The sequence below is a fragment of the Acinetobacter sp. AR_0276 genome, from assembly GCF_003000705.1.
Lineage (GTDB): Bacteria > Pseudomonadota > Gammaproteobacteria > Pseudomonadales > Moraxellaceae > Acinetobacter > Acinetobacter nosocomialis.
The window spans coordinates 3,225,557-3,340,899 of record NZ_PSQO01000004.1; the positions used below are offsets into that span (position 1 = coordinate 3,225,557).

Consider the following 115,343-nt stretch of genomic DNA (forward strand, 5'->3'; position numbering starts at 1 on the left):
ACTCACTTGATAAAACTTTATCCTCAAAACTTTTTAGCTCAGGCGTAATGTAGCGCTCGGCATTTTTTAAGGTCTGACGACGAATATAGTCGGCAGGGGCTTGTTCGGCTTGAGAGCGAGTCAGTTCAATATAGTAACCACTTACACGGTTATAACCGATTTTTAAGGTGCTAATGCCAGTACGTTCACGCTCTTTTATTTCTAAATCAATGAGGAATTGGCCTGCATGATCACGAATTTGGCGTAATTCGTCGAGTTCAGCATCATAGCCTTCTGCAATTACATTGCCATCACGAAGTAATACCGGTGGGTTTTCAACAATCGCAGCCATTAAATGTTGATGAAGCGATTTAAAGTCACCCAATTCTTGATCGAGCTGTCCTAATAACTTGGATTTCTTTGCTTGTACAACAGGTGCTAATGCATTTCGTAAAAATGGAATTTGCGCGCAAGCATGACGAAGCTGAACTAAATCGCGTGGTCGCGCACTACCCAGCGCCACACGACTAAGTACACGTTCAATATCCCCAATTTCTTTAAGCACTAAACGAACCGGACTTTCATGGTAGCCCTGAATTAACTGTTCAATTGCATCTAAACGTGCATCAAGTAATGCGGTATCACGGACAGGTTGCATGAGTGTTCGGCTAAGTAAACGTCCACCCATTGCAGTTTGGCAGTCGTTCACCAGTTGGAATAATGATGTGCCGTGTTCAAACAAAGGTTCAATAATTTCTAAGTTACGGCGCGTGATTGGGTCGAGCGCAATAAAGTCAGTGCTTTGTTCTAAAAGAATTGAACGAATATGTGGTAACGCCGTTTTCTGGGTTTCTTTGGCATAGTGAATTAGAGCAGCAGCAGCAGCTTTAGCCAAAGGTAGCGGATCTAAACCAAAACCAGAAAGCGTTGATACAGAGAACTGGTCACATAAGGTTTTTTGTGCATTGTTTAAATTGAAGTCTACATTTGGGCGCTTGGTTACAGGGCAATCTAAATGCTTTTTGATTTGTTCGATAATATTTTGATCGACAAGATCTTCATCAATTAAAATTTCACTTGGCATGAGGCGTGCCAGTTCAATTGGAAGTTGTTCCGGTTTGTAGTCTTGTTGTTGAACTTTAAAAATACCTGCACTTAAGTCGAGTAAAGCAAAACCGATCTGGTTTTGATGGATACATAACGCAACAAGATTAGAGGACTGATAACTTGTGAGTAATGCATCGTCGGTTAATGTACCAGGGGTAAGAATACGAACAACTTTACGCTCAACAGGACCTTTGCCGGTGACTTCACCCACTTGTTCACAAATGGCTACAGTGCGGCCTGCTTTTACTAAACGCGCCAAATAACCTTCGGCTGAATGGTAGGGAACGCCTGCCATTGGAATCGGGTTGCCATTTGCTTTACCACGATGGGTTAAAGTAATGCCTAAAAGTTTGGCTGCTAAATGCGCGTCTTCAAAGAACAGTTCGTAAAAGTCGCCCATACGATAAAACAGCAACGCATGTTGATAGTCTTTTTTGACTTTGAGATATTGCTGCATCATTGGAGTGTGGTTGGAGAGATCAGCCATGATTTCAGCGCTATTCATGCGTAAAAAACCCTTAAAAAAACGAAAAATTTACTTTTGGTTAATGAACCAATTTCAAGTTTTTAAAAAATGAATGTAATTCAAGAAAAGTACAATAACTGGATGAACCTTAGAACCAGCATCCCTAGTATAAAGTGTTTTCAGACCATTCCAGCGGTGCAATGGTAACAAATTTGAGTTATTGAAAAAAAGAGTAGTGAATTATTGAAGTACTTGAACAGTGTAAAGATGTATTGAAAAAGAACTTAAGCTTAAAAACGATTTTCTTGAGTAGAAGCTTAACTGTATAAGAGAAAAGAAACATACATATTAATTTTATGCATAGTTGAATATTCAAATAATTCATTTTATTCATTGTTATAGGTTGGGTATGTTTATAAGCATCGTACCAGCGATGTTATATGTTCGATAGCAAATAAAAACTCGTTTCCAAAACTGATAGGCAAACACAAGAATTTAAAAGCCCAACAGTAAAATAGACCAAGCTCAGGAGTAAAAATATGCCAACCAATTTGTTTGATTTAACAGGGAAAGTCGCATTAATAACTGGTGCAAGTCGTGGGATTGGTGAAGAAATTGCAAAACTTTTAGCTGAGTTTGGCGCACATGTCATTGTTTCGAGTAGAAAAATTGATGATTGCCAAGCGGTTGCCGATCAAATTATTCAGGCAGGTGGCAAGGCAGAAGCGTTTGCATGTCATGTGGGTTCAATGGAGGATATTACGGCTATTTTTGATCATATCCGTTCTAAGCATGGGCGTTTGGATATTCTAGTCAATAATGCTGCAGCAAACCCTTATTATGGCCATATTCTCGATACAGACCTTGCGGCATATAACAAAACGGTTGAGGTCAATATTCGTGGTTATTTCTTTATGTCGATTGAAGCTGGAAAACTGATGCGAGCTCAAGGCAGCGGTGCGATTGTCAACACCGCTTCTGTGAATGCATTACAACCAGGCGACCGCCAAGCTATTTATTCAATTACCAAAGCAGCCGTGGTGAATATGACGAAAGCGTTTGCCAAAGAATGCGGCCCTTTAGGGATTCGTGTTAATGCCATACTCCCAGGTCTAACAAAAACCAAATTTGCTGGCGCCCTATTTAGCAATGAAGAGGTATATAACCGTTGGTTGCAAGAAATCCCATTACGCCGTCATGCGGAGCCACGTGAAATGGCTGGAACGGTTTTATATCTTGTCTCTGATGCAGCAAGTTATACCAATGGTGAATGTATTGTGGTTGATGGTGGTTTAACCATTTAAGGACGGGTAGCAATGTACGATCAGTATTCAGATCAAGTGGTCTCAATCACAGGTGCGGCGAGTGGATTTGGTGCACTGCTGGCCCAGCAATTGGCAGAACATGGAGCAAAATTAGTCTTGGGAGACCGCAATATCGCAGGGCTGAATGCAGTGGTTGAACCATTACAACAAGCGGGTATACAAGTAGTTGCGCAGGCTTGTGATGTTAGTCTTGAAGCAGAAGTACAGGCATTGGTACAAAGTGCGGTGGATCATTTCGGTAGAATTGATGTCAGTATAAATAATGCGGGTATGAGTCCGCCAATGAAAAGCTTTATTGATACCAATGAGGCAGATCTGGACTTGAGTTTTGCTGTAAATGCCAAAGGCGTATTTTTTGGAATGAAGCATCAAATTCGACAAATGCTACAACAAGGTGGTGGCGTTATTCTAAATGTTGCTTCTATTGCAGGTTTAGGAGCAGCTCCAAAACTGGCAGCTTATTCGGCAGCAAAACATGCAGTGGTGGGTTTAACCAAAACAGCAGCAGTGGAATATGCAAATAAAGGGATTCGGGTTAATGCAATTTGTCCATTTTATACCACTACACCGATGGTGCTCGACAGTGAACTGAACGCGAAACAAGACTTTCTGGCACAGGCTTCTCCGATGAAGCGTCTTGCCCATCCGAGTGAAGTTGTTGCAATGATGCTGATGATGTGTGCTAGAGAAAATTCATATCTCACAGGTCAGGCCATTGCAATTGATGGTGGTGTTACGGCTTATTAAATACTTATTAAGAACAAAATATTAATAAATCTATTTAGGAAAAAACTATGACAATCAATTTAACCAACCGTGTTGCAATTGTTACAGGTGCCGGTGCAGGCTTAGGACGTGAGCATGCGCTATTACTGGCTCGTTTAGGCGCAAAAGTTGTAGTCAATGATTTAGGCAGTGATGTACATGGCAATGGCGGATCAACTTCAGCTGCACAGAAAGTGGTTGATGAAATCATTGCAGCCGGTGGTGAGGCGATCGCCAATGGTGCTTCCGTCACCGATGCGGAGCAAGTCCAGCGTATGGTCGATGACACTATGGCTCGTTGGGGACGCATTGATATTTTAGTCAATAATGCGGGCATTTTGCGTGATAAAACCTTTAGCAAAATGACATTAGAAGATTTTCGGCTAGTGATCGATGTGCATTTGATGGGTGCCGTGAACTGCACTAAAGCAGTTTGGGAAATCATGCGCGAGCAGAAATATGGTCGTATTGTCATGACCACGTCATCCTCGGGTTTATACGGAAACTTTGGTCAGTCTAACTATAGTGCTGCAAAAATGGCTTTAGTAGGTTTAATGCAAACATTAGGCTTAGAAGGCGAAAAATATAACATTCGAGTCAATTGTATTGCCCCAACAGCAGCAACCCGAATGTTGGAAGGCTTGTTACCAGAAACCTCACTCAAAGCACTTGCACCAAGTGCAGTTAGTCCAGCGATTGCTGTATTAGTCAGCGAAGAAGCCCCTAATAAAATGATTATTTGTGCAGGGGCCGGAAGTTTTGAAGCTGCACATATTACCTTGACCCAAGGCATTCATTTAGGAACTGGCGATGAGGTAGTGCATAACTTGGTACAGCATTTAAGTGAGCTTACTGATCGTACCAATGAAATCGTTCCTACGATGGGCGCAGCGCAAGGCAATTTAGAGTTGCAAAAAGCGGGTTTAAGCGGGGACTAACATGAGTATAGTGACGATTGAGCAACTGTTTGACTTGCAAGATAAAGAACTAGGTGTCTCTGATTGGTTGACCATTGACCAAGCCATGATTAATGCTTTTGCGGATGTTACGCGAGATTGGCAATTCATCCATATTGATACCGAAAAAGCTAAACAAACTCCATTTGGTGGCACGATTGCTCATGGTTTTTTGACTTTATCTTTACTATCGGCTATGGCGGCCGAAGTATTGCCCTCTGTAGAGGGACAAACCTCATCGGTAAACTATGGCATGAATAATTTACGCTTTCTAAGTCCTGTGCCGAGCGGACATCGTGTACGGGGAAGATTTACCTTAAAACAAATCATAGAAAAAAGAGCGGGAAGCTATCAGCTGACCTTAGGTGTGACAGTTGAAATTGAAAACCACCCCAAACCAGCGCTCGTTGCCGAATGGTTAACGCTGATGAATTTTTAATTGGGAGAACCGTGTGAATAATGAAATGATTCTTTCTCGACAGGATGTCGATTTCTTACTGTTTGATTGGCTTAACATTGAAGTACTCAATCAGCGTCCTCGTTTTGCAGGGCAAGAGCGTAGTGATTATGCGGCAGTATTGAATGTATATGAAGACTTGGCAACTGATCTTTTTGCGCCCCACAATAAAAAAAATGATAGCCATGAACCTAGCTTTGATGGTGAGCGTGTAACTGTTAATCCAGAGGTAAGTGTCGCCTTAAAAGCCTTTGCAGATGCAGGTTTGATGAGCACAGCTTTTTCTACTGAATGGAACGGAATGAGTTTACCCAATACCATTGAACGAGCAGGTATGGCTTACCTGATGGGTGCAAATCCGGGTACGACAGGCTACGCTTTTTTAACGATTGGTAATGCAAATTTATTGATGGCCCATGGAGACCCTAAAAAAGTAAAGCCATATATTGATGCCATGATTGCAGGTGACTGCTTTGGTACGATGTGCTTATCTGAACCACAGGCCGGATCTAGTTTGGGAGATATTCGGACACGTGCAGTGCCAACAGCCGACGGACGTTATCGTTTATTTGGCAATAAAATGTGGATTTCAGGTGGTGAGCACGATATTTCAGGCAATATTGTGCATTTGGTTCTAGCCAAAATTCCAGATGAACAAGGGAAGTTACCTGCTGGCGTTCAAGGCATTTCGCTATTTACCGTACCTCGAAAATTAGTTGATGAGCAGGGAAATATAGGTGAGCGCAATGATGTCGCTTTGGCCGGAATCAACCATAAAATGGGCTACCGTGGCACCGTCAACTGTGTATTAAATTTTGGTGAAGGTCGTTATACACCAGAAGGAGAACCAGGCGCTATTGGTGAGCTGGTGGGCGAAGCTGGCAAAGGGCTTTCTTATATGTTCCATATGATGAATGAGGCCCGAATTTCAGTTGGTCTGGGCGCAGCCGCCTTGGGATATACAGGTTATTTGCATGCACTGGACTATGCAAAAAACCGTTTACAAGGCCGCTCTCGTAGTGAACGTGATCCGAGTTCTCCACAAATTCCAATTATCCAACATGCAGATGTGCGCCGTATGCTTTTGGCACAAAAATCATATGCCTCTGGAGCACTTGCACTTTGTTTGTATGCTGCAAAATTAACAGATGATATTCACTCTCTTGAAGATAGCGAGCAACAGAAAAAGGCACAACTACTCCTCGATTTACTTACCCCTGTGGTAAAAAGCTGGTCATCAGAATGGGGACTCGTGGCCAATGATTTAGCCATTCAAGTACATGGGGGATATGGCTATACCCGTGAATACAATGTAGAGCAGTTCTATCGGGACAACCGACTCAATCCAATTCATGAAGGTACATTTGGCATTCAGGCGATGGATTTACTCGGACGCAAAACACGGATCAATGATGGTCTGGCGATGCACGTTTTGAATGAAAAAATCACAGGAACAATTGCTCAAGCTCAGTCAATAGCAGCATTACAGCGCCATGCCAATACTCTTGCTCAGACATGGCAACGGGTTCAGGAGGTAACGGCAGCATTACATGCTATTAAGGATATGGATATGCAATTGGCAAACGCTGCCAATTATTTAGAAGCATTTGGACATTTAGTGGTTGGTTGGTTATGGCTAGATCAGGCAATAACCCTTCATGAAAATCTAGCCACTTCATCAGCAACAGATTTTTTAAATGGCAAGTTAGCTGCCTGTGATTATTTTTTTGGTTGGGAAATGCCTAAAATTTACAGTTGGCTCGCTGTTCTTGATCCAATTGAAACTACGCCATTAAATATGCAGGAAGCTTGGTTTTAATCACCAAAATTAATCTCATTTATACTTCATTACGCTGACCATAAGCGTAATGAAGTTATGATTTTTAATAACTTTGGTATAACAGTATTAGATAAACAAACTCAAAGCCATATAGTGAAATATATTGGTTTGGACTTGTTTGTGGAAAGCCCAATTTTATAAAGAAATATGACTCAATTTTTGATGTATGAAGTCAATGAGCGCTCTTGTTTTAGCGGGTAAGTAACGACGATTTGAATACAGTGCGAATAACTGCAAAGGGGCTGCCTTTTGTTCAAATTCAATCTCGACTAGCCGTCCGTCGCTAATGTAGGGTTGGCAAGTTTGTTTTGATAGAATTGCAAAACCGATACCTGCTACAGCAGCTTGTCCTGCCATCTCTCCGCTGTTTACTCGATAATGTCCTTTAACCTTAATGGCCTCGAATTCCCCCTTTTTATTGACAAATTGCCAAGGAGCACCTTTGAGTGCACTGACTGTTGTAATACAGGGTAACTCTTCAAATTGCTCGATACGAGTAGGGGTGCCATAACGCTGAATGAGAGAAGGGGCTGCAACAATCGTGCATGGGATAGTCACCAGATGACGAGCGATGTAGTCACTGTTATCCATCTGACCGCGGCTAATGATAATCGCTAAATCCAGATCATCTCGTAGAGATTCAAAACCCGACAAATTTGTGACACAGCTGATTTCTAAGTCTGGATACTGACAGGCGAATTCTGCAATCACAGAACCTAGCAGTGCAGGGCCTATTTCATTTGGAATACAAATTCGTAATGGACCTTTAAGCTGCATTTGACGCAACGTTAATTCTGTCTCCGTTTGCTCAAGCGCTTCGAGTAATGGCTTTGCTCTGGTATAGAGTAGTTGCCCTGCCTGAGTGAGTTTCATATGTCGAGTACTACGCTCAATGAGCTGAAGATCGAGTTTTTCTTCTAACTGAGAAATGCAGCGACTCACGTTTGATGTTGGCATTTCAAGCAGTTTCGATGCACCCACAAAACTTTCTTTTTCAACCACAGCAATGAATACTTTCAGGGTATTAAAATCCAGAGCCGGACGCATCAATTGTCCCATATTTGATAATAATAAAAGCCATTTCTACCATATAATCAATACTATTGATAGCAGTTAAACTCGGACATCTTTTATCTATAGGTTACTGCGATGTCCCTAGCCACACAGACGTTTAATTATAAAGTCCTCATGCGGATAGCCACTGTAATTGCTTTCGTTCAGTTCACGAATGCACTGAAATATATGGTGTTCAATCCTATTTTTGTTTTTATGGCGACAGATTTCGCAGTGCCAGTATCATTCTCAGGTTATGTTTCAGGGATGTATACGCTTGGCGCCGTTCTTTCGGGAATTATTGCTTTTTACTGGATTGATCATTTCAATAAAAAGCGGTTTTTAACTATCAATATGGCGCTACTAGGTCTACTCACACTTTGGACTACCTGCACATCCAGTTTTAGTCTGCTACTTGCACTTCGATTTTGTGCAGGGTTGGTCGGCGGCACTACAATGGGTGTGGGTATAAGTATATTAATAAACAACGCTCCGCCTAATTTACGAGGAAAAATGTTAGCGACGGTGATTGCATCATTTTCAATAGTAAATATTGTCGGAATGCCTACCATATTATTTCTATGCACTCACTATGGTTGGCATGTGGCTTTGTGGCTCATAAGTGCATTGTGTGTGTTGGCATTGCCATTAATTGTATCCATTATACCCAAAGACCAAGTCTATTTAGATATGCTTCGTGCGCTGCCTCTGGATATGAACACATTATTGTTCGCCTCTGCTAATGCACTCGTACAGTTTAGTCCTATGCTCGTCATTCCTATTTTGGCACCCTTAATGATTCAGCAGTTGGGTGCTTCACAAAATCTATTGCCTTGGCTCTTCTTCAGTGGAGGTGTTATAGGTTACCTATCTACAAAAATTACAGGGGCGTTAACCTCTCGTTTTTCTGTTTTAGTGCTGGGTACAGGTTCAACCATTGTTTTTATACTGAGTTTGCTAATACCAATACTAGGCTATCAGCATGCAGCGTTATTTATTGGTTTATTTCTCGGTGCATCTTACAGCCGTTTGGTGTCATGTTCAGTGCTTACGATTCAGTTTCCTAACAACCAACAACGAGCTGGATTTTCTTCATTACAGACATCCATCATGTATTTAATGACAACCGTTGCATTTTTCTTATCTGCTTTTTTATTGCCTGATCAGGGTATGACGCCACAAAGTGTAAATACGTTACTAGCGATATGTGCAATTTCAGCAGCAGGGTTCCCAGTTCTTGTGATTGTTCTGCAAAAGAAACTGGCTAAACGTTTTCATGTCTTTTTATAAGCTCTTCTGGTTTTGTCTGACTATCTCTGTAGAGTTACGTTTAAATCACTGGTAAACTTCACCCATTGTCATTGGGGAGTAGCCATTCCTAGTACCCAGCTAGGAAGACCACGTCAACAAACTTGAGATGAGTATCTCATGGCGTGTTCAGCCACTGTATATACAGTATGAGCTAGGCGAGACCTTTGGCCGCAACGTGCTTTGCTAGTCGGGCGAGGCGTGTTGACGCGCCAATGGTTTCTTATTCGCCCGGCTGGAACTATTCCTATGCTCCTCACTTTTATCTTATTCTTTGTGTCCGCCGCAGCGATTTATCTCGCCTGTGAATATTTCGTCAATGGTATCGAATGGTTCGGTAAGCACCTTAATCTAGGTGCAACTGCAGTAGGTTCCGTACTCGCAGCTTTCGGTACAGACATAAATCCATCTCGGCTCATTTTAGAAATTACTGAAAATATTGCCTTAAATAATTGTGCAAGCATGATCGAAAAAATGAATTTCTTGTCTAGACATGGCATTCAGCTTTCACTTGATGATTTTGGTACAGGGTACTCATCTTTAAGCTATTTACAAAAAATGCCTATGAGTCAAATCAAGATTGATCGAAGTTTTGTACAAGCTGCTTTGGATGATAAGCGTAGCAATAAACTGGTCACAGGTATTATTAAAATCGGTTTAGACTTAAACCTTCGTGTGCTTGTAGAAGGAATAGAAACGATTGAACAATTTAACGCTTTTAAAAGTAATGGCTGTACTGAATTTCAAGGCTATTTATGGGGTTGTCCGATGCCTTTAAATGACTTTATTAAACAGTTGCCATATTTTCATAAGTAGTTGAAAAATTAATTAATAGAAAGTATAGAAGATAAAGGTATATTATTTTATTAATGATAAAAATCACGCAATCCAATGTTATATGAGCTTTTTTTATATTACAAAATTAAAAAAAGCTTAAAGCAAAACAAAAAATGGTTATTTATTGGCTTAATTTTAACAAATAATTAACAATAGTTACTTATTGTTACATAAGATTACAAGTTGAAATATAACTTGAAGCATACTTACTTTGAAAGACACCTAATACCGCTTCAAAGATAAGGAAAAAACCTTAATGCCACAATACTTAGCTATTGCAGAAAGTGTGTATAGGAAAGTTAAAGAAGTTGAGCTTTTTTCAGATGACACTATTGAAAATCTTAATAATTTAATGATTTTTATACGTAAAGAGATCACGGGGAGTGTATTCAAATTAAAGTATAACTACATTGATTTCGAAGAAGCTTTAACAAAACCCTTAAGTGAATGTAAAGTAAAAATAGATGTTAGTCTTATTCCACACCATAGTATGGAAGACGAATATATTTTATGGCTAGCTGGAATTGTTGAAAAAATTACGGAGGGTGGGCCCAAACCGCCACCACCAATTAAGAAATATATTCCTGAATTTATTAGCCTCGAATCAGAACTAGATTTTTTAACTGTTCCAAAGGAAAAGGTTTTAAATAAAGGTGAAGAAATTACCGACTATTTTAATTCAGAAGCATTTACCAAAACTGTGAAAAAGTAATGGTTGAGTGTATTTATAAAAACCGTTTAATCGCGGTTTTTTTATTGAGTTAAAAACGAGTAAGTAAGCCTATTTTTGCTTAGTAAACTTTACACTCCAGTACAGATCATCTATTGATACGAGTTATACATTTATGTATTACTTTAAATTCCAGTACTACAATAAAAAGGAATTTATTATGAAGTACATTAAGTATATTTTCGCCGCATTAGTTATCGCGCTTTCTGCTCCAACCTTTGCAAAAGGTCACGCTTACCACGGCTCACATCATGGTTATCACGGCAGTCATTATGGTAAAGCTTATGCTTATCGTGGTAATCATCATGGTAAGGGCTACTATCATAATAAAGCCCATGGCGATCATGGGTCTGATATGCATAGCCACGGACGTGGTCATATGTAATTCAACTCACTACAAAAAATCCCGCAATAGGCTGCGGGATTTTTTATGGCTTGATCTCACCACTTTATAAACTCCAATTTAACAATATCTTATTCATTATTTATCCTTACTTTTTAATGCGTTATTTAAAAGCAAATGTCATTTTGTGTGCTTGACTGTAAGAAGCTAGGACACTATCCTTTGCCTGCTGGCCACATTGCCAGTCGGTCGTCGCGGACCGCCCCTTAAGAGCATTAAAGGTTTTATACTTTTAGTGTGTACACCCTCGTGCCCCCTCTGCGGCGGAATGATCTGACCCCATAAAGTTGGACAGTTAGTTAAGCAGTTTTTATAAACTGGTTTCTATATTGTACCGGGGATAAACCTTGTAGCTTCACCTTGATTCTCTCATGATTATAATAATGAATGTATTCTCGTATCGTTTTCTCTAATTCATCAATTGATTGAAATTTTTCTCCATGAAAGCATTCCGATTTTAATATTCCAAAGAAGCTTTCTATTACAGCATTATCTAAGCAATTTCCTTTACGAGACATACTTTGAATTAAACCATGTTGCTTTAATTGCTGTTGGTAATGAGCCATTTGATATTGCCATCCTTGATCTGAATGGAGAATTGGTTTCTCATGTCGCTTAAGTTTAGCTAAGGCATGAATGAGCATATCTTTCACTAACTCATAATTGAGTTTACGTTGGATCCGGAAAGTAATAATTTCCCCATTAAACAAATCTATAATTGGTGATAGATAAAGTTTTTCACCGTTAACATTAAATTCCGTCACATCAGTTGCCCATTTCTGGTTGGGATGGTTCGCTTTAAATTGCCGTTGCATAATGTTATCAGCCACCGTCCCGACACAACCACTTTTATATGAGCGATATTTCAATGCTCTGATACGTGATTTAAGTCCCATGGTTTTCATAAGGCGATATACACATTTATGGTTGATTATTATTCCTGTACTTTTCAGGGCAAGAGTAATTCTACGATAGCCATAGCATCCCTTATGCTTGTGATATATGGACTTAATCTGCTGTTTTAACTCAGTATATTTGTCATTAGAGCGTACAGCTTTCATGTGATAGAAATAAGTACTACGAGCAATCTTTGCAATACTGAGTAAGAGTTTTAATGGATAAATTTGCCTTAATTCTGAAATAACCTGAACAGTGTCTGCAGTACAAAGTGTATTTAAGTACGTTGCTTCAGTTTTAAGGCTTTTAGCTTTTTTAAAAAGGCAACCTCTGCTCGTAAAGCAGTCACTTCATCAATGAGCTCCTGTTGAGATTTATCTTTGTCTTCTTTTATAGGTTTAGTTATTTTGGTTTTATGTTGTTTAACCATATTGGTATAAATCCTCGTAGTATTAAACCCGGCAATCCCTTCTTTATGATACTGAGCGAGCCACCTTCTTAAAATTGACGTCCCGCTCAGATTTAACCGTCTTCTAACTTCTCTTACCGGTATCTTATCAAGAAGCATTTGTACAGCCTTGATTTTAAATTCGGAAGAGTAGTAGGTTTTTTTAGTTTTAACATTCAGGCCATCTTCACCTTGTGCCTTATAGTTTTCAATCCATAAGCGGATGGTTTGGAGATCAACATTAAATTCTTGTGAAAGGATTTTATATCCTTTACTTCCATCTAAATAAGCTTGAATGACTTTTAATTTTAACTCTTTTGAATGCTTCGGAATTGGCATAGGGCACACCTCATAAGTTTAAAAAGTCTAACTTATGGGGTGCAGTTCAGAACGGGAGGGGGACACCTTTGGGTGTGCTGGAATCTTAAGGCCAGTCCGCGAACCCCCTTTCGTTCTGCCACCATAATTTTAATGTCTGGCAGAACTCCCAATAAAAAGGAGTTGGCTTTGCACATCCATTATTTCTTGGCAGCGGCTGCCAAAAGCTATAACGACACAGCTTAAAAATTAAAGCAGCTTGAACGCCCTCAGGTTTTCAGGCCGTAAGTCATTTTTACTTAGAACTTAGCAACAACAAAACTTGAGATGTGCCAAGCACAGTCTTTACGGCTTTGCTATGCCTTTTTTCTCCCAAAAAAGTATCTCGTTTAGAAACAACAAGAATTTATAATGGTAAAACTATGCCAAATTATTTAGAAATCTCTTCCAAAAAATTACACATTATTCGAACGGCTATTGGTCTATTTACCACTTATGGATTTCACACCGCAGGTGTAGACCTGATTGCCAAACAGTGCGAAGTACCCAAGGCGACGCTATATAACTATTTTCGCTCAAAAGAAGGGCTGATTGAAATGTGTATTGCCTTTCAGAAAAGTTTACTCAAAGAAGAAGTACTAGCCATTATTTACTCAAGCCATTACCGCACACCCATTGATAAGCTCAAAGAAATCGTGGTTTTACATGTTAATTCTAATAGCCTGTACCACTTATTACTTAAGGCTTTTTTTGAAATTAAAGTGGTTTACCCGCAGGCTTACCGTATGGCAGTTGAGTATAGAAAATGGCTGACCCGTGAAATTTTTGAACTGATTTTTAGCTTAGAAATGAGTGTGTTAAAACCCGATGCCGACATGGTTTTAAACTTAATAGATGGCTTAATGTTTGAGTTTTTAAGTACAGATAGTGTGGAAAACAGGGATGCAGCGATGGACTGCTTTTTTAAACCTATTTGTTTGAAGTAAACGAGTTATTTAAATAAAGGGGAATATGGTTTGCTTGATTGTTATCAGATGAGCAGACCATAGACGCCGTGAGATGAGGTGTGTTATTTTATTTACGCTAATCGTAAATCGATTACGTATATCGTAAAAATGGAATTAATTTAAAGCGCGTCATGGAGAAAGGAATACCATGAAAGAAGTTGCATTAAGTGATTTGATCAATCAGCAGAAAGTTGGGCGTTATCAAAAATTTATTCTGGTCACTTGTTTATTGCTAATGATTATGGATGGTTATGACATCCAGTCCATGGCTTACGCAGCTCCAATGATTATAGAAGACTGGGGCGTTCAAAAAACCATGCTCGGCGTTGTGTTTAGCGCAAGCTTATTTGGTTTATTTGTCGGATCATTTTTATTAAGTTCACTTTCTGATCGGTTTGGCCGCCGTCCTATACTGCTCATCTCGACCTTTATGTTCTCGATATTAATGCTGTTAACACCACATGTAGGCAATATCGAGCAATTGACCGTAATTCGCTTTGTTACAGGAGTTTTTTTAGGCGGTATCATGCCAAATGTGATGGCTTATAGCTCCGAAATTGTTCCATATAAATCTCGTATTTTTACCATGATGGTTATATCTTGTGGTTATACGGTTGGGGCAATGCTAGGGGGCGGTATATCAGCCTTATTGGTTCCTTGGGGCGGTTGGCAGTCGATTTTCTATTTTGGCGGAATTATCCCTTTAATTATTTTCTTTATTACATTCTTTAAAATGCCAGAGTCTTTATATTTTTTGAGTGAAGACAACAAAAACAACCCTAAAATTTTGTTTTGGTTAAAGAAGTTTTATCCCGCACTAACGTTTAATTCAGAAATAAAAATCATTAATAACACTGAAGTTGAGGTTAAAAAGTCGCCGCTAGAGTTGTTTAAAAATAAGCGTGCGTTTTTTACCTATTCCATCTGGATCATCAGTATTTTAAATATGATCAGCCTTTATTTCCTGTCGAACTGGCTACCGACTTTGGCTAAAGAGTCAGGACTTTCATTGAATCAGGCATTAATGATCGGATCCACCCTACAATTAGGCGGTACGATTGGTAGTGTTGTGATGGGCCTTAAAATTGATAAGACTGGATTTTATAAAGTATTAATTCCTGTTTTTTTTGTCGCAGTGATGAGTGTTGCTTTAATTGGGTATGCTGTTAGTCATATCGTTTTATTGTTTATTATTATTTTTATTGCTGGCTTTGCCATTGTTGGCGGACAACCTGCCATTAATGCTTTGTCTGCCAGTTATTACCCAGTTTCACTTCGTACTACAGGGGTGGGTTGGAGTATTGGAATTGCCCGTTTGGGTTCGGTTATTGGGCCGTTATTTGGCGGGTATCTCTCTCAATTTTTGGTCATTACCCATTTATTTGTGATTGCTGCAATCCCTTCGTTATTCGTGATTATCACACTGATCATTCAGGCTAAATACCGATCATAACACTGTCTACTACATAATTTTTACATCACATATAGACCGTATTTATGATCGGTGAGTAGCTACAGGGCGTTGGTCAAAAGCTACTTTATGAATTATTTAACTCGGTACCATGTTTGGTTTCGACCAATTGCAGAAATACCAATATAGCCACGCGCAGTAAGTTTTTCGCCATCTGGTGATACAGTTACACTAAAGCGATAGGTTGTGTCTGACTGTGGGTCAAGAATAGACCCTTTGTCATATTTATTTTGACCAACATTTTTTAAATTTTTGACAATGGTTAAACCAATTAAAGATTTGTTTTTATAAGTACCTTCACACATCGTACATTTATTGGCTTCACTTGTAACAAGGATTTTTTCAATATTTACAGTGAGAAGACCGTTTTTATCTTCGCTAAACTTTACCAAAGCTCTAGGTTGATTGGTTTCATCATCAATTGTTTTCTAAAATATTTAGAAAAGTAAAACCCGAAGAAAATTAATTTATAATGTTTAAAGAAATACAAAAATATAATAGACCTCTTGCGAAAGTCGTTATTGCAAGTTCATCCGATTTACCAGTGCAGCGATTAAGTTAATGCGTAAACCGAATCTTTTCCGTCTATTTCGATAGCGTTCACTTAATATTCTAAATGTTTTCAATTGACTATTAATATGTTCGATCACAACTCGTATTTTTCCAATCATTTTATTGTACTTTTTCTCAACATCAAATAAGGGTAAATTCTTCTTTTTCTTTATTGGCATCAATAATTTAAAGCCATCTTGCTCTAATCCGTAGTACCCTAAATCGGTCATAACATATTTACAATGTTTGAATTTTTTAACCGTTCTTCTTGCCAATTTAATGTCATGCTGACTGCCATTCGATATATCTAGCCCTATGATTTGTTTGCTGTTCGGATGATAGATCACTTGTGCTTTTAGCGTATGTTTCTTCTTTTTACCACTGTAGAACTTACTCTGATTTTTTTTTCGGACGTTCTATTGAACATTCTGTCGCATCAATAATGACCCAGTTAAACTGTTCGTCTGCTGTGGTAATGCTTCGTTTTGGCAGAGTAAACCGTCTTGATTTCATCAATGCATCTTCAACCTTTTTAATGGTTCGATTCACATTACTTTCAGCGATATGGTAATTTGCAGCCAACTCCAATTGAGTGCTGTAATTCCGTAAGTAATTGAGTGTTAATAATAATTGATCCTCTATAGCTAAAGTATGAGGACGCCCAGATTTCTTTTTAAGTGATTCTACTTCTTTTAAAACTTCGATCATTTCACTAAAAACTGGTCGAGGTACACCAACCAAGCGCTGGAATTCAGAATCTGAAAAACGATTTAATTTCTGATATCTCATGAAATTTAGATTGAGGTGGTTTTTACTTTCGCAAGAGGTCTAATATAAAAATTTAAAAAAACTAAAAAAATAATATAAGTTGATAAATGTGGATATAAATATATTTTTAAAAAATTAAAAAAGAATTATTTTTAAATAGTTCTCTTTGTTAAATGGAGTAATTAACTGGTTGTATTTTATGAATAATTTAAAGTTAGCATTTTTCGGGTTTTTGTCTGGTTATATATATTGCTTTTTAACAGTTACACTTCAAGCAGCTTTCACACATTTGGGCTATCCAGTTTCTTTTATCTCTACGATGGTATTTGCCTTACTGCCTTATTCTTTTAAATTTTTATGGAGTGGCTTTGCCGATTCAGTTGATAAATCATCTATCAAATTTTTAATATCCATATTTATAATTTTAATCAGCTTTAGCTTCTTTTTATTAATCCTCTTTTCGGATTTATATAGTATTGTTTTTATTATAATGTTAATCAATTTGGCATTCTTAGGAGCATGTTTTGATATCTTGACAGATGCAAACTTAATTAAAAATTTTACAGATGAAGAGCGTAGCTCTTTATTGTCTTATTACATTTTTGGGTGGAGAATTGCTTCTATTTTTGCAGGTGGGGCAGTTCTATTTATTTTTAATAAAATCTTCCAAGGAAGTTTAAGCCACTTATTTGTATTTTCCTCTTTGATTTTTCTGATTTTTTTTATAGTTTTTACTGTTAATAAGTTAAGCGATTTTTGGAAATTTAGTCGGGAAAACTTATTCTATTTTTTAATGTTTTTACCACCGATCTCTTTATTTTTTATTGTGAAAACTAGTCTATACAATTTAAAAGATTCGTTTTCTGTTCTTTCTGATATAAGTAAATTGTTTTTTTATTCAACATTTTATAAGCTTTTTGATTTAACCTTATCTTCTTTTGTGATCATATTTTTTATTAAAAAGTTTGAGCTAACTCTTGAGTTTTTTGGTGTGGTTAATACTATTTTACCGCTACTTGCTGTTGTATTTTGTGGTTATGCTTGGGGACGGATGAGTAGTAAATTTCCAGCAAATTATATAATGTTGTTTTCTTTGTTACTGAAATCATTAACCTTGTTGTTCTTTATCTATGTAAGTTTTTATAATGAAATTAATAAAGTTTATTTACTTGTCTTGTTCTCACTCAATATTGTTTCATCTAGCTTTGTTACTTATTCTTTTTCCAATTATTTAATGCAAGCTGTTAATAGTGCTAGGTCATCATTTAAATTTTCTATTTTAACATCTTTGTCTATGCTTTTAATTTTGGTATCTGTACCAGTTGCATCTTATTTAGTTGATAATTATAACTGGATTTCATTTTTTACCTTTATATTTGCTCTTCAAGTATTAAGTTATATATCTGTTTTTAAAATAAAATAATATTTTTCTCTTAATTGTTTTGTCGTGAATGAAATGTTTCTTGTGCGCCTCAACACGATACATTGAATGAAAACAGGTAGAGCTGTACAAAAGGTCTTATTTGTTAATTAGCTATTGAACTGAGACATCTAAAATTTTCAATTCATCATTAGATAGATTGGTGTAGACAATTAATAGAAATAAAAAATATTAACTACTTTTTAAACTAAATAAATTACGTTTAATTCATCACAAATTATAAGTTTAATATGAAAATCATGTGATTATTATCGATTGACAGTAGGCAATATTAAGCTTTATAACTAAAAGACCCTGAAACTGTTTCTTTAGTAAAACAGAAAAATGACAATATAAAGATGAGTAGAAAATAGAACAAAAAAAGATAAGGAGAAGAAATGAAAGTCATTAAGTACGCCTTATTTTCCCTTATGGGAATGCTGATAATAAATAGCGCACATGCTGGAAATGCATCTACTTCATTAAAGGTGAGTTTAACCATTGTAGACACTTGCGAAGTTTCAACCCAAGGAAATCTAGATTTTGGTACAGTTGTACGTGCGCAGCCAGTTTCAGCCACAAGAACCGATGTCTCTGTCCAATGCAGCAAAAATACACCGTATCAAGTCGCCGTCACCTCAGACAATAACTTTGAGCTTAAGTCTGCTGCAAGCACGGCTTCTGTGGCATATGTGTTGTATCAGGATGCTGGTCATACCCAAATTTGGGGTGGGGCAGGAAGTAAAATACACTCAGGTTTTGCAACGGGAATGAAAGAAAATATTCCTATACATGGGGTAATTACATCAAGTACCAATGTTCAGGCTACAAAGTATGAGGATTGGGTGCGCGTAAATGTTGTTTATTAATTGCAGCTCGCCAAAGTGTTATAAAAACCTTGAGAGCTGCATCATAAATGGTTTTATTTATGGGTAAGCCATTGAATTGAGGCATCAAACAGCTTTAAACCATCGTCAGATAGATTGGTAAAGGTGTCATTGTTAAGGAAGAACATAAGACGCTTTGCAGGCGCTAAAGATTCATAATCCATTGTTGCACCTTTCTCATATCCCCAAATGGCTACTTTTTCAGGTTGTCCATAAATCGTTTCAATAATGGTGGCACCTAAACCGGGCTTGCCCCAACTCATAGGCGCTTGAGCCTTATATACATTGCGAGTTCCAGCAGGAAGCTGTGCAGAGAGGGGATGCGGTGCATTGACTAGCCACAAATAACGTTCTTTCTCGACTTCGCCAAAATCGGTATTAATACGTTTACCGGTCATTGCCAAATCATCAAGGTAGTCGTTTTCCCATGTCATGATTGGAAGAGGAAGTTGACGCCAACCAGATTGAAGGTTTTTAGAAGCAACAGTAGAAGAGATAATGACTAAATCTGTGTTCTTTAAACTGTTTGGTGAAACAGATTGATCTAACACCTCAACTTGATAGCCCTTGCTTTGCAAGTATTTTTGAATGGCAATATCTGTACTCGCCGAGGCACCTTTAACTTGAGAGATCAAGGCAATTCGCGTTTGAGCATAAACAGCAGAACTAAACAATGTGCCAATCAACACTACGATAGAAAGAAGCTTTTTCATATTGATTTCAAAAGAGCAGCGATTTAGGCACTGCTCTAATCCCATGTTTTAAAATTTAAAGGTTGCACGTAATACCGCTTGGCGAGAATCACCTTGAGACACGGCCAAATTATTTACACTGGCTGTGTAGTAGGTTTTGTCAAAGATATTATTTAAATTAAATTGGAACGTAACTGCTTGCTTGGCAATGGTCGTGTCATAACTGACAAAAGCATTGGCAAGGGTATAGTCGGGCAGGTCAAAGGTATTTTCCGAATCCCCAGCACGTTTACCAACATAATTACCGCTTATACCAAAACGTAAATTACCGTTGTAAAGTTCGCCATAGTTATACGCTAGTGCCAAAGATGCAGTATTTTTCGCTACATTATTTAAGCGATTGCCCTCAAGGCCACTTTCATCTTCAGTTACTTTCGCATCTGTATAAGCATAGGTAAGGGTCGCATCAAGCTGATCGGTTACACGTCCTGTTAGGTCGAGTTCAACACCTTTAGAACGTACTGCACCTGTAGTATGCAGTTCAACTTCACCAGTTGATGAGTTAGTCACTTTAGCTAAAACGTTACGTTTTTTAATATCATAGAGTGCAAAGTTTGCTTTAACACGGTCATTTAACTCATATTTCGCACCAACTTCATAAGACTTGGCTTGTTCCGGTTGAACATCAGAGTTAATAACAGCATCGCCACCCAAAGGTGCAATAGAAGAAGACGGCTTAAGTGACTCGGTATAACTACCATAGAATGAAAGCTGGTCATTCCATTTATAAACTAAACCTGCATGTGGAAGCCAAGCATCATCATTGGTGTTGGTATTTTCTTTAAATGGTCTGCCACGGCCAGCAGTTTGCTGATAGTTCAGGTAACGTCCACCAAGCACTGCAATCCATTTTTCATTTAGGTGAATTGCATCTTGTACATAAAAACCATAGGTATGCAGTTTATCGGTTTGATCACTATCATCTTTGCTAATCTCACGAGATGGTTCGACAGTTCCAAAACTTGGATTTAAATAATCTATTGTGGAAGTAGTTTTACTACGAACCATATCTGGACGGAAATACTTACGATATTCGATGTCTGAACCGAATTGAATATCATGCTTTAAACCGAACAGGTTGGTTGAACCATTAATATAAGCTTGAGCATTACTATCTACGCTTTGTGCATTTAAAGTCGCATCGGTACGGCGTGTCACGGTGTGTTTAGTTGTATCTAACTTGGTCACACGTAACTGGTTGGCATCATAAGTTTCGTAGTTGTAGGTATAACCAAAGTGAGCTGACCAGTTATCATTAATTTGATGGTCAACTAACAATTGCGCCAAATGATCTTCACCTTTCATTTGGTTAAAAGCTTCATCTAGACGTTGGTATTTAGAGATCGGTAGGGCTTTATTGGTTTTCGGGTCAAAAACGGTAGAGCGGTCAAAAGGTACATCAAAGTGACGATATTGATAACTCAGGTTCACTTTAGTTTGACCATTATCCCATGCTACAGACGGAGCAATTAAAGTCTGTTTGAGATTACCAAAATTACGCCAGTAGTCCGCATCAGAATGATCGGCAATAAAGCGATAAGCAAAATTACTGTCACCAATTGCACCCGTAGTATCTATGCTTGCACCTAAACCATTTTTGCCCGCAGCAAAGCTTGAGCCGTAAACGGAAAGTTCAGTTTTCTGAGTCGTCTCAGGTTTCTTTGTAATGACATTGACCACACCACCCGGGTCCATAATGCCATAGAGTAATGAAGAAGGACCTTTTAAGACTTCAACTTGTTCAACGGCCGCATTCATGGTTCGGCCTTGCACAATTGGCATACCATTTACGGTAACTGAACCGTCACGGTTATCACCAAAACCGCGTTTCATTACGGTGTCTTGTGTACCCCCTAAAGTATTACCCTGTGTAATGCCGCTGACTTGGGTCAGTGCATTGTCCAAGTTCGCAGGTAAATAATCTTTCATGTATTGCTTAGATACGACGTTTACAGTTTGCGGGCTTTCTAGATTTTTTTGTTTGCCTCTTAGCGTCGACGCCGTTTGTGTTGCGATATAACTTGTGTCTGCTTCAGCCTGAACCTTAATCGTTTCTAGTTGTGCCGGTTGAATTGCGGTTGCTTCTGCCCAAGACATCATTGGAATGAGGGATAAGAGTAAGGGGCTACTATGTTTTAAAATTTCAACAGTAATTAAATTTTTACGCGGGGAGAAAGCAAACATAAGTATACCTAAGTGATATAAAAATCGTGAAAGGCTAAAAAAGAGCGACTATTCAAGCGAACAAACAAGAGTGCTGACTAGACTCAAAAAAAGTGAGTAAAGTATATATAAATGAGACTCATTTGCAATGGTTTGGAGTGAATAAAGGGGTGGGAAAAATTAATAATAATTTAACTTTTTAATTAGATTATCTTTTTACTGTCAGATCATGCAGGTTTTATTACTGGTCAAGTTCTCAATGTTGATGGTGGTGGAAGCTTTGATGCGCGACGAGATAAATTCAGCATTTTTTTGAGATAATTGCTTTTCTATTTCGTTGCACATCATGTAAAAGATTTTCAAATATTAACCACTAGAAACTCTAGCGAAACCATCTGTTCCTTTACTTCCTACAACATCCCAGTCAAAGCCTCCTTTTTGCCCCCCAACACCTCCACGACCAACAACCAGAGTAATTGTCTGATTAGTTGTACTTCTATTAGTGTATTGAGCTACTAAAACAGAGCCAGATGCTCCGCCGCCACCAAAAGACCAGCCTTCGTCACCAATTCCTTGTGCACCATCACCACCTTTGCCAAACAAAGCAATAGGACTTACAGAGGTTCCACCTGTATGATCTTCTCTGGTTGCGTTGCCTGCTTTACCTTGAGTAATAGTAGTTGAATCGAAGGCTCCAATAATATCAACATCTCCAATTGTACCAGCAAGACCATTGTCATAAGAGGAACCATTACTCCATACACCCTGAGTACCGCCGCCGCCGCCATGTACGATAGCTATGTTTTCACCGTTTAATTTAAGTAGAACATCTGCACCATTCTGACCATTACTTAAGGGATAATCAGAACTATTAGAACGTCGAGATGCTCCACCACCACCGCCAGCACCAATCAACGTGAATACTTTCGTTTCACCCGGTTGAAGAATAAAACTATATGAGCCAACCGGATAATCTCCATCTACTGTGGTGCTATTGGGATTTTTATGCTGAAGAACTTGGAAACTTACTTGACCTGAATATACAACTCGGTTTTGGCCTGAGCGGTTAAATATTTTTGGCTTAAATGAATTAACATCACGATCAAATGAAGAAGCCTCATTACCAGATTCAGGACTTAGAAAAATCCCAATATTACGATCTGTCAAATTGTAAATATCAGGTGCTTTAATCTTATCGTTATCAGCAACCCAACCATCTGAGCCACCAATCATTGTAACTGTGCCACCGTTTTCGCCGCCATTATAATAAAAAACACCTGACGCGAGGATTCGTGGATATGAAACATAATTAAGTAAAGCTGTAATCTGTGCTTGAAGTTCATCACGTGCTTGCTTATTAAAACTAGCCTCTTTGACAAAGCGGGCTTCAATTGCATCTGATAGTTTTTCTAAGTCTGGGTATGTTGCTAAAAGTTCATAAAGTTGTTGACGATTATTTGGGTTTAACACAACGCCATGTTTCTCTAGTACGTTTGCTATTTCCTCTTGAACCATATTGCACCAGTCAGGGGTAAGATAGGTTGCATCCTGTCCCGGCACATCTTCATTTGAATGAAACCCATTCTTTCCTTTACCAAACATATCTGGTCGTGCATTTACACTATCAACTCGTTTCATACTTTTTCCTCAATGATGTCGTACCGCAAATAAGCTGGTAAATAATTTTCAATGATGCATGCCATATCAGCTTGCACTGGGGCTTTTAAGATCAGTTTGACTTTGAACCGCAGGTTTTCAATGTTGATTGGTGAAACACATGTCGCTGTACATTGCATAGGTCTGTAGCGCACTAAATCAATCAACCCAATACCAAATAAACCTAGTAAACCCTCAAGATAAGCACGGTTTAAAACATTCTTTGTTTGTTGAATCCACTGAATAATCTGAAGACGTTCTTCAATTGTTTTATTTGTATTTACAGTACATTTCAGAGGCAAACCCAAAGCAGATTCATATTCACTTAATAATTCTTCTGGAATCTTCTCTAATGTGGTCAAAACACGTTTTGCATCGACATCAGCTTGTGCAAGTATTTTTGCATGAGCGTATACATCTTTTGCAATGATTCCTTTAGGTGAGGTGTCATAGCCACCAGCAGGCAGTAATTGACGAAGTACGGATGCATAAAGCTCAACAGTTTGCTCATAGGTCATAACATAGTCACCGTTAATATACCGATCCGGAGCCAACCAGTCACAAACACATTTAAAGTAGGTGCCTGATTTGTTGCTGGTGTAAGCTGAACATCTGTCACACCCGGTAATGCTCTAATTTGACTAACAAGAGTAGAAGCAACAAAAGTTTCTCCCGGCTTTAAAAGTCCAACATAATCACGAATGACTTTTTCAACATCAGTTTGACTCACACTACCTGTTACTAATACAGTGACATTCAAATACTCTTTAGTTGGTGAATAAGCTCTTACATCTCCCCAAAATCCAGCATATTCATCTAGCACCGTTTGAACCAAAGCTAACAATGCAGTACTTGGAGAATTTGGAGGATTACCCGCTGCCGTGATTGCAACGTCCAAAGAACCAAGTCCACGACGTTTTGGAAAAATAAAAACATCGGCCACACCCGGCACATCTTTCACAATACGTCTAAGGTCAGCTTCACGATCACGAATAAGACCTAGAGCCTCTTTATCCATCATCCGCTGACGCCAAGCTTCAACGTCTTCAACATCAACACCAGCAGATATTTCAATAACATCCACTTGTGCAGCGACACCCGGCAACGGACTAACCCAAAGCAGCTGCACACCATCGAAATTCCAGCTCACACCTTCAAACTCAGCAATAACTTGGATTTCTTTAGGCTTATTTGCTGTAAGTGTCTCTTTATATATAGTTAGCCAGTAATGACCTTTGCCATCTGTGACTTTCGTACCAGCTGGAATAGTGACCGCAATATTTGATGTCGCTTTGACACGCCCTGAAGCTTTAGAACCTCCATTACGCGGGCACTCTAAGCGTTTTGCATGGATATAAAGAAAAGGTTCATCAGCTGTAGCAACAAAAAGCTGTTTTTGAATATAACTTTGATGATGATAAAGACCCTCAACCACAGCAGCTTCACCATCTGCGCGAATGGCTGCATCATCTTCATCATCTAGTGTTAATCCAGTTAAATTTTGGATTTCCTGAATGATTTCAGCACGTAATTGGTCAAATGTCCTGATTGGATATGCCATTGATTAGCCTCCAACCTTAACAAAATAAAGGATTGTTTGTTTCTGACCAGATAGCTGTGTAACTTCAATATTTAGGTCCACCTGACTTTTAACTGTTTGAACAGCATTTACCAAAATTGCAGCAAAACGATTGGGCACTAAGCCTTCTAAAGCTTCTTCAGCAAATTGTTTAACTGTTTGAATGGTACGAGTTACATCCTTAGACCGTTTCAAAGTGTATAAGCGGCTGCCAATATTAGAATTAGCCCAGTACTTGCGTCGATGAATGTTTAAACGCTGGCAAATTGCTTGTACTTCATTTTTACTGAAGGCAGCATCAAGGCTCATCAGCACATAATCTTTTGTTTTTAAATCAATATTCGCCATGATGCACCTACATTGGTTCTGTTGGAGTCGGTGTATTACCGTGTTTATGTTTGTTATAAATATCGCGCATTTCCTGCATTGAGCCTTTCTGATCTAAGACATTGCCATTCGGCACATGCAAATTGCCCTCATCAATAAAAAGGTCACCAGCGGTGATATGCGTACCATCTTCTTTAAGTAAAAGGCTGTGCCCAAATTGGTCGTAAACGCAGGTTTCACCTTCATCAACATTGACCACGACGGTTCCCCCAGTCGTTGCAACAACAATTGAGCGCGAGGTTTTTCCGTGAAGAGGAATAACTACAACACGTGCTCCATCGGGTACATATGAGCTAAAACCGACTTGCTGAAAAAGTTCAATTTCTTGCAATGTCTCATCGGCAAAACCCTTTAATTGCAATACTTTTGAACCACCACGTGCGACCAGGGCGAACAATGGCTGTCTGATTTGCTTAAGAGCCTTATTTATCTGGGAAGCTACAGCTCTCATCATGATTTTTTCTCCTTTAATACCAATGGATTTGCCCAGTCACCCTGACGTTTCAGAAGAAGTTTTGTGGTTTTCCCGTTCTTACGGTCAAGTTGAAAAGTGCGACCATAAACAGCCCATTTGGCTGTCGCTCTTGATAAAACATTGGTTTCTAAATTGATGTACCAGCCCGTTGACCATAGTTTTCCATCGATCATCCAACCGGATACTGTTGCAGTCAGCATATGGGCTTCAAGGTCGTTGTCTTTTTTGATTTTTTCTAACGCAGCATTGGCTTCTGCTTCAGTTTCGACATCGCCCAAAGTGACGATTTTTAGACGGTTATAGTCATACTGTGTTTGAGCGGTAGTCTCAGACAGAATTGAGGTGGCATTACTATCCTGACTTAAGACCTTGATATCGCTAAACACCCTAGAAACATCATTTTCATACTGAAGACTGAGAACGTTGTTGCTGTTATTCAAAGGACGCATCAAGCGTAATGGTGTTTGCACGTGATATGGATTGGCAAATGGGTCACCGATCTGCAACGTCCCGTCAGGGTCAAGCCAAACATGTTGACCTGTGATTTGAGCTGCTTTTGTTAATGCATCCCAGAGAGATTCACCCGGCTCAACAGAGACTTTATTCTTCAGCCAAGCATTGTTTTGAATGCGGACATCATGAAACAGTGAACCTAAATCGCCGCTCAAGACGTAACGACCTACCAACTCCTCGAGCGTTATCTGACGTCCATTAAAAATCGGTACGGAGCAATCAATTAATTGACCTGCAAGGTCACGGCCGGAAATCTGTAAACCATAACCGTCACGGCTTGCAGCTTCAGAAATTTTGTCTGCAACAGAAGTCAAAATGAGTTGATTTGCATGGTACGCTTGAACCTTGGCACCGCCTTTAATATCAGCATTTAACGCTTGTCCACCTGTTTCAAATAGCGTAAAGCTCCAGTTTTCTGCTGGAGTATCGATCTGACTATCGATTTCAACTTGATCCCAGCCTGTAGCTTCTAAACCCGCAATCACAAGTCGGATTTCATTACCCTGATTATCTTGCATAGATGGTTAGCTCCATACCGACCTGCAATGCCGCAGGGTTCACTAAATCAGGGTTTAAGCGTCGAATTTCTTCGGCACGGCTCATATCCCCATATAAAAAGTGAGCTAACCAATGCAATGTGCAAGGTACAGGCACTTGTGTTTTAGTTATTGGTGGACGTGTCTCAATGAGTTCTTGGATTTGATCCTGTATTTGAGCAGCAACGTCTTTATAGACTTGTATTTGCGTAATACTTTCATAGGAATTAATGGCACGTTCTTCACGAATAGCTTGCTGAAGTACTTCACGTGTTTTTTTACGGACAAGCGCTAAATCGACTGGTGAAAAGCTAATATCTTGATTGTTTGCCATTTCAGTGCGTGTCGTTGCGATAACTTGTTGAGCTATCGCAACTTGGCTGGCTGCCTGTGTTGAACGCCAGACTCGGTCAAGCTCTGGAGTGCTGTTATCACTTTGAAAAAGGTTTTCAAATCGCTCGACCCGGTGTACTACATCACGCCATTTCGATAGAGCAGAAATATTAGTATCAAAGGTTACAAGTTTGGTGACGTCATCAACTAAACCAACGATCCAGTTTGCAGGTGATAAAACATCTTCAATTGTTTGCTTTGCTACACCTAAATAAGAGCGGGCTTGATCGATGCCGTTGCGAATCGTGTTGACTGTATTAAATAACTTATCAGTGTCGACAATTTTGAGTTTTTCTAATGCACTTTCTAATGCTGAAGCAGGTGCATCGATAATTGTTGTTGTGGCAATTTTCTCAGGTGTAGCAATAGGAACAAATAGCTCACGCTTTTTAGGTTTTCCATTTACAAACTCGATAGACATCGTACAGGAGTCTACTGTAGTTGCTTCATGATCAATTTCATGATTAGCAACATACACTTGCTGTATACCAAAGATTGGGTGGATTAATTCACCCGGCCCAGTCGCACTTAATGCTGCTTCTAACGCATTGACCTGAGTTAAATAGTCTGACCCAGTAAAAACTGCTTGTATTGAAATTCTAACTGGGTCTTTACCCATATCTTCAATTTCAGCTTCATTTGAATATGGAGCCTGTTTGATAGCAAGAGTTCTAGGCGCAGTGTCTTTAGTTGACGTGCATTCAAACGGCACACCACGGAAACTTGCATCTTGTAAATCTGTATCCCAGCCCATAAAAAAACCTCACTATTGTGAGGCTATTCTGTGAAATGTCTGACCTTGATATAAGGCGGAAATGCTTCCGCTTAATTTAGTGCCGTTGTAGATAAAAAGGCACATTAGAAGCACCATGACGTTTTTCTTCAGTTGCTGCATGTTCGGAAATTGCTCCCAGTAGGCCGCCACTAAAATTAAATGTGGGTTTATTCTGCCCCGTCACATTGATTAATGTATTGAGCTTATTAATCAATTCCTGACTCCAATTAGAACAATTCGTCATATCGTAAATGGTGAAGAAAAGCTTAAATTCCATTTAGACCAGAATCTGGATTTATTCGAATAAAAAAGCGGACTAAAAGCCCGCTTTTTCTATTTCACAGTATGAAAAATCTTTTCAAATCTTATCCCACTCAATCCCATCTTATCCCGCTAAATCCCACAATTATCTCATCACTCTTATATATTTATATTATTAGGTATCAAAGCTTATAGATAATCGTAACAATGCTTAGGTACTGAAAATTTAAACTTCATCTTGCCTAATTTAAAAAAAGATAGGAAGGTTCATAGAAAAAACACATCCTATGAAAGCTATAACTTTGTAATGTTGATTCATTCTAAATGACAGACGTAATCAATCACTTCATCTGTAATAATTTTAAATTTACTATTTTCTGGAACCTTAAAAGATTCACCACTTGAATAGATTTTAGTCTCCGGATCATCGCCAATTTGAATACTACATTTGCCTGAAATGATCTCAATGCGTTCTGAAACGTGGGTTTTAAAAGTTAAAGCTTTTTCTGTTGGAAGAATCACCCCTAAAGTCTTTTTTGTACCATCTTCAAGTTCAATAACATGACTAATGGAGTGTCCCTCGTAATGAACATTCGCTTTTTTTGTTATAGAAACAGCATCAAATTGATTTGGCATTTTTCTTGTCTCTTTTATTGTACCGAATATGTACAAGATAATAATAAAAGCTCATCTCAACTTTCAAGCTTTAAAAATAGATTGTTAGATGGACACTAGAAATAAATGCATTTCGAATATGAGGTGATTGTTTAAAATGTAGGGCAAATATCTTTTTATTAAAATTAGAATAATAATTTAATATGTTGTTTATTGATTTGATTTATTGCAAATACATTGTGCAGAGAAGCTTGAAGGTATGAAGTTAAATTTAGATAAATATGACCGTGTAATATTAGATCTTCTACAGAAGGACTGCACATTGGCAATCGGTGATATTGCTGAAAAAGTGGGATTAAGCAATACGGCTTGCTGGCGCAGAATACATAAGATGGAAGAAAAAGGTATTATTCGTGCAAAAGTCGCTTTGCTAGATCGTAAAAAACTCAACATTAATGTGATTGTGATGGTGTTTATTAAAACTGCACAACACAATATTGAGTGGATTGAGAAATTTCACTCTCATATCTATAACATAGATGAGGTGATTGAAGTATATAGAATGGCAGGTGAAACAGATTATTTACTTAAAGTCGCCGTATCGGATGTTGCTGAATACGATAAAGTTTATAAAAAATTAATTGAAATTAAAGGGTTGGCAGATGTGAGTTCGAGTTTTGCCATGGAGCAAATTAAATATACGACAGAACTTCCTTTAAATTTTTTCTAATAAAAACTGAAGATACTATTAAAAATTAAGGACCAGCCAAAATGCTACAAGCTAAACCTTATTTACGTTCGGTACAAATTAAAGCAAATATGCAGGCAGACTGGTCAATTTATCCATTTTCGATACCAGCCGTTAATGATATTGAACAATTAACCTTCCATCCAGACGTTACTTTTTTTGTTGGCGAAAATGGTTCTGGTAAGTCGACTATTATGGAAGCCATCGCTTTGGCACTTGGCTTTTCCGAAGAAGGCGGCACTCTAAACGTGCGGCTTAATTCAGCCAGTAGTTCATCAAATTTATTTCAGTATTTAAGAATGATTAAAAGCTTTAAAAAGCCGAAAGACTATTATTTTTTAAGAGCTGAGAGTTATTACAATATTGGCACATATATGAATGAATTGAACTATGTAAAAAGTTATGGTGGCAATATCCATGCTTGTTCTCATGGTGAAAGTTTTTTAAAGTTGCTCACTCATAAATTACAAGGTGAGGGGCTTTATTTATTAGATGAACCTGAAGCTGCTCTTTCACCTACCATGCAATTTGTAGCTTTGTCGGCTATTCATGAATTATGCAAAAGCCAGTCACAACTCATTATTGCAACGCATTCCCCAATTTTACTAGCTTACCCTAACGCTAAAATCTATCAATTTTCTGACACAGGGATTCGTGAAATCCAGTATGAACAAACGGAACATTTCCGTGTGACACATGATTTTTTAAATAATTACCAAAAGCGTATCCAGCAAATCATAGATGAAGGATAGTGTGAGAAGTACCTTTCATAAGAGCTAGTTCGAACAACAAGTAGATCAATGCATAGAGCGTTATAAAATAATATTTTACCCTAAGAAATAAGTATTGGATTTAAATTCTAATTTTAAGTAAAAATAGGAAATATAAATCTAATTTAAAGATAAAAAGTAGAAAAAATTAAAATTTATATCCATGGAAACCTCACTATCATGAATTGGTAATAAAGTTGATATGTTTCTCGGAATATAAAAGTGAATCAATTCAGTACAGATGTCATTAATTTAGGACGAACACCCGAGCGCTTTGATGGTCTAGTCAACACACCTGTTTTTCGTGGTTCTACTATTGTTGTAAATAGCTTTAGTGAGTGGGAAGAATTTAAGCGAAATGGTGGGGTATATCGACATTATGGCCGTTTCGGCGCCGCAACAGCTAAATCTTTTGAAAGTGCAATCAGTGCGCTTGAAGGCGGTGCGGGTAGTATGGTATTTCCATCTGGGTTGTCGGCTTGTACACATGCACTTATGGCTTGTGTAGAGGCAAATAGTCATGTCTTGATTGCCGATAATATCTATGGTCCAACACGAAATTTTGCTGACAATATATTGGTCTAAATGGGGGTAAGTGTTGAATATTTTGACTCTACCAATCTTGAAGCATTAACCGAAAAAATTAATGATCGTACCACTGCGGTGTTTATTGAGTCACCTGGTTCAATGACATTTGAATTGAGTGATGTTGCAGCGATTTCTGCAATTAGTCATCAATACGGCGCAAAAGTATTAGTCGATAACTCTTGGGCAACGCCATTACTTTTTCAACCATTAAAGCACGGTGCTGATATTTCTATTCAGTCCGTAACCAAATACATTGGTGGCCATTCTGACATACTCATGGGTGTGGCTACTGCAAATGCCGAAACATACCAACAACTCACTAAAACAGGTCATTTGTTTGGTGAGACCACAAGCCCAGACGATATTTATTTGGCATCACGTGGCTTGCGAAGTTTGGCGGTAAGGTTAAAGCAGCATCAAGATAGTGCTTTAACTATTGCCCGATTTCTAGCAACACATCCGGCTATTAAAGAAGTGCTTCATCCTGCTTTAGAAACAAGTCCTTATCATGATTTGTGGTTGAGAGATTTTGATGGTTCATCTGGAGTATTTGCTTTTTACTTAAAAGAATCTGAACCTTCATATGTGCAAAAATTCTTTGATTCGTTGCAATTATTTCATATTGGTTTGTCTTGGGGAGGGTTTGAAAGTTTGATTTTACCTGTTGGGCAAGCTTATCGAACACATACCAATTTACCTAAAGATGGCTATTTAGTGCGCTTAAATATTGGGCTGGAATCTGTGGTCGATTTACAAAAAGATTTGCAATACGCCCTACAGTGTGCAGAACAAATGCGTGTTGAAAATGTTATATAGCCGTCTTAAAACCTAAAAGCTAACTTTCTGCACGTCAGCTGTTTCATGTGTGACAGACGCTATTATTTTGTTAGACCTTGGCTACCAGTGCGACCATCTATTACTTGGGATTTTGTTGCTGCGAAATTATGTTCGTTTACTGTCAGTGCAAAAGGGAATTTAAACTTTATAGATCATCTAATTTTATGAAAGAAAGCCCTATTAAAAGGGCTTTGCCGTGATTTAGTTAAGTTTTAAATACTCATCTTTTAATTTATCTAGGAAAATAAACAAGTTTTGGTTCATTTCTTGATAGTCATGATTTCTCAATTCCTCACGGGTATTAACAAATTTATAAGCAGGGGCTTGGTCGAGTTCAGTTGCTGAGTGTTGAATGAGTAGTTCAACGACTTCAGGCGTTAGCTCCATATGACACTGCAAGCCATAGACTAATTTCGAATATTCCACGATTTGCCGCGGACAACCTGCACTAAAAGCAATAATTTTGGTATTGCTTGTTAACCCGGGCATGTCATTGTGCCAGTGGCCAACTTCTGTCATTTTTCCTAAGTGTGAAAATAGAGAATCTTTAACGCCATATTCAGTCAGCATGATAGGAAACTTACCAATCTCTCTTTCAGGACTATGTTCAAATTGACCACCTAAAGCTTCACCAATGAGTTGTGAACCCAAACATATACCTAACACAACTTTATTCGCCTCTATAGCTTTCTTTATGACAGCTTGTTCTGCGAGCGAATTAAAATGAGGGCACATTTCAACTGTCGTATCAGGACTTTGTGGACCACCCATCACAATAAGAAAATCAATATTTTCAACTGTAGAGGGTAATTGTTCGTTTAAATACACTCTTGAATATGTCATTTCAAAGTTATTAGTTTGCCCCCAAATTTCATATGCACCCGGTGCTTCAAAATTTTCATGAACAATAAAATGTAGGCGCATAATAGTCCTCAAAATTTAAAGAGTGTAGTGATAGATTCATTGCTAGATTTAAGCCATCTATAGGTTACGAAGCCTATGGTCTAATGAATACATCCAGTTTTTTAAAGTTATATGGTCCAGTGAGAGTAGGGAGTGTTTAAATTAAATAAATTTGGCAGGAGCCTATATGCTTTAAACATAGTTTTAACCGAATTGGTTAAAATATATTAAAAACTAGAATTTTTTATTTTAAATTTAATGTAATTTATATTTATTCTAATAGAGTTTTAAAAGATAATTATGTTGTCCTATATTTGTGAAATGAAAAGATATGGAATAGATCTAAATACTAATAATATTAATGCATATTATAGAGGAGGGCGGATAGATAGCCTAAGTTATTGTAATTAATAAATACCGAGAGTGTAAAACAAACTTTCAAATGATTATAAATATCATTTTTTAAAAGTCTACATAACAAATAAAATGTTATATGTTTAGATAATAATGTGTAATTATTTGTACAGATGTAAACAAATATTTAGAATAACCGTAATAAATAATTCATATAAAATGTTTGTATAAGTGATTTTTTAGTGTATAATTAGCTTAACTAGAAAAAAGACTTATTAGTTTAGTAAATCCTCTTTTAGTATCGAAGCTTTATTCATAATCCTCCGTTTTTAAGATCTTAAGCTCAATTCGTTATTTTTTCCAAGTTAAACCCGTCATGTCTCATGACTTTAAGTTCTTAAAATTCAATAGGATGTATATCATGTCTAACAACACAGCTACTGGTACAGTTAAGTGGTTCAACGAAACTAAAGGTTTCGGTTTCATTCAACAAGATTCAGGTCCAGACGTTTTTGCTCACTTCAAAGAAATCGCATCTTCTGGCTTCAAAACTTTACATGAAGGTCAACGTGTGACTTTTAATGTTGTGCAAGGTCAAAAAGGCCCTAGCGCTACTAACATTATTCCACAGTAATTATTTCTGTAGAATAAATAAAAAAGCCCTCTAAAGAGGGCTTTTTTTTTGTCAATAAGATTTAGCTTTTCCTTATAACTAGGCACTACGCATTAAGGCTGCTACGGCTTTTTCCAGAAATTGTAGAGTAACTGGTTTGAGCCAAGTACCGTCAGCAAGGCTTGGTTCATTTTGCATTGCAGTACGAATTTTTGTTTGAGTACTTGGGTTATTGCCAGCATAGCCTTGTAACATAGCAAGCCATTGTTTTGCTAAACGCTGCGCGCCTTCACTATCTGGTTTGACCTCGGCATCAATCAATTTTTCAATATCGACCAATAATTGAGGCCATTTTTTCATCTCACGAATGTAATTTTCTTTGAGAAAATTAAACTCATCATCAGATAAATAACGGGCAAAAATACTCAGCTTACTTTCAGAAAACGCTTGAAGTAAAAACTCAACAACTTCGGGTGTTACCCCTAATTTTTCCTGAAATTCAGGCTCGGCTGAATTTATGGTATTTAATTTAACAAGCCATTCTGGGTTAGCCCTCGTATTATGCTCAAGAGTTTTCATCCACTTTCGTGCTAAATCTTGAGCTGCTTCACTGTTAAATGGTTCACCTGCATTAAATAATGCATTTGCTGCCAGTGTTAATTCTTGCCACTCTTGATGACTTTTAGTACCTGCTTGTAAGAAAGTAAGTTTTTCAAGCTCTTCTTTTGTAAAGTATTTCTCAAACATTGCTATAAGCTCCAGTGTTTTTAGCCAATCCTCCAATCCAAGCTCTTCACCACTTATAATTTGAGATTTCAATTTGCTGAGTTGATTTCGCAAATTCTTTTGCTCGTTCAATCTCTGATCTATTGCTTGAATCTGCTGATCAATAATTGGTAGAAGTGCAAGATTGGGGTCTTCAAGAACCGTATGGATTTCGGCTAACGACATTCCCAGTCCCCGTAATGCTTGAATCTGATGCAAACGGGTAATGTCTTTACGGGTATATAGTCGATAACCAGCATCAGAACGGACCGAAGGCTGAAGTAAACCGATATCGTCATAGTGATGAAGAGCACGGACAGTAAGTCCTGTTTGCTTAGCCAATTCACCAACTTTTAACAGCATCTTTTTGCTCCTTCTTCCTTAGGCGTGTTTTATGCTAGGGGCTTACGTTACGTGAGGGTCAACTACTTTAGCTCAATATTTTTAATTTTTTTCGGTTTAGTAAATATTCAAATTTATTTTATTCATTATTGGACTGAACGACGGGAAATTAGAAATCCTTTTTAATATAAATTGACTTTAAGCCAATTTAATAATGAAAGAACAGATATTTAAGTCTTTAAAATTAGCAACATGTCGGAAATTAACAGATAAGTAGCAACCGATATTCACCGTCATTTTCAACAGGTGCTCTATGCACACACGGTAAAACCTTTTGAGTGGGATGGTCTACCGCCAAACGCCACAAGTGTCCCGTACCTAAATTTATAGGTTGTGCATTGGATTTAGGTTGATAATGTAAATCAAAGAAATACTCTGCTAAAAAGCTTTCAAATTCGGCTTCTGACCCGTCGTGTAAAGCTCTAAGCTTTTCTCTAATTTCTGGAATTAAAACTTTTTGTTCAACTTGATCATTAGGCACAATATCGCTAGCTGCACCGTGATAAGTACATAAGAACGTATCGGTTTCAATAGGGGAGCGATCAACGTGAAATGAATAGACATCTGTTGAAATAAAATCTAGCTCATCATCACGCTCATAATATTTAAGTAAGTTCAGTACAGGTGATGCACCCATATCAGTTAAGAGCTGTATGTCCTTTAAAATAATGTCTCGAGCCAAATCACCTTGTTCTGAAAGCGGCAGTGCTAATAAATCTTCAATAGAAATTTCAGTAATATTTTCTTTTAACTGAAGTTTTGCCACAATTTCTTTAAAGTCGCCTGCCAAATTTCTGACCCAACAAATAGCGTTCTTATCCCCCTGAAACTGTGTATTTACAAGCTCAGCAAAAGTAGTTACCACTTCAACTTGTTTGTGCTCAGAAAGTGTATTGGTCATATTGGAATTAACGTATAAATTAGTCATATAATATACACGTAATTCTATAAAAATATTGCCAAGATTTTGAATTGTACTTGGTATAAATTATTTACTATGAATAGTTATTTTAGAAAAGAAAATTGGATAGCAAGATCTAAGTAAAATATTGATAAATTATCTTCACTATCTATTGAAAAATATAAAATTTATAATTATTTGTAGTATATCAAGGGAATAACATCCTACAATATAATTAAATTAGTAAACTTAAAAGTGTTTAGTTCAAAAGATGTCAAAAAGTTTAAAAGCTCATGAGCGTTTAGCAGAGCGACTTGCAAATATTATAACCCGTTTAAATAGAGGAGAGCATTTAGACCCTTATGAATTGACTTTAGATTTTAGTGTATCTAAAAAAACTATACAACGAGATATAGAAAGGCTATCAATCGCAGGTTTACCTTTAGTTATAGATGAAAAAACAAAGAAGTTTTATTTAGGAGCAAACTATGTTGGTAAAATTAGCCCTCAAGATATCCAAAATTTTGCTCAGCTTTCTGGAATTACGGGTTTATATCCGAATTTGGATCTATCATTTCTAAGAGAATTACTCGATAGCCGTTCATCTGAAGTTTATGCGGCAAAAGGTTATTTTTTTGAAAACACAACTCATTTTTCAGAGCTATTTAAATTAATTCGCGAAGCAATACAAGGTCGAAAACATATAGCTTTTCAATACAACAGCAAGTTACGTACAGTACAGCCATATAAACTTATACATCACCACGGTAGTTGGTACTTAGCAGCGGTAAGAAATGATCAGTTAGGGCTACGAGCGTATCGCTTGAGTAGAATTGGCAAAGATTGCCAAATACAACATCATTTAGATCCATTTGAATCTGATATAGAAATAATAAAACAATTAGAAAATGAGGAGAGTATTTGGTTTGGCAAGGAAAAAAAAGAAATAGTATTGTCAGTTCAATATCAAGCTGCTGAACATTTCGAACAAAGACAGCTTTTTCCTGAGCAACAAATTATGAAAAAAAATGATGATGGAAGCCTGATTATTTCAAGTCGTATAGTACATCAAGATCAGATTAAATCACTAATTAGATTCTGGATACCTCATGTTAAGGTAATCTCACCTATTGAGCTCCAATATAGTGTGGAAAATGATCTAAAGCTATATCTAGAGATATAATCTATAAGTAAATTTGCATTAGAAACACTATATAGGACATAACCTGTCAACTGTCCTAATTACTATCATTTAGTATAGGCATTAAATATTTTTTATTAAAAGTCAGCTTTAATTTTAAGCACAACTTATAGAAGTGATGTAAGTGAAATGAGTGAGCAGCAAATCCAAACTCTTTGGAATGAATTTTTAAATCAATGGTCAGTAGAAAAAGTTCAGAAAATGACTCTGCCAGAGTATTCCCAGGTAGGTAATATTGATACATTTGGCTATTGGCTTGAACATAAGACTAAACTTATCGCTAATATTTTAGGTGGGTCTGCATTTAAATTTGGTATTTACCACAGAAATGCTTCTGATGAGAAAGAGAATGGTAAAGGTAAAATTTATGAGACTGACTATGCATGGTTAGAAAAATATGGTCAAACTAAAGAAAAAGCATTTGATGAAGTTAAGAAAAGAATATTGGAAACTATTAAAGCAAGTCAATTAGGCGAAATGGAAGCTATAGACCAGATTGACTTTTCTCCAGTATTAAAATGGAAAATTGCATATTTATACCAGGATCAAAAAAATCCAAATATTGTTCCTATCTTTTCAAAGACATGGTTGGATTTTTTGAGTGGAAATAATAATTTTACTTATTCCCAAGCATATAAGTATCTTTTAGGAAAAAAGGATAAAAATATTCCCATTCAGGAATATGGAAATAAATTAGCTGAACAATATTTAAATGCTAACCCTAAAAAGAGTGCTATGGAGGAATTTAGCCAGCATGACTCAATTACTTCAGATGATAACGAAACAAAATGTGATAAAGATTCGTTGATTAGACCATTAAATCGTATTTTATTTGGTGCAGCTGGTACTGGTAAAACTTACCATACAATTAATCATTCACTCAGTATTTTATTGAATAAAACTTTTGAAGAGTTAGATGAACTTTATCCAGATCGTACTGAGCTAAAAAAAATATTTGATCACTATAAAGAAATTGGACAAATTAAATTTATAACTTTTCACCAAAGTTTTAGTTATGAAGATTTTGTTGAGGGTATTCGAGCTGAGGCTAATGATAAAGGACTAAGTTATGATGTTAAACCTGGTTTGTTTAAAGAACTTTGTGATGATGCTCGAATGGAGTATGAAGCTAAGCGCTCAAATAGTATTCAAATAGAAGATGAAAGTATTAATCAAGCTATTGAACGATTAATAAGGAAAGCAAAAGAGAAAAAACTTGTTTTTCATACTAAAGCAGGCAAAGAAATACGAGTTTTTGCAAATCAGCAAGGCACTTTATTTGCCTTAACTCAAAAAGATATAGATATCAGTTTGTCGTTAAGACATATTCGTAATTACTTAAAATTACAGAATGAGGAAATTATTGATCAGAAAAGTTATGAATGGGCGATAGCAAAAGCTCTTCGAGCTGAACTAAAAGCTAGTGTATCTGCTTATGCAAAACCTAAACCTTATGTATTAATTATTGATGAAATTAATAGAGGGAATATTTCCCGTATTTTTGGTGAGTTGATTACCCAAATTGAAGATTCTAAACGTCAAGGTAATGATGAAGAGTTAAGTACAATTTTGCCTTACTCAAAAGAAGAATTTAGTATTCCTAATAATCTTTATATTATTGGGACAATGAATAGTTCAGACCGTTCTCTAACTGGGCTGGATGTTGCGTTACGTCGACGTTTTGATTTTATTGAAATGCCACCAAAACCTGAGTTGTTAAGAGATCAGGAAGAGAACGACATAGAGATTGATGGTATTAATATTGTGAAATTACTGACTGTAATAAATCAACGCATCGAAATACTATTAGATAGAGACCACTGTATTGGACATGCCAATTTCATGCCTTTAATAGTAGAACCAGAAATCCAAAAATTAGCTAAAATTTTTCAGCAAAAAATCATTCCACAATTACAGGAATATTTCTTTGACGATTGGGAAAAGATTGATGCGGTTTTAAATGGGAATGGAATGCTTCATAAAAAGTATGAGCTAAGTTCGCAAAATAGATTATTTAAAGATCAAAGCTTGATTAATCGTAATATTTGGGAAATTAAGGCTGAAGCATTCAGTGATGTGAAGAAGTATATTGCAATTTATGATGAAACATCCGAAGTCAGAAATGAGTTAAGTGGATTGTGATTATGTCGAATATCACTATCCGTGAATATGCATATTTAAGAGTTTCACAAAATCCTCCTCAGCAGAATCAGAAAATGGATTTTGCAGAAATTTCACAGAGTGGTTTTGATTACCTATTTCAACTGAATCAGGAACTGCTCAGAAATGGGCAGCGAATTTTAAAGTTAGGTAGAACAGCATCGGAAATTCAAGTACAGAATTTTGTTGGAGTTATTGAAACCCCATGCGGCACTGAAATTGAGATCTTACCAAAACATGCTGATTCAGTAGAGGATAATGGTAATGCTAGGGCTATCTTGATTAAAATCTTGAAACAGGTTTTACAGTTGCCACAGCGTGATACAGGTCTTGCCTCGATTGAAAAATTCAAAGTACCTCTAACAGACTGGTTCTATGCACAATTTTTAGATGCTTTGCAGAAACTTTATCGTACAGGGATACGATTTGATTATCAGCGAGTAGAGGCTGAAGAAAACTTCTTACGAGGACAGTTAGATACAGCACAACAAATGCGAAAACCTTTAACAAGGCAACATCAATTAAGTATAAAACATGATATTTTTACGTCAAATCGGGCAGAGAATCGGTTGATTCGGTCATGTATTGATGTGGTCTGTAAAAGAGCTAAGACTGCTGATTTGTGGCGAACATCACATGAGTTTCATTTACTGTTCTCAGAAGTGCCTCAATCTACAAATTATAGGGAAGATTTTAAAAAATGGAAAAATGATCGACTAATGTCGCATTATTCCGATATAAGGTATTGGTGTGAATTGATTTTAGGCAATGAAATCCCATTTGCTGTAAAAGGTATTAATCAGGCAAAAAGTATTCTATTTCCTATGGAAAAGTTATTTGAAAAATATGTAGAAATACAATTATCAAAGCAACTTGTAAAAGGAGCAAAGCTTGAGACTCAGAAATCTAGTAAATATTTAGCTCAATATAATTCAAAAGATATATTTAATTTAATACCAGATTTAGCTATCCAATATTATTGTGAACAATCAAAGTCTAAAAAATATTTGATACTTGATACTAAATGGAAACTTATTAATAGCAATAATATTGAGGAAAAATTTGGGATAAAACAAAGCGATATGTATCAGATGTTTGCCTATAATCATATGTATCAGGGCCACACATCAGATATCGTATTAATCTATCCAAAACATAAAAATTTCCAGATAGCACTAAAGCCTTTTGAGTTTAAACTTCATGACTTATTGAAGACTGGACTACAACCAAAAATTTGGGTAATTCCATTTGATTTAGAACGTAGTGAACTTATTTTAGATAATTTGATGATCGCTGGATTACATTCTTAAATTAAGTAAAAGCTACTTAGCGTAGCTTTTACTTCTGAATAATATTTATTAACACTGATTATTTTTGACAATCGCTATTACTTCTTTTTTATAGCTATCAGGAGTGTAAATATCATCAATTTGACAATTTTTCCCATCACACTGAACTTTAAAATCTACTTGAGAGTTTTCACCAAAGTTCTTTCCTTTAGCCCGAACTAACCCATTGTTAAGGACAGAGAATTTCATCTGGTTTACATGTACATCATAATCATTGCCAGGTATGACAGCAATTAAACTTGGATTAAGCTAATTTTTAACAGGTGCCAAACAATGCTTTACAGTGATGTTTGGCTTTTCTATTGTTGTGTATTTCGGTAGTATTCTTACTCTTCTTTCTGCTCGAAAACTAAAAAGCCTGTTCTATTTATAAGCTTTTTAGCCTCATCAATTTACTAGGACATATGAAACGTTACTACAAGCAAACTGAATCGGTAGTTTCTCAATGGACGACCGAACAAGACTGTTTTTTAATAGAAAATAATTCTCTTTCTATTGATGAGTTGAAACAACATCTGCCATTTTCTGAAGAAGAAATTAGGGTGCGTAGATCAGTTTTAGGACTGGTAAGACGCGATCAGCAAATGAGATCGTATTAATTTACCAAATGGTAAATTTTAATTGAAAATAAATGTTTCAAAAGAAGAGAATAATTTAAAAAATATTGCGGAGGATTTAACAAAACCATAATTTTTTTCGGTGTTTTTTTGGTGCAACTTACAGAAAGCTTTAACTACTTACATTCAACAATAATAACATTTCACTCCTTAACATTTGTTTCACCATAATCAGAACCATAAATCATTTTAAGATCAAAACTTTATAACAATTGAGATTGAGGAGGTTAAAAATGCCAAAATATTTAGCCGTGGCTGAAAAGGTTTATAAGAATATTAAAAAAGATGACTTATTCACCAATGACCTTACACAAAATCTGAATTGTTTAATCAGTCAGATTCGTAAGGCCATTAAAGGAACTGAATTCAAACTTAAGTTTAATTATATCGATTTTGATGAGCAATTAACTAAACCGCTTAGTGAGTGCAAGGTTAAAGTTGATGTAAGTGTAATGCCAAAGTTTGAAAATGAAGGAGAGTATTTACTCTGGTTAGCCAGTTTTATTGAACGGGTTACAGAAGGAGGAAAACCTAAATTCCCGCCAATTTCACAGTTAATCCCACACGGATTTAAAATGTCTAAAGAATCGCTTCCTGTGACAGTTGCTCCTCCAAAAGAAGAGCATGCAGATATGATCATTAATTATTTTAAATCTGAAGATTTTATGAAATCTAATAAAGCTCCTTCATAAAAGAATATAGAAGTATTCGTCCACCATACTTCTATATACCTGCTGGTTATACTCAGCGACCGCCTTCTGGGGCGGTTTTTTTTATGGGTATTGCCTCATTCACTTCTTTGTAAAAGTAAAACTGGTTTGTCGTAATTACTATTACACCACTCATGTTTTTTGAGTACAGCTTTGGGAACCTGAACCATATCTTTTACAGGGTTAAAACCCATTGATCCGTAAAAGCCTTCCAGTTCAGCAAAGGGTAAACAGTAAAGCTTGGAAAATTCCGAGTTTTTAATTAGAAAATCGACCACTTTACGAGCAATTCCTAACCCTTCATTGCCAGGAAAAACATAAATTCCACCGAGTTCACCGCTGTTCGAATCAATGGAGACAACTCTACCTTGACCAACAGTTTTCTCGCCAATAGAAGCTAGTACAATAAGTTCATCTTCATGTGATGGTACAAAATCAACCTCGGCATAACGTTCGTTTATAGCTTTGAGATCGGCAGCGTTAGCAAGTCTTAATGAAATTTCCATTACTCTTCCTATAAGTACTATCTGTAATTTTTAAGTTTGGCTTTTCGATGATAGCTATAAAACTCAAAATAGGCTAAATACTTTATCAAAGCATTTAAATTAAGCTTTTTATAATATTGATTGGCTTAATAAAGGGGATTAGTAACTAATCTCTTAATTGTTTCTTCAAGTTCATCGTAATGATGAATACTTGCATCAGAAAGAGGGTGTTCAAGAGTGAGAGTTGGGTGGAAAAATATTGTTTGCATACCCACTTTTTTGGCGCCTTCTATATCTGCTTTGGGATTGTCTCCAATAAAAATGTCATCGGATGGGTTACAGCCCAATTGAGTGCAAGTATATAGATAAATTGCTGGGTCAGGTTTTCTTAAACCTATGGCTTCAGAAATCACGATAGTTGAAAAATAATCTGTTATTCCTAAAGCATAAAAATTATGTTCTTGAAACGGTGTTTTTCCGTTTGATACTAAGCCCAATGTATATCCTTGAGCATGAAGGTTTTGAATGATTTTTTGAGCATTTTCAAAAGCTGTAGAGAATTTATTAAAATTATTAATATAAGACTGTAGCAATTCATTTGTATCATATCTTTTGATATTAAAGTTTTTAATTAATTGATCATAAACAATATCTTTCCAAACACTTCCATTGTTATCTAACTTGATGAAGCTTTTAATAAAAGACTCTTTTAATTCTTGTGGTACTAATTTGAAGAAGTTTACTTGCCAATTTAGAAATTTTATAAGCGATTCATTGCGATTAAGAATGGTTTGGTCTAGGTCAAACAAAAGTACTTTTTTCATTTTAAAATCTTTAAGAAATAGATTAATAGACCTCTTGCGAAAGTAAAAACCACCTCAATCTAAATTTCATGAGATATCAGAAATTAAATCGTTTTTCAGATTCTGAATTCCAGCGCTTGGTTGGTGTACCTCGACCAGTTTTTAGTGAAATGATCGAAGTTTTAAAAGAAGTAGAATCACTTAAAAAGAAATCTGGGCGTCCTCATACTTTAGCTATAGAGGATCAATTATTATTAACACTCAATTACTTACGGAATTACAGCACTCAATTGGAGTTGGCTGCAAATTACCATATCGCTGAAAGTAATGTGAATCGAACCATTAAAAAGGTTGAAGATGCATTGATGAAATCAAGACGGTTTACTCTGCCAAAACGAAGCATTACCACAGCAGACGAACAGTTTAACTGGGTCATTATTGATGCGACAGAATGTTCAATAGAACGTCCGAAAAAAAAATCAGAGTAAGTTCTACAGTGGTAAAAAGAAGAAACATACGCTAAAAGCACAAGTGATCTATCATCCGAACAGCAAACAAATCATAGGGCTAGATATATCGAATGGCAGTCAGCATGACATTAAATTGGCAAGAAGAACGGTTAAAAAATTCAAACATTGTAAATATGTTATGACCGATTTAGGGTACTACGGATTAGAGCAAGATGGCTTTAAATTATTGATGCCAATAAAGAAAAAGAAGAATTTACCCTTATTTGATGTTGAGAAAAAGTACAATAAAATGATTGGAAAAATACGAGTTGTGATCGAACATATTAATAGTCAATTGAAAACATTTAGAATATTAAGTGAACGCTATCGAAATAGACGGAAAAGATTCGGTTTACGCATTAACTTAATCGCTGCACTGGTAAATCGGATGAACTTGCAATAACGACTTTCGCAAGAGGTCTAATACTTATAGCGAATTTCTATCTATTGTTCAGTTTAATTAAAATACTTTTACGATTCTTTTCTGAATAACTCCAAATCAAAAACAACCCCTCATAAGGCGTTACTAAAAGTCTTCTAGTCATGATGGGTCTTTATAGTTAAGGATTTATAGAATCAACTGCTTGAAGTAAGCTTGTAAATAATATTGCTAGTTTTGACTCAGGTTGTGGCTCATTTCCATTTGCGGTAAATACTGCACAAACTTTATGGCCTTTTTGAGTGTTTCCAATTACTGAAAAGTTAATCACGCCGTATTCGGAACCACCTTTAAAACCAATTTTTTGCCAATTTAAATTTTTAAACAGTGGATTTAAAGAACTGTTCAGAGCAGGGGCATTTTGAACACTTTCAAGAAGAGGACAAATCTCATTGGCTGACATATACCATTCAGCATCTTGCCAAGTAGCCGATTTTCCAATGCTACTCACACTTGGTAATGGCAGTTTATCTAGCTCAGAGAGCACTTCTAAACGAGCCGATTTTGTACCTGTTTTAAACTTATTTCTGAGCTGTTCATTACTCGAATCAATCAGTTGAAATAGTTCTCGTGTGGTCAGCATAGGAGAGTTTCTAGGTGACAACGCTTCTATACGAGGCTTTTTTAATACCTCTATAAGGCTATCGGTCGCTGTGTTATCGCTAATTTGTATCATTAACTGCGCGAGAAGCTCGAGATTTACAGGTGTACCAGCAGGTAGGTTTTGTAAAACTCCTGTTGGTAATGAGCGATTTTTTTCTTTTAAAGAAACAATAGTTTCTCTTTTTAATTCGCCTTTTTTTATCGCATCTTCATATGCTTTTAAAACGAGTAACTTAAAAGTCGAGCCTACAGCCATAGGGGTTTTATCATTTTCAACAATCACAGGTTTGTTATCTACAACAACTAAAAGAGAGGTTTTACCGACTGCATTTTCATGTAAACCTTTGACTGTTTCATCTAAGCTTACTATCTTAAAATGAGGTGCGCTAAACCAAAGGGTACTAATTTGCCCTTGCTGATCTAAGCTAATTGAAACAGGTAATTCTCCTTTTTCAAAATCAATCGTTCCTGAACCATTAGAAACATTAATACTTTTAAGAGTGCCTAAAGATACTTTTAAGTCATCAACGATTTTTTGAATTTGTGTGATGGAAACTTGTCCTAAAAATTGAGAGCTAAATAAAGAAGCTTCTATGGGTTTATCTGCAAAAATTGATGAAAGCTTACTAGATAAAGTATCTATTTTTTGTTCTGCTGCTGCATGAGCAGTAGAAACAACAATAGGGGACACATTTAAAGCCATAACGCCTACAGCAAAAAATAAAGCTCTAGACGCGTACATTTTCTTAGTTAGAAAGTTCTTCATTCAATGTCCTCTTATACTCGGTCTCATCTATAATTTTTTATAAATGTCTTTAAAAATAAACGTTCATTTTGACCTATCAAAAATCATATATCTATATAAATTTCTTCGATTTTATAAACCAAATTTTAATAATAAAGCTAAATTATTTAGCCTTACTTTTTTAATGATCTAATTTAAAGCAAATGTCATTTTGTGTGCTTGACGGCAAGAGACTTGGACACTATTCTTTGCCTGCTGGCCACATTGCCAGTCGGTTTTAGCAGACCGTTCCGAAAAGCATTAAAAGAGCAATCTTTTAGTGACGAACCCTCGTGCCCCCTCTGCGGCGGAATGATCTGACCCCATAAAGTTGGACAGTTAGTTAAGCAGTTTTTATAAACTGGTTTCTATATTGTACCGGGGATAAACCTTGTAGCTTCACCTTGATTCTCTCATGATTATAATAATGAATGTATTCTCGTATCGTTTTCTCTAATTCATCAATTGATTGAAATTTTTCTCCATGAAAGCATTCCGATTTTAATATTCCAAAGAAGCTTTCTATTACAGCATTATCTAAGCAATTTCCTTTACGAGACATACTTTGAATTAAACCATGTTGCTTTAATTGCTGTTGGTAATGAGCCATTTGATATTGCCATCCTTGATCTGAATGGAGAATTGGTTTCTCATGTCGCTTAAGTTTAGCTAAGGCATGAATGAGCATATCTTTCACTAACTCATAATTGAGTTTACGTTGGATCCGGAAAGTAATAATTTCCCCATTAAACAAATCTATAATTGGTGATAGATAAAGTTTTTCACCGTTAACATTAAATTCCGTCACATCAGTTGCCCATTTCTGGTTGGGATGGTTCGCTTTAAATTGCCGTTGCATAATGTTATCAGCCACCGTCCCGACACAACCACTTTTATATGAGCGATATTTCAATGCTCTGATACGTGATTTAAGTCCCATGGTTTTCATAAGGCGATATACACATTTATGGTTGATTATTATTCCTGTACTTTTCAGGGCAAGAGTAATTCTACGATAGCCATAGCATCCCTTATGCTTGTGATATATGGACTTAATCTGCTGTTTTAACTCAGTATATTTGTCATTAGAGCGTACAGCTTTCATGTGATAGAAATAAGTACTACGAGCAATCTTTGCAATACTGAGTAAGAGTTTTAATGGATAAATTTGCCTTAATTCTGAAATAACCTGAACAGTGTCTGCAGTACAAAGTGTATTTAAGTACGTTGCTTCAGTTTTAAGGCTTTTAGCTTTTTTAAAAAGGCAACCTCTGCTCGTAAAGCAGTCACTTCATCAATGAGCTCCTGTTGAGATTTATCTTTGTCTTCTTTTATAGGTTTAGTTATTTTGGTTTTATGTTGTTTAACCATATTGGTATAAATCCTCGTAGTATTAAACCCGGCAATCCCTTCTTTATGATACTGAGCGAGCCACCTTCTTAAAATTGACGTCCCGCTCAGATTTAACCGTCTTCTAACTTCTCTTACCGGTATCTTATCAAGAAGCATTTGTACAGCCTTGATTTTAAATTCGGAAGAGTAGTAGGTTTTTTTAGTTTTAACATTCAGGCCATCTTCACCTTGTGCCTTATAGTTTTCAATCCATAAGCGGATGGTTTGGAGATCAACATTAAATTCTTGTGAAAGGATTTTATATCCTTTACTTCCATCTAAATAAGCTTGAATGACTTTTAATTTTAACTCTTTTGAATGCTTCGGAATTGGCATAGGGCACACCTCATAAGTTTAAAAAGTCTAACTTATGGGGTGCAGTTCAGAACGGGAGGGGGACACCTTCGGGTGTGCTGGGTTTTTTCGGCCAGTCTGCTAACCCCCTTTCGTTCTGCCACCATAATTTTAATGTCTGGCAGAACTCCCAATAAAAAGGAGTTGGCTTTGCACATCCATTATTTCTTGGCAGCCTATGCCAAAAGCTATAACGACACCACTTAAATCATCTTTAAACAGTTTGATAGCCTTTTGGGTTTTCAGACTTTAAGTCATTACGGCTCAAAAATTTGTATCAACAATAAAACTTGAGATGTGCCAAGCACAGTCTTTACGGCTTTGCTGTGCCTTTTTTCTCCCAAAAAAGTATCTCATTTAGAAACAACAAGAATTTATAACGGTAAAACTATGTCACCTTTAGTACTTTCTACACGTGCTTTAAAAGTTGTAAATAAGGGAATTGATTTATTTCATCATCACGGATTCCATCTCGTCGGTGTAGATAGAATTGTGAAAGAGTCTGAAATTACAAAAATGACTTTTTATCATTATTTTCAGTCTAAAGCGCGGTTTATTGAAATCTGTCTACTAGTACAAAAAGAACGGCTACAAGACAAAGTTGTTGCAATGGTTGAATATGACCACAACACAAGCGTGACAGATAAACTCAACAAACTATATAACTTACATATCGATTTAGAAGGGCCGTACTATCTATTATTTAAAGCCATTTTTGAAACTAAGAATACTTATTCAAACGCTTACCAAATCGCTATTAAATACAGAACTTGGCTGACCAATGAAATTTATAGCCAGCTTAGAATAGTTAACACTGATGCTTCATTTCATGATGCCAAATTGTTTTTATATATGATTGAAGGCGCCATTATTCAGCTTTTAAGTTCAGATAATTCAGATGTAAGAGAAGGAAGAATTGAGCGAGTTTTAATACATTTTAGTCAGACTTAAAGGAGTGTTAAGAAATGTTAAAAATTGTTTCTAATTATAATTTAAAATTTCTAAATTATTTTAGAATAAATCTATCAGTAAAAATATTTTTAGATGTATTTTTTTATAAAAGAATACTTATGTTGAAATTAAAAAATGCTATATATAACATAGGATTGTGATATTTTTGCAATCTGACCTAACAAACGAAATGTATAAGTTTATTTATTGCTTATACATTTTTAAGTAATTGATTTATTGTTCTATTTTTAATAATTAATACTTTATAAATAAGGTTTAATATAGAAAAATTAAAAAATTATTTGATCTTGCTCCGTTAGAAAAATATTCGAGTAGATAGAATAATTTTTTATAGTTAATTTAAATGTAAAATTAATTATTAATTAAATGGACAGATCTGTACGTGCTTTGTAAAATAATGCTAAATATAATTCAGTCCTATAAAGATGTTGAACAGTATTCATCAAGTTTTAGATAGTTTGGGCATTAGCCCACAGAAACGTGCTATTCACATTCAATTTACTTCTCCGATATTGAATGACCAAGTATTTCTGCAAAGAATTGATGGTGTACATGCACTCAATGATGGTTTAAAAGCAGAACTTTTATGCCTATCAACTAATGCAACGATTCAACTAAAATCTTTCATTGGCAGTCAGGCCGCTGTAGATATAGTGACGGAGCGAGGTGAATTAACTCGCGTTACAGGCATTATTACTCATGCTCAACAGGGCCAGTCAGATGGCAGTCTAACTTTATATAAGCTGACCTTAGAAGACCCAACCGCATTATGGAAATATCGTCGCAATTCGCGCGTATTTATGAATAAAAGCGTCGTTGAAATATGGGAAATACTCTTTAAAGAATGGCAAGTTAAAAATCCGCTATTTGCTGCAAGTTTAAGTTTAGATTTAAGTGGTTTAACAAAAACTTATGATGTTCGTCCTTTTGTTATGCAACATAACGAAAGTGATTGGGACTTTCTCACACGCTTACTTCGTAGTGAAGGGATTAACTGGCTGATTGATGAAGCTCAGCATATTGTTCCAAGTACCGATACATCTATTCAAGCTCAGAAACTCAGGTTGATTGATGCCAATAGTGAATATCAGCCCTTAGACCGTAAAACGATTCGTTACCATCGTAGTAGTGCAGTGGAGCAATACGACAGTATGACTCGCCTAACTGCCGAACGTTCTCTTCAACCGAACGTTATGCATATACAACGTTGGCAAGCAGAAATATTAGAACAAGAAGAAGGAGTTGGAAGCGTTCAAAGTAAGCATCAGCATAGTGAACAATATGACAATGCTACACTTGGCTTAGAGCAAGCTTGGAACTATGCGCCTGCATGGACTGGTGACTTAAAGGGTGAGGATGGTGTAACTAAATCTGGAAATCAACAAGTTGAACGCTTAAACCAGAACCTCAACAATTATTACGATGCACAGTCTAAACGCTTTATTGCGCAAACGACAGTCCGCGATGCCTATGTGGGTTACTATTTCGAACTCAATGAACACCCAGAAATAGACCAGCATGAAGGCTCAGATAAAAGCTTTTTGATTGTTTCTAAAAATTTCTTTAATCAGAATAACTTACCTAAAGACTTAAATGACCAAATTAATGGTCTATTGGCGAAAAGTAACTGGTCAATACAAAACCCCGAGAACAGTGATGAACGCCAAGCGAATCAGTTGATTTTACAACGTCGTCATATTCCAACAACGCCAGCTTATAACCCACAAACTCATAGTCCGGTTACTCATCCACAACGCGCAAAAGTGGTGGGTCCTGAAGGTGAAGAAATTTATGTAGATGAATGGGGACGTATTAAAGTCCGTTTCCTGTTTACCCGTAGTGATGATCATAGCCATGATGGGGGTGCAGGAGCCAATAATAATGACACCGATTCAGCTTGGATTGACGTTTTAACGCCGTGGGCTGGAGAAGGTTATGGTGCGCGTTTTTTACCGCGTGTTGGTGAAATTGTCGTTATTGACTTCTTTAATGGTGATATAGACCGACCATTTGTGATGGGCCGAATTCATGAGGCACAGCGTCATCCAACCAAGTTTGATAACAAAGGTAAACTTCCCGATACTAAAAAGCTGAGTGGTATCCGTTCCAAAGAAGTGTCGGGTGGTGGTTTTGGACAACTCAGATTTGATGATACCCCGGGCCAAATTAGTACCCAGCTACAAAGCAGTCATGGTGCAAGCCAGTTAAATCTGGGGAAACTCAGTCATCCTAAAGATAAAGCGGAAGGTGAAGACCGCGGAGAGGGTTTTGAACTGCGTACGGACCAATGGGGAGCTTTGCGCGCGGGACAAGGTTGACAGATCAAGAAATTAAAGCGAAATTATTTGAAAGAACTAGCGAAATAAAGAAATTTGGCAAACTACCTCAGCTCGATGATAATTATTTATCTTTTTTAGGTAAATATAGAGAAATAGAAATTACACCTGATATTATAATTTTGGGGTACGAAACAGCATTAAAAGAAAATCAATATCTTCATGAAAATTATCCTGAAATTAGTGAGAAAGTTTGGATAATTGGTCGTACCGGTCAAGGTGATGAATGGTTTATAGGTAAGGAAAAAAATAATATCTTGTTTTATGACCATAACCAAGGGGAGTATTTGAATATTAATCAGTTTATAGATATGAGAATTACTTTTGAAGACTTTCTTAAAATGGCATTTTCTTATCAACAACTTGAAGAAGAATTGGATATAAACGAAGAGCTTAATAAAGTTGAACAAGATCAATTTAAGAAATTAGTCAATTCTATTAATGAAGGTTTATATGAAAGATATCCCTTTAAATATTTTTAGTTTTTGTGTTGGGTTTTAATGATTTTTAGATAAAATATTTGATACTATTTAATTGTATTAAATAGGGAGTCTTAATAGTGCAAGTTTGTTTTAAAAAATTATTAGAGGAAGTTGGTGAATGTAATGAAATAATTTATGGTGAAGGATTCCTTATTAATCAGGTTAATTCTGTTAATGATGATCTGTTTAAAAGCTATTTAAGTTGTATTCCTGAAAATGATTTTAATATTGATCTAGGAGGGAATATAAATGATTTTTTAGGAAAAGATTCGTTAGACAATATTCAATATATGTTTGAAGATATATTCGATGGGGAAAGTGCTACAGTATTCTTAACACAGCATGATGTAAATATTGTATACATAAATCATAATAGTGGCGAGATAGGAGCATGTATTTCAGGCGATGAATTACATATCATTGCTAAAAATTTATTTGATTTTTTTTGCAAATTAATGTTATACAAAATTTAATTATTGATTTATATGACTCTAACCCTAGAGGTGAAAATGGAGGATATAAGACAGGTTTCTTAGAAGAACTAAAGAAAACCCTTATAAAAGAAAATGTAGTATTGGATGTAGACTATTTTTTAGAATTTTTTTATGGTTAAGGTATAAAGGGTATTCCAAAATTAAAAGTAGTACTTCTATATATTTGAAGTACTACTTTAAAATAAGATGTTTAATAGAATGATTTTTGAGCTCTTAAAAAATCTACTTGTCTAATTATATTGTTAGAGATACTGATAAAACTTATATCTACGTAGTAAACAAAAAATTGTAGATATTGTTAATAAATTTGAACTTGAAATAAATTTCTTGGGATACCAAAACATTAATAGTGTTTCGTATGGTAGCGGTCATGTACAAAGTTTAATAGTGAATGGTCAAGACCTTATTAGCTTTGAGCGTGATGATTTACACCGTGAAATTGTACGTCACTATGCCAACGGAATTAGCCAAGAACAACATTACGATACGATGGGACGTTTAACCCAGCAAAATATTGTTAATGGTCATGAGTTCGGTTATGAAAAGTTAGAAATCAACTTTAATTATCAATTAAATATCCATCCTCCTAAGATATAGGTATTACAATACTTTAAACCTAAAGGTGGTAGTTAATTTATGATTATTGATGAAATGACTAATAATGTTTTTTTAAAGAAATTGTATTCTGGTGATATAACTTCCTCTATCTTAATAGGGAGATTTAGTATTGACTTGTCAGGGTACTGTGATATCGAATTTCATGTGAATAAAGAACCAGATATTTCTGTTGAGAAATATGGAGTTTGGGGTGTTGATTATAATACTATTGTTATTAAAACTAAAGGGAAAATAACCGGAGATGTTTTGATAACTGAGTGGTTGCTTAATGGTTATAAAGAATTAAATGTTAAAAAGACTGATAATGGCATTATTATAAAGTCAAAAAATGGGAAATTTAATTTTTCTGTAGAATTGAGTGGATTGATATTTCAGGGTATTTCTGTTTATTATGATGGAGAGGGTTAGAGCATCATTAAAAGATATCTAAACTCCGTATAATATTCTATATGTAAAATTTAGTGATTACATTAAAGATAGTAGCACTAAATGATTGGGGAGTGGAGTGTTTTTATGATGAATAATCAAACATTAATTTTTGATGAAAAGAAATATCCCATAACATGGCGTTTTAATTCAGTTGATTGTTCTTTATCAGATGAGGATAAATATAAAATTATTTTCTTGATAAAAGATGAGTCAAAAAAACTTTGGGATTCTTTATTTTCGTTTAATAACCTGATGGAAATTAAAGAAAATTATTTTTTACTAGCTGAAAAAAAAGATTTGGATTTTGATGAAGATGATAAGTCGAGAGATTTTTTTGTTCAAAAATTGCAACCAACTGAATTATTAATTTTTTTTTGGGGAAGGAGTAATTGTGCAATTATTCCATCAAGTATACTTATAAAAGCATGGAGTGATTTTTTTTATCCCAGTGATGATGATTGTATTGTTTATCTAGTTAACAAAGGAAAAATTATTTTTTCATATGAGGAAACTTTTTTTTATGGGAATATTCTAACTAACAAAAAATGATGTGATTAATTTTTAAATTTAAGTCCAAACACGGATATTTCTTATGTATTGAATAGAAAGAGTAAACATCCATACTTACAGAGAGCATGGTAATGTCTTTACGACAACTCAACTATCAATAAATCTGACAGAATCTAACTTTTTATATCAAATAAAAGAAGTTATCTTAATTCTACTTGAGCACAAACTCTTAAAGTGCTCGTTTTTAGTTTGATTTTTAGGTATTTAAAATGAATAAAATGCATGTAACTTTGGCTGTAGTAGTCGGTTTAATTGTTGGTGGTGTGATCGGTGCGTTAGGTTATTCGAAAACTGCCGCACGTTATGATGCGATGACCACTGCATGTGTAATGGTCAATCAAGCAGTTAAACACGAGATTTTAAAGCCTGAACAAGTAAAAGAGTTAGGTGAGCTTACAGGTCAAACCCTTAAGAAAGATTATGCTTCTGTGGCATCAAAATTTAAGTTTTCTGAAAAGCAGTTAGGCAATGCTTCTGAAGGCTCGAATTGTAGCCAATTTATCGTTGGCGTAAACGCAGCGAAGTAATTAAGAGAAAACCCACAGCTTGTGGGATTTTTCTTATTGATCTGACCAAGCTGAATCTATGGCATGAATTAACCGTAGGTTCAGAGCTTTCTGTTCTAATTGCCAGTTTGAGAGTTCTTCGGCAGTCGGTTCTTGTTGCCCATCCGAAGCTGCTAAAAACCGTTTAAAGTAGTTTTTATAATGATAGGCTGAAACGTCACCTGTAATATCCGCAGCTACTAATCGACCCTTACACGCTTCAATCAAGCTCTGTAAGTGCTTCTCTAGAAACTTACCTTGATCCCAGTTTGTCATGACGACTTCGCTCGACAGCACATCCTTATCAATCGATAAATAAACAGGTAAGTTCGATGCTTTTATTTCTGTGAGAAATGCAGTTAGTAACTCATCTGGATGATCGAAGTTTTGCCATGCTTTCTTTTTGCCTGTAAAACGCACCCATGATGCATTTTGCTGAATACTCCAGTAATGCAGCTTTCCTTTATAGAGCGGTGACCAATGGTTTTCTACTGCATGTAGCCATCCAATATCACTTGAGCTAATTCCAAGTACATCTATTCTGGCAACTTGTGGAAGTTTACTTGCCCAATACACCCAGGAGCCACAGTGAATACCAAAAGGGTAACGCATATTGTCAGGGTGGTTATCACAGACAATCAGATGAATTGGCTCAGCAGATGGCAATCTTTCCAGTAAAAGCTGGGTAACATGGTGATAATCACCACTACCTAACAGGACACAACCCAACTTTGAATGTAAATGTTGGTTTAGATGTGTACGTAACTCGTCGAACTCTTTTAATTTACAACCAAAGCGAATGATTTCTTGCCATGAGGTGAGATCAACGCGTACAGCATCATCAGGATCACCAGCAGAATCATCAAAGTTTAAAACGACAGGTGTTCTGTTATTTACTGAACTCATGATCGTGTTTCCTGTTTAACATGCCACTGATGATCTGCTTCAAATAAAGGACGTAATTTCTTTAAAATAAAACGTAAGGCAGGTGAATGTATCCATACCAGATGTCGAGTAAATGTAAATTTAGCCCCTAGTTGAGCTTTGACTTCAGGGTCAGTCCAGCCTGCGATGTAAAATTTGAGGTTGTTGGCTAGGGCATAGTCTAAATTTACGAACCAGCTAATAAAATATAAATTGTAGTCTTTTGCGAGCGGGTAATTGAGACCAATATATTTATCAACCAGATTGTCTTTGTATTCATAACAAATGTTATAACCGACTAGGGTTGTATCTGCCCAATATAAAAAGACTTTACCGCCACTGTGTACATCTTGAAGAATTTCTGAAAAAAACTCAGGGCTGAGTAGGTCAAAATGTATTTCGCTTTGGTGATAAACGGCCAGATAGAGTTCATATAAATATGTTCTAAACTCATGATCATTAAAGCGTTCATCGCCCGTACATAACTGTTCAATGTTTAATTCATTTAAACTTTTGAGTTTACGTTTAAAGTTTTTACGGCGTGGTTTAGAGAGTCGAGAAAGATATTCTTCACGGCTTAAAAAATCGATAGGAACATAAGCTAAAGCTTGTCCTTCTACAGATAGAAAACCTTTTTTTTCTGCTTCTTGAATAAAAGTTTGACTGTAATTATTTTCAAGATCGCTGAGCAAAGGTGAGTCTAAAGGAAGATCTTTAATAATACCTAACTTAATTTTCTGGTCATTATTTTTTAAAAAATCTGCTATTGAGTCCAGAGGAAGTCCATTAGGTAATAAGCTGTATTCTGTGACCGTTGTCCCGATAAAACACGTTTTAAAATGAAGGAGTTTTCCCCAGATTTGATAGCCTGGTAATGATTTAATTTTTTTAAGAAGGTCTGTATCTAGAGTCGTTAATAAATCAAACTCTGTATAAAAATAAGGTAAAAAATCGCTAGGCGAATGAACCTGAAAACTTAAAGGTGGATGCTTTAAAAAAGCATCCACCACCGCCTGAGGTTCTAACTGATTCAGGTTTATAGTCATAAATTAATTTTATATTTCCCGTTTAGCTCGAACTAATAATTGGTCAAGTAATACCATCGCTTGATCGATTTCGGCTCTTGAGATCTCTAGTGAAGGTGCGAATGTAATTACGTTCTTGTAATAACCGCCTACATCTAACACCAAACCACATTGTTGACCTTGGTATTCAAGGGTACCTGAAAGACCGATATCGACCATTTTATCCAACAATTCTTTGTTTGGAGTAAAGCCATCAGCCTGACAAATTTCTGCACGTAATGCTAGTCCTAATCCATCAACATCACCAATTTCTGGATGACGTGATTGCAAGTCTTTTAGACCTTCTAGGAAATAAGCACCACTTTCCATGATTTGTTTTTCGTAGTCTTTTTCAGCCAACATGTTCATGACTTCAAGACCAACTGCCGTACCAAGCGGGTTAGAAGCAAACGTTGAGTGAGTTGAACCCACTGGGAACGTTTCAGGATTAATCATTTCTTCTTTTGCCCAAATACCGGCAAGTGGGTTTAATCCGTTGGTCAACGCTTTACCAAATGCAACAACGTCTGGCGTAATATCGAAATGTTCGAAAGACCAAAGTTTACCGGTACGGTAGAAGCCCATTTGGATTTCATCGACAACCAATAAAATACCGTGGTCATCTAGAACTTTTTTCAGGCCTTTATAGAAGTTTTTCGGTGGAATAACGTAACCGCCAGTACCCTGAATTGTTTCAATATAAAAAGCCGCAAATTCACTTTCACGAACTTTAGGGTCCCACACACCGTGGTATTCATTTTCAAAAAGACGTGCGAATTCGGCAACTAACTTATCTGCATATTCTTCTGGTGTCATACCTTTAGGACGACGGAACGGATATGGGAATGGAATGAACTGAGCACGCTCACCAAAATGACCATAGCGGCGGCGGTAGCGGTAGCTTGAAGTAATTGAAGATGCACCTAAAGTACGGCCATGGTAACCACCTTCGAAGGCAAACATACGGCTTTTGCCTTTGCAGAAGTTACGTACAAGCTTTAATGAATCTTCAATTGCTTGAGAACCACCTACGTTATAGTGAACACGACCTTGTACACCTGTTTTTTTAAGCATGTCTTCAGCAATGACTTTGCTGAGTTCAATTTTAGTTGGGTGCAAATATTGGCTGGCAATTTGAGGAAGTTTATGAATTTGGTCGATGAGCGCTTGATCTAAACGTGGGTTTTTATAACCAAAGTTAACCGCTGAATACCACATTTGTAAGTCTAGATAGGGGATATTCTGGTCATCAAAAATATAGCTGCCCTGACAATCCGTAAAAATTTTAGGTGGGTTTACATAGTGTACTGTATCGCCGTGTGAACAATACTTTGCCTCATCTGCTAGAAGTTGCGCTTCATTAAGTGGAACGCGATTATTAGAACTAGTTGCAGAAGCGCTTTCTTGCTTGAATGTATGATTGTTGTTCATACTTCTATTCCTTTTACGGTTGGTATTTTCAGTATGTATGTTTTAGATACAGAGGCTGAGTGAAAAAATTGGTTAGAGTTAAAAAGTAAAGGTAAGCCCCACAGCAGGTGTAATATCTGTGCGTTTTTTTACCATTGGACTTTTAAACTGTTCGTTTGATAGATAGTTAAATTCAACAGAACTAAAAGCGTTTACGTGTTTGGAAAGTTTGTAGTTGGCTGTCATGCTCACAAAAGGCGATATACTCTGGCCCGGTTCATATGCTGCGATACCTGCGTTTACTTTCAGCATCACTGACGCCGTAGTAATACTGGTTATATTTTGCGTTGTTCCATTGGAAACCAGCTTCCGGATAGACGGTCAAATTGCCTTTGTCTAGCTCAGCAAGATAAGAAGCCCTTAAGATAGTACCTTTACTACGGGACAGGACATCGGTATTAAGCCGTGCTTTAAATCCGCCATACGGTGTAATACGCATATAACTTGCACCCGCTAGAACAGACCATTTGCGCTTATCTAATAAGTAAAGTTCACCACTTGGATCATATGAGTTGCCATCATAGTGTCCATCGAGGCGTAATTGATTTTTGTCATCTTTGAAGAGGTAATAACCGGCATCGTCGCCTTCAATATAGAATTTGTCATTGTCATAGAAAAAAACAGGTAAAATTGTTTGATAGGTTTTATGACCTTTATAAGCTTGAAAATTTACAGAATAGTTAAAACCCATTGTTAAATCTGGTGAGGAGCTTTCTTGTGCATAAGCAGGGCAGTAAAAACAACTACTGGTTATTGCTACTGCTATGGAGATTTTTTTCAATGGTTTAATCATAATCAGTCTTTCTAGGGTGAAAAAATAATCGTTTTCTGGTTGTGTTCTGTTCAAAATTTTCTTGAATATAAAAGTTAATTCTTATACAAATCTTAATGAAAAATTAAAAAAATCTTAATTTTGTATTTTTCTATTAAAACCCTTTAATTTTGCATAAAAATAGATTTTTGAAGAAGGTATAATGATTGATTGTTTATACATTTTATTTTATTAAATTTTTGATTTTTATTAATTATTTTTTTATTTTAAGAAGTGGCTCAACATTTTTGAGTTAAATTATTAACGACCTATAATTTTGTAAATTACAGAATAATATAATCATTTTTTCATATTTTTTTGAAATATTTTTAATTAAAGAAATTTTTAAGATTTCCCACCTAAAGTCAGACGGTGTTTTTTATAAAAATTCTTAAATTATTCGTGTGAGGCATTTTATGTTCATGGTCAACCAGCATTACTATACAGATCACACTGTACCTTGGCATATTTTATGTGACTTTGATGGGACAATCAGCTTAAAAGATACGACGGACTATTTGCTTGAAACTTATGCAAAAGCTGGTTGGGAAGAAATTGAGGAAGAGTGGGAGCAAGGCAAAATTGGTTCCAAAGTCTGTATGCAAAAACAAATTGAGCTATTAGATGTCTCTATTGATGAGTTGCAGCAATGTCTTGACCAAATTGAAATTGACCTCGGCTTTATTGAATTAGTAAAGATTACTGCCCAGTATAAAATTCCGTTGACGATTGTAAGTGATGGGCTTGATTTTGTTATTCGTCATATTCTAAAAAAATATAATTTGGAACATTTGCCTGTAATTGCAAACCATCTCGTTCAGACAGGTGAGAGATCATGGCGACTCGAGTTTCCAAATCAAGAAGCGAGCTGCATAAGTCAAAGTGGAACTTGCAAATGTAAGATTGCAAACCAGAAACCTCAAAATCAAATTATTTTGATTGGAGATGGGCGTTCAGACTATTGTCTAGCCGGAAATGCAGATTATGTTTTTGCAAAAAAATCTTTGATAGACCATTGTAGAGAAAACCATATTTTCCATACAAAGTTTGAAAACTTTGTAGAAATTTATCAACCCTTGGCTAAGCTATTAAGCAGTGATTTTGGAATAGACACTCCAGTGACGGTGATTACATGATAAAAGACAACTCATTCTTTTTATCGGGGAACCGAACTGGTATTTTACTTATTCATGGTTTGACGGGTACGCCAAATGAAATGAGAGGAATTGCACGTGTACTTCATCAAGCTGGCTATAGTGTATATGGCGTGCAGTTGGCTGGACACTGTGGTGATGTCGAAGATTTGGTAAATAGCCGATGGGAAGACTGGTTTAATAGTGTAGTTGCAGCCGCAGAAAAGCTAAGAGAGCATACAGATCAGCTATTTGTGGCAGGCTTATCGATGGGATCTTTATTGGCATTAAAGTATGCCTCAGCTTATCCTGTCGATGGCGTAATTGCCTATAGTCCAACCTTTCAATACGATGGCTGGAGCATTCCTTTGTGGTCAAAAGTGCTTGCGCCTATTGTTTTGCCGAGTGTTCATTATTTAAATATCTGCCGTAATAATACCTTTGACGAAGCTGAACCATACGGAATCAAAAATGAGGTATTACGTTCGCGTATTGTTCAGGCTATGAATAGCGGTGAAAGTAGTGAAGCAGGTTTACCGGGAAACCCGTGGCATTCATTGTTCCAGTTACAGCGTCTTTCGCGTAATGTTCGTAAAAACTTATCAAATATTACGGCTCCATGTCTGTTATTACATGCCTATGACGATGATATTGCTCACCGAAGAAATAGTGAGTTAATTTATGCCAAAGTGAAGGGTCCTAAGACCTTAATCTGGCTTTATAACAGCTATCACATGATCACGATTGATAATGACCGTAAACAAGTCATTGAAGAATCCATTCGATTTATTGAACAATACCAACATCCAAAAAAGCAGTCAGAGCATCCATCAACTCATCACGAACGTAAAACTTCACCTGAAAAAATTGGTGAGCTTTTATGAATATTGTAGTGTTCAGTGTATGGATGCTAACCATTTTGATTGATACTGTTGGGCAGTTGGCTTTTAAGGCCGCTGCTCATGAAAGTAAAACCAATGAAGGGCTTGAGCATTGGTGGTTCATGGCGAAACGTCCATGGATATGGCTCGGTATTTTTTGCTATATCTTTGAGTTTGTCGTTTGGCTTGCTTTCCTCTCGTTAGTTCCACTCTCTATTGGGGTCATGTTAGGCTGTATCAACATTGTCGTGATTATGCTTGCTGGGCGCTTATTCTTTAATGAAAAACTAACTCGAAATCGCTTAATTGGTGTAGTTCTGATTGCGGTCGGTGTCACTATTGTTGGGATTGGGGCATGAAAAAATTTTATATTATTGGTTTTTTAATATTAATGCTCTTCGATACATTGGCTCAAATCAGTTTTAAGTTAGCTTCCATTCATGCGATGCCTTTAACTTTTGATGTAGATTGGCTGTTCCGAGTTTTTGGACATCCTTGGATTTATGGGGCTTTTATTGGATATATAGGTGCCTTTTTTATCTGGATGAACTTATTAAAGCATGCGCCTATAGGGCCGGCTTTTGCAGCTTCACATTTAGAACTCATCACGGTCATGTTTTTGTCGATTTGGCTGTTTAATGAACCGCTAACATTTACAAAAGTTACTGGCGCTATTCTTATTTTTGCAGGTGTTTGCTTCTTGGCTAAAGACGAAGAAGAGAGCCATAGTCGGGCAGATAAAAAAGTTGCTGATGGCAAGTGTGGCGCCAAGTAAACAATCTAATCATGGATGATGTCGGCCTTCTAGTAAGTGTCGGCATCATTTCCAAAAGGAGTAATCACCATGATGGAGTTGAATGGTGTGGGGCTTGGTTTGAGACGTGACTTTATAGATTCGTTTCTAGCTGCAAAAACATATCCGGACTTTATCGAAGTTGCCCCAGAAAACTGGTTAGGTTTTGGTGGTCGACATGCAAAACTACTTGCACAGTGTGCTGAAAAAGCGCCGTTAATTTGTCACGGCTTGTCATTATCTATTGGAGGGCCGCATCCGCTTAATCTCGAATTTATAGGTAAAGTAAAACACTTTTTAGAACAATATGATGTACCAATTTATTCTGAACATTTAAGTTATACAAATGACGGCGGCTATTTATACGATTTGTTGCCCATACCGATGACAGAAGCCGCTGTTAAATATGTGGCTGAACGTATTTTACGTGTGCAGGATATTTTAGGAAAAAGATTAGTTATAGAGAATGTTTCTACTTATTTAATGCCGAATGCCGAAATGAGTGAAGCTGAATTTATCCGTGAAGTAATGCAACATGCAGACTGTGATTTGCTCCTTGATGTAAATAATGTCTATGTCAACAGTATCAATCATGGTAGCGATGCATTTGGTTTTATCCAGAAAATGCCAAAAGAAAGAATCCGTTATTTACATATTGCTGGGCATGAAAAAGTTCAGAAGAACTTATTAATCGATACCCATGGGGCAGAAGTTTGTGACCGTGTTTGGGAGCTATTGAGATATACCTATCAAGTGTGTGGAGTAAAACCGACTTTATTAGAACGCGACTTTAATATTCCATCATGGCAAGAATTAGAAGAGGAACTCGCCAAAATTAAACTCATTCAACAACAGGAGAGTGGCTATGAAGGGAAATCAAATATCCTTCCAAACCATGCAACGACAGTTTTGTGAATGGATTCGTGATCCTGATTTGGAAATACCTCAAGCACTTCCTGCTCAACGAATGCAAATTTATCGGGACTTACTTTTTAATAATGTCAGCTCATTTATTGAGTTAGTTTATCCGGTAGCTCGTGCGATGTTGCCAGAATTAAAGTGGCAACAATTGCTGTTAGAGTTCTTTCAAAAAGGTAAGAGCCGCTCACCTTTATATAATGATATTTCTTTAGAATTTAGAGAGTATTTAACAGAGCAACAGCATCCGATATTGCAAGAATATCCTTGGTTGGCTGAGTTATTGCAGTTTGAATGGCTTGAACTGTATTTAGATACTGTCGAAATTGAAAATGATGTTTTACACGAAAATTGTGCTTGGCAGTTAACCACCAAAGTATGGGTATTGGTTTATCAATATCCCGTTTATACGTGGACGACCTTAATGACGCCAGAACAAGTTGAACTTGCACCAGGTGCAGTAATGGTCTGGCGCGATGAACAAGATAAAGTATGTATTGAACAGCTTTCGCCTTTGTTTGCTATGCTGATTGAACAGTTAACGCAAAATATAGCGTTAACTGACCATGATATTTTCACACTCATTCATTCTGTACTTACTGACTTGTCTGAGCCTGAAATTTATCTACAAATTCAAGAACTCAAAAACCTCTTAACTCGACTACAATTAATTCAAATTCCCCATGATTTTAAAGAGGTACAAGGATGACTTCAGCCGCGGCATCACATCATGACGATCTAGGGGATCAACTGCATAGCCCAGCCTTTTTACAAGATTTAAGGCAGCAAATGATTAAATTTGCTTTTTTACAGTTGTCCTCACTTGCGCAAGCTGAAGATGTGGTGCAAGAAGCATTAACGAGCGCTTTTCAACATTTAGATTCATTTAAAGGACGAGCTGCGTTCAAAACATGGGTATTTTCTATTTTAAAAAATAAAATTATTGATGTACTTCGGCAAAAGTCGCGCTTGGTTGCCATGTCTGAATTATTTAAAGACGAAGAAAGTGAACTCAGTGTTGATGAATTATTTGATGCTTCAGGACACTGGCATAAATATGAAGCACCTCAAGCATGGCAAAGCCCTGAAGAAATGATAGAGCAGTCAGATTTTTGGATAATTTTTGAAGCTTGCTTAGATCATTTACCAGCCAAATATGCTCAAGTTTTTATGATGAGAGAAGTGATAGAGCTGAGTTCTAATGAGATTTGTAGCAAGCTAGAGTTATCTATTTCCAACTTTAATGTGTTGATGTATCGAAGTCGTACCCGATTACGCGAATGCTTAGAAAATAAATGGTTATTGAAGGAGGATTGTTCATGTTGACATGTCGACAAGCCACTCAACTTTTGTCTGAGAAACAAGATAGACCTTTGTTTTTACGTGAGCAAAGTAGTTTGCAATTACATTTATTGGCATGCCGATCATGCCGTCGTTATGCAAAACAGATCAAAATAATTAGTCAGCTTTCTAAAGCATTTAAAAATTTGGATGGCTAACTTTAGTTAAAAATTTATTTATTGCTAGCCTTAACACGCTAAAAATTCCCATACTATAAAAGTAAAGGAATTTTTAAGACAGGATGAAACGTGAATTTAAAGAATCTTGAAGCATTTTATTGGGTTGTGACTTTAAATAGCTTCAATAAGGCCGCGACTAAATTACAAACGACACAGCCTGCGGTATCTCAAAAAGTCACATCTCTTGAAAATGAATTAGGTTTTAAAGTTTTAGACCGAAGCTTGCGACAGTTTAAATTGACCCATAAAGGCAGAACATTATTTAAATATGCCGAAAAGTTTATGCGTTTAGAAACCGACCTAGTTGCAGAGCTTACTGAAAATCAGCATCTCACAGGAACTATACGTTTAGGCGTTTCCGAAACGATTGTGTATACATGGCTAGTCGAATATATCGAAAAAGTTCAACAAGAGTTCCCAAAAGTTTCAGTCGAAATTGTGGTGGATCTGACACCTAACTTACAAGAAGGGGTACGTACTGGGGACTTGGACATGGCCTTTTTACTCGGGCCAACGTTGGCTTTTGAGTGTATTGAACAAGCACTTTGTGATTTCGAGTTAAGTTTTTTGGCAGCGCCATCATTTAAAGGTGGAATTGGACAAATGTCTTTTAAAACCTTGATGTCACATACCATTTTAACCTATCCAAAAATTACCTACCCCTATAAAGAATTAAAGGCAAGAATGAAAGAAAAAGGGATTGATGAACCACTGTCAATTACTAGCTATTCTTTAGCGACTTTATTGTGTCTCGCCGAGCAAGGCTTAGGTATTGCGGTAGTGCCAACTTTAACGGCATTAAAGGAAATTACCGACGGACGATTGGAAATATTAAATACACCTATTCGCTTAAAAACCTTTCATTTCACGTCTATTTATATTCACGGTAACGATGTTGCCTTGAAAGAAAAATTAACCGAGGTTGCTGTTAAAGTCTCGGCGAGTGCTATGAAAAGGCTTAATGAGCAAATCAAAAAATAAGCTTTTTTTTTTGAGTATCATTTATTCTTATTCTTCCTTGTTTAAAAAAGCTGTTTTATATGTAAAACCATAAAAACAGCTTATGTACATCGATAAGTAAAATTTATCCTGTATTTTAGTTTGAATATAAAACTATAAAAATCAATTATTTAAAATTTTAAATTTCTGTAAAAAGTCTTATTGTTCGTAGGGATTAGCTATGTTTTTATTTTAGACACAAGATTTGATCACCGATTGTGTTGATTGGGGAATAGGGAATCTTTGTCATTTTAAAGGATTAAAGAATATCGTTTAGGACAAAAATGGTGTTCTTGATTCAACTTGAAAATAGCGTTGTTAAGCTCAAATGGATGAGGAACGCATTAATATGTCTTTACTGAAATCTTCTTTTTTATCAGATCGCCAATGGGCCATTGTTGCCTCAATCTTTATGATGGCGACCTCTGCAATGGGGCCAGGATTTTTAACCCAAACTGCTGTATTTACAGTTAAGTTAGGTGCGGCATTTGGCTTTGCCATTTTAGTTTCTATTCTGATTGATTATGTCGTCCAACAAAATATTTGGCGAGTGGTGACACTTACCCAGATGCGTGCATCTGATATTGCCAATAAAGCCTTACCGGGTAGTGGTTATTTACTGGCGTTTCTGGTGATTTTGGGTGGCTTTTTCTTTAGTGTCGGTAATATTGCAGGTGCAGCTTTAGGTTTAAATGCACTTTTTGGTCTAGATACAAAGTGGGGCGGTATTTTAAGTGGGGCGTTAGCGATTTTAATTTTTGCTTCTAAAAAAGCAACGCTCGCCATGGATAAAAGCATGATCGTGTTGGGACTGCTTAAAATTCTCCTGATTATTATTGTTGCCGTCATTGTGATGCCTCCAGTTGGTCAAGCTGTACATCAAACATTTGCTCCAGATCATATCGACTTCGCCATTATTACCACGATTGTGGGCGGTACAGTGGGTGGCTATATCTGTTATGCAGGTGCGCACCGTTTACTCGATAAAGGTGCTGTTGGTCCTGAAAATATTGATGAAGTTGCTAAAGCTGCAACCAAAGGCATTGTTGTAGTAGGTATTATGCGTTATGTGTTGTTCTTGGCATTCTTAGGGGTGGTGGTGAGCGGTGCCCATATTGATTTAGCCAGCCATGACGCCAATCCGGCAGCCCAAGCATTTCAATATGCAGCAGGTACATTCGGTTTTAAATTATTTGGTTTAATTTTCTGGGCCGCGGGTATTAGCAGTACGATTGGTGCCGCATATACTTCGGTTTCATTCTTTACCGCCTTTAAAAAGAACTTAACGCCAAAACAGACCAACTATACGACCATTACCTTTATCGCATTGGCTTTATTGCTCTATGTGTTATTGGGTGCAACTCCGGCAGGTCTACTCATTTTTGTGGGTGGTTTTAACGGTTTGGTATTGCCAATTGGTCTTACAATTTTTGTATACGTAGCTGCGTGCCGTAAAGATTTAATGGGTAATTATAACTATCCAAAGTGGTTGCTTATTTTAGGTGGATTAACATGTCTGTTAACGTGGTGGATGGGTTATATGTCATTTACGACAGTGTTTAACTATTTGACCAAACTTTAAGCCAGACGACATGAATTGATAAAGGAATAATGCCATGTTTGTAGATTTAAATAGTGATTTGGGTGAAAGCTTTGGCTCATGGAAAATGGGTAATGATGACCAGATTTTACCTGTCGTGACCAGTGCCAATATTGCTTGTGGTTTTCATGCTGGTGACCCGCTCGGCATTTTAAAAACGGTTCGTAAAGCAGTTGAACTTGGCGTGACCATAGGTGCTCATGTGTCTTACCCAGACCTTGTAGGCTTTGGTCGCCGTAATATGGATTTGTCGCGTGACGAGCTTATTGCCGATGTGCTTTACCAAATTTCTGCGCTCGATGGTTTGGCTAAAGTAGCTGGCTCAAAAGTGCAGTATGTTAAACCACACGGTGCGCTCTACAACACCATTGCCCATGACCAAGCTCAGGCAGCCGCAGTGATTGACGCTATTAAAATGTATAACCCTGAACTCGTACTAGTTGCTTTAGCTGGGTCGAACTTAGTCGAACAGGCACGAGCTGCGGGTTTAAAAGTTGTGTCCGAAGCATTTGCAGACCGTGCATATAACAGTGATGGCTCATTGGTTTCCCGCCGTTTAGAAGGTGCAGTTTTACACGACTCGGCATTTGTTGCGAGCCGTGTGGTGTCTATGCTTAAAAATGGTGGGGTCGAGTCAATTGATGGTGTATTTACCCCAATTCAGGCTGATACGATTTGCTTACATGGTGATACTGACGGCGCACTAGAGATGTCGGTAGCCATTAAAGCCGAGCTTGTAAAAAACAATATTGAAATTCGCCCATTTGTAAATAAAGCATAAGGAAGAGCGCAATGTATAAGGATATTAAAGTCGACCCAGCTCAGCTTGAAGCCGCATTAGATGCACGTTTAAAAATCCGTGCAGGTTTTGATAAACCAACAGCGGGCATGGCTGCGGGTATGACACAGGTCAACATGATTTCGGTGCCAAAAGATTGGGCGTATGATTTTTTGCTTTATGCACACCGTAACCCGCAAAGCTGTCCAGTGCTTGATGTGCTCGAAGAAGGCATCTATGCAACTAAGCTTGCAGCAGACTCAGACATTCGAACCGACTTTCCGCGTTATCGCATTTGGAAAGATGGCGAAATGGTCGACGAAGTGACTGATGCAAGAGAGATTTATAATGCTCATCCTGATTTGGTGACTTTCTTAATTGGTTGCAGTTTTTCATTTGAAACCGCTTTACAAGAAGCAGGTATTGAAGTTCGCCACATTCATGACGACACCAATGTGCCGATGTATCTGAGTAATATCAAGTGTGAACCGGCAGGGCGCATTTCAGGAAATATGGTGGTTTCCATGCGACCAATTCCATCTCATCAAATTAGTGAAGCAGTAAAAATTACAGCACGTATGCCAAGTGTACATGGGGCACCTGTCCATATCGGGCACCCTGAAAGCTTAGGCATTAAGGATGTAAATAAGCCAGACTTTGGTGATGCTTCTCGTATTGAAGCAGGTGAAATTCCCGTGTTTTGGGCATGTGGGGTAACACCGCAAGCAGCAGTGATGAACTCGAAAATTCCTTTTGCCATTAGTCATGCACCGGGTTACATGTTTATTACCGATATTCCTGACCGCGCTTGGATGAGCTAAATAGCTAAAGAAGAATTAAAAGGATAAGCAAATGCGTTTTTTATCGGTAAACGCCGATTGTTTTCTAATTGAGCTTGCGAGTTTAGAGGAAACTTTGGCGTTGTACAATAAATTGCAAAATACGCAATTGAATGGAATTAAAGACTTAGTCCCCGCTGCAAAAACAATTTTGGTTTTTTTTAATGAGATCGAAACCAATTTTAAAACGCTAGTTGCTTCAATTCAGAGCCTCAAAGTTGATTCTGGATTTGAGCGTAGCGGCCAAGAAGTGATTGTGCCGATTCGTTATGATGGCGAAGACCTTGCTCAGGTTGCCGAGTTGCAAGGGCTGTCCATTGCCGATGTGATTAGAAAACATCACCAAAGCGTGTGGAATGTGGCTTTTATTGGGTTTGCGCCGGGCTTTGCGTATATGAGCAGTCCCGATAAGCCTTTTACCGATATTCCGCGCTTAACGGTTCCACGTAAAAAAATATCGTCAGGCTCTTTGGGTTTGGCTGGAAAATACTCTGGTATTTATCCAAAAGACAGTCCGGGTGGTTGGCAGCTTATTGGGATCACCTCGGAAAAAATGTGGGATTTAGAGCGTAAAAATCCTGCATTGCTGTTACCGGGCATGACTGTACATTTTGAGGATGTTACGCATAACCCAACAACAGTGACTGTGCCGCAGCAAATTACGCCTAAGGTTAAACCGAAACAATCTGTACCGCTGTTTACGATTACTGCGCCAAGTTTACAAATGCTTATTCAAGACGAAGGGCGTTTAAACCAGACCAATATTGGTGTTGGCGTAGCGGGAGCAATGGACTTGTCTGCAATGCATAGTGCCAATCGTATTGTCGGTAATCCAACCGATGCACCCGTCATTGAAGTTTTAAATGGAGGCCTAAAAGCCAAAATGCAGCATGCGGGTGTTATTGCGGTGGCTGGGGCTATTTCAAACATTCGTGTGAAATTTACCGATGGTCAAACCGCAGACTTTGCAAGTTATCAACCGATTGATTTGGATGAAGGCGATGAGTTTCAAATTCAGCCCCCAACAGCAGGCTTAAGAAACTATCTGGCCGTTCGTGGTGGTATAGACGTTGAACCAGTACTTAATAGTGCTTCGTTTGACAGCTTGGCAGTGTTAGGACCAGAACCATTAAAGCTCGGAGATACTATTTACCAAGGGCAGGTGAAGACAGCCAACATTAATGTAAATGAAGTGGGCAAAAGCGATTTGCCACGAGCTGGTGAAATGGTTGAGCTAGATATTGTGATGGGGCCACGCACAGACTGGTTCGAACAAGACAGTATTGAACTGCTCTGTCAGCAAGAATGGCTCGTGACCAATGAAAGCAACCGAGTTGGGCTAAGGCTTTCAGGTGAACAGCCCCTAACTCGCAAAATTACCCATGAACTGGAAAGTGAAGGCACTTGCATTGGTGCATTACAGATTCCACCGAGTGGTCAGCCCGTTTTGTTTATGAATGATCATCCTTTAACGGGCGGATATCCGGTCATTGCCTCTGTTGCTAAACACCATTGGGACTTGGTGGCACAGATTCCGGCAGGTTGCCACATCAAATTTAAAAAAATTGCCGAATTTACAGATTTTGAGAATGAATGATGAATACAGAAAAATTATTGATTGCTAATCGTGGTGAAATTGCTGTTCGTATTATCCATGCTTGCCGTGATATGGGAATTTCATCGGTCGCGTTATATGCAGATGACGACATTGGTAGCATGCATGTCGAACTTGCAGATGAAGCATGGGGCTTGGCTGGTGCGACCGCCAGTGAAACCTATTTAAATATTCCTGCTATTATTGAAGTTGCAAAAAAATCGAAAGCGACGATGGTGCATCCGGGTTATGGCTTTTTATCTGAACGTGCTGAGTTTGCCCAAGCCGTGATTGATGCGGGCTTAAAATGGGTAGGGCCATCTCCAAGTGCCATTGAAAAACTAGGCGATAAAATCGAAGCGCGTAAAATTGCTGCTTCGGTGGGTGCGCCGTTAGTTCAGGGTACGCAAGACCCACTCAACAATGCAGATGAAGCTTTAGAGTTTGCCAAGCAGTTTGGTTTACCGATTGCTATTAAAGCCGCATTTGGTGGTGGTGGCCGTGGTTTAAAAGTCGCGTGGAAACTCGAAGAAGTGAAAGAGCTTTATGAGTCGGCAGTACGCGAGGCAAAAGCTGCCTTTGGTCGTGGTGAATGTTTTGTGGAGCAATATCTCGATAAACCGCGCCATGTAGAAGCGCAAGTGATTGCCGACCAACATGGCAACATTGTTGTGCTTGGTACACGTGATTGTTCGTTGCAACGCCGTAACCAAAAGTTAGTCGAAGAAGCACCAGCGCCATTTATTAGTGATGAGATTTTCCAGCAAATTTTAAGCTCGGCAAAAAATATCTGTCAGGCTGCAAACTACGTGGGTGCGGGAACAGTTGAATACTTACTGAGTCGTGACGGCAAGCTTTCATTCTTAGAAGTAAATACGCGTTTGCAAGTTGAACACCCAGTGACTGAAGAAACTTCAAAAGTCGATTTGGTAGTTGAACAAATTCGTGTTGCACAGGGCCATGAGCTTTCTATTAAAGAAACACCAAAGGCACAAGGTCATGCGATTGAGTTTCGTATAAATGCCGAAGACCCAGCTCGCGGGTTTATTCCAGCCTTTGGTGTGTTGAGTTTATTTGAAGCACCATTTGGTAATGGTGTACGCGTCGATACAGGTGTGCGCACTGGTTCTCTAGTGTCTAGTCACTTCGACTCACTCATGGCAAAACTGATTGTGACTGGTCCAACCCGTGAAATTGCAATTGCCCGTGCCAAACGTGCTTTGAAGCAATTTAAAATTGAAGGTGTAGCTTCAGTTTTAGACTTTCACCGTGCGGTACTTAATGAACCCGACTTTACAAATGAATTTAATGTACATACGCGTTGGATCGAAAATGACTTTAAGCAAGAGTTAAAGCCGACTAAACGTGGCATTCCAAATCATCAACAACCGATGTTACTCAGCTACATTGAAATTGATGGCAAGTTACACCGTTTAGGTTTACCTGCGGGTATGTTTGCACAAGGCCCAGTAACCGCAGCTCAAGCGCAGATTGCCGAGCCAGAAGTGGGTGCCGAGCATTTACTTGCGCCTATTAATGGTGTGATTAGCGCTTGGAAAGTGGAAAATGGTGAGCAAGTGACAGAAGGCCAAGTGGTTGCCATTATGGAAGCCATGAAAATGGAAGTTCAGGTACTTGCACACCGGAGTGGTGTTATTCAGATTAGTGCAGAGAAGGGCGCAACCTGCCATGCTGAAACCATGATTGCCAGCATTAATTAAAATTTGAATAGGTTATTTGGCCTGAGAATGTTTTTAGCTTGATCAGGTCAAATCGAGTGCTTATTAATTAACTCAATCAGGCATATTTTAGGTTTTCATTAACCATTTTCAACTTGAAAGCCAGAACGGGTTATGAGATATTTGTCACAGATTGGTGGTATAAATATTGATCACTGTATTTGAAGCTCGCTTATGCGAGCTTTAATTTTTAGCCCAGTTTAAGCATTTCTCACTTAATGAACTGGCAGCATAAAAAAATTTGAGAATTTGGCACTCACTCACAGGCGAATTGAAGAAAGCGAATGAAAATTCTACCTTCATCTGAATACGATCAAATTCTAAAATACAGTGTCTATTGGCTCGTCATATCAATTGTGATTGGAGTCGTTGCCGGGCTGGCATCCACTCTAATCTTTGTGGCTTTTGATATTTCAAACAAAGTCCGCAGTCTGCATCACTGGCTCATCTACTTTCTGCCTTTTGTGGGCTTTGGTATTGGCTATCTCATTAAAAAATATGGTTCGCCAATTGAACGGGGAACACATTTACTCATAGATGAGATTCATCAACCCAAATCGTTTATTCCAAAACGAATGAGCCCTATCATTTTTATTACCTCAATTTTAACGCAGTTGTTTGGTGGTTCGGCAGGGCGTGAGGCGCCAGCGGTTCAGCTTTCAGGTGCCTTAATTGACCATTTAAGCTATATATTAAAAATCTCGGAAGACAACCGAAAAATCTGTTTAATCGCCAGTATTGGCGCGGGTTTTGCTGGGGTGTTTGGTCTGCCTTTGGCGGGTGCAATTTATGGTTTAGAAATTACCGCTTTAGGTAATTTAAGATACTCAGCTATTTTTCCATGTTTTGTGTCGGCGCTGATTGCATCGACCATTCCTGAGCTATTTGAAATTGTGCATCCGCACGTTTTTTATGTAATTAGCGAGTTTCCAGCCATTCATTTTGGCACACTCATGAGCTTAATTGCGGCAGGATTAGTTTTTGGTTTGGCTGCGCGCTTCTTTATTGCAGCCATTCACTTGGCAAGTGACCTCTTTTATAAATACATTCGTTATTTGCCATTAAGAACGATGGTCGGCGGTATTATTATTATGCTGCTTACGTTGTTCACTGCACATCAGCAGTACAACGGTTTAGGTACAGATAAAATTATTTCATCTTTTTATGTACCGATTGAGTTTTACGACTTTTTTAACAAGACTGTTTTTACAGCCATCACTTTAGGTTCGGGCTTTAAAGGTGGTGAAATTACGCCATTGTTCTATGTGGGTGCAACATTAGGGAATGCTTTAGGCGCAGTTTTAAACCTACCACTCTCATTACTTGCTGGCTTGGGTTTAGTAAGTCTGTTTTCAGGGGCGAGTAAGGCTCCGTTAACCTCAATTATTTTAGCTGTTGAGTTATTTGGAATGAATGTTGCGACTTATGCCATTATTACCTGTTTATTGGCAGCGCTATTTTCTGGAAATTGTGGGTTGTATCGCCGTAAAAAGTTGATGGATTGATTAAGCCTTTCTAAGGAGTTGAGTGGTTTTAGGTTGCTTAACTCCTATTAAATCTTCTTTTTTAATAAAAATGATAAAAATTGGCATATTAAATGCTTAATAAAAAGTGATAAGCAAATGAAAAGAAATGTAGTTCTATCTCTTGTTGGGGACTATAATGAGAAATAGAAAATTATTTTAATATTAAAAAAAGGAATAACTTAAGCAGTGTCAATAGTTATTATGATACTTACTTTTTTTGTAGGGTTACTTGTTGGCCGATATACTATATTTTTAATTCAAAAGTCTTTATCTATTTTTATATCTGCTGTTGATAAATTTTTAAATAAATACTTTGTCTTTTTTCTTTTAGCTGTTTTGTTCTTTATTTTATTCTCTCTAATTTTAACGGGAGGGTTTATATTATGGGGCATACTTTTTGCTGGAATAACAGAACTAGGTAAGCTTATATATCTATCAGGATGGGTAGTCGGAGCAATATTTTTTGGATTTCATCCGGAAGATAATAATTTTAAATGAGGGGTAACTAGTTAATGTAAAAATTAATAGACCTCTTGCGAAAGTCGTTATTGCAAGTTCATCCGATTTACCAGTGCAGCGATTAAGTTAATGCGTAAACCGAATCTTTTCCGTCTATTTCGATAGCGTTCACTTAATATTCTAAATGTTTTCAATTGACTATTAATATGTTCGATCACAACTCGTATTTTTCCAATCATTTTATTGTACTTTTTCTCAACATCAAATAAGGGTAAATTCTTCTTTTTCTTTATTGGCATCAATAATTTAAAGCCATCTTGCTCTAATCCGTAGTACCCTAAATCGGTCATAACATATTTACAATGTTTGAATTTTTTAACCGTTCTTCTTGCCAATTTAATGTCATGCTGACTGCCATTCGATATATCTAGCCCTATGATTTGTTTGCTGTTCGGATGATAGATCACTTGTGCTTTTAGCGTATGTTTCTTCTTTTTACCACTGTAGAACTTACTCTGATTTTTTTTCGGACGTTCTATTGAACATTCTGTCGCATCAATAATGACCCAGTTAAACTGTTCGTCTGCTGTGGTAATGCTTCGTTTTGGCAGAGTAAACCGTCTTGATTTCATCAATGCATCTTCAACCTTTTTAATGGTTCGATTCACATTACTTTCAGCGATATGGTAATTTGCAGCCAACTCCAATTGAGTGCTGTAATTCCGTAAGTAATTGAGTGTTAATAATAATTGATCCTCTATAGCTAAAGTATGAGGACGCCCAGATTTCTTTTTAAGTGATTCTACTTCTTTTAAAACTTCGATCATTTCACTAAAAACTGGTCGAGGTACACCAACCAAGCGCTGGAATTCAGAATCTGAAAAACGATTTAATTTCTGATATCTCATGAAATTTAGATTGAGGTGGTTTTTACTTTCGCAAGAGGTCTAATATTAAAGAGGGTGTTATGTCTATATTAGATTTCGCTATTTTTTTTATATGCTTATATGGAGTTGGCTATTTTGTAGTTAAAGCACGGTGGAAGCTTCGCTATTTAGTGCCAATATGGTTTTTATCATTTTTTATTATCACTCTATTTATTTTAGCAATTTTATTTCCTAAAGATTGGACCAATGCGCAATTTTTTACTAAAGATGGCCCTAATCACTTAGCACTTTTTTCTTTATTAATATCTTCATCTTTAAGTTCACTTGTTACGTTTATTTTAATTTTGGTTGTGTGGGCTATTCGGCATGATGTCTTTTAAAGTAATCTAATTAAAGGATTATAGATAATTTATAATTTCATTAAATTACTATAGCCATTAAACTAGAACTTTAAATTTTTTCATGTTTGAGAATTTATGCTAAAATTCATTCGATATATTTCTCATCACAAGCAATTTAATATTTATTATGTTTTTTATTTTAAGAAAAAAACTTCAAAAAATCGCCATTATTTTCGTAGCAATCAATTTATTAGCTTGTAGTCATCAACCAGATTTTAAAGATATTTCTCGTTTAGCAGAAAGAGGTGATGCAGGAGCTCAAGCAAAACTTGGTGAATTATATGTAGAGGGAGAAGTTGTTCCTCAAGATTATAAAAAGGCCTTTGAATGGTATAGTAAAGCTGCTAATCAAGGAAATGCAGAGGCACAGAATAACTTGGGAGCAATGTATGCTCTTGGACAAGGGGTAGAGCAAAATTATAAAAAAGCATTCGAATGGTATAGTAAAGCTGCTGAACAAGGTGAAGTGAAAGCACAGAATAATTTAGGTGCGTATTATGCAAATGGGGATGGTGGTGTTAAAAACTATCAGAAAGCATTTGAATGGTTTAACAAAGCTGCTGCACAAGATAATGCCGAAGCTAAATACTATTTGGGCATACTTTACGAAGAAGGCTATGGGGTAACCCAAGATTATAAAAAAGCATTTGATTGGTATAGCAAAGCTGCTGCACAAAATAATCTTGCAGCACTTTATGCACAAGGTAAGGGCGTAGAGCTAAATAATAAAAAAGCCTTTGAGTTATATAGCAAAGCGGCTGAGCAAGGAAATGAAAAAGCACAAAATAACTTGGGGGCCGTATATGCTCTTGGGATAGGTGTAAATCAAGATTATAAAAAAGCGTTCGAATGGTATAGCAAAGCTGCTCAACAGGAAAATGATGAAGCGCAATTTACAGTAGGGATGATGTACTATAAAGGTGAGGGTGTACCGCAAAACAATGAATTAGCCGAAAAGTGGCTAAGAAAAGCAGCCGAAAATGGCAATAAGGATGCCTTATCACTATTTGAAGAATAGCCATTTTTCTATGATATGGACTTGCTGTTTTGTGGCTTCAATTAGGTGAGGAGAATTCTCTAAAGTCCATGTTTCATCGCACCAATCGCAAGCATCGTAGAAAGATTCGAGCCAAGTAGGGTAATAAATTATGTTGTCTGGAAGATTTCTTGGTGCGCCCATAAAACCTGTTTCTAAATTATTGAAAATAGTACATAGCTGAACTGGGCTTAGGTTGTTTTCTTGATAATTATTTAAAATATCTAAAAAAAAATCGAGCTGCTAATATTTCTGCTTCAATACAATTATATGAAAAAATAGGATCTGTTAAGTTTACGATTCGCAGTAATAAAGAATTATAATCATTAAATGTTAGTAGTAATTCGGTAAAAAAATCTATGTGAACATCTTCATTTTCTTTAATGTATTTATTAATCTTTTCCGTTCTTTCTTGAGCTGAATATTCTCCATAATAGAACTCGATATATAAAGTCTTTAATGTCATTAGTTGAATCTAATTATTTTGTAATGAAAATATATCATACTAAAAATATTAGAAATTTCATAATGATCTAAATTATAACTTAAACCTATTAAATAAATTTTATTCCCCAACCGCCCTACTTTAATACGATTGTCATTTCCCACGCTTGACGATAACAAAAGTGAATACTATGCTTTTCTCGGGTAGAGTGAAAAGGGGACATCTTTTGATGTGCCAGATTCTAGATGTCTGGTCTGCTAACCCTTCTTCATTCTATCTATCACTATCATTATTTTGTAGAGATTAAACTTTATATTCATTTATATCTGAGTTTACTTTTAATAAATTTTTACCTATCGAAATTTTATATTTTTTAATTTTTATAACTATTTTCTATATACCCATATTCAATTAAGTTTAAAATCTAACTGAAATGCTCGAACTTAATACAAACTATATTTTCTGCGCTTGACGACAAGAAAAGCGAATACTATCCTTTGCGGGCTGGCCTACATTGCCAGTTGGTTTTAGCAGACCATAAGCCAAAGTACACGAAAAAGTCTAACTTTTTTGTGGAAATCCCTGCGTGCCCCCTCTGCGGCGGAATGATCTGACCCCATAAAGTTGGACAGTTAGTTAAGCAGTTTTTATAAACTGGTTTCTATATTGTACCGGGGATAAACCTTGTAGCTTCACCTTGATTCTCTCATGATTATAATAATGAATGTATTCTCGTATCGTTTTCTCTAATTCATCAATTGATTGAAATTTTTCTCCATGAAAGCATTCCGATTTTAATATTCCAAAGAAGCTTTCTATTACAGCATTATCTAAGCAATTTCCTTTACGAGACATACTTTGAATTAAACCATGTTGCTTTAATTGCTGTTGGTAATGAGCCATTTGATATTGCCATCCTTGATCTGAATGGAGAATTGGTTTCTCATGTCGCTTAAGTTTAGCTAAGGCATGAATGAGCATATCTTTCACTAACTCATAATTGAGTTTACGTTGGATCCGGAAAGTAATAATTTCCCCATTAAACAAATCTATAATTGGTGATAGATAAAGTTTTTCACCGTTAACATTAAATTCCGTCACATCAGTTGCCCATTTCTGGTTGGGATGGTTCGCTTTAAATTGCCGTTGCATAATGTTATCAGCCACCGTCCCGACACAACCACTTTTATATGAGCGATATTTCAATGCTCTGATACGTGATTTAAGTCCCATGGTTTTCATAAGGCGATATACACATTTATGGTTGATTATTATTCCTGTACTTTTCAGGGCAAGAGTAATTCTACGATAGCCATAGCATCCCTTATGCTTGTGATATATGGACTTAATCTGCTGTTTTAACTCAGTATATTTGTCATTAGAGCGTACAGCTTTCATGTGATAGAAATAAGTACTACGAGCAATCTTTGCAATACTGAGTAAGAGTTTTAATGGATAAATTTGCCTTAATTCTGAAATAACCTGAACAGTGTCTGCAGTACAAAGTGTATTTAAGTACGTTGCTTCAGTTTTAAGGCTTTTAGCTTTTTTAAAAAGGCAACCTCTGCTCGTAAAGCAGTCACTTCATCAATGAGCTCCTGTTGAGATTTATCTTTGTCTTCTTTTATAGGTTTAGTTATTTTGGTTTTATGTTGTTTAACCATATTGGTATAAATCCTCGTAGTATTAAACCCGGCAATCCCTTCTTTATGATACTGAGCGAGCCACCTTCTTAAAATTGACGTCCCGCTCAGATTTAACCGTCTTCTAACTTCTCTTACCGGTATCTTATCAAGAAGCATTTGTACAGCCTTGATTTTAAATTCGGAAGAGTAGTAGGTTTTTTTAGTTTTAACATTCAGGCCATCTTCACCTTGTGCCTTATAGTTTTCAATCCATAAGCGGATGGTTTGGAGATCAACATTAAATTCTTGTGAAAGGATTTTATATCCTTTACTTCCATCTAAATAAGCTTGAATGACTTTTAATTTTAACTCTTTTGAATGCTTCGGAATTGGCATAGGGCACACCTCATAAGTTTAAAAAGTCTAACTTATGGGGTGCAGTTCAGAACGGGAGGGGGACACCTTCGGGTGTGCTGGATTCTTTGGCTCCAGTCTGCTAACCCTCTTTCGTTTCGCCACCATTATTTAGCAGTAATGCGGTGAAACTTCTTTTATAGCCAAAGGAGTTCGCTCGTGCGTACAAATTCTTCTCAATTTTTGGCCTTTGCCAAAATCTCTCTATTTATACCGTTTAAATACTCTCTAAATCGGTTTAATCGACTCTAGGTTTTCTACACCTTAAGAATCGTTACGACTCAAAAATCATAGCAACAATAAACCTGAGATAGGCGAGCACACCTTTATTGTGCCGCTTTTGCATGCCTGTTTTTAGCACTCAATTTAAGAGTGACGGCATTTCTATCTCTTTTACATACAACAAAAAATTATTTTAAACGGTATAACTATGCCAAATTTAGAAGCTTCATTTAGAGCACTCAGAGTGCTTCATACAGCAAAAGATTTATTTATGGAGTATGGATTTCACAAAGTCGGTGTTGACCGAATTATTGCCGAATCCAAAGTGAATAAGGCCACGTTTTATAAACATTTTCATTCAAAAGAAAGGTTCATTGAAATGTGCTTAACCTTTCAAAAAGATGGGTTAATAGAAGAGGTGTTATCTATTATTCATTCATATCGTGAACTTATGGTATTTGATAAGCTAAGAAAAATATTTTATCTCCATGCCAATCTCGAAGGACTGTACCGTTTGCCTTTTAAGGCCATTTTGGAGATTGAAAAGTTTTATCCAACTGCTTACAGAGTGGTGGTGGATTATAGAAACTGGTTAGTGACCCAAATACATGACCTACTTTTAACTATTAAACCCACAGCTTTAATCGAAGATGCTCACATGTTTTTATTTGAGATTGATGGGGCAATGGTTCAGCTTTTAAGTAAAGAGGAAACAGATGAACGAGATAAATTATTAGAATATTTTTTAATAACCCTATCTTAGTATTCAATCTAAAATGAGAAAGCCCATCATTGGGCTTTCTTATGATATTGGCTTCTTAAAATTTAAGTTTTTTAAGTCCACGGCTCACGCCATTTTGTAAGGCCGCTTTAATAATCGGGCCAATAAAAGGAACGCGGCCTTTAAAGCTGATAGTGTAATTCAAACGAGTTCGGTTATTTCCCAAGTCAGTAAATTGCATCACACCACGATGTGCCTTAATTGGGCTAATGCCACTTGTGATCGCGTACTCGATCAGTTCATTTTCTTTATAGACTAAATTTGTTTCAACAAATGAAGGTGTAAACGGAATAGTCATCTTGCGAGCAGAGCCAACACCATTGCGTGCATCCTTTCCATTACTAATGCGAGTAACTTTAGCAGGGGCAAAAATTTTGCTTAAATTTTCGTGTTCACTTAAGGTCGCAAAGACTTTATCTATGGGTGCATCAAATTCTTGTACGATGTTGATTTTTTGAGTTTTTAACATCTTGTTCCCTCTAAAATAAATTTGACATGAGTAATTGTCAGAATTTGGATATTAGCACGCTTTTCACTAGGGTGGAATTCTAGTTCGTCGGAGTAACTCCGGATAAAAACTAAAAATCCTAAATAGAGTTTATTTAATCATTTGCTTTTTATAATGACTTGGAGCAACGCCAGTCCAACGTTTATAAGCTTGAGAAAAAGTAGATAAATCTGAGAAGCCTAATATTTCTGCCACTTGGCCTAAATTTAGATTTTGCGCTAAAAGGGAGTCGGCACGTCGATGCAAGGTTTCATTTTGAAGTGCTCTAAAAGAGATATTCTCGTCTTGTAACCTCCTTTTTAGCGTCCGTTCGCTCATATTTAACTTATTTGAAATCTCTTTAATATTAAGTAATGTGCCAGAAGGAGCGTTCATTAAAAAATCGCGGACAATCATTGTGGTTGTTAAGGTGGTATGGCGTTGGCTAATAAGCTCCATACACAGCCTTTCACACATAGCAGCAGTATTCGGTTTTGCATGGGGTAGAGTGTGGAGTAATTGCGAACTATTAAATTTTAAAATGTTTTCTTTTTGATTAAATTGAATTGGAGCGCCTAAATATTCTTTAGGTATATTTAACAAACAAGACTCAGGTTCACCATATTTAAGATGAAATGCATCTAATTGAAATGAACCTTCATAAATATCGCTAATAACACGAAGAGTTGCAGCCATCGCACGTTCAAGTACAAACCGTTGTAACTCCTGTGTTAGGCCCACAGGTTCAGTAAAGCAAATCATGCACTCTTTATTTTTTTGCTGAAAATTTATTTTAACAAAGGTATAGGTGAGGGCCAGATAACGTTGCACAAGTTGCATTGCTTCTAAACCTGTTGCACTACTCATTAATGCGTAACCCAAAATCCCATAAGTTGTCAGTTGGTGGTTAAAACCAGTAATGAGACCTAAACCTGCGGTGTGCGCAGATAAAATTTTAATTAAATTATTGATAACACCCAGTTCTTCATCGGGTGTAACAACACTGTTAGTATCATTTAAACGAGTTAGGGTTAAACCAGTGCCGGCTAACAGATGTGTTCTTTGAATGTTTAATTGATCACCTAGTTCTAATAATAGCTGTACGCTAGATGGAGCTCGTAAATAATCTTGAAACTCTAACATCAGTTGGCCTAAAAACTAAAATGCGTGTCCCAATCTAGCATGGTTGATGAGAAGACTAAAGCCTAATATTTATTCATCAGATAGCAACGAGTAGTAAAACAATGAATACCGTTCAACCAGCAAAGCCGATAAATATGATGCGGCAATTAATGAGTAAATTAGGTGTAATTGGCCTAATGGTATGTGTAACAGGTGTATCTTCAGCTCAAGAAATAAAATCAGGAGAGTCTGTCATGGGTTATCAAAATCAAGCAGCTTGGCAACAAATTGAACAATTCCTTCCTCAAGAATTTCATATTCCTAAAGACCAGTTACCCAAAGAAGAATGGTGGTCTTGGAATGGTCATAACATCCATTTGGATACTTACCGTAATCCCAATGCCAAAATTAAAGTGATTTTATTTCACGGTGTGGGGACCAATGGTCGACAAATGTCGATGATTTTAGGAAAACCCTTGGCTGATCGAGGTTATGAAACAATTGCTGTAGACATGCCCGGCTATGGTGTCACTCAAGTTAAAAAGAGTAAGCCGATTAGTTATAACGATTGGGTACACAGGCAGGTAGCGATTTAATTGATGTGGAATTGGCCAAAGATAATCGTCCAGTTGTACTGTATGGCTTAAGTGCTGGTGGTATGCTGACTTACCATGTTGCTGCCAAAAATAAAAAAGTTAAAGCTATAGTTGGAATGACCTTCCTTGATACAAGCAATCAAAAAGTGAAAGATACTGTAGCAAGCAATTTGTTTATGAGTCGGGTAGGTACGCCAATTACACATTTAACTGCTAAAACGCCGTTAGCATCAATGCGTGTTCCAATGAGCTGGGCAAGTAAAATGAGTACTTTGGTGAATAATAAAGATGCCTTAAAGGTCTTTATGAAAGATAAAACTTCAGCAGGTAACTCGGTTTCTCTGACCTTTTTAGATTCATATATACATTATAAACCTGAGGTTGCACCTGAAGACTTTGACGTATGTCCTGTCTTATTGACCCAACCTGAAAAAGACCGTTGGACACCACTTGATTTAAGTACGCCTTTTCTTAGCCGTATTCATAAAGTGCCGGTAAAAACTGTGATATTGGAAAATGCAGGCCATTATCCATTAGAGCAACCGGGGTTATCTCAAATGGTTGATGCAATAGATAGTTTTTATACAACAACAGTGAAATAACGGGTAGGTTCTTACCCGTTTTTTAAATTTTAAATATAGAGGGCAAAGTGAGCTCAAATCACGTCTGACCAAGAAAAAGTTAAGAAACTATATTTTACTTTTATTGTTACTTAAACATAGATCACTTTGCATTTGAGCTATAAGCCTTACGTGAAAAGTAAGAATCGTTGCAAACCGTAAAGAAAGCCTCCTCATAATCAAATGACATGATAGGAAATTGAGGAATAATAAATGCGCGCTCTTACTTACCACGGTGCCGAAGACGTTCGAGTTGAAACGGTTGCAGACCCTATTATTCAAGAACCAGATGACATTATTTTACGTGTAACCGCCACAGCAATATGTGGCTCCGACTTACATTTATATCGAGGCAAAATCCCAAAGACTGAACATGGCGATATTTTTGGGCATGAATTTATGGGTATTGTCGAAGAAGTAGGCCCCGCAGTCACTCACGTGAAAAAAGGCGACCGTGTAATTGTGCCTTTTGTGATTGCTTGTGGTGAATGTTTCTTTTGCCAACTTGACCTGACCGCTGCCTGTGAAACCACCAATACAGGGCGTGGTGCAATTATTAATAAAAAGCAAATTCCACCTGGTGCAGCTTTATTTGGTTATAGCCATTTATATGGCGGAGTACCGGGCGGCCAAGCAGAATATGTTCGTGTCCCAAAAGCCAATAAGGGGCCTTTTAAAGTGCCCGGTTCATTGTCAGATGAAAAAGTACTTTTCTTGACCGATATTTTACCTACCGCTTGGCAGGCAGTGACCAACGCTCAAGTTACTCGTGGTTCAACCGTTGCAATTTATGGCGCAGGGCCAGTCGGACTATTAAGTGCCGCTTGTGCCAAGATGCTTGGCGCAGAAAAAATATTTATGGTCGATCACAATGAATATCGATTGAACTATGCGGCGGCAACCTACGGCGCTATTCCAGTTAATTTTGATGAAGTCGATGCGGCCGAATTTATTATTCAAAATACCGACAATTATCGTGGCGTCGATGCAGTGATTGATGCCATTGGTTTCGAGGCAAAGGGCAGTGTTATTGAAACAGTCCTGACCAATTTAAAACTTGAAGGTTCAAGTGGCGCAGCGCTTCGTCAATGTATAGCCGCGGTTCGCCGTGGTGGTGTGGTGAGTGTACCGGGTGTATATGCAGGTCCAATTCATGGCTTTTTATTTGGTGATGCTTTTGATAAAGGACTGACTTTTAAAATGGGCCAAACTCATGTGCATCAATATTTACCGCTTTTACTAGAATTTATTGAGCGTGGTGACTTGTCACCTGAAACGATTATTACCCACCGAATGAAATTAGAAGATGCCGCAGAGGGTTATCGTATTTTTAATGAAAGAGAACAGGAATGCCGTAAGGTAATTTTGATTCCTTAAATCCTTCAGTTTACAGTTTCACTTTAAAAGCCTCTTACTAAAAGGGGCTTTTCTATTTTGAAATGCACAATTTTTAGTGCAGCTTTTTATTTTCCATTCTAAAGCGCACCCAATTTGCCCAAATTGAGTATTACTTTTTACCAAAAACGTAATACTAAGCTGGCATGTCCTTTGCATAGTCTTAAGCAATCAAAAGTGATCTAGGGTTCCGATACTTTACGTATGACTGGACCGAGAGTTCACGGTTCCTAGCGAACTACACGGAGGGATAAAAGCCCGGGAGGAAGTCTAAAACTATCCGACAGGAGTGGCTATGAACACTGCAAGTTATCATAACAATCAGGCGATTTGGACCGAACTTTTACCCGGAGGACATCACTGGTCGGGTCGTATTCAAAAAGGAACTATTCTTAGATTTACATCGCTTGGCGCTCAGGCAAATGTTTCTTTGTTTTGTGTAAATGCTGCCGATGTGCTTGAACGTTTCAATATGCCCGACAGTTTAAAAGGGCAACACACCGCCTATTTAAAAGCTTCCAATGTGCTGTACTCAGACCTTGGCCGTGTCATGGCTTCTATTGTTCATGATGGTCATGGCTGGAACGATGCACTTTGTGGCCCAAGCCGACCAGAACAAATTGAAAAGCAATTTGGAACGCGCACCTTTCAAGATGCCCGCAATGATATGTACCAAAATGGCTTAGACAGCTTACTCATTGAAATGTGTAAATACGGACTTGCCAGCCAAGACCTGAGTGCCGCCGTTAACCTATTTTCTAAAGTTGTGCCTGATGAAAACGGGGCTTTGTCTTATGTCAGTTCTGACAACACCAATCAAACTATTGAACTGCGTTTTGAAATGGACTGCTTGCTATTTTTATCTGCTGCGCCGCACGGTTTAGACACCAGCCCAAGCTATCAACCTGCCGATATTCAACTCAGTTTATTTAAAGCCAATTCTCTAACAGACAGCGATATTTGTCGTGATGCATGTTCGCAAAATCAGCGTGCGTTCCAAAACACAGCCCGCTACTACGCATTTAGCAATATTTAAATCAGGAGAAGCATCATGACAGTTTTACAATCATTTGAAAAAGCAGTTTTAAATGAAGTTTGTCCTGCGGGTGAAGCATGGATGTGCGAGGTTAAAAAGGGTCAATATTTCCGAATTATTGACCTTGAGGGAAACCAAGCGGTCGATACTTTGTTTATGAGTGCCGAAAACCCGACTGAGCGTTATAGCGCAATGGATACTTTGGCTATCAACCAACAAATCTATTTAGAAAAGGGCACCAAGCTCTATAGTAACTTTGGCCGTCCAATTGCCGTTATTCATGATGATAACTGCGGTCGTCATGACACCATTGGTGGTGCCTGTTCATGTGAAAGTAATACGGTTCGCTATGCACATGAAACCTACCCAATGCATAGTTGCCGTAACAACTTTATGTATGCCTTGGCAAAACACCCGATTGCAAAAAAGCATGGCTTAAATGTCCGTCACATCGGTCCAAACATTAACTTTTTTATGAATGTGCCTGTGACGCCAGATGGTCAGCTTAAATTTGATGATGGAATTTCAGGACCGGGTAAATATGTCGAAGTTCGGGCAGAAATGGATCTGATTGTTTTAATTTCCAATTGTCCGCAGCTCAATAACCCATGCAATGCCTATAACCCAACCAAAATTCAACTGGTTGTCCGTGAAGCGGAAGGGGTATAAGCATGTTTAAAAAAGTTCTGATTGCTAACCGCGGTGCAATTGCCTGTCGCGTCATTCGCACTCTTAAAAAACTCGGGATCGCTTCGGTTGCGGTTTATTCCGAAGCTGACCGTGATTCTTTACACGTGACTTTGGCCGATGAAGCTTTTCTGATTGGGCCTGCACCTGCCAATCAAAGTTATTTAAATATTGAAAACATCCTTGAGGTTGCTAAACAGTCGGGAGCAGAAGCCATTCACCCCGGTTATGGCTTTTTATCTGAAAATGCCGAGTTTTGTGATTTGTGCGAAAGCCAAGGTATTGCGTTTATTGGGCCAACTTCAAGCCAAATGCTCGACTTCGGTTTAAAACATACCGCGCGTGAGCTGGCTATTAAAAGCAATGTGCCTTTACTTCCGGGTAGCTCATTACTTGCCAATGAAGCCGAAGCCTTAACTGAAGCAGCCCGTATTGGCTATCCGGTCATGCTGAAAAGTACCGCGGGCGGCGGTGGTATTGGTATGCGTCTGGTCTGGAATGAAACCGAGTTAAAAGATGCCTATCAAACCGTGTCTTATTTAGCGCAAGTCAATTTTAAAGATGCAGGTTTGTATTTAGAAAAATTTGTACAGCATGCACGCCACATCGAAGTACAAATTTTTGGTGATGGGCAAGGGCAAGTTTTAGCGTTGGGTGAGCGTGATTGTTCGGTACAACGCCGTAATCAAAAGGTGATTGAGGAAACACCCGCGCCACACTTAAATGAACAACAACGTGACTACCTCCAAAAAGTTGCGGTTCAACTCATGCAGTCAGTGAACTACCGTTCGGCAGGCACGGTTGAGTTTGTTATGGACACCGAAACCCAAGAATTTTATTTCTTAGAGGTCAACACGCGTTTGCAAGTCGAGCACGGCGTGACCGAGCAAGTATTTGGGGTCGACTTAGTCGAGTGGATGGTTACTTTGGCAAGCGGTGACTGGTCAGCACCAACAGAAAAGTTAGAGCCAACAGGACATTCCATTCAAGTTCGTCTTTATGCCGAAGACCCAATTAAACAGTTCCAGCCGAGTGCAGGCTTACTCACACAGGTTAAATTTGACCCGCAAGCCCGAGTCGAAACATGGGTAGAAACAGGTTCAACAGTGTCGTCTTTTTATGACCCAATGATTGCCAAAATTATTGTGACTGCTGCAACACGAGACCAAGCCATACAGGCAATGAGCGCTAGTCTTGCCAACACACAAGTCGCTGGTATCGAAACCAATCTGGAATATTTACAAAATATTATTGCTTGTGATGTGTTTGCTTTAGGCACTCAAACCACCCGATTTTTAAATACGTTTGAATGGAAAACTCAAAAAATTGAGGTGTTGCAGGCTGGCATTCAAACCTCCATTCAAGATGTAACAGGTCGACTAGGTTATTGGGATGTTGGGGTGCCGCCATCAGGTGCGATTGACCCACTCAGTTTAACTGTGGCAAACCAGCTTCTAGCTAATGAGCCAAATACCGCAGGGCTTGAATGTACCTTGCAAGGGCCAACTTTAAAGTTTCACTGCGACAGCCAAATTGTCATTACGGGTGGTGATATGCCTTCAAAACTTGATGGTGAACTGGTACCGATGTGGCAAACCATCAATGTGAAAAAAGGCCAAGTTTTAAAATGCGGAATTATCCGTTCAGGTTGCCGTAGCTATATTGGTATGAAAGGTGGTTTCGATGTTCCTGAGTATTTAGGGTCACAGGCGACTTTTACTTTGGGGCAGTTTGGTGGGCATGCAGGTCGTAATTTATTAATTGGGGATATGCTGCCAATTACTGAATATTCCGCTCAAACGACCACAGCTCTAGCTCAAGCGCAAATTCCTAGTTTTACCCAAAACTGGGAAATTGCAGTCATGTATGGCCCACATGGCGCACCAGATTTTTTCACCAAACAAGATATTGATACGTTCTTTGCCAATGAGTTCGAAATTCACTACAACTCAAGCCGTACAGGCATTCGTTTAATTGGGCCAAAACCTGAGTGGGCACGTGAAGACGGCGGTGAAGCAGGTTTACACCCATCCAATATTCACGACAACGCTTATGCGATTGGGGCAATTGATTTTACAGGTGATATGCCTATTATTTTGGGACCAGATGGTCCTAGCTTAGGTGGCTTTGTTTGCCCTGCGGTAGTCATTCATTCCGAGCTTTGGAAAATTGGACAACTTAAAGCCGGCGATAAGGTCAAATTTGTACCTGTGAGTTATGCGCAAGCAAAAGCACTCGATCAAAAATATCATCAAAGTTTAACCGCGATTGATACAACCCAGATCGATTTTAACCCAGCTATTCAAGCAGAACCCGATACTTTAAAAGATGCCGTTTTAGCTACTTTAGACGGTGAAGCTGACTTACCAAGCGTGACCTATCGACCAGCAGGAAATAGCTATTTATTGGTGGAATATGGCGAGTTAGTACTCGACCTAAATTTACGCTTCCGTATTCATGCGCTTATGCAATGGGTCAAAGATCAAAACATTCAGGGCATTATCGACCTAACACCGGGTATTCGTTCACTACAAATTCATTTTGATTCGATTCAACTCGATCAACTGGAGCTTTTACAGAAACTTCAACAAGCAGAAGCCGAGTTACCCGATATTCAAAATATGCAGGTGCCTTCACGGACTGTCTATTTGCCTTTGGCTTGGGAAGATTCGCAGACTCAACTTGCAACTGAGCGTTACACACAAATAGTTCGACCAGATGCACCGTGGTGCCCAGATAATGTCGAGTTTATTCGCCGTATTAATGGCTTAGCTTCTAAGCAAGCGGTTAAAGATGTGGTCTATAGTGCGAACTATTTAGTAATGGGGTTAGGCGATGTGTATTTAGGTGCACCCGTTGCGACGCCGCTCGATCCACGCCAACGTTTAGTCACCACAAAATATAACCCTGCGCGAACTTGGACACCTGAAAATGCGGTCGGCATTGGCGGTGCTTATATGTGTGTATACGGTATGGAAGGACCGGGCGGCTATCAGTTCGTTGGCCGTACCACTCAAATGTGGAGCCGTTACCGTAAAAATGCCAACTTCGAAGAAGGCAAACCATGGTTACTGCGCTTTTTTGACCAAGTTAAGTTTTATGAAGTGTCTGAGGCTGAACTTCTGCAAATGCGTGAAGACTTTAACGCAGGCCGACTACAACTTCGCATTGAAGATGGTGTGCTCAACCTAAAAGAATACAACGAGTTTTTAAAAATACATCAAGACAGCATTCAAGCTTTTAAAGACACGCAACAAGCTAATTTCGAGGCTGAACGCCGCCGTTGGCACGAAGCGGGCTTACAAGAATATATCTCTGAAAGCCTAGATGCTGTAGATGAAGGCGAAACCGTAGTGATCCCTGAAGGCGGCTGTGCAGTTGAATCGCACATGCCAGGCTCAATCTGGAAAATTGAATGTGCATCGGGAGATATTGTTGAAGAAGGTGCAACCCTTGCAGTAATTGAAGCGATGAAAATCGAAATTCCAATTATTGCACCCGAACGCATGAAGGTCAAAACCATTACTATTGAAAAAGGACAAACCGTAAAAACGGGGCAAGTGCTATTTACCTTAGCGCCAGTCGCTTAAATCAAAAGAGAGCATCGATATTGATGCTCTCTTTTTTATTATGCTTCGGTCAAATGCTTTAATAATTTATGGCCATGTTCAACAGCTTCTAATTTAATTTTTGACTCTGAGTTACCCGATAAAGGCGATACGTCATAAAGCAAAAATGTGCCGTTTAACTGCATTTGCGTATATTGAATTGAATGTTGAACCGCTTTTAAAAAGCTATCGATTAAGTTTTCTTGGTCGTTCACCATGTTCGCTTCTTTTTGCCCGACCGTCATACTAATAATGACTTTTTTATCTTTTAATTTGTCGCCCTGAGAGCCATAAGCGAACTGATAAGTAAAAACTTCATCAAACCATAACTTCAAAATTGCCGGCATATTAAACCAGAACATTGGATATTGCAGAATAATCGTTTCGTGGCGTAACAACGCTTCTTGTTCAGCGCTGACATCAATTTTATAGTCTGGATAAAGCTGGAAAATATCTCGGACTTCAAGGTCCGGATAGGTTTTTATAAGTTCATTCACTATCGTTTTATTTGCAATTGATTGAGCGTAGTAGGGATGGGCCAAAATAAGTAAAGCCATAATAATGCCTTGTAGCTATAAAAATCATAGTCACTATAATTTTTATAGTATGAGTGTACAATAACTATCAAAGTTGATAGGTGGCGTTAAAAATGACAAATACTGAAAATAAATGTGAAATCAGCATGAATGGAAAAACGTATCCATGTCATATCAGTATGGCTATGGATTTGGTGGGTGGAAAATGGAAAAGCGTTATTTTGTATTATTTAAAAGATGGGCCAAAACGTTTTAATGAAATCAATCAATTAATGCCAACTATCACAGAAATGACTTTAAGCCTTCAACTCAAGCAATTAGAGCAAAGTGGCTTAATCTCTAGAACGGTTTATGGTGAAAAAGCGCCGATTAAGGTGGTGTATGAAATGACTGAATTAGGCCAGTCTTTTAAACCTGTTTTAGAGTCTTTATCGATATGGGCGCATACGATGATTAATCAGGCATAAGACTAAAAAATATTAAAATATTGAATAGATTAGACTATGTGCGTGTGAATGAGGCATTTATTTCTTTTATTTTCACACAATTTAAAAAAGAGTTATTAAAAATGAATGGTAATGAGTCTACTTTAATTAAACAAGATTTTCCTGTTTCTTGGATGTATAAGTCAGGCAATGTTGAGTATTTATCTATTCCATATATTCATGGTGACATTTGTATCTTTGGACTGCCTTTAAGTGAGGTTGATAATGAATTCACGGTAACAGACTTTCCCAAAAAAACTAGAACAATTTATTCACTTTGTTCTACTAAATTTTATCCTTATCTTAACCGTATGATTGAATTAGAGTTAAATGAAAAAGTAGAATTTATGTTGATAGGTTTACAGCATGAATATATTGATTTTAATAAGAGTTTTTTTGATGACTTTAGTGAAATTAGCAAAGCTTTAAGTAAAAAATACTTTCCTAAATTAAAAGTGTTCAAATATGGATTTGATGAACTCTATGTTAATGAGTGCAGAATATATCCTAATTTAGGTGACATCACAGAAATTATAGAGAAAATGCCCGCTTTAGAGATATTAGAGATTAATGGAGCATTTGAATTAACAAAGCCTTTAAATTTCAAATATTTAAAATCATTGTCTATAGAGGTGGATTTAGGTATTGAAGACGGCTTTGTTGCATAAACATTCAAAAGCTGAGTTCTCCCCAATCCATTCAAATTTAAGACACAACTTGGGTGCGAGGTCTACCTAATTCCGTAAATCTATTCAGAACTGCCACACGCGCATGAATTTCATTGACCTGACTTTGAAAATGTCTTGCCGTCAGCCTATCACCTAATAATTTGATGCAATGCATCTTGGTTTCCACCAAACTACGACGGTGATAACCCGACCATTTTTTCCATAGGGTTCTGCCTAAATGTTTAACCGTTTGAAGTAACTCATTTCGTTCTATTGAACTTATTTTAGAATCTTTCCAGGGCTTGGCATTCTTTCTGGGTGGAATTACTGCATGTGCTTGACGATCTGAAATCACTTTTCTGCAGCACTTCGTGTCGTACGCGCCATCGGTATAGACAGAATCTATTCGCTCATCTAGTGGAATTTGATCCAGTAAATCACCTAGTACTTGTGAATCACTGACATTATTTGTAGTAAGCTGAACGGCACGTATTTGCAGTGTTTCAGCATCTATACCAATATGCAGTTTACGCCATTGCCGACGGTATTCAGGCTGATGTTTTTTACGCTTCCATTCGCCTTCACCTAAAAACTTTAAACCCGTAGAGTCGACAAGTAGGTGTAACCCATCATGACTTTTCTGATAGCTTATCGCAATATCAATATGCTTTTGTCGTCTACAAAGGGTGGAGTAATCTGGTGCTGTCCAATTCAAGCCACAGAGTTTAATCAGGCTTTGAACAAAGCCAGTAACCATACGTAAAGAAAGACGGAATAGAGATTTGATCATTAAACAGCATTGAATCGCTGTATCGGAATAAGTTTGATTTCGTCCTTGCTTGCCTTGTGGTTGTGCATACCATTGCGTCTTAGGATCAAACCAGATTGAAATATTTCCTCGCTTGATTAAAGCTTGGTTATACGAGGACCAATTGGTTGTACGATAGATTTTAGGTGTAGGCTTCTTCATCTGGAAATTATATTACTGAAGAAGCCTTCAAGAATAGCTTTGTGCAACAAAGCCATTGAAGACTGCAACGATGTTATGGCAATTAGCCAAACCACCCTTGATTTTATAATGAGTTCAAAAATTAGTGAACTAGAAAATTTTGAACTCATTATTAATAATAATGACTTGAAATATAATCTAAATTTAGAACTTTTTAAAAGTTTAGACTTAAATAAATTAAACAAAGTTTCTATATCTGGAAGCTTTCAAAAAGATTTAGAAGTTGAAATCTATAATTTATTGAGTAGCAAAGTTAAAAATATACGGATTAATAAATGATTTCTCTAATTTTGTTGCTGTTTAATTTGCGTTAAAAGCTAATGATAATATTTAAAGCCCCATCCCTGTGCATGGGGCTTTTTCTGCCCAAAAATCACTCACAAATTTCTGCCAAACCCATCAAAACTAACCTCAAAAACTGGCACATTTTCTGCATCTCTTACCAGTAATACAAAAACTGAATTTGGTAATACCAAACTAGAGGTGCGATATGAACGATGTAAAACCTGTGGTTCAACCAAAGCCAACTTTAAAAGCCTTTTTAGTCGAATTGCTTAGTGTACGTGCAGGCGTATATATCAAGCAAAACAATCAGCCGCCTAAAACAAAAGGATAAGACTGTGGCAAAACAAAAGTTGGCTCGAATCAGTATTACCGTACCTGAAACGACACTTAACGCACTCGACCAAAAAATTGTCGAGCAGAACTATGAAAGCCGCTCGCAAGCCATTGTCGACATGATTAATAAGCACCTGATTGCAGAGCAAGCACAGGCCAATGAAGTCATGGTGGGCACATTAACGCTACTTTACGACGCTAGCCAAATGACCTTGCGCAATCAATTGGTCGATTTACAACAACAGTTTTTAGCACAGGTGATTAGTTCACTTCATATCCAGCTCGACCAACAAAAAATATTGCAAGTCATGTTAATGCAGGGCGCGAGTTCTGAGCTTAGACAAATTAGCCAGCAATTTATTGTGTTGAAAGGGGTGATTAAAGGGCATTTAGAACTGATGGATGCTGTCATGCCGCCTATACAGCAAAATGACTAAATGAGGAGTAGCGTGTTGAAGAATTTATGGACCATCCAAGACTGGAAAACAGCATATCAAAACGGGCAAATCCATCTTAAGGATCTGCTTGGCTATGTGGCAGAAGTTAAAAATGATGATCATACGTGGATTGAAATTGCATCGAAGGAGCAGATTCAATCGCAAATTGATATTTTAAAAGACCAGAATATTGCTGACTTACCTCTATACGGTGTGCCATTTGCAGTTAAAGACAACATTGATGTCGCTGACTTTCACACCACTGCTGCCTGTAAAGAAGTTGAATATTTAGCGACACAAGATGCTGCCGTAGTAGCCAAGCTAAAAAAAGCAGGGGCGATTGTGGTTGGTAAAACTAACCTCGATCAGTTTGCAACGGGACTAGTTGGCGTTCGCTCTCCATACGGTGCAGTAAAAAATAGTTTTAACCCTGAATATATCAGCGGTGGATCAAGCTCTGGTTCTTCGGTAGTGGTTGCCAACGGCATTGTGCCTTTTAGTTTAGGGACAGATACGGCGGGCTCAGGACGTGTTCCTGCGGGTCATAACAATATTGTGGGCCTTAAACCAACAAAGGGCTGGTTTTCTACCACAGGTTTAATTCCTGCATGTCGAACCATTGATGTCATTTCTATTTTTGCGCTGTATATTGATGATGCTTGGGCAGTCGCCAGTTTAATGCAGGGCTACGATGAAACAGATGAATATTCACGAGCACATCCAGCCAATGTACCAAATCAATTTTCTAAACGAAAAATTGCTATTCCTGCTCAGCTTGAGTTTTATGGTGATATTGAATCTGAAAAGGCCTTTTTAATTGCAATTGAGCGCTTAAAAAAACTGGGCTATGACGTTGAGAGTATTGATTTCAGCGCGTTTAATGAGCTTGCTGCCGCACTGTATAACGATGCTTGGGTAGCAGAAAGAACAGTCGCCGTTGAACGCATGACAACACGTGAAAAGGCTCATCCAGTCATTGCTCAAATTATTGCGCAGGTAGATAAATTCAAGGCAACAGATGCACTTCAAGCCGAATATAACCGCGCCGTACTTGCTCGAAAAATTAATTTGGCTTTACAACCTTTTGATGCCTTGATGGTTCCGACAGCGCCAACCATTTACACCATTGCTGAAGTTGAAGCCGACCCATTGACTAAAAATGCGCACATGGGAGCGTATACCAACTTTGTTAATTTTGCTGATCTTTCGGCTTTAGCTTTGCCAAATGTACTTCGTGAAGACGGCCTACCAAGCGGGGTAACCTTTATTGCACCAGCTTGGCATGATCAGGCACTCGCCAATTTTGCGCAGCTTTGGCAAACCGAAACATCGCTGAGTTTAGGTAAATCAACTCAACATTATCAAAAAAGTCTAGAGATCCAGTCAAATCATTCAGTACAGCTAGCTGTAGTCGGAGCGCATTTAACAGGCATGCCACTTAATTTTCAGCTCACTAGCCGTAATGCCACTTTGCTCAAGAAAACACAGACCGCAGAGACTTATAAACTTTTTGCCTTAAAAAATACCACGCCACCAAAACCAGGGCTGCAATTCGATGAAGCAGGGACATCTATTGAAGTCGAAGTGTGGGATGTTCCTTTAGCAAATTTTGGAGCCATTGTGGCTGAAGTACCTGCACCACTTGGTATTGGGAACCTGAAACTAAAAGATGGAACATGGGTCAAAGGCTTTATTTGCGAAGCGTATGCCATTCAAGATGCAACCGATATTAGTCATTTTGGAGGCTGGCGAGCTTACATACAGTCACTCAATCAAACCGCTCAAAGTGTTGTTAGTAAAAATGTTGGGGAAGTTTCTATATGATTAAAAAAGCGTTTTTATCCGTATCTATTTTATCGGCAGTTGTATTGGGTGGTTGTGACAATACCGCTAAAGTGCCTGAGGCTAAACAAGACGCTCAGGCAGCCGCAAATACAAAACCAATTACCATCGGATATAGTGATTGGCCGGGCTGGGTGGCTTGGCAAGTGGCTATTGAAAAAGGCTGGTTAAAAGAAGCAGGGTTAAATGTAGAGTTTAAATGGTTTGATTATTCCGCGTCGCTTTCGGCTTTTTCGGCAAATCAGCTCGATGCTGTGTTGGTCACCAATGGTGATAACTTGGTAACAGCTTCGGGTGGTATGCAAGGCATGATGATTTTGGCAACGGATTATTCTGCGGGCAATGATGTCATTATTGCAAAAGAGGGCATTAATACCATTCAAGACTTAAAAGGAAAATCGATCGGTGTCGAAAAAGGCTTGGTTGACCATCTTTTACTAGCAACAGCTTTAACCGACCATAACATTAAAGTGAATGAGGTGAAGCTGGTAAATTCAGCGACGAACCAATTACCTCAAGTGTTTAATAGCCCCGATATTTCCGCGATTGCTGTTTGGCAACCTGTTGCAGGTCAGGCATTAAAAGCAGTGGCAGGTTCTAAAATTATCTATACCTCTAAAGACAAGCCGGGTTTAATTTACGACACCTTAACAGTCAACATGAGCCACTTAACTGCTCATCAAGAAGAATGGAAAAAAATCATTCAGGTGTGGGATAAAACCGTTAAATATATTAATGACCCTGCAACCCATGCCGATGCGGTTAAAATCATGGCAAACCGTTCAGGGGTTGACCCAAAACAATATGAGTTAATGGTCAGCGGTACGCATTTATTAGATATCAATGCCAATAAAAAAGTATTTACTAAATCTCAAGGCTTTGACTCGATTTATGGCTCTAGCTATCACGTCAATAAATTTAATGTCGAAAACGGTATTTATAAAACCGAACAAAATGTAGATGGGCTGATTTATCCAACACTCATAGAGCAACTTAAATAAACCCCATAAATCAAAAAGCCCAAGTTGAACTTGGGCTTTTTTGTGTTTGGCTTATTTTTCTGTACTGACTTGAGTCATACGCGGTATTTTTGGTAAGTCTTGCAACGCAGGGTCAAGCTCGTCTTCTTCAGCGTGAACCAGATAATCAACTCGTGCCCGAAGTTGTTTGAACTCAGATGTACTCATTAAATCGAGTGAACGTGGACGAGGTAAATTAACTTCAATAATTTCCTTAATTTCACCGGGGTTGGCTTTGAGTGCCACAATTCGGTCTGCCAGTAAAATGGCTTCATCCATGTCATGGGTTACAAAAATAATGGTGATATCAATGTTTTGCCATAAATCCATCAAGTGCTTTTGCATTTTTTGACGAGTGTGCGGGTCGAGCGCACCAAAAGGTTCATCCATGAGTAAAATTTTAGGTTGATTAACCAAAGCTCTAGCAATCGCAACGCGCTGTTTCATACCACCAGAAAGTTGATGTGGATACTGATTTTCATATTTTTCTAAACCAATAATATTAATCCATTCACGTGCTTGAGCTTCGGCTGTCATTTGACTCGCGCCGCGCATTTGAGGACCAAACATCACGTTTTCTTTTACGGTTTTCCAAGGGAAAAGGGTATAGCCCTGAAATACCATGCCGCGTTCAGGGCATGGTCCCGTAATGCATTCGCCGTCTACTAAAACCTCTCCACTATGATATGGGTCTAAACCCGCAATGACACGGCTCAGTGTCGATTTACCGCAGCCAGAAGGACCAATTACGCAAATAAATTCTCTTTTATGAACTTTTAAATCGAGCTTATTTAAAACAGTGCGTTCGCTTTGACCATGCTTAAAGACTTGGCTCAGTTGTTTGGCTTCTAAAATCACAGGACGTTCATAAATTTTTTGAAAGTATTCATGCGCGTTAAATGTTGAATCGTTCATTATTTTGCTCCTACTTTCCAAGTGAACATCCGTTCACCTAGCTTCATTAATAGCCAATCACAGACCAGACCAATCACCCCAATAATCAAAATAGCCGCATAGACATTGTCAAAGTTTTGATAGCGAGCCTGTTGGGTAATAAACCACGTAATACCCGAGGTCGTACCAATCAACTCTGAAACAATTAAGTAGGTCCAAGCCCAGCCGAGTAACACACGTAAATCACGGTAAATATCAGGTAAAGCTGCAGGAATCACCACATGAAATAAACTTTTGAGCTTATTGGTGCCAAGCGTATAGCCAGCTTCAATTAAGCTTCGATCAACCATTCGTGTGGTATTGGCAATAATGAGAATCTGCTGAAACAGAGTACCAATCACAATAATGGCAATTTTAGGTGCGTCATTAATCCCTAAAATTGCCACTGCAAGTGCACCAAACGCAGGTGCGGGTAGGTAACGGAAAAACTCGACAAACGGTTCTGTTAACAGGGAGATCCGCTTAGAAAAACCACACAAAATACCCAGTGGAATCCCTATAAGCGAAGAAATAAAAAAAGCTGAAAATACCAGTTTAATACTGTGCCATAAACTTTGATGAAACCACGGCGAATCAGGTTGTTCAGGTGGTGTGGTAAAGGCGGTGACCAAAGCCTTAGCGACCTCATGGGGAGCGGGTAAATAAATAGGGTTGACCAAAATACCTTGTGGTGGTGCAGAATTTCGATTGATTGCATTTTGTGCTTCGAGATAGAACACACTTTTATCAACACGACTGCCTACTTGTAAGTAAGGAACACTGCCTGAACTCGTGATTTGTACTTGAGGATGCCAAATAAAAGGTAAGTAACTGATTGCGCACCAAAGACATATTGGAATAACGAAAGAACAAATACTGAGAATCAGCTTGTTCTTTCGCGTAAATTCCTTTGCAACATAACCCATATCGAGAGCTCCCCATTTTGATCAGTATTACGATTTTCATAAAACGTAATATTGTTAAGCAAAATAAGTGCCATCTTTAAGATGCTCTCGATGAGTTAAGAAGACGAGGGAACTAAAGTTTATGTTTCAGCCTCAAGCACAAACTCACTTGGCTAACCGTGAGCAAGCAATGAAAGTGCTACAAGAAATAGCCGATTATTTTCAGGCCAACGAGCCACATAGTCCTGTGAGTTATATGCTTCAAAAGACCATTAAATGGAGTCAAATGCCATTACATGAATGGTTGGCACAAGTCATTAAAGATGAAAACCCATTACAAATGGTTCAGGAAATGTTAGGTGTGCAGCCTAAAAATGAATATGAATAAAGATTGGTAAAGACATATGTTTAAAGCTGAAAAAGTCCTGTGGGGCGAAGGTTTATTTTTAAGACCTCAACATTTCCAAATTCAAGATACCTATCATGAACAACGCTTAAATCACACTGTTCGTGCTGTTGTGCCGTTTTCATATGGTGTTCAAAAATTAAGTTTTGATGAAGCACAGCTTAGTACACATATTCTTGCGCTTGAATCGGTAGAAATGATTTGGCAAGACGGTGAAATATATCAGGCACCGGCTTACGATTTATTACCTGAACCAATTTTGCTTGATGAGCTTAATTTACGTGGTGAAATGGTCATCTATTTGGCATTACCATTATTACAAGCCAATAAACAGAATTTAATTGATCAGAATCAATCACAGAAGGGGCGTTATCAATCACATTTGGTTGAGACCCACGATCTGTTCACAAATGCGACAGAAGCTGATATCAGCTTATTGCGTCGTCGAGCTGTGTTTAAATTATTAGATGCAAACAGTAATCCTGATCATAATCTGGATGGTTTTCTTTATTTGCCAATTGGTAAAATCAAACGTCAGAGTTCAGGTGCTTTTGAAATTGATCGTAAATTTATTCCACCTATTTTGCATGTCGATGCATCTGAGACATTAGTTTCGAATTTAAAAAGAACATTGAATGTTATTAAGGCAAAAATTAAAACCATTCAAACCAACAACCGTGAAAATGAACAGAAATTAATTGAATTCCGTTCAGGTGATATCGTTTCGTTTTGGTTAGTCAATGCTTTAAACACTGCACATGCTGGTCTGAATCATTTCCTGCAATATCCACAAATTCATCCGGAACGATTGTTTTTTGAACTATTGCGTTTAGCGGGCTCATTATTAACTTTTTCGACAGCTTATGAAGTTGATCAGTTACCGGCCTATAAACATCACAATTTGCAAGAGAGTTTTACCCAGCTCGACACCATTTTGCGTGATTTATTAGATCCCATTATTTCTAGTCGCTACATCAGTATTGCCCTTAAAGAAATTCGTCCTTCATATTGGGTGGGAAGCCTCGAGACAGATAAGATTACTCGTGATACTAGACTTTATATAGCCGTTTCCAGCAGTGCAATGCAGACTCACGAGTTGATTCAGATTGTACCTCTACGGTTTAAAATCGGTAGTACGCTGGATGTTGAACAGCGTGTTGTTGCAGCATTACCAGCCATTCCATTACACCACTTAATTCAAGTTCCAACGGCTATTCCAGTGCGTTCTGGCGTGAGCTATTTCGAAATCGAACCGCATCATGAACTCTATCAGCGCATGTTAGATTCAGAGACGATTTGTATTTACGTTCCAGCGGGCTTCCAAGATATCAGTATTGAGCTGATTGCGGTCATGAACGCTTAAAGATAAAGGAGAGAAAAATGTCACAATCTACAGGTGCTCCTTCTTTATTTGATGACGGGCAAATCGGGACAGGGGGAAACAATAATAGCCAGTCCCAAGCAAAACTACAGGCGATTAATCTGATCGATTTATTGCACGATGGTTTTTATTTAATCTTTTTGATTCGAAATCAGTATGTGCCAGCTGACGCGCAGCGGTTTCGTGAAAAGATTTTAGATTTGCTTAATCGATTTGAACAACAAGCTAAAAAGTTGCAGTTTTCAGCAGATGATATTCATGATGCTAAATATGCATTTTGTGCATTGATTGATGAAACAATCGTGACCCAACAAGACCCAAGCTATTTTAATTTGCAAAATGCTTGGTTGATTAGTCCGTTGCAATTGAGCTTATTTGGTTCTCAATTGGCGGGTTATCAGTTCTTCGAAATATTAGAACAGCTGAGAAGCCGTGGAAAAGATCGTTTAGCTGCTCTTGAAGTATTCCATTACTGTCTATTATTAGGTTTTCAGGGTAAATATCGAATTGAGTCTATCGAAAGCTTAAATCATTTGGTTGCGCGAGTAGGTGACGAAATTGATTATTTAAAAGGTAAAAAAGTTGCTTTTTCGCCGTTCTCGGCAATTCCTGATCAGATACGAAATATTATTCATCGCGAATTACCTTTTTTCTGGATTTTGATTTTCTTATTGATTTTTGCATTGCTTACCTTCGCGGGTCTAAGATTTATGTTGAACAATCAAAATGATAAAGCATTATCTACTTATCAAAATGTGATTTCTGCCCCACAAGAGCAGGCACATATTACAATTTATTTACCTTGATGATGGAACGAAATGGCTCAGGAAAAACCAACTTCTATTCGAGTTTTGCAATCGAATAAAAAAAAGTCGAGATCACCAGTAAACTATATCATCATTGGTATTATTGCCGGGGTGTTTGTAAGCATCTCACTGTTCCTGTTCTTGTCTCAACCGTATTCGTCAGATCCTACCACTGTTGAGAGTAAGTCAAATCAAGATCAGGAACGTGATCCAGTATTGATGACGAATTCTTCTACGCATGGACAAGTTACAGTTGATCAGCAAGAGCAAGCTGATCCAATGAGCCATGATGGTTTTGAGCAACCTAAAGAAAATGAACTGAGTGGTATTTTTAAACCTGCTCCTCATAAAAATGCGGCTCCAACTCAGCAACGTGTTTCACCTTTTGATGCACAGTTAACAGGTGAACGGGTAGCACCTAAGCAACAAGTTGTGGCTAAACCCACTCAACCAATACAACCAGCTCAGCAAAAACCTATCGCTCAACCTAAGGTAGTTCAAGCTAAACCTGCTGAAGCTAAGAAAGTTCCAGTTGAGCCAGAGGCTGAGGCGGAAACACCGAAAGCATCGGTTGATATCAAAGTGACTCGCAGTCCATTTGCGGTGAATTAGTAAATTCATGATGATTTTTCTAATTTTCTTTTGTTTTGCCTGCCTTGCTATAGGGCTGGCATTTTTAATGTCTTACGAACTCAGAAGTAAAGGTAGAACATTTGTTTTATCGTTATTACCTCAGGGACGTCGGCAACTAAATCAGGTCAGGCAATTTGCCCAGACCATGAATCAGGCAGCTGCACCTGAAAAATTACAATCTCATTGGCATTTGCAACAATGGTGGATTGTAATTGCAGGATTTTTTTTATTTGCCAGCATTTTAGTTTTTGCCTTTACTCGTCCGATTAGTTCAACTCGGATTGAAGCCGAATACTTAAAAAAAACTGATCCGCAAATTTACGCATTATTAAATGGAGAAATCTTATCACCACCACCTGAAGTGGATGAAGGTCTGATTGAAGCGGCAATTGTTGAAGCGACTCAATTAGAACAACAATATGCTTCTCAAGACAGTGGTGCAATTAATTCTTCACCTATTGATAAAGCAAGTTTCGATGGTCGTGCAATTTTAGATACCAATATGGTCAATCGTAAGTGGGACAAAATGAACCCACGCTATAAGCAGCGTTTGCTTATGGTCTTTAAAATTATGAAAGAGCAATATGGTTATGAGTTAGTCTTGCTTGAAGGTTATCGCAGTCCAGGGCGCCAAAATATGTTGGCAGGCAACCCGAATACAACCAAGGCAAAAGGTTATCAGAGCTACCATCAATTTGGTTTAGCAGCAGATGTAGCATTTAAACGAAATGGTAAAGTGGTTATTTCTGAACGTGATCCATGGGCTATGCAGGGGTATCGTCTGTATGGGCAAGTTGCAGAGTCCGTTGGACTGACATGGGGTGGACGCTGGAAATCTATACAAGACTATGGTCATACCGAGTATAGAATGCCTGGTTTGAAGAAAACTCAGGAAATGGCGGAAAAATTGATTGCTGAAAGCTTAAATGAAATAAGTTAAAAGCTTAAGAGAGCGATTCGAAACGATCCTGCAATACAGTAGTCATCTTATCAGCAAGCTGGGAGAGCCTGTAAATTATTTTGTGTAAGTTCCATTTTTTATAAATGATCTTTTAATCGATCATCGAACTGAATCGTAAACCAATTCATTGCTAAACGCCAATTTTGAATTGGCATCGTCCATTTCTTCGCAGCATTTGATGTTGCTAAGTAAATGACCTTCTTTACTGAGTCATCAGATGAAAAGATTTTCCTTTTCTTCGTTGAATGGCGTATTACGCTATTCAACGACTCAATCGCATTTGTTGTATAAATAGCATGACGTATTTCGGCTGGATAGCTAAAGATCGTTCGGATATTTTCCCAATTGGCCCGCCAGGATTCTCCAATTTTGGGATACTGGTGATTCCATTGATCACAGAAGATGTCTAGGGACTTTAAAGCATTTTCCTCTGTACTTGCCTGATAAATCGCTTTCAGACCCGACGTAACAGCCTTGTAGTCTTTCCAGCTTACAAATCTCAGGCTATTGCGTACAACATGCACAATACACAGTTGAATATCAGTATGAGGGTAAACAGAGGCTATCGCGTCAGGAAAGCCTTTTAATCCATCTACACAGGCAACAAGAATGTCCTGTACTCCTCGATTTTTTAGCTCTGTCATGACTGACAGCCAGAATTTGGCACCTTCTGTCTGAGCAATCCACATACCCAGTAATTCTTTTTGCCCATCCATATTGATGCCTAAAGCAAGGTATACGGACTTGTTAATCACATTGGAGTGCTGACGGACTTTGACAACAATACAGTCAAGATAGACAACAGGATAAAGGCTATCTAAGGCTCTATTTTGCCACTCAGTCACTTGCTCAATCACAGCATCGGTAACTTTGCTGATGAGAGATGCTGACACATCGGCATCGTACATTTCTTTGAAGAAGGCTACAATTTCCCTATTAGTCATTCCTTTTGCATACAGTGAGAGGATTTGGTCATCCATACTGGTGATGCGTGTTTGGTGCTTTTTGATAATTTGTGGCTCAAATGAACCTTCTCGATCACGGGGAATATCTAAAGCCAGTTGTCCATCTTGAGTTGTAATGGTTTTAGAACTAAACCCATTACGGCTATTTGAGCCTTTCTTGGGCTGATGCTTTTCATAACCGAGATGGTCTGAAAGTTCAGTATTGAGTGCAGTTTCAATCATGAATTTTTTAAAGACTGCTGTCATTTGGTTTAAGTCTTCTGGTGTTTTTAGACCTTTAGCCAATTCGGCAGCCATACTTTTGATTGTTGCTTCATCCATGTGAAGTACCTTTTGTAATTATCCTCTGAAGGATAAATGAAAATTAAGTACTTACACAAAATTTAGAACAGTCCCAGCTGGGAAATCAACCCAGCTTTTTCCCATGTGTAAATTGAAACTACCATAGGTGAAGCTTCACCTAACGATCTATATTTACGTACACGACGACCTTTAGTGGTACTTACAGGAAGTAAAGATATTCCCAAACCTGTTTCGACACTGACTAAAACACTTTCTAAACTACTGCCTGTAAAAGCAATATACCAACGTTTCCGTTCTCGCTCTAAGGTTTCAAACATTTCGTCTCGATAAAGTCCACCTTGGGGAAAAGTTACTAAACGAATGGGATCGGTTATGGATGTAATCGTATTTTCACTTTCAAACCAAGCCATTTCTTCAGGAAAAGATGCATAGCAATCAGCACTGGCAGCAGGCTCTTTCACGATAACAATATCCAGTTCACCATTTCGGTAACGCTCTGTTAGGTTACGGCTTAGACCAGAAGTAACATCTAAGCGAATAGACCGATGGGCTTGCGCGAACATGCCAAAAATTTCTGCCATAACAGTACTCATCATATCTTCTGGTAAGCCAATCCGAATAGGAATACTACCTGCTGGATCTTTTAAAACAGCTTCTGCTTCTTGTTGAAGTGTCAAAATTCTTTGAGCATAACCAATTAAATATTCACCTGAGGCAGTCAATTGTAAAGGTCGTGATGTACGATCAATGAGAGTATGACCAACAGATTCTTCAAGACGTGCCAATTGCTGACTAATCGTTGATTGTGTCAGATGTAACTTATCAGCAGCGATGGTAAAACTGCCACTTTCAAAAATAGTCACGAATGCACGAAGAAGACGAGGGTCAAACATAAGAATTATCACCAACAATGCAAAAAGCACAATAAATAAGTATTTATAATCTTAATACAATCGATTAAATAATTTAATTTCCAAATACTTTTAAGCACATTTATTCTAGTTCCAAATTGTTCTGCTCTTAAAGCTTACTTAGAGTTTTTCATACCTAAGTTTCTTATCTAGATAATTGGATCATTGCTACAGCATGTACATTCAAGTGAATACTGTGAAATTGAAAGTTACTTCTTTTAGTCGGCGCAAAGTGGGTTGAGGATAAATGATGAAAGAAAATCAAATGTTTTTACGCCAAGCGTTAGAACTTGCTTATCACAATGTTGAAAAAGGCGGCAGACCATTTGGAGCAGTAATTGTAAAAGATGGGAAAGTAATTGCTTCTGGCGTAAATCAGATTTTAACAACCAATGACCCGACGGCTCATGCTGAATTACTTGCAATTCGTGCAGCTAGCCAAGTTCTAGGAACTGCAAATTTAGAAGGTTGTTCTGTGTTTGCAAGTGGGCATCCATGTCCTATGTGTATGGCCGCAATGCGTTTAGCAGGTATAAAAACAGTTCATTATGCTTATTCTAATGAAGACGGAAAACCTTTTGGTTTATCTACAACTGAAATATATGCTGATCTTGCAAAACCCTTTGCTGAGCAGTCTATGAAAATTGAATATGTACCTGTTCGATTTGAAGGCCGTACCGATCTTTACGTACTGTGGAAGAATTATCAAAGCAATCAGTCAGGCCTAAAGTAATGAATCAGTCTGGAGCTTCTTTTGCTCGATCCATGCTTATCGTTACAGTCGCCTTGGTTGGACTCAATTTAAGACCTTTTATGACAAGCATTGGTCCATTAGTCTCCAGTATCCGAGCAGGCACTGGGTTGAGTCTACAAGGAATAGCTTTACTCACTTTATTGCCGATGATGTTAATGGGAGTCATTGCATTTATTGGTCCAATCGTACAAAGCATAGTTGGCGAGCGCAGAGTTGTTTTGGGTGCTTTACTGACTATTTGTATTGGATGTGGCCTTAGATTTTTATTTCCTACAGCTGAGGGTTTAATTATCAGTGCGGTTGTGATCGGTTTAGGCGTCGCGCTGATACAAGCAGCTTTTCCAGGCATTATCAAAAGAGAGTTTAGTCAACATATTGGACCGATGATGGGACTTTATTCCGCTATGCTTATGGGGGGCGGTGCATTAGGCGCATGGTTAGCGCCTGTGGTCTCAAATATAATGGGTTTATGGCCTGTGGGATTGGCTTTCTTTGCTCTACCAGCTGTATTGGCATTAATCTCAACATTTATTTTTTTACCCTCTATCGTAAGTTTGAATGTATCTGCAGCACCTGTAAAGACGTTGCTTAAGAAACCTAGAACATGGTTATTAATGCTGTGTTTTGGGCTTGTTAATGGTGGTTATTCTTCGGTTGTTGCTTGGTTAGCACCGTCTTTTCAAGATCATGGTTGGAGTAGTGGACAAAGTGGAAAATTGCTCGCTTTACTTGCTTTAAGCCAAGCAGCATCGGCACTGATTTTGCCTATTTTAGCTAGACAATATAAAGATCGCCGTCCATGGCTATGGTTTACTCTATTCATGCAATTTGCTGGTTTTTCTGGACTTGCATTTGTGCCCGAGTTTGCATCTATTTTATGGGCAATTTGTTTAGGGGTTGGCTTGGGAGGCTGTTTTGCTCTAACACTTATTGTTGCACTTGACCATTTTGAAGAACCTAGCAATGCAGGAGCTTTATCTGCACTTATGCAAGGGGGTGGTTTTTTACTTGCGGCTATACCACCTTGGCTAGTCGCAGCATTACACGACTTTACAGGGACTTATAAAGCGGGATGGATTTTTCATCTATGTAGTGTGATACTGGTGATAGTTTTAGTGATAAGACTAGCACCTAAAAGTTATCGCAAAATTCGCCTATAAATTTTTATGTGAGTAGAGAATATTACATATCTAAAGAAATACGATTTAGTTGCAAAGAAGATTAAAGAATAGTGATAGGATGATTCTGAAATTTTTAGATTTGAAATGAATAAAACAATATTTGATTTTTATGACATCTACTTTGAAAAAAATTGCCTTACTTAAACAAGGCTTAGGAAAAAATAGTCCATTTGCGACAGGAGTAGATGGAACCTTACAGGCGATTGAACATTTAGGATATGTGCAGATTGATACCATCTCTGTGGTTGAGCGTGCTCATCACCATATATTATGGAACCGAGTGCGTGACTATGAGTTAAGCCATTTAAATAGTTTGGTTCGCGAACGTCAGATTTTCGAATATTGGTATCATGCGGCGTCTTATCTTCCTATGAAAGATTATCGCTATGCTTTACCTGCCATGATGTCGGTTAAGAAAGGGGAAAGCCGTTATTTCAATAGAGGTGATCAACACCTGATGAATGAAATATTGGCGCGTGTTCGTGCTGAAGGTAAAATTCGATTACGTGATATTGACAAGAAAAATAAAAAAAGTTTAGGGAATTGGTGGAATACAGGTCCGGGACGCCGTGCTTTTGAGCAGTTATATATGCAAGGCGATCTGATGATTTGTGAGCGTAACGGTATGGAAAAAGTTTATGATTTGACAGAGCGTTGCTTGCCTGAAAATATTGATTTAACAATGCCTACGCTTTACGAATATGCGCAGTATTTATTTACTAATACGCTTCGAGCACATGGGGCATTTACATGGAAACAATTAGTTCATTTAAAGAAAAATGATTTAAAAGATGCTATGCGTGTTGTGCTCAAAGAGCAGGTTGATGCTGGTATTGTATCAGCGGTTAAAGTTGCTGACGGTCAAACCCTATATGTAGATGTAGCAGCAATAGAGCAAAAAGTGGATAGTGAATTTGGTTTAAAAATACTTTCACCATTTGATAACTCGCTTATTCATCGTGACCGCTTAACTTCTTTATTCGAATTTGATTATCGGATCGAATGCTATGTACCAGCAGCCAAACGGGTATTTGGATATTTCTGTTTACCTATTCTCTATCAAGATGAGTTGGTCGGCCGAATTGACTGTAAAGCGCATCGGAGTGTGAAAGAGTTAGAGGTAATTAGCTTACATTTAGAAAAAACAGTGAAAGATAAAGAGCATTTCTTTTTCGAGTTAGAGCAAGAACTCAAACTTTTCGCAGCATTTAACCAATGTTTAACTGTTAATGATAAAGTAAGTAAGTTTATTCGCAGCAAGAATTAAATAAACATTATTCTAGGTTTAAAAATAAAACACCAAAAGAATTAAGGCTTTTGGTGTTTTTACTTGTTAGGTTAAAGACATACGATATTGAATAATGCCGGGCTTTTGTGCAATCCAGTCGTAGAGTTTTTGTGCTTTTTGATTGCTTTCTTGAGTATGCCAATATAAACGTTCACAGCTATGTTGGGTGGCTTGCTTCTGGACATACTCAATAAGTTGTTTACCAATGTGTCGTCCACGAACTTCAGGTGATACATACAGATCTTCTAAATAACAGTAGTTATTTTCTGCCCAAGTAGACCGATGAAACATATAAGTGACAAAACCTAAGATACCTTGTTTATTTTTGGCAACAGCACAATAAATGGGTTCTTTTTCATCGAAAAAACGATCCCAAGTCATTTTTGTGATATGGAGGGGTAAATTGACCTGATAGAAATTTTGATAGGCAACCCAATATTCTAACCATTGAGTATAGTCTTGTTGTTGAACTGGCGAGACTTTGATTATTTCATTTTGAATCATAATTACACTTCATTCTGACTGATTGATGAAATTATATGTTGGATATAAATAGTTTATAGAAACATTAAAGTATTAAAAACTAACACAATAAATCTAATGAGAAAAGAAATTGCTTATTTTTATGACTTTTTAAAATAAAAAAATTTTATTAATATTATTTTAAGCTAACTTAATTATTATAAAAACATCAAAGCTCGTCTAAGTACACCTTTTAGCCACATTCTCCAGATGTGGCTCTTTTTATTTAAGGTTAAAAATTTAGAAAATGAAATAAATATAATTAACTTATTTATTTTTAAATAGCTAGAGAGATTTTTAATCTTCTTCCATAGCATTACTATAAAACTTAACACCAAGTTTAATACGATCTCGGCCATTACTCATACGCCAGCGATTTGTATCACGTAAAGAATAGACACAACCACAATATTCTTGCTGATAGAATTCTTCACGCTTACTAATTTCAATCATACGGCTAGAGCCACCATTTTTTCGCCAGTTGTAGTCCCAGTACTGGATTTCTGGATAGTGTGAAGCAGCGCGAATCCCGCAATCGTTGATTTGTGCCATATTTTTCCATCTTGAAATGCCTAAAGAACTACTGATTAAGCTAAAACCATGTTCATAAGCGTATAAAGCAGTACGCTCAAAGCGCATATCAAAACACATGGTACATCGGATACCACGTTCAGGTTCATTTTCCATTCCTTTAGCACGAGCAAACCAATTGTCTGTGTCATAATCTGCATCAATAAACGGAATATTATGTTTCTCTGCGAATCGAATATTTTCGTCTTTACGAATGAGATATTCTTTCACTGGATGGATATTAGGATTATAAAAGAATATAGAAAAGTCTATATTGGACTCAATTAATGCTTCCATGACTTCTCCAGAACAGGGAGCACAACATGAATGAAGTAATAATTTATTATGTCCTAAAGGAAGTTCAAGTTTTTGTCTCTGAGTAGTCATAAGGAAAAAATCAAGATATATTTCTATATATTCTAAGTTTTTTAAATAAATATAGGAGTGAATTTTTTTCAATTCAAGATGAAAAATATTTAATTATTGATTTTAATATAGTTCTTAAAAAATAATTTAAATTATTTTTTATTTTATATAATAATATAAATATTATGTTTATGTAATTTTATAAGTATTAAGTTTGATTTTAAAATATTTGATCTAATTGAAAATGATAATTATTTTATATTCTGTTAACTATTTGTCTTTTATATATTTATTTTTTATAATTTGACAGCCAATTAGTGTGATAAACGTCACAAATAAGTATTATTTTTTAATTTTAAATATTTTTTTAGATTTATATTTTTATTAAATTAGACCTCTTGCGAAAGTAAAAACCACCTCAATCTAAATTTCATGAGATATCAGAAATTAAATCGTTTTTCAGATTCTGAATTCCAGCGCTTGGTTGGTGTACCTCGACCAGTTTTTAGTGAAATGATCGAAGTTTTAAAAGAAGTAGAATCACTTAAAAAGAAATCTGGGCGTCCTCATACTTTAGCTATAGAGGATCAATTATTATTAACACTCAATTACTTACGGAATTACAGCACTCAATTGGAGTTGGCTGCAAATTACCATATCGCTGAAAGTAATGTGAATCGAACCATTAAAAAGGTTGAAGATGCATTGATGAAATCAAGACGGTTTACTCTGCCAAAACGAAGCATTACCACAGCAGACGAACAGTTTAACTGGGTCATTATTGATGCGACAGAATGTTCAATAGAACGTCCGAAAAAAAAATCAGAGTAAGTTCTACAGTGGTAAAAAGAAGAAACATACGCTAAAAGCACAAGTGATCTATCATCCGAACAGCAAACAAATCATAGGGCTAGATATATCGAATGGCAGTCAGCATGACATTAAATTGGCAAGAAGAACGGTTAAAAAATTCAAACATTGTAAATATGTTATGACCGATTTAGGGTACTACGGATTAGAGCAAGATGGCTTTAAATTATTGATGCCAATAAAGAAAAAGAAGAATTTACCCTTATTTGATGTTGAGAAAAAGTACAATAAAATGATTGGAAAAATACGAGTTGTGATCGAACATATTAATAGTCAATTGAAAACATTTAGAATATTAAGTGAACGCTATCGAAATAGACGGAAAAGATTCGGTTTACGCATTAACTTAATCGCTGCACTGGTAAATCGGATGAACTTGCAATAACGACTTTCGCAAGAGGTCTATTTATACTAAAACAGTTATTCTATTTTTTAATTTGAGTATGTGATATTTTAAGATATGGACGATTGGCAATGTAAGTATTGTAATGGTTACATTATGGTTAATCATTCAAATATAGAGGTAGGGGAAAAAGTTTACTTTTTGGTATATAAATTTGATGCAAAAAATGAAAGAAAAAAGCTATATAAAAAAGAAACAGTGATTGCACGCTGTGATAATATTTTACATATTGAATCGAGAAAAAAGACATATAAAATAGAAGAAGCTAAAGTCTATCCACTCGGCGCACCTATGCCATTTGTTTACAATATGTTTTGGGTTTGTGGCTGTGAAAATAGACCATAGTATTTTGTTTTATATGGCCTGACCTGAAGTATTAATTTAAACAAGTTGATTGTTTTTTGTTCATTTTTGGATATATATTCTTAATTCATTCTAGTAGTTTAAAATTTAGATAAATATTCTAAATGCTTGAACTGTTAAAATTAAATTTCTTATTTGACAAAATTTAAGCATCCTTTTATAAAACCTCAACTAAAGTTGTGATTAATAGAAATGACTGAAACGAATCAAAGCCGTTTGTTGACTGTAGGTGAAGTTGCAAAACGCAGTGGTGTTGCAGTTTCAACGCTTCATTTTTACGAGTCTAAAGGTTTAATTAAAAGTATAAGAACCAATGGTAATCAACGTCGTTTTACTTTAGTGGTGTTGCGTTACATTGCGATCATTAAAATTGCCCAAAAAGTTGGGATTCCCTTAGATGAAATTAAACAAGCTTTAAGTAAGTATCCGATGGGATCTAAATTAACTGCACAGCAATGGAAAGAGTTATCTCTTGATTGGCGGAAAAGTTTGGATGATCGTATTCAAAAACTTACGCGACTTAGAGATGAAATGGATTGGTGTATAGGTTGTGGGTGCTTGTCATTAGAGCAATGTCCACTAAGAAATCCAAATGATGTATTGGGACAAGAAGGTGTTGGGGCACGTATTTTAGAAAGATCATAGCGCATAAATTTGTTGATTGATTCTATTGCTAATAATGTACCGCTTGGAATAATTAATTATTTTGTAAGTTACTCTCTATGAAGGTTTTTTATTGTAAACAGTTTATATAAAACATGAATTTTTTTGATATCTTTATTTTTTTTAGTAAGAAGTAAAATTTATGAAAAAAACTATCTTTCTTGGATTAGCGCTTGTTTCGTTAACGGCTTGTTCAGCAGTACAGCATAAAGAATTAACTCCACCAAAAATTGGTTCACCAAATCCGGCAAGTCAATATTGTGTTGAACAAGGCGGAAAATTAGAAATTAGAAATGAAACAAATGGTCAGGTTGGATATTGTCATCTGCCAAATGGTCAAGTGGTCGAAGAGTGGAAGTTATTCCGTGATAACCAAGCTAACTGCGTAGCAGAAGAAGCTCAAAAATTAGTAGGGCAATCTGGCTTAACTGATGACCAAATTAAGCAAAAAACGAAGTCAGAAATTGTACGTAAAGTAGCTCCTGGTCAGCCAATGACGATGGATTACCGTTCAAACCGAGTAACTGTTACTATTGATCCAGCAACTCAAAAAATTACCAACGCGAACTGCGGTTAATTTTTTAACTAAAAATTGATAGAAGACTGAATAAGAAAGCCTGTCAAAAGATGGGCTTTTATTTTTTTAGTTTAAGAAGAATGGAAGAGAGGATATTGTTTTTCGCTATGCTTATGAACCTGATATAGCAGTTTTTATCTATTACGAAAAAAAGCCCCTAGCGGACTAGAGGCAGAAAAACTTCAGATGCAGGTAACAGGTGAATTATGCATCTGAGTTAAGTAGGTTGTATCAAACCATGTAAAGCACTTTACCAGTAAAAATGAGTAAAAATATGGAAGTGCGACTAATGGCTAATATGTGCTGTTTGTTATTTATACAAATTGATGTACTAAATTAATTTAAGAATTTTTCAAAACGTCTACGACAAAATTAAAAGCTTCAAAATCTGTGATTGTGTAGCAATTAGTTTAGAGAGAAGATTCAACCGTTGTCTTTTTATGCGACTACCCAATAGTTATTCGTGATTTGTACTTGGCTTAATGATAATTTTAGAGCTATCCGAAAGGACACAATAATGACGAACATACGAATAATAATGAATCGAAGGTAGGACTACGTGTTTATTAGTGTATTTGATCTTTTTAAAATTGGCATCGGCCCATCTAGCTCCCATACAGTTGGACCAATGCGTGCGGCATACAGTTTTGTGGATGATTTATTGAAGCAAAACGATTTACAAGCAACAGCTAGAGTTCAGGTGAAGTTATACGGTTCGCTGTCGGCAACCGGTGTCGGTCATGCGACAGATAAGGCTGTTCTGTTAGGTTTAATGGGTTTTGACCCTGAACATATCGATACCCAAGTAAGTACAAGCTTGATTGAAGATGTTCTTGAAAATAAAACAATCCAGCTTAATCGGCAAAAGAGTATTTCTTTTGACTATAAGCATGATGTGCTTTTTTTAGATGAATCTTTGCCTTATCACCCCAATGCAATGGAATTGATTGCGTATAACGAGGCTCAAGAAATTTTATATGCAGAAACTTACTATTCAGTAGGTGGTGGCTTTATTGTTAGCCAAAGACAATTAACACATACCCAAACTGAAACTAACGATGTTAAGGTTCCATATCCATTTCACAGTGCGGCTGAACTTTTAAACTTATGTAAGACTCATCATTTATCAGTGAGCGAGTTAATGCTTGAAAATGAAAAAAGCTGGCGTAGTGAAACTGAGATTCGCAGCAAGATTATGGAAATCTGGAAAGTGATGCAGCAGTGCATTCACAACGGATTAATTAATGAAGGAATATTACCGGGCGGATTAAACGTAAAACGTCGGGCCAAGAAAATTCACGATAAGTTATTAAATAAGAAAAACTCAAACCTGATTGTGACGACTTTTCATGCGATGGAATGGGTCAATTTATTTGCCTTAGCGGTAAATGAAGAAAATGCTGCTGGCGGTCGAGTAGTGACGGCACCTACAAATGGGGCCGCAGGAATTATTCCGGCAGTTTTATATTACTACGTGACTTTCTCTAAAGACTTTTCCGAAGATAAAGTGGTTCGTTTCTTTTTAAGTGCGGCAGCCGTTGGCATTTTATGTAAACTCAATGCTTCTATTTCTGGTGCAGAAGTAGGGTGTCAGGGCGAAGTCGGCTCGGCGTGTGCGATGGCTTCGGCAGGTTTAGCCGAGATTTTAGGTGCATCACCTGAGCAAGTGGAACATGCGGCTGAAATTGGGCTTGAACATAACTTGGGTTTAACGTGTGACCCGATTGGTGGTTTGGTTCAGGTGCCTTGCATTGAACGAAATGCAATTGCAGCTGTAAAAGCCATTAATGCAGCCCAAATGGCACTTCATGATGATGATGATGAACACTTTGTCACCCTAGATAAAGTGATTCAGACCATGAAAGAAACAGGCAAAGATATGTCTGAGAAATATAAAGAGACTTCAAAAGGTGGCCTCGCTGTTAACGCCATTGAGTGCTAAAAAAATGAGATGGGGACGAGGTGACCCCATCTCATTTTAAACATTAAGCCTCGCGAGCAACTAAAGTTAAAATGTCGTAAGTTGCGACAAGTTCACCGCGTTGGTTTTTGACTTTAATATCCCATACCACAACACCATGCGCAGGCTGAGAAGGGTCTTTTTGTGGTTTAGGTGTTTTTTGTTTACAGGTGAGTTCAACCTGAATCGAGTCACCAATTTTAACCGGTTCAACAAAACGTAAGTTGTCCATACCATAATTGGCAATCACAGGACCTTGTGCTGCATCTACAAATAGACCTGCTGCAGCAGACACAATGAAGTAACCATGTGCAACGCGTTCACCAAAGAAAGACTCCGCCGCTGCGATTTTATCAGTATGTGCATAGAAGTAGTCACCGCTTAAACACGCGAAATTGACAATATCTGCTTCGGTGACTGTACGGCGCGCTGTTAATAAACGTTCACCAATCACTAATTCATCAAAAGACTTTTTAAATGGATGTACGCGGTCTTCGTTAACTTTCGAGCCAGCAGTCCATGAGTGAGTAATTTGCGTCAAACTGTTTGGAGAACCCTGAATTGCAGTGCGCTGCATATAGTGTTTAACTGCACGAATACCACCTAATTCTTCACCGCCACCTGCACGGCCAGGGCCACCGTGTACTAAATGTGGAAGTGGTGAACCATGTCCTGTACTTTCTTTTGCAGACTCTGAATCGAGTACATGCACACGGCCATGCCAAGGCGCGATTTTTTGAATAATCTGCTCAATATTCTCATCATTATTTTTAACGACAGAAGCCACTAGGCTACCTTCACCACGTGAAACAAGATCAGCTAGTTCTTCAATGTTTTGATATGGCATGAGTGTACATACCGGACCGAACGCTTCCGTGGTATGAACATTCGTCGCTTGTAAAGGCTGTTCGCAAAGCAATAAAGTTGGAGCGAAAAAAGCACCTTTTTCAGGATGATCTGCATTAAATGTAAAGCTATCGTTGCCACCAAAAACAATTTTTGCGTCTTTGCTGAGTTCGGCAACTTTTTCTGCAACGTCATGTTTTTGTTTAATGCTCGCTAAAGCACCCATGGTGGTTTCTTCTTTTTGAGGGTCGCCCACCACAACTTTAGCAAGTTTGGCAGTCAGCTTCTCTTGTACAGTCGCTAACAAATTTTCAGGAACAAATGCACGACGAATCGCAGTACATTTTTGACCTGCTTTGGTGGTCATTTCACGAAAGACTTCACGCACAAATAAATCGATAGTTTCTTCATTTGCCTCAGGGCTTAAAATTGCACTGTTTACCGAGTCGGCTTCCATGCTAAATGGAATTGAATATTTATTGAGGTGAGGGTGATTACGTAATTTTTGGCCTGTGTAAGCCGAACCTGTAAACGTAACGCAGTCTTGTGGGCCTAACTGTTCTAACAGGTCATAAGTCTGACCGCAAATGAGTTGTAGCGAACCTTTTGGTAATACATGTGCTTCTTCAATCGCTTTTACAACTGCTTGAGTTAATTGGGCACCGTCGGTTGCAGGCTTAACAATACATGGAACACCAGCAAGTAACGTCGGTGCAATCTTTTCAAGCATTCCCCAAATTGGAAAGTTAAATGCGTTGATGTGAACGGCAACACCTGCTTTAGGACTTAAAATGTGCTTAGCACCGAAAGTTCCATTTTTAGATAATTGAATCCAGCTGTCTTCGGTAATAATTTTTTCGTCATTGAGTTCACGACGAACCAGACTTGAATAAGCAAATAATGTCTGGATACCGCCTTCAATATCAATCCACGCATCTTTACGAGTTGCGCCTGTTGCATACGCAAGTTTGTAAAACTCTTCCTTACGTTCAAGTAAATATTGGGCAATTTGTTTTAAAGCATTAGCGCGTTGATGAAACGTCCAGTTAGCCAGTTCTGAACCATTCTGTTTGGCATACTGAACAACACGTTTCATATCTATGCCATGACTACTTACGGCATAAATCGATTCACCTGTAATGGCATGATAAACGGTACGTAATTCTTCGTCAGACGAATGCCATGTTCCATAGACATAAGAAGCAAGATGAGGCAGTTGATGCTCAGACTGCTGAAAATCTGTGTCAGTTGAGGTTCCTTCTAGGTGTGCTTGTTCAAGCATGACCAAACTCCTTTTTTATTTGATACATCAATTATAAAAATTGCAAAAATATGATTCATAATTTCAGATTAATTTGTATAAAAGTCAACTTTATTTTGATTTTTAAAAGTAAAAAAGTTTTTTACATTTAACTTAATTTTATTAATTTCAATAGTTTGAATTGTTTTATTGTTGTGAATTTAATTTGATACTAAAAAATTAGTTGACTTTGTTTTTTGTGTATCGAAAAATAGATTTAAGGGTGATACCTACAGGGAATGAAAGAATGGAAAACAATTACCAGAAATTTGAACAAAATATTGCCAATGAAATTACGATCGAGGCTAAGGATCAAATGCCTGATGCCTACCGCAAAACATTGATTCGTCAAATCGGGCAACATGGCCATTCTGAAATTGTAGGTATGTTGCCTGAAGGAAACTGGATTACGCGTGCGCCGACTTTAAAACGTAAAGCGGTTTTGCTCGCGAAAGTACAAGATGAAGCGGGTCATGGTTTATATCTGTATAGCGCGGCAGAAACCTTAGGTGCTGACCGTGATGACATGATGGAAAAGTTGATTAATGGGAAAATGAAATACTCATCAATCTTTAACTATCCAACTTTGACTTGGGCAGATGTCGCTGCAATTGGTTGGC

General features: G+C 37.5%; 105 protein-coding genes, 12 pseudogenes and 2 riboswitches (2 of these 119 running past the window's edge). Of the genes and pseudogenes, 76 read left to right on the forward strand and 41 right to left on the reverse strand.

The genetic code is table 11. The features are described 5' to 3' along the window. Positions 1-1,591, reverse strand: the 5' portion of a protein-coding gene (gene mutS, locus CSB87_RS16330) for a DNA mismatch repair protein MutS (RefSeq protein ID WP_004887948.1). Its footprint begins 1,055 nt before the window's first position; 1,591 of the gene's 2,646 nt are visible here — the first part of the coding sequence; it begins with the start codon at positions 1,589-1,591; the stop codon falls past the left edge of the window. A gap of 500 nt (positions 1,592-2,091) precedes the next feature. On the opposite strand from mutS, the gene CSB87_RS16335 reads away from it, so the two are divergent. Genes CSB87_RS16335 through CSB87_RS16355 form a run of 5 tightly spaced genes read left to right on the forward strand, consistent with a single transcriptional unit; the run spans position 2,092 to position 6,874 of the window. Further along, positions 2,092-2,856, forward strand: a complete 765-nt coding sequence (locus tag CSB87_RS16335) for an SDR family oxidoreductase (protein WP_106105116.1) — start codon at positions 2,092-2,094, stop codon at positions 2,854-2,856. Positions 2,857-2,868: 12 nt separating this feature from the next. Next, positions 2,869-3,624: an SDR family NAD(P)-dependent oxidoreductase gene (locus CSB87_RS16340; RefSeq protein ID WP_004887945.1), complete on the forward strand. Its 756-nt coding sequence runs from the start codon at positions 2,869-2,871 to the stop codon at positions 3,622-3,624. Positions 3,625-3,671: 47 nt separating this feature from the next. Continuing rightward, the gene (locus CSB87_RS16345; RefSeq protein ID WP_004887943.1) at positions 3,672-4,580 is read left to right on the forward strand and encodes an SDR family NAD(P)-dependent oxidoreductase; all 909 of its coding nucleotides are present in this window, start codon (positions 3,672-3,674) and stop codon (positions 4,578-4,580) included. Between the two features lies 1 nt (position 4,581). Then, positions 4,582-5,037, forward strand: coding sequence for a MaoC family dehydratase (locus CSB87_RS16350; RefSeq protein ID WP_004709686.1), 456 nt, complete (start codon positions 4,582-4,584; stop codon positions 5,035-5,037). A 13-nt stretch (positions 5,038-5,050) separates the two neighbouring features. Beyond that, on the forward strand, positions 5,051-6,874 hold the full coding sequence (locus tag CSB87_RS16355; protein WP_004887941.1) for an acyl-CoA dehydrogenase: 1,824 nt from the start codon (positions 5,051-5,053) through the stop codon (positions 6,872-6,874). Positions 6,875-7,030: 156 nt separating this feature from the next. Here CSB87_RS16355 and CSB87_RS16360 read toward each other — a convergent pair whose 3' ends face one another. Further along, positions 7,031-7,942, reverse strand: coding sequence for a LysR family transcriptional regulator (locus tag CSB87_RS16360; protein WP_004887938.1), 912 nt, complete (start codon positions 7,940-7,942; stop codon positions 7,031-7,033). Positions 7,943-8,044: 102 nt separating this feature from the next. On the opposite strand from CSB87_RS16360, the gene CSB87_RS16365 reads away from it, so the two are divergent. The 4 genes and pseudogenes from CSB87_RS16365 to CSB87_RS16380 all read left to right on the forward strand — a co-directional run bounded on the left by CSB87_RS16365 (position 8,045) and on the right by CSB87_RS16380 (position 11,208). Next, a complete protein-coding gene (locus tag CSB87_RS16365; RefSeq protein ID WP_004887936.1) occupies positions 8,045-9,238 on the forward strand; it encodes an MFS transporter in 1,194 nt (397 codons plus the stop codon). Between the two features lie 61 nt (positions 9,239-9,299). Beyond that, positions 9,300-9,495, forward strand: a riboswitch (yybP-ykoY riboswitch). Positions 9,496-9,652: 157 nt separating this feature from the next. Next, positions 9,653-10,072: pseudogene (locus CSB87_RS16370) on the forward strand (EAL domain-containing protein); the annotation flags it as partial. 277 nt (positions 10,073-10,349) lie between these two features. Then, entirely contained in the window at positions 10,350-10,805 is a 456-nt protein-coding gene (locus tag CSB87_RS16375) for a hypothetical protein (protein ID WP_004887933.1), read from the forward strand. A gap of 178 nt (positions 10,806-10,983) precedes the next feature. Then, positions 10,984-11,208: a hypothetical protein gene (locus tag CSB87_RS16380; RefSeq protein WP_004887932.1), complete on the forward strand. Its 225-nt coding sequence runs from the start codon at positions 10,984-10,986 to the stop codon at positions 11,206-11,208. 317 nt (positions 11,209-11,525) lie between these two features. Here CSB87_RS16380 and CSB87_RS20295 read toward each other — a convergent pair. Beyond that, positions 11,526-12,904: pseudogene (locus CSB87_RS20295) on the reverse strand (IS3 family transposase). 407 nt (positions 12,905-13,311) lie between these two features. Here CSB87_RS20295 and CSB87_RS16395 point away from each other — a divergent pair. Together CSB87_RS16395 and CSB87_RS16400 are read left to right on the forward strand one after the other, a co-directional pair. Beyond that, positions 13,312-13,875, forward strand: a complete 564-nt coding sequence (locus CSB87_RS16395) for a TetR/AcrR family transcriptional regulator (RefSeq protein ID WP_004887930.1) — start codon at positions 13,312-13,314, stop codon at positions 13,873-13,875. A gap of 169 nt (positions 13,876-14,044) precedes the next feature. Continuing rightward, on the forward strand, positions 14,045-15,349 hold the full coding sequence (locus tag CSB87_RS16400) for an MFS transporter (RefSeq protein ID WP_004887926.1): 1,305 nt from the start codon (positions 14,045-14,047) through the stop codon (positions 15,347-15,349). Positions 15,350-15,441: 92 nt separating this feature from the next. On the opposite strand, the pseudogene CSB87_RS16405 reads toward CSB87_RS16400, so the two are convergent. Both CSB87_RS16405 and CSB87_RS16410 read right to left on the reverse strand, forming a co-directional pair. Beyond that, a pseudogene (locus CSB87_RS16405) lies at positions 15,442-15,795 on the reverse strand (DUF2147 domain-containing protein); the annotation flags it as partial. Positions 15,796-15,885: 90 nt separating this feature from the next. Then, positions 15,886-16,708, reverse strand: a protein-coding gene (locus CSB87_RS16410; RefSeq protein WP_076611894.1) for an IS5-like element ISAba27 family transposase whose coding sequence is annotated in 2 segments (ribosomal slippage) — positions 15,886-16,326 and positions 16,328-16,708 — 822 coding nt in all. Because the reading frame shifts where the segments join, the coding sequence is not laid out codon by codon here. Positions 16,709-16,886: 178 nt separating this feature from the next. Here CSB87_RS16410 and CSB87_RS16415 point away from each other — a divergent pair. Next, positions 16,887-18,110, forward strand: coding sequence for an MFS transporter (locus CSB87_RS16415; RefSeq protein ID WP_004887923.1), 1,224 nt, complete (start codon positions 16,887-16,889; stop codon positions 18,108-18,110). A 395-nt stretch (positions 18,111-18,505) separates the two neighbouring features. Further along, positions 18,506-18,976 (forward strand): spore coat U domain-containing protein, encoded by a 471-nt coding sequence (locus CSB87_RS16420; protein WP_004887922.1) that lies wholly within the window; start codon positions 18,506-18,508, stop codon positions 18,974-18,976. 53 nt (positions 18,977-19,029) lie between these two features. Here the strand turns inward: CSB87_RS16420 and CSB87_RS16425 are convergent, their stop codons facing one another. The 11 genes from CSB87_RS16425 to CSB87_RS16485 all read right to left on the reverse strand — a co-directional run bounded on the left by CSB87_RS16425 (position 19,030) and on the right by CSB87_RS16485 (position 29,120). After that, positions 19,030-19,707: a hypothetical protein gene (locus tag CSB87_RS16425; RefSeq protein WP_009498856.1), complete on the reverse strand. Its 678-nt coding sequence runs from the start codon at positions 19,705-19,707 to the stop codon at positions 19,030-19,032. 48 nt (positions 19,708-19,755) lie between these two features. Next, entirely contained in the window at positions 19,756-21,930 is a 2,175-nt protein-coding gene (locus tag CSB87_RS16430; protein WP_004887919.1) for a TonB-dependent siderophore receptor, read from the reverse strand. 345 nt (positions 21,931-22,275) lie between these two features. After that, complete coding sequence (locus tag CSB87_RS16435) at positions 22,276-23,547, reverse strand: hypothetical protein (RefSeq protein ID WP_004885624.1); 1,272 nt, start codon at positions 23,545-23,547, stop codon at positions 22,276-22,278. Further along, the gene (locus CSB87_RS16440) at positions 23,544-24,083 is read right to left on the reverse strand and encodes a putative phage tail protein (RefSeq protein WP_004885621.1); all 540 of its coding nucleotides are present in this window, start codon (positions 24,081-24,083) and stop codon (positions 23,544-23,546) included. Before CSB87_RS16440 ends, CSB87_RS16435 begins: the two co-directional genes overlap by 4 nt. Beyond that, complete coding sequence (locus tag CSB87_RS16445) at positions 24,080-25,126, reverse strand: baseplate J/gp47 family protein (RefSeq protein ID WP_009500460.1); 1,047 nt, start codon at positions 25,124-25,126, stop codon at positions 24,080-24,082. Before CSB87_RS16445 ends, CSB87_RS16440 begins: the two co-directional genes overlap by 4 nt. 3 nt (positions 25,127-25,129) lie before the next feature. Further along, complete coding sequence (locus CSB87_RS16450; protein ID WP_004885614.1) at positions 25,130-25,492, reverse strand: phage GP46 family protein; 363 nt, start codon at positions 25,490-25,492, stop codon at positions 25,130-25,132. 7 nt (positions 25,493-25,499) lie between these two features. After that, positions 25,500-25,985: a phage baseplate assembly protein domain-containing protein gene (locus tag CSB87_RS16455; RefSeq protein WP_004885612.1), complete on the reverse strand. Its 486-nt coding sequence runs from the start codon at positions 25,983-25,985 to the stop codon at positions 25,500-25,502. Then, a complete protein-coding gene (locus CSB87_RS16460) occupies positions 25,982-27,037 on the reverse strand; it encodes a phage baseplate assembly protein (RefSeq protein ID WP_004885610.1) in 1,056 nt (351 codons plus the stop codon). Before CSB87_RS16460 ends, CSB87_RS16455 begins: the two co-directional genes overlap by 4 nt. Further along, positions 27,027-28,202, reverse strand: coding sequence for a DNA circularization protein (locus CSB87_RS16465; protein WP_009500497.1), 1,176 nt, complete (start codon positions 28,200-28,202; stop codon positions 27,027-27,029). Before CSB87_RS16465 ends, CSB87_RS16460 begins: the two co-directional genes overlap by 11 nt. A gap of 76 nt (positions 28,203-28,278) precedes the next feature. Continuing rightward, positions 28,279-28,467, reverse strand: coding sequence for a hypothetical protein (locus tag CSB87_RS16470; RefSeq protein ID WP_106105117.1), 189 nt, complete (start codon positions 28,465-28,467; stop codon positions 28,279-28,281). 332 nt (positions 28,468-28,799) lie between these two features. Further along, positions 28,800-29,120: a pyrimidine/purine nucleoside phosphorylase gene (locus CSB87_RS16485; protein ID WP_004887918.1), complete on the reverse strand. Its 321-nt coding sequence runs from the start codon at positions 29,118-29,120 to the stop codon at positions 28,800-28,802. A gap of 238 nt (positions 29,121-29,358) precedes the next feature. Between CSB87_RS16485 and CSB87_RS16490 the strand changes: the two genes are divergently transcribed. The 3 genes and pseudogenes from CSB87_RS16490 (at position 29,359) to metC (ending at position 32,021) form a co-directional block, all read left to right on the forward strand. Next, positions 29,359-29,829 carry an Lrp/AsnC family transcriptional regulator gene (locus tag CSB87_RS16490; RefSeq protein WP_004887916.1) on the forward strand — a complete coding sequence of 157 codons (471 nt, stop codon included), beginning with the start codon at positions 29,359-29,361 and terminating at the stop codon, positions 29,827-29,829. A gap of 41 nt (positions 29,830-29,870) precedes the next feature. After that, positions 29,871-30,599, forward strand: a complete 729-nt coding sequence (locus CSB87_RS16495; RefSeq protein ID WP_006580617.1) for an AAA family ATPase — start codon at positions 29,871-29,873, stop codon at positions 30,597-30,599. A 240-nt stretch (positions 30,600-30,839) separates the two neighbouring features. Then, positions 30,840-32,021, forward strand: a pseudogene (metC, locus tag CSB87_RS16500) (cystathionine beta-lyase). A gap of 222 nt (positions 32,022-32,243) precedes the next feature. On the opposite strand, the gene CSB87_RS16505 reads toward metC, so the two are convergent. Continuing rightward, the gene (locus CSB87_RS16505) at positions 32,244-32,966 is read right to left on the reverse strand and encodes a GMP synthase (protein ID WP_004887911.1); all 723 of its coding nucleotides are present in this window, start codon (positions 32,964-32,966) and stop codon (positions 32,244-32,246) included. Between the two features lie 754 nt (positions 32,967-33,720). Here CSB87_RS16505 and CSB87_RS16510 point away from each other — a divergent pair. After that, entirely contained in the window at positions 33,721-33,933 is a 213-nt protein-coding gene (locus CSB87_RS16510) for a cold-shock protein (RefSeq protein ID WP_002054492.1), read from the forward strand. Positions 33,934-34,011: 78 nt separating this feature from the next. On the opposite strand, the gene CSB87_RS16515 is transcribed toward CSB87_RS16510, so the two are convergent. Next, a complete protein-coding gene (locus CSB87_RS16515; RefSeq protein ID WP_004887910.1) occupies positions 34,012-35,040 on the reverse strand; it encodes a MerR family transcriptional regulator in 1,029 nt (342 codons plus the stop codon). Between the two features lie 241 nt (positions 35,041-35,281). After that, positions 35,282-35,980 (reverse strand): DUF1826 domain-containing protein, encoded by a 699-nt coding sequence (locus CSB87_RS16520; RefSeq protein ID WP_004887909.1) that lies wholly within the window; start codon positions 35,978-35,980, stop codon positions 35,282-35,284. 271 nt (positions 35,981-36,251) lie between these two features. Here CSB87_RS16520 and CSB87_RS16525 point away from each other — a divergent pair, with 271 nt between their 5' ends. The 3 genes from CSB87_RS16525 (at position 36,252) to CSB87_RS16535 (ending at position 40,651) form a co-directional block, all read left to right on the forward strand. Further along, the gene (locus tag CSB87_RS16525; protein ID WP_004887908.1) at positions 36,252-37,163 is read left to right on the forward strand and encodes a helix-turn-helix transcriptional regulator; all 912 of its coding nucleotides are present in this window, start codon (positions 36,252-36,254) and stop codon (positions 37,161-37,163) included. Positions 37,164-37,310: 147 nt separating this feature from the next. After that, a complete protein-coding gene (locus CSB87_RS16530) occupies positions 37,311-39,323 on the forward strand; it encodes an McrB family protein (protein WP_006580619.1) in 2,013 nt (670 codons plus the stop codon). Between the two features lie 2 nt (positions 39,324-39,325). Continuing rightward, entirely contained in the window at positions 39,326-40,651 is a 1,326-nt protein-coding gene (locus CSB87_RS16535; protein WP_004887902.1) for an McrC family protein, read from the forward strand. 48 nt (positions 40,652-40,699) lie between these two features. Here CSB87_RS16535 and CSB87_RS16540 read toward each other — a convergent pair whose 3' ends face one another. Beyond that, entirely contained in the window at positions 40,700-40,879 is a 180-nt protein-coding gene (locus CSB87_RS16540; protein WP_006580620.1) for a hypothetical protein, read from the reverse strand. Between the two features lie 215 nt (positions 40,880-41,094). Between CSB87_RS16540 and CSB87_RS16545 the strand changes: the two genes are divergently transcribed. After that, a complete protein-coding gene (locus tag CSB87_RS16545) occupies positions 41,095-41,289 on the forward strand; it encodes a hypothetical protein (RefSeq protein WP_002054484.1) in 195 nt (64 codons plus the stop codon). A gap of 251 nt (positions 41,290-41,540) precedes the next feature. Beyond that, positions 41,541-41,999 (forward strand): hypothetical protein, encoded by a 459-nt coding sequence (locus CSB87_RS16550; protein ID WP_002054486.1) that lies wholly within the window; start codon positions 41,541-41,543, stop codon positions 41,997-41,999. Between the two features lie 95 nt (positions 42,000-42,094). On the opposite strand, the gene CSB87_RS16555 is transcribed toward CSB87_RS16550, so the two are convergent. Both CSB87_RS16555 and CSB87_RS16560 read right to left on the reverse strand, forming a co-directional pair. Beyond that, positions 42,095-42,523: a GNAT family N-acetyltransferase gene (locus tag CSB87_RS16555; RefSeq protein ID WP_004887900.1), complete on the reverse strand. Its 429-nt coding sequence runs from the start codon at positions 42,521-42,523 to the stop codon at positions 42,095-42,097. A 125-nt stretch (positions 42,524-42,648) separates the two neighbouring features. Continuing rightward, on the reverse strand, positions 42,649-43,326 hold the full coding sequence (locus tag CSB87_RS16560) for an HAD family hydrolase (RefSeq protein WP_004887898.1): 678 nt from the start codon (positions 43,324-43,326) through the stop codon (positions 42,649-42,651). 68 nt (positions 43,327-43,394) lie between these two features. Here CSB87_RS16560 and CSB87_RS16565 point away from each other — a divergent pair. Then, a protein-coding gene (locus CSB87_RS16565; protein WP_076611894.1) for an IS5-like element ISAba27 family transposase occupies positions 43,395-44,217 on the forward strand; the annotation gives its coding sequence in 2 pieces (ribosomal slippage) (positions 43,395-43,775 and positions 43,777-44,217; 822 coding nt in all). A 157-nt stretch (positions 44,218-44,374) separates the two neighbouring features. Here the strand turns inward: CSB87_RS16565 and CSB87_RS16570 are convergent. Both CSB87_RS16570 and CSB87_RS20300 read right to left on the reverse strand, forming a co-directional pair. Next, positions 44,375-45,622, reverse strand: coding sequence for a serine hydrolase (locus CSB87_RS16570; protein ID WP_004887896.1), 1,248 nt, complete (start codon positions 45,620-45,622; stop codon positions 44,375-44,377). Between the two features lie 361 nt (positions 45,623-45,983). Continuing rightward, positions 45,984-47,362: pseudogene (locus tag CSB87_RS20300) on the reverse strand (IS3 family transposase). A 414-nt stretch (positions 47,363-47,776) separates the two neighbouring features. On the opposite strand from CSB87_RS20300, the gene CSB87_RS16585 reads away from it, so the two are divergent. The 8 genes and pseudogenes from CSB87_RS16585 (at position 47,777) to CSB87_RS16620 (ending at position 53,814) form a co-directional block, all read left to right on the forward strand. Next, the gene (locus tag CSB87_RS16585; protein WP_004887894.1) at positions 47,777-48,337 is read left to right on the forward strand and encodes a TetR/AcrR family transcriptional regulator; all 561 of its coding nucleotides are present in this window, start codon (positions 47,777-47,779) and stop codon (positions 48,335-48,337) included. 446 nt (positions 48,338-48,783) lie between these two features. Next, positions 48,784-50,673: pseudogene (locus CSB87_RS16590) on the forward strand (type VI secretion system Vgr family protein); the annotation flags it as partial. Next, positions 50,646-51,176, forward strand: coding sequence for a hypothetical protein (locus tag CSB87_RS16595; RefSeq protein WP_004887888.1), 531 nt, complete (start codon positions 50,646-50,648; stop codon positions 51,174-51,176). The pseudogene CSB87_RS16590 and the gene CSB87_RS16595, both read left to right, overlap by 28 nt. A 77-nt stretch (positions 51,177-51,253) precedes the next feature. After that, positions 51,254-51,789: pseudogene (locus CSB87_RS16600) on the forward strand (hypothetical protein). 232 nt (positions 51,790-52,021) lie between these two features. After that, positions 52,022-52,222 (forward strand): annotated as a pseudogene (locus CSB87_RS16605) (hypothetical protein); the annotation flags it as partial. A gap of 84 nt (positions 52,223-52,306) precedes the next feature. After that, positions 52,307-52,696 carry a hypothetical protein gene (locus tag CSB87_RS16610; protein ID WP_004887883.1) on the forward strand — a complete coding sequence of 130 codons (390 nt, stop codon included), beginning with the start codon at positions 52,307-52,309 and terminating at the stop codon, positions 52,694-52,696. Positions 52,697-52,801: 105 nt separating this feature from the next. Next, on the forward strand, positions 52,802-53,266 hold the full coding sequence (locus CSB87_RS16615; protein ID WP_020992204.1) for a hypothetical protein: 465 nt from the start codon (positions 52,802-52,804) through the stop codon (positions 53,264-53,266). A gap of 230 nt (positions 53,267-53,496) precedes the next feature. After that, complete coding sequence (locus tag CSB87_RS16620; protein WP_004887878.1) at positions 53,497-53,814, forward strand: hypothetical protein; 318 nt, start codon at positions 53,497-53,499, stop codon at positions 53,812-53,814. Between the two features lie 33 nt (positions 53,815-53,847). On the opposite strand, the gene CSB87_RS16625 is transcribed toward CSB87_RS16620, so the two are convergent. The 4 genes and pseudogenes from CSB87_RS16625 to CSB87_RS20175 form a co-directional block, all read right to left on the reverse strand. Then, positions 53,848-54,738 (reverse strand): hypothetical protein, encoded by an 891-nt coding sequence (locus CSB87_RS16625; protein ID WP_004887876.1) that lies wholly within the window; start codon positions 54,736-54,738, stop codon positions 53,848-53,850. Continuing rightward, positions 54,735-55,802 (reverse strand): GNAT family N-acetyltransferase, encoded by a 1,068-nt coding sequence (locus CSB87_RS16630; RefSeq protein WP_004887875.1) that lies wholly within the window; start codon positions 55,800-55,802, stop codon positions 54,735-54,737. The genes CSB87_RS16625 and CSB87_RS16630 overlap by 4 nt, the downstream gene beginning before the upstream one ends. A gap of 9 nt (positions 55,803-55,811) precedes the next feature. Then, a complete protein-coding gene (locus tag CSB87_RS16635; RefSeq protein ID WP_004887872.1) occupies positions 55,812-57,251 on the reverse strand; it encodes an aspartate aminotransferase family protein in 1,440 nt (479 codons plus the stop codon). A gap of 78 nt (positions 57,252-57,329) precedes the next feature. After that, positions 57,330-58,083: pseudogene (locus CSB87_RS20175) on the reverse strand (MipA/OmpV family protein). Between the two features lie 434 nt (positions 58,084-58,517). Between CSB87_RS20175 and CSB87_RS16645 the strand changes: the two are divergent. The 16 genes from CSB87_RS16645 (at position 58,518) to CSB87_RS16720 (ending at position 72,919) form a co-directional block, all read left to right on the forward strand. Then, positions 58,518-59,237: an MtnX-like HAD-IB family phosphatase gene (locus tag CSB87_RS16645; protein ID WP_004709628.1), complete on the forward strand. Its 720-nt coding sequence runs from the start codon at positions 58,518-58,520 to the stop codon at positions 59,235-59,237. Further along, positions 59,234-60,118 carry an alpha/beta hydrolase gene (locus CSB87_RS16650; RefSeq protein ID WP_004709626.1) on the forward strand — a complete coding sequence of 295 codons (885 nt, stop codon included), beginning with the start codon at positions 59,234-59,236 and terminating at the stop codon, positions 60,116-60,118. The genes CSB87_RS16645 and CSB87_RS16650 overlap by 4 nt, the downstream gene beginning before the upstream one ends. Further along, positions 60,115-60,474, forward strand: coding sequence for an EamA family transporter (locus CSB87_RS16655; RefSeq protein WP_002048441.1), 360 nt, complete (start codon positions 60,115-60,117; stop codon positions 60,472-60,474). Before CSB87_RS16650 ends, CSB87_RS16655 begins: the two co-directional genes overlap by 4 nt. Continuing rightward, the gene (locus CSB87_RS16660) at positions 60,471-60,890 is read left to right on the forward strand and encodes a DMT family transporter (RefSeq protein WP_004887867.1); all 420 of its coding nucleotides are present in this window, start codon (positions 60,471-60,473) and stop codon (positions 60,888-60,890) included. The genes CSB87_RS16655 and CSB87_RS16660 overlap by 4 nt, the downstream gene beginning before the upstream one ends. 69 nt (positions 60,891-60,959) lie before the next feature. After that, positions 60,960-61,823, forward strand: coding sequence for a DUF692 domain-containing protein (locus tag CSB87_RS16665; RefSeq protein ID WP_004887866.1), 864 nt, complete (start codon positions 60,960-60,962; stop codon positions 61,821-61,823). Then, positions 61,774-62,535: a DNA-binding domain-containing protein gene (locus CSB87_RS16670; RefSeq protein ID WP_004887865.1), complete on the forward strand. Its 762-nt coding sequence runs from the start codon at positions 61,774-61,776 to the stop codon at positions 62,533-62,535. The genes CSB87_RS16665 and CSB87_RS16670 overlap by 50 nt, the downstream gene beginning before the upstream one ends. After that, on the forward strand, positions 62,532-63,152 hold the full coding sequence (locus CSB87_RS16675; RefSeq protein WP_004887864.1) for an RNA polymerase factor sigma-70: 621 nt from the start codon (positions 62,532-62,534) through the stop codon (positions 63,150-63,152). Before CSB87_RS16670 ends, CSB87_RS16675 begins: the two co-directional genes overlap by 4 nt. Next, complete coding sequence (locus tag CSB87_RS16680; RefSeq protein ID WP_004887863.1) at positions 63,146-63,325, forward strand: zf-HC2 domain-containing protein; 180 nt, start codon at positions 63,146-63,148, stop codon at positions 63,323-63,325. Before CSB87_RS16675 ends, CSB87_RS16680 begins: the two co-directional genes overlap by 7 nt. 90 nt (positions 63,326-63,415) lie before the next feature. Further along, entirely contained in the window at positions 63,416-64,327 is a 912-nt protein-coding gene (mumR, locus tag CSB87_RS16685; protein WP_004887862.1) for a LysR family transcriptional regulator MumR, read from the forward strand. Positions 64,328-64,673: 346 nt separating this feature from the next. Beyond that, the gene (locus CSB87_RS16690; RefSeq protein WP_079377165.1) at positions 64,674-65,927 is read left to right on the forward strand and encodes an NRAMP family divalent metal transporter; all 1,254 of its coding nucleotides are present in this window, start codon (positions 64,674-64,676) and stop codon (positions 65,925-65,927) included. Between the two features lie 34 nt (positions 65,928-65,961). After that, positions 65,962-66,726 carry a LamB/YcsF family protein gene (locus CSB87_RS16695; protein ID WP_006580630.1) on the forward strand — a complete coding sequence of 255 codons (765 nt, stop codon included), beginning with the start codon at positions 65,962-65,964 and terminating at the stop codon, positions 66,724-66,726. Positions 66,727-66,737: 11 nt separating this feature from the next. Further along, on the forward strand, positions 66,738-67,544 hold the full coding sequence (locus CSB87_RS16700) for a putative hydro-lyase (protein WP_004887859.1): 807 nt from the start codon (positions 66,738-66,740) through the stop codon (positions 67,542-67,544). 31 nt (positions 67,545-67,575) lie between these two features. Next, positions 67,576-69,159: an urea amidolyase family protein gene (locus tag CSB87_RS16705; RefSeq protein WP_004887858.1), complete on the forward strand. Its 1,584-nt coding sequence runs from the start codon at positions 67,576-67,578 to the stop codon at positions 69,157-69,159. Then, on the forward strand, positions 69,159-70,877 hold the full coding sequence (locus CSB87_RS16710; protein ID WP_023188392.1) for an acetyl/propionyl/methylcrotonyl-CoA carboxylase subunit alpha: 1,719 nt from the start codon (positions 69,159-69,161) through the stop codon (positions 70,875-70,877). Before CSB87_RS16705 ends, CSB87_RS16710 begins: the two co-directional genes overlap by 1 nt. Before the next feature lie 302 nt (positions 70,878-71,179). Next, positions 71,180-72,400, forward strand: a complete 1,221-nt coding sequence (locus tag CSB87_RS16715) for a chloride channel protein (protein ID WP_004887853.1) — start codon at positions 71,180-71,182, stop codon at positions 72,398-72,400. A 207-nt stretch (positions 72,401-72,607) separates the two neighbouring features. Continuing rightward, positions 72,608-72,919, forward strand: coding sequence for a hypothetical protein (locus tag CSB87_RS16720; protein WP_004887852.1), 312 nt, complete (start codon positions 72,608-72,610; stop codon positions 72,917-72,919). A gap of 47 nt (positions 72,920-72,966) precedes the next feature. Here the strand turns inward: CSB87_RS16720 and CSB87_RS16725 are convergent, their stop codons facing one another. Continuing rightward, complete coding sequence (locus CSB87_RS16725; protein WP_076611894.1) at positions 72,967-73,788, reverse strand: IS5-like element ISAba27 family transposase; 822 nt, start codon at positions 73,786-73,788, stop codon at positions 72,967-72,969. Positions 73,789-73,847: 59 nt separating this feature from the next. On the opposite strand from CSB87_RS16725, the gene CSB87_RS16730 reads away from it, so the two are divergent. Both CSB87_RS16730 and CSB87_RS16735 read left to right on the forward strand, forming a co-directional pair. Then, complete coding sequence (locus CSB87_RS16730) at positions 73,848-74,147, forward strand: hypothetical protein (RefSeq protein ID WP_004887849.1); 300 nt, start codon at positions 73,848-73,850, stop codon at positions 74,145-74,147. 148 nt (positions 74,148-74,295) lie between these two features. Beyond that, positions 74,296-75,186: a tetratricopeptide repeat protein gene (locus CSB87_RS16735; protein WP_004887847.1), complete on the forward strand. Its 891-nt coding sequence runs from the start codon at positions 74,296-74,298 to the stop codon at positions 75,184-75,186. Positions 75,187-76,285: 1,099 nt separating this feature from the next. Here the strand turns inward: CSB87_RS16735 and CSB87_RS20305 are convergent. Next, positions 76,286-77,664: pseudogene (locus CSB87_RS20305) on the reverse strand (IS3 family transposase). A gap of 454 nt (positions 77,665-78,118) precedes the next feature. Here CSB87_RS20305 and CSB87_RS16755 point away from each other — a divergent pair. Continuing rightward, on the forward strand, positions 78,119-78,673 hold the full coding sequence (locus CSB87_RS16755) for a TetR/AcrR family transcriptional regulator (protein ID WP_004887842.1): 555 nt from the start codon (positions 78,119-78,121) through the stop codon (positions 78,671-78,673). Positions 78,674-78,728: 55 nt separating this feature from the next. Here CSB87_RS16755 and CSB87_RS16760 read toward each other — a convergent pair whose 3' ends face one another. Then, a complete protein-coding gene (locus tag CSB87_RS16760; protein ID WP_004887840.1) occupies positions 78,729-79,160 on the reverse strand; it encodes an SRPBCC family protein in 432 nt (143 codons plus the stop codon). A 129-nt stretch (positions 79,161-79,289) separates the two neighbouring features. Then, the gene (locus CSB87_RS16765) at positions 79,290-80,321 is read right to left on the reverse strand and encodes an AraC family transcriptional regulator (RefSeq protein ID WP_004887838.1); all 1,032 of its coding nucleotides are present in this window, start codon (positions 80,319-80,321) and stop codon (positions 79,290-79,292) included. Positions 80,322-80,422: 101 nt separating this feature from the next. Here CSB87_RS16765 and CSB87_RS20195 point away from each other — a divergent pair. From CSB87_RS20195 to uca, 5 genes and pseudogenes are all read left to right on the forward strand, one after another. Then, positions 80,423-81,498, forward strand: a pseudogene (locus tag CSB87_RS20195) (alpha/beta hydrolase). Between the two features lie 231 nt (positions 81,499-81,729). Next, a complete protein-coding gene (locus CSB87_RS16775) occupies positions 81,730-82,893 on the forward strand; it encodes a zinc-dependent alcohol dehydrogenase (protein ID WP_004887832.1) in 1,164 nt (387 codons plus the stop codon). A 189-nt stretch (positions 82,894-83,082) separates the two neighbouring features. Further along, a riboswitch (guanidine-I (ykkC/yxkD leader) is annotated at positions 83,083-83,178 on the forward strand. Positions 83,179-83,206: 28 nt separating this feature from the next. After that, on the forward strand, positions 83,207-83,947 hold the full coding sequence (locus CSB87_RS16780; protein ID WP_004887829.1) for an urea amidolyase associated protein UAAP1: 741 nt from the start codon (positions 83,207-83,209) through the stop codon (positions 83,945-83,947). Positions 83,948-83,962: 15 nt separating this feature from the next. Next, positions 83,963-84,616: an urea amidolyase associated protein UAAP2 gene (locus tag CSB87_RS16785; RefSeq protein ID WP_000217380.1), complete on the forward strand. Its 654-nt coding sequence runs from the start codon at positions 83,963-83,965 to the stop codon at positions 84,614-84,616. Between the two features lie 2 nt (positions 84,617-84,618). Then, positions 84,619-88,224 (forward strand): urea carboxylase, encoded by a 3,606-nt coding sequence (gene uca / locus CSB87_RS16790; RefSeq protein WP_004887828.1) that lies wholly within the window; start codon positions 84,619-84,621, stop codon positions 88,222-88,224. A 38-nt stretch (positions 88,225-88,262) separates the two neighbouring features. On the opposite strand, the gene CSB87_RS16795 is transcribed toward uca, so the two are convergent. Then, positions 88,263-88,799, reverse strand: a complete 537-nt coding sequence (locus CSB87_RS16795) for an NAD(P)H-dependent oxidoreductase (protein ID WP_004887826.1) — start codon at positions 88,797-88,799, stop codon at positions 88,263-88,265. 92 nt (positions 88,800-88,891) lie between these two features. Between CSB87_RS16795 and CSB87_RS16800 the strand changes: the two genes are divergently transcribed. Next, complete coding sequence (locus CSB87_RS16800) at positions 88,892-89,245, forward strand: winged helix-turn-helix transcriptional regulator (RefSeq protein WP_004887823.1); 354 nt, start codon at positions 88,892-88,894, stop codon at positions 89,243-89,245. Between the two features lie 38 nt (positions 89,246-89,283). Next, entirely contained in the window at positions 89,284-89,931 is a 648-nt protein-coding gene (locus CSB87_RS16805) for a hypothetical protein (protein ID WP_228131602.1), read from the forward strand. Between the two features lie 37 nt (positions 89,932-89,968). Here the strand turns inward: CSB87_RS16805 and CSB87_RS16810 are convergent, their stop codons facing one another. Beyond that, entirely contained in the window at positions 89,969-90,901 is a 933-nt protein-coding gene (locus tag CSB87_RS16810) for an IS5-like element ISAha3 family transposase (RefSeq protein WP_004812228.1), read from the reverse strand. A gap of 75 nt (positions 90,902-90,976) precedes the next feature. Between CSB87_RS16810 and CSB87_RS16815 the strand changes: the two genes are divergently transcribed. From CSB87_RS16815 to CSB87_RS16835, 5 genes are all read left to right on the forward strand, one after another. Further along, the gene (locus CSB87_RS16815) at positions 90,977-91,219 is read left to right on the forward strand and encodes a hypothetical protein (RefSeq protein WP_031952474.1); all 243 of its coding nucleotides are present in this window, start codon (positions 90,977-90,979) and stop codon (positions 91,217-91,219) included. A gap of 211 nt (positions 91,220-91,430) precedes the next feature. Then, the gene (locus CSB87_RS16820) at positions 91,431-91,556 is read left to right on the forward strand and encodes a hypothetical protein (protein WP_001000625.1); all 126 of its coding nucleotides are present in this window, start codon (positions 91,431-91,433) and stop codon (positions 91,554-91,556) included. 4 nt (positions 91,557-91,560) lie between these two features. Continuing rightward, a complete protein-coding gene (locus CSB87_RS16825) occupies positions 91,561-91,995 on the forward strand; it encodes a CopG family ribbon-helix-helix protein (RefSeq protein ID WP_001118705.1) in 435 nt (144 codons plus the stop codon). Positions 91,996-92,007: 12 nt separating this feature from the next. Next, entirely contained in the window at positions 92,008-93,819 is a 1,812-nt protein-coding gene (atzF, locus tag CSB87_RS16830; protein ID WP_004887817.1) for an allophanate hydrolase, read from the forward strand. Further along, a complete protein-coding gene (locus CSB87_RS16835) occupies positions 93,816-94,838 on the forward strand; it encodes an ABC transporter substrate-binding protein (protein ID WP_031959979.1) in 1,023 nt (340 codons plus the stop codon). The genes atzF and CSB87_RS16835 overlap by 4 nt, the downstream gene beginning before the upstream one ends. Positions 94,839-94,889: 51 nt before the next feature. On the opposite strand, the gene CSB87_RS16840 is transcribed toward CSB87_RS16835, so the two are convergent. Both CSB87_RS16840 and CSB87_RS16845 read right to left on the reverse strand, forming a co-directional pair. Beyond that, positions 94,890-95,771 (reverse strand): ABC transporter ATP-binding protein, encoded by an 882-nt coding sequence (locus CSB87_RS16840; protein ID WP_004887813.1) that lies wholly within the window; start codon positions 95,769-95,771, stop codon positions 94,890-94,892. Then, the gene (locus CSB87_RS16845; protein ID WP_004887812.1) at positions 95,771-96,715 is read right to left on the reverse strand and encodes an ABC transporter permease; all 945 of its coding nucleotides are present in this window, start codon (positions 96,713-96,715) and stop codon (positions 95,771-95,773) included. Before CSB87_RS16845 ends, CSB87_RS16840 begins: the two co-directional genes overlap by 1 nt. Positions 96,716-96,839: 124 nt before the next feature. Between CSB87_RS16845 and CSB87_RS16850 the strand changes: the two are divergent. From CSB87_RS16850 to CSB87_RS16870, 5 genes and pseudogenes are all read left to right on the forward strand, one after another. Next, positions 96,840-97,082: pseudogene (locus CSB87_RS16850) on the forward strand (type VI secretion system protein TssA); the annotation flags it as partial. A gap of 16 nt (positions 97,083-97,098) precedes the next feature. After that, positions 97,099-98,463, forward strand: coding sequence for a type VI secretion system baseplate subunit TssK (tssK, locus tag CSB87_RS16855; protein ID WP_004887810.1), 1,365 nt, complete (start codon positions 97,099-97,101; stop codon positions 98,461-98,463). Between the two features lie 17 nt (positions 98,464-98,480). Next, entirely contained in the window at positions 98,481-99,287 is an 807-nt protein-coding gene (gene icmH / locus CSB87_RS16860) for a type IVB secretion system protein IcmH/DotU (protein WP_002048400.1), read from the forward strand. 12 nt (positions 99,288-99,299) lie between these two features. Beyond that, entirely contained in the window at positions 99,300-99,899 is a 600-nt protein-coding gene (locus CSB87_RS16865) for a hypothetical protein (protein ID WP_004887809.1), read from the forward strand. Positions 99,900-99,906: 7 nt separating this feature from the next. Next, positions 99,907-100,860 carry a M15 family metallopeptidase gene (locus tag CSB87_RS16870; protein WP_002048347.1) on the forward strand — a complete coding sequence of 318 codons (954 nt, stop codon included), beginning with the start codon at positions 99,907-99,909 and terminating at the stop codon, positions 100,858-100,860. A 98-nt stretch (positions 100,861-100,958) separates the two neighbouring features. On the opposite strand, the gene CSB87_RS16875 is transcribed toward CSB87_RS16870, so the two are convergent. Continuing rightward, positions 100,959-102,167: an IS256-like element ISAba26 family transposase gene (locus tag CSB87_RS16875; RefSeq protein WP_000343018.1), complete on the reverse strand. Its 1,209-nt coding sequence runs from the start codon at positions 102,165-102,167 to the stop codon at positions 100,959-100,961. A gap of 62 nt (positions 102,168-102,229) precedes the next feature. Further along, on the reverse strand, positions 102,230-103,042 hold the full coding sequence (locus CSB87_RS16880; RefSeq protein WP_050488922.1) for a LysR family transcriptional regulator: 813 nt from the start codon (positions 103,040-103,042) through the stop codon (positions 102,230-102,232). A 268-nt stretch (positions 103,043-103,310) separates the two neighbouring features. On the opposite strand from CSB87_RS16880, the gene CSB87_RS16885 reads away from it, so the two are divergent. From CSB87_RS16885 to CSB87_RS16895, 3 genes are all read left to right on the forward strand, one after another. Further along, positions 103,311-103,793 carry a nucleoside deaminase gene (locus tag CSB87_RS16885; protein ID WP_004887807.1) on the forward strand — a complete coding sequence of 161 codons (483 nt, stop codon included), beginning with the start codon at positions 103,311-103,313 and terminating at the stop codon, positions 103,791-103,793. Then, a complete protein-coding gene (locus tag CSB87_RS16890) occupies positions 103,793-104,974 on the forward strand; it encodes a cyanate transporter (protein WP_004887806.1) in 1,182 nt (393 codons plus the stop codon). The genes CSB87_RS16885 and CSB87_RS16890 overlap by 1 nt, the downstream gene beginning before the upstream one ends. A gap of 130 nt (positions 104,975-105,104) precedes the next feature. Then, entirely contained in the window at positions 105,105-106,262 is a 1,158-nt protein-coding gene (locus tag CSB87_RS16895; RefSeq protein ID WP_004887805.1) for a winged helix-turn-helix domain-containing protein, read from the forward strand. A 66-nt stretch (positions 106,263-106,328) separates the two neighbouring features. Here the strand turns inward: CSB87_RS16895 and CSB87_RS16900 are convergent, their stop codons facing one another. Next, entirely contained in the window at positions 106,329-106,787 is a 459-nt protein-coding gene (locus tag CSB87_RS16900) for a GNAT family N-acetyltransferase (RefSeq protein ID WP_004887804.1), read from the reverse strand. Between the two features lie 315 nt (positions 106,788-107,102). After that, positions 107,103-107,762 carry an epoxyqueuosine reductase QueH gene (locus CSB87_RS16905; protein WP_006580639.1) on the reverse strand — a complete coding sequence of 220 codons (660 nt, stop codon included), beginning with the start codon at positions 107,760-107,762 and terminating at the stop codon, positions 107,103-107,105. Positions 107,763-108,173: 411 nt separating this feature from the next. Here CSB87_RS16905 and CSB87_RS16910 point away from each other — a divergent pair. The 5 genes from CSB87_RS16910 (at position 108,174) to CSB87_RS16930 (ending at position 112,559) form a co-directional block, all read left to right on the forward strand. Continuing rightward, positions 108,174-108,996 (forward strand): IS5-like element ISAba27 family transposase gene (locus CSB87_RS16910; protein WP_076611894.1). Its coding sequence is split into 2 segments (ribosomal slippage): positions 108,174-108,554 and positions 108,556-108,996, totalling 822 coding nucleotides; the frame shifts between segments, so codons are not numbered across the junction. 75 nt (positions 108,997-109,071) lie between these two features. After that, positions 109,072-109,359 (forward strand): hypothetical protein, encoded by a 288-nt coding sequence (locus CSB87_RS16915; RefSeq protein WP_004887800.1) that lies wholly within the window; start codon positions 109,072-109,074, stop codon positions 109,357-109,359. A gap of 210 nt (positions 109,360-109,569) precedes the next feature. After that, positions 109,570-110,022 (forward strand): redox-sensitive transcriptional activator SoxR, encoded by a 453-nt coding sequence (gene soxR, locus CSB87_RS16920; protein ID WP_002048264.1) that lies wholly within the window; start codon positions 109,570-109,572, stop codon positions 110,020-110,022. Positions 110,023-110,182: 160 nt separating this feature from the next. Then, complete coding sequence (locus tag CSB87_RS16925) at positions 110,183-110,617, forward strand: I78 family peptidase inhibitor (RefSeq protein WP_004887796.1); 435 nt, start codon at positions 110,183-110,185, stop codon at positions 110,615-110,617. 559 nt (positions 110,618-111,176) lie between these two features. Continuing rightward, positions 111,177-112,559, forward strand: a complete 1,383-nt coding sequence (locus CSB87_RS16930) for an L-serine ammonia-lyase (RefSeq protein ID WP_004887795.1) — start codon at positions 111,177-111,179, stop codon at positions 112,557-112,559. 43 nt (positions 112,560-112,602) lie between these two features. Here the strand turns inward: CSB87_RS16930 and paaZ are convergent, their stop codons facing one another. Continuing rightward, the gene (gene paaZ, locus CSB87_RS16935) at positions 112,603-114,705 is read right to left on the reverse strand and encodes a phenylacetic acid degradation bifunctional protein PaaZ (RefSeq protein ID WP_004887793.1); all 2,103 of its coding nucleotides are present in this window, start codon (positions 114,703-114,705) and stop codon (positions 112,603-112,605) included. A 265-nt stretch (positions 114,706-114,970) separates the two neighbouring features. Between paaZ and paaA the strand changes: the two genes are divergently transcribed. Beyond that, positions 114,971-115,343, forward strand: partial view of a 1,2-phenylacetyl-CoA epoxidase subunit PaaA gene (gene paaA / locus CSB87_RS16940; RefSeq protein WP_004887791.1) — the 5' portion only. The gene runs 566 nt beyond the window's last position; the window shows 373 of its 939 coding nt (coding positions 1-373); it begins with the start codon at positions 114,971-114,973; its stop codon lies beyond the right edge, outside the window.

Coding starts and splice junctions, on each gene's coding strand:
- CSB87_RS16425 (WP_009498856.1), bottom strand. CDS start 19,707: ATGAAAAAGCTTCTTTCTATCGTAGTGTTGATTGGCACATTGTTTAGT.
- CSB87_RS16625 (WP_004887876.1), bottom strand. CDS start 54,738: ATGAGTTCAGTAAATAACAGAACACCTGTCGTTTTAAACTTTGATGAT.
- CSB87_RS16660 (WP_004887867.1), top strand. CDS start 60,471: ATGAAAAAATTTTATATTATTGGTTTTTTAATATTAATGCTCTTCGAT.
- CSB87_RS16420 (WP_004887922.1), top strand. CDS start 18,506: ATGAAAGTCATTAAGTACGCCTTATTTTCCCTTATGGGAATGCTGATA.
- CSB87_RS16570 (WP_004887896.1), bottom strand. CDS start 45,622: ATGAAGAACTTTCTAACTAAGAAAATGTACGCGTCTAGAGCTTTATTT.
- CSB87_RS16445 (WP_009500460.1), bottom strand. CDS start 25,126: ATGGCATATCCAATCAGGACATTTGACCAATTACGTGCTGAAATCATT.
- uca (WP_004887828.1), top strand. CDS start 84,619: ATGTTTAAAAAAGTTCTGATTGCTAACCGCGGTGCAATTGCCTGTCGC.
- CSB87_RS16665 (WP_004887866.1), top strand. CDS start 60,960: ATGATGGAGTTGAATGGTGTGGGGCTTGGTTTGAGACGTGACTTTATA.
- CSB87_RS16380 (WP_004887932.1), top strand. CDS start 10,984: ATGAAGTACATTAAGTATATTTTCGCCGCATTAGTTATCGCGCTTTCT.
- CSB87_RS16430 (WP_004887919.1), bottom strand. CDS start 21,930: ATGTTTGCTTTCTCCCCGCGTAAAAATTTAATTACTGTTGAAATTTTA.
- CSB87_RS16460 (WP_004885610.1), bottom strand. CDS start 27,037: ATGCAAGATAATCAGGGTAATGAAATCCGACTTGTGATTGCGGGTTTA.
- CSB87_RS16635 (WP_004887872.1), bottom strand. CDS start 57,251: ATGAACAACAATCATACATTCAAGCAAGAAAGCGCTTCTGCAACTAGT.
- CSB87_RS16470 (WP_106105117.1), bottom strand. CDS start 28,467: ATGACGAATTGTTCTAATTGGAGTCAGGAATTGATTAATAAGCTCAAT.
- CSB87_RS16840 (WP_004887813.1), bottom strand. CDS start 95,771: ATGAACGATTCAACATTTAACGCGCATGAATACTTTCAAAAAATTTAT.
- CSB87_RS16560 (WP_004887898.1), bottom strand. CDS start 43,326: ATGAAAAAAGTACTTTTGTTTGACCTAGACCAAACCATTCTTAATCGC.
- CSB87_RS16795 (WP_004887826.1), bottom strand. CDS start 88,799: ATGGCTTTACTTATTTTGGCCCATCCCTACTACGCTCAATCAATTGCA.
- CSB87_RS16615 (WP_020992204.1), top strand. CDS start 52,802: ATGATGAATAATCAAACATTAATTTTTGATGAAAAGAAATATCCCATA.
- CSB87_RS16630 (WP_004887875.1), bottom strand. CDS start 55,802: ATGACTATAAACCTGAATCAGTTAGAACCTCAGGCGGTGGTGGATGCT.
- CSB87_RS16700 (WP_004887859.1), top strand. CDS start 66,738: ATGTATAAGGATATTAAAGTCGACCCAGCTCAGCTTGAAGCCGCATTA.
- CSB87_RS16905 (WP_006580639.1), bottom strand. CDS start 107,762: ATGACTACTCAGAGACAAAAACTTGAACTTCCTTTAGGACATAATAAA.
- CSB87_RS16800 (WP_004887823.1), top strand. CDS start 88,892: ATGACAAATACTGAAAATAAATGTGAAATCAGCATGAATGGAAAAACG.
- CSB87_RS16880 (WP_050488922.1), bottom strand. CDS start 103,042: ATGTTTGACCCTCGTCTTCTTCGTGCATTCGTGACTATTTTTGAAAGT.
- CSB87_RS16435 (WP_004885624.1), bottom strand. CDS start 23,547: ATGAAACGAGTTGATAGTGTAAATGCACGACCAGATATGTTTGGTAAA.
- CSB87_RS16400 (WP_004887926.1), top strand. CDS start 14,045: ATGAAAGAAGTTGCATTAAGTGATTTGATCAATCAGCAGAAAGTTGGG.
- CSB87_RS16645 (WP_004709628.1), top strand. CDS start 58,518: ATGTTCATGGTCAACCAGCATTACTATACAGATCACACTGTACCTTGG.
- CSB87_RS16810 (WP_004812228.1), bottom strand. CDS start 90,901: ATGAAGAAGCCTACACCTAAAATCTATCGTACAACCAATTGGTCCTCG.
- CSB87_RS16900 (WP_004887804.1), bottom strand. CDS start 106,787: ATGATTCAAAATGAAATAATCAAAGTCTCGCCAGTTCAACAACAAGAC.
- CSB87_RS16715 (WP_004887853.1), top strand. CDS start 71,180: ATGAAAATTCTACCTTCATCTGAATACGATCAAATTCTAAAATACAGT.
- CSB87_RS16450 (WP_004885614.1), bottom strand. CDS start 25,492: ATGGCGAATATTGATTTAAAAACAAAAGATTATGTGCTGATGAGCCTT.
- CSB87_RS16485 (WP_004887918.1), bottom strand. CDS start 29,120: ATGCCAAATCAATTTGATGCTGTTTCTATAACAAAAAAAGCGAATGTT.
- CSB87_RS16510 (WP_002054492.1), top strand. CDS start 33,721: ATGTCTAACAACACAGCTACTGGTACAGTTAAGTGGTTCAACGAAACT.
- CSB87_RS16895 (WP_004887805.1), top strand. CDS start 105,105: ATGACATCTACTTTGAAAAAAATTGCCTTACTTAAACAAGGCTTAGGA.
- CSB87_RS16340 (WP_004887945.1), top strand. CDS start 2,869: ATGTACGATCAGTATTCAGATCAAGTGGTCTCAATCACAGGTGCGGCG.
- CSB87_RS16780 (WP_004887829.1), top strand. CDS start 83,207: ATGAACACTGCAAGTTATCATAACAATCAGGCGATTTGGACCGAACTT.
- tssK (WP_004887810.1), top strand. CDS start 97,099: ATGTTTAAAGCTGAAAAAGTCCTGTGGGGCGAAGGTTTATTTTTAAGA.
- CSB87_RS16520 (WP_004887909.1), bottom strand. CDS start 35,980: ATGACCAATACACTTTCTGAGCACAAACAAGTTGAAGTGGTAACTACT.
- CSB87_RS16455 (WP_004885612.1), bottom strand. CDS start 25,985: ATGATGAGAGCTGTAGCTTCCCAGATAAATAAGGCTCTTAAGCAAATC.
- CSB87_RS16550 (WP_002054486.1), top strand. CDS start 41,541: ATGCCAAAATATTTAGCCGTGGCTGAAAAGGTTTATAAGAATATTAAA.
- CSB87_RS16890 (WP_004887806.1), top strand. CDS start 103,793: ATGAATCAGTCTGGAGCTTCTTTTGCTCGATCCATGCTTATCGTTACA.
- CSB87_RS16695 (WP_006580630.1), top strand. CDS start 65,962: ATGTTTGTAGATTTAAATAGTGATTTGGGTGAAAGCTTTGGCTCATGG.
- CSB87_RS16675 (WP_004887864.1), top strand. CDS start 62,532: ATGACTTCAGCCGCGGCATCACATCATGACGATCTAGGGGATCAACTG.
- CSB87_RS16335 (WP_106105116.1), top strand. CDS start 2,092: ATGCCAACCAATTTGTTTGATTTAACAGGGAAAGTCGCATTAATAACT.
- CSB87_RS16820 (WP_001000625.1), top strand. CDS start 91,431: ATGAACGATGTAAAACCTGTGGTTCAACCAAAGCCAACTTTAAAAGCC.
- CSB87_RS16755 (WP_004887842.1), top strand. CDS start 78,119: ATGCCAAATTTAGAAGCTTCATTTAGAGCACTCAGAGTGCTTCATACA.
- CSB87_RS16730 (WP_004887849.1), top strand. CDS start 73,848: ATGTCTATATTAGATTTCGCTATTTTTTTTATATGCTTATATGGAGTT.
- CSB87_RS16925 (WP_004887796.1), top strand. CDS start 110,183: ATGAAAAAAACTATCTTTCTTGGATTAGCGCTTGTTTCGTTAACGGCT.
- CSB87_RS16540 (WP_006580620.1), bottom strand. CDS start 40,879: ATGAAATTCTCTGTCCTTAACAATGGGTTAGTTCGGGCTAAAGGAAAG.
- CSB87_RS16585 (WP_004887894.1), top strand. CDS start 47,777: ATGTCACCTTTAGTACTTTCTACACGTGCTTTAAAAGTTGTAAATAAG.
- CSB87_RS16545 (WP_002054484.1), top strand. CDS start 41,095: ATGAAACGTTACTACAAGCAAACTGAATCGGTAGTTTCTCAATGGACG.
- CSB87_RS16505 (WP_004887911.1), bottom strand. CDS start 32,966: ATGCGCCTACATTTTATTGTTCATGAAAATTTTGAAGCACCGGGTGCA.
- CSB87_RS16735 (WP_004887847.1), top strand. CDS start 74,296: ATGTTTTTTATTTTAAGAAAAAAACTTCAAAAAATCGCCATTATTTTC.
- CSB87_RS16345 (WP_004887943.1), top strand. CDS start 3,672: ATGACAATCAATTTAACCAACCGTGTTGCAATTGTTACAGGTGCCGGT.
- CSB87_RS16535 (WP_004887902.1), top strand. CDS start 39,326: ATGTCGAATATCACTATCCGTGAATATGCATATTTAAGAGTTTCACAA.
- CSB87_RS16350 (WP_004709686.1), top strand. CDS start 4,582: ATGAGTATAGTGACGATTGAGCAACTGTTTGACTTGCAAGATAAAGAA.
- CSB87_RS16690 (WP_079377165.1), top strand. CDS start 64,674: ATGGATGAGGAACGCATTAATATGTCTTTACTGAAATCTTCTTTTTTA.
- soxR (WP_002048264.1), top strand. CDS start 109,570: ATGACTGAAACGAATCAAAGCCGTTTGTTGACTGTAGGTGAAGTTGCA.
- CSB87_RS16415 (WP_004887923.1), top strand. CDS start 16,887: ATGAATAATTTAAAGTTAGCATTTTTCGGGTTTTTGTCTGGTTATATA.
- CSB87_RS16620 (WP_004887878.1), top strand. CDS start 53,497: ATGAATAAAATGCATGTAACTTTGGCTGTAGTAGTCGGTTTAATTGTT.
- CSB87_RS16555 (WP_004887900.1), bottom strand. CDS start 42,523: ATGGAAATTTCATTAAGACTTGCTAACGCTGCCGATCTCAAAGCTATA.
- CSB87_RS16655 (WP_002048441.1), top strand. CDS start 60,115: ATGAATATTGTAGTGTTCAGTGTATGGATGCTAACCATTTTGATTGAT.
- CSB87_RS16375 (WP_004887933.1), top strand. CDS start 10,350: ATGCCACAATACTTAGCTATTGCAGAAAGTGTGTATAGGAAAGTTAAA.
- CSB87_RS16680 (WP_004887863.1), top strand. CDS start 63,146: ATGTTGACATGTCGACAAGCCACTCAACTTTTGTCTGAGAAACAAGAT.
- CSB87_RS16775 (WP_004887832.1), top strand. CDS start 81,730: ATGCGCGCTCTTACTTACCACGGTGCCGAAGACGTTCGAGTTGAAACG.
- CSB87_RS16495 (WP_006580617.1), top strand. CDS start 29,871: ATGCTACAAGCTAAACCTTATTTACGTTCGGTACAAATTAAAGCAAAT.
- CSB87_RS16490 (WP_004887916.1), top strand. CDS start 29,359: ATGAAGTTAAATTTAGATAAATATGACCGTGTAATATTAGATCTTCTA.
- CSB87_RS16835 (WP_031959979.1), top strand. CDS start 93,816: ATGATTAAAAAAGCGTTTTTATCCGTATCTATTTTATCGGCAGTTGTA.
- CSB87_RS16530 (WP_006580619.1), top strand. CDS start 37,311: ATGAGTGAGCAGCAAATCCAAACTCTTTGGAATGAATTTTTAAATCAA.
- paaZ (WP_004887793.1), bottom strand. CDS start 114,705: ATGCTTGAACAAGCACACCTAGAAGGAACCTCAACTGACACAGATTTT.
- CSB87_RS16760 (WP_004887840.1), bottom strand. CDS start 79,160: ATGTTAAAAACTCAAAAAATCAACATCGTACAAGAATTTGATGCACCC.
- CSB87_RS16595 (WP_004887888.1), top strand. CDS start 50,646: ATGGGGAGCTTTGCGCGCGGGACAAGGTTGACAGATCAAGAAATTAAA.
- CSB87_RS16360 (WP_004887938.1), bottom strand. CDS start 7,942: ATGCGTCCGGCTCTGGATTTTAATACCCTGAAAGTATTCATTGCTGTG.
- CSB87_RS16815 (WP_031952474.1), top strand. CDS start 90,977: ATGGCAATTAGCCAAACCACCCTTGATTTTATAATGAGTTCAAAAATT.
- CSB87_RS16395 (WP_004887930.1), top strand. CDS start 13,312: ATGCCAAATTATTTAGAAATCTCTTCCAAAAAATTACACATTATTCGA.
- CSB87_RS16785 (WP_000217380.1), top strand. CDS start 83,963: ATGACAGTTTTACAATCATTTGAAAAAGCAGTTTTAAATGAAGTTTGT.
- CSB87_RS16710 (WP_023188392.1), top strand. CDS start 69,159: ATGAATACAGAAAAATTATTGATTGCTAATCGTGGTGAAATTGCTGTT.
- CSB87_RS16610 (WP_004887883.1), top strand. CDS start 52,307: ATGATTATTGATGAAATGACTAATAATGTTTTTTTAAAGAAATTGTAT.
- CSB87_RS16705 (WP_004887858.1), top strand. CDS start 67,576: ATGCGTTTTTTATCGGTAAACGCCGATTGTTTTCTAATTGAGCTTGCG.
- CSB87_RS16865 (WP_004887809.1), top strand. CDS start 99,300: ATGGCTCAGGAAAAACCAACTTCTATTCGAGTTTTGCAATCGAATAAA.
- CSB87_RS16845 (WP_004887812.1), bottom strand. CDS start 96,715: ATGGGTTATGTTGCAAAGGAATTTACGCGAAAGAACAAGCTGATTCTC.
- CSB87_RS16765 (WP_004887838.1), bottom strand. CDS start 80,321: ATGTTAGAGTTTCAAGATTATTTACGAGCTCCATCTAGCGTACAGCTA.
- CSB87_RS16670 (WP_004887865.1), top strand. CDS start 61,774: ATGAAGGGAAATCAAATATCCTTCCAAACCATGCAACGACAGTTTTGT.
- CSB87_RS16915 (WP_004887800.1), top strand. CDS start 109,072: ATGGACGATTGGCAATGTAAGTATTGTAATGGTTACATTATGGTTAAT.
- CSB87_RS16515 (WP_004887910.1), bottom strand. CDS start 35,040: ATGCTGTTAAAAGTTGGTGAATTGGCTAAGCAAACAGGACTTACTGTC.
- CSB87_RS16525 (WP_004887908.1), top strand. CDS start 36,252: ATGTCAAAAAGTTTAAAAGCTCATGAGCGTTTAGCAGAGCGACTTGCA.
- CSB87_RS16870 (WP_002048347.1), top strand. CDS start 99,907: ATGATGATTTTTCTAATTTTCTTTTGTTTTGCCTGCCTTGCTATAGGG.
- CSB87_RS16465 (WP_009500497.1), bottom strand. CDS start 28,202: ATGGGCTGGGATACAGATTTACAAGATGCAAGTTTCCGTGGTGTGCCG.
- CSB87_RS16365 (WP_004887936.1), top strand. CDS start 8,045: ATGTCCCTAGCCACACAGACGTTTAATTATAAAGTCCTCATGCGGATA.
- CSB87_RS16650 (WP_004709626.1), top strand. CDS start 59,234: ATGATAAAAGACAACTCATTCTTTTTATCGGGGAACCGAACTGGTATT.
- CSB87_RS16875 (WP_000343018.1), bottom strand. CDS start 102,167: ATGGATGAAGCAACAATCAAAAGTATGGCTGCCGAATTGGCTAAAGGT.
- icmH (WP_002048400.1), top strand. CDS start 98,481: ATGTCACAATCTACAGGTGCTCCTTCTTTATTTGATGACGGGCAAATC.
- CSB87_RS16440 (WP_004885621.1), bottom strand. CDS start 24,083: ATGACCTATGAGCAAACTGTTGAGCTTTATGCATCCGTACTTCGTCAA.
- CSB87_RS16725 (WP_076611894.1), bottom strand. CDS start 73,788: ATGAGATATCAGAAATTAAATCGTTTTTCAGATTCTGAATTCCAGCGC.
- CSB87_RS16885 (WP_004887807.1), top strand. CDS start 103,311: ATGAAAGAAAATCAAATGTTTTTACGCCAAGCGTTAGAACTTGCTTAT.